The 113685-nt window shown below is 60.5% G+C and carries 106 protein-coding genes (2 of these 106 only partly in view); 53 read left to right on the plus strand and 53 right to left on the minus strand.

The window, feature by feature from the left end:
• Together HYX42_RS05305 and phnD are read left to right on the plus strand one after the other, a co-directional pair.
• Positions 1 to 605: the 3' portion of an ABC transporter substrate-binding protein gene (locus HYX42_RS05305; RefSeq protein WP_293400598.1), read on the plus strand. The gene continues 325 nt to the left of window position 1, outside the view; the window shows 605 of its 930 coding nt (coding positions 326-930); its start codon lies off the left edge, out of view; it ends in the stop codon at positions 603 to 605.
• A gap of 34 nt (positions 606 to 639) precedes the next feature.
• Positions 640 to 1527 (plus strand): phosphate/phosphite/phosphonate ABC transporter substrate-binding protein, encoded by an 888-nt coding sequence (phnD, locus tag HYX42_RS05310; protein ID WP_293400600.1) that lies wholly within the window; start codon positions 640 to 642, stop codon positions 1525 to 1527.
• Positions 1528 to 1790: 263 nt separating this feature from the next.
• Here phnD and HYX42_RS05315 read toward each other — a convergent pair whose 3' ends face one another.
• The 7 genes from HYX42_RS05315 to HYX42_RS05345 all read right to left on the minus strand — a co-directional run bounded on the left by HYX42_RS05315 (position 1791) and on the right by HYX42_RS05345 (position 6709).
• Positions 1791 to 2042 (minus strand): hypothetical protein, encoded by a 252-nt coding sequence (locus HYX42_RS05315; protein WP_293400602.1) that lies wholly within the window; start codon positions 2040 to 2042, stop codon positions 1791 to 1793.
• Positions 2043 to 2146: 104 nt separating this feature from the next.
• Complete coding sequence (locus HYX42_RS05320) at positions 2147 to 2956, minus strand: tRNA-uridine aminocarboxypropyltransferase (RefSeq protein ID WP_293400604.1); 810 nt, start codon at positions 2954 to 2956, stop codon at positions 2147 to 2149.
• A gap of 24 nt (positions 2957 to 2980) precedes the next feature.
• Positions 2981 to 3358: a VOC family protein gene (locus HYX42_RS05325; protein ID WP_293400606.1), complete on the minus strand. Its 378-nt coding sequence runs from the start codon at positions 3356 to 3358 to the stop codon at positions 2981 to 2983.
• A gap of 239 nt (positions 3359 to 3597) precedes the next feature.
• Entirely contained in the window at positions 3598 to 4398 is an 801-nt protein-coding gene (locus HYX42_RS05330; protein WP_293400608.1) for an FRG domain-containing protein, read from the minus strand.
• Positions 4395 to 4796 (minus strand): hypothetical protein, encoded by a 402-nt coding sequence (locus HYX42_RS05335; RefSeq protein ID WP_293400610.1) that lies wholly within the window; start codon positions 4794 to 4796, stop codon positions 4395 to 4397. Before HYX42_RS05335 ends, HYX42_RS05330 begins: the two co-directional genes overlap by 4 nt.
• A gap of 25 nt (positions 4797 to 4821) precedes the next feature.
• A complete protein-coding gene (locus HYX42_RS05340; protein ID WP_293400612.1) occupies positions 4822 to 5220 on the minus strand; it encodes a hypothetical protein in 399 nt (132 codons plus the stop codon).
• A 340-nt stretch (positions 5221 to 5560) separates the two neighbouring features.
• Positions 5561 to 6709 (minus strand): cobalamin-independent methionine synthase II family protein, encoded by a 1149-nt coding sequence (locus tag HYX42_RS05345; protein WP_293400614.1) that lies wholly within the window; start codon positions 6707 to 6709, stop codon positions 5561 to 5563.
• Between the two features lie 185 nt (positions 6710 to 6894).
• On the opposite strand from HYX42_RS05345, the gene HYX42_RS05350 reads away from it, so the two are divergent.
• From HYX42_RS05350 to HYX42_RS05360, 3 genes are all read left to right on the plus strand, one after another.
• Positions 6895 to 7119, plus strand: a complete 225-nt coding sequence (locus HYX42_RS05350) for a DUF2188 domain-containing protein (protein ID WP_293400616.1) — start codon at positions 6895 to 6897, stop codon at positions 7117 to 7119.
• Positions 7120 to 7127: 8 nt separating this feature from the next.
• Positions 7128 to 7304, plus strand: coding sequence for a hypothetical protein (locus HYX42_RS05355; RefSeq protein ID WP_293400618.1), 177 nt, complete (start codon positions 7128 to 7130; stop codon positions 7302 to 7304).
• A 110-nt stretch (positions 7305 to 7414) separates the two neighbouring features.
• Positions 7415 to 7921, plus strand: a complete 507-nt coding sequence (locus HYX42_RS05360) for a hemerythrin domain-containing protein (protein WP_293400620.1) — start codon at positions 7415 to 7417, stop codon at positions 7919 to 7921.
• Between the two features lie 68 nt (positions 7922 to 7989).
• Here HYX42_RS05360 and HYX42_RS05365 read toward each other — a convergent pair whose 3' ends face one another.
• The 4 genes from HYX42_RS05365 to chrA form a co-directional block, all read right to left on the minus strand.
• Positions 7990 to 8424: a response regulator gene (locus HYX42_RS05365; protein ID WP_293400622.1), complete on the minus strand. Its 435-nt coding sequence runs from the start codon at positions 8422 to 8424 to the stop codon at positions 7990 to 7992.
• Positions 8425 to 8547: 123 nt separating this feature from the next.
• Positions 8548 to 8982 carry a response regulator gene (locus HYX42_RS05370; RefSeq protein ID WP_293400624.1) on the minus strand — a complete coding sequence of 145 codons (435 nt, stop codon included), beginning with the start codon at positions 8980 to 8982 and terminating at the stop codon, positions 8548 to 8550.
• Positions 8983 to 8984: 2 nt separating this feature from the next.
• Positions 8985 to 9848 carry a transglutaminase family protein gene (locus HYX42_RS05375; protein ID WP_293400626.1) on the minus strand — a complete coding sequence of 288 codons (864 nt, stop codon included), beginning with the start codon at positions 9846 to 9848 and terminating at the stop codon, positions 8985 to 8987.
• Positions 9849 to 10035: 187 nt separating this feature from the next.
• Positions 10036 to 11397, minus strand: a complete 1362-nt coding sequence (chrA, locus tag HYX42_RS05380) for a chromate efflux transporter (protein ID WP_293400628.1) — start codon at positions 11395 to 11397, stop codon at positions 10036 to 10038.
• A 275-nt stretch (positions 11398 to 11672) separates the two neighbouring features.
• Here chrA and HYX42_RS05385 point away from each other — a divergent pair, with 275 nt between their 5' ends.
• From HYX42_RS05385 to HYX42_RS05410, 6 genes are read left to right on the plus strand one after another with little or no spacing between them, the layout of a single operon-like run.
• A complete protein-coding gene (locus HYX42_RS05385; protein ID WP_293400630.1) occupies positions 11673 to 12155 on the plus strand; it encodes a VOC family protein in 483 nt (160 codons plus the stop codon).
• Positions 12156 to 12172: 17 nt separating this feature from the next.
• Positions 12173 to 12604 carry a VOC family protein gene (locus HYX42_RS05390; protein ID WP_293400632.1) on the plus strand — a complete coding sequence of 144 codons (432 nt, stop codon included), beginning with the start codon at positions 12173 to 12175 and terminating at the stop codon, positions 12602 to 12604.
• Between the two features lie 43 nt (positions 12605 to 12647).
• Positions 12648 to 13091: a VOC family metalloprotein YjdN gene (yjdN, locus tag HYX42_RS05395; protein WP_293400634.1), complete on the plus strand. Its 444-nt coding sequence runs from the start codon at positions 12648 to 12650 to the stop codon at positions 13089 to 13091.
• Positions 13092 to 13119: 28 nt separating this feature from the next.
• Positions 13120 to 13608: a DUF1579 domain-containing protein gene (locus HYX42_RS05400; RefSeq protein ID WP_293400636.1), complete on the plus strand. Its 489-nt coding sequence runs from the start codon at positions 13120 to 13122 to the stop codon at positions 13606 to 13608.
• A 3-nt stretch (positions 13609 to 13611) separates the two neighbouring features.
• Positions 13612 to 14271 (plus strand): glutathione S-transferase family protein, encoded by a 660-nt coding sequence (locus HYX42_RS05405; protein WP_293400638.1) that lies wholly within the window; start codon positions 13612 to 13614, stop codon positions 14269 to 14271.
• 43 nt (positions 14272 to 14314) lie between these two features.
• Positions 14315 to 14836, plus strand: a complete 522-nt coding sequence (locus HYX42_RS05410) for a C40 family peptidase (protein ID WP_293400640.1) — start codon at positions 14315 to 14317, stop codon at positions 14834 to 14836.
• Positions 14837 to 14879: 43 nt separating this feature from the next.
• Here HYX42_RS05410 and HYX42_RS05415 read toward each other — a convergent pair whose 3' ends face one another.
• Positions 14880 to 16811, minus strand: coding sequence for a YhgE/Pip domain-containing protein (locus HYX42_RS05415; RefSeq protein WP_293400642.1), 1932 nt, complete (start codon positions 16809 to 16811; stop codon positions 14880 to 14882).
• Positions 16812 to 17015: 204 nt separating this feature from the next.
• Here HYX42_RS05415 and HYX42_RS05420 point away from each other — a divergent pair, with 204 nt between their 5' ends.
• Positions 17016 to 18080, plus strand: a complete 1065-nt coding sequence (locus HYX42_RS05420) for a pirin family protein (RefSeq protein WP_293400644.1) — start codon at positions 17016 to 17018, stop codon at positions 18078 to 18080.
• 514 nt (positions 18081 to 18594) lie between these two features.
• A complete protein-coding gene (locus HYX42_RS05425; RefSeq protein WP_293400646.1) occupies positions 18595 to 19158 on the plus strand; it encodes a DNA-3-methyladenine glycosylase in 564 nt (187 codons plus the stop codon).
• Between the two features lie 183 nt (positions 19159 to 19341).
• Here HYX42_RS05425 and HYX42_RS05430 read toward each other — a convergent pair whose 3' ends face one another.
• The 7 genes from HYX42_RS05430 to HYX42_RS05460 all read right to left on the minus strand — a co-directional run bounded on the left by HYX42_RS05430 (position 19342) and on the right by HYX42_RS05460 (position 26372).
• Positions 19342 to 20331 (minus strand): tripartite tricarboxylate transporter substrate binding protein, encoded by a 990-nt coding sequence (locus HYX42_RS05430; protein WP_293400648.1) that lies wholly within the window; start codon positions 20329 to 20331, stop codon positions 19342 to 19344.
• A 168-nt stretch (positions 20332 to 20499) separates the two neighbouring features.
• Positions 20500 to 21480: a tripartite tricarboxylate transporter substrate binding protein gene (locus tag HYX42_RS05435; protein WP_293400650.1), complete on the minus strand. Its 981-nt coding sequence runs from the start codon at positions 21478 to 21480 to the stop codon at positions 20500 to 20502.
• 40 nt (positions 21481 to 21520) lie between these two features.
• Positions 21521 to 23083 (minus strand): bifunctional 3-(3-hydroxy-phenyl)propionate/3-hydroxycinnamic acid hydroxylase, encoded by a 1563-nt coding sequence (locus HYX42_RS05440; RefSeq protein WP_293400652.1) that lies wholly within the window; start codon positions 23081 to 23083, stop codon positions 21521 to 21523.
• The gene (locus HYX42_RS05445) at positions 23083 to 23961 is read right to left on the minus strand and encodes a fumarylacetoacetate hydrolase family protein (RefSeq protein ID WP_293400654.1); all 879 of its coding nucleotides are present in this window, start codon (positions 23959 to 23961) and stop codon (positions 23083 to 23085) included. The genes HYX42_RS05440 and HYX42_RS05445 overlap by 1 nt, the downstream gene beginning before the upstream one ends.
• 25 nt (positions 23962 to 23986) lie before the next feature.
• Positions 23987 to 24892 carry a VOC family protein gene (locus HYX42_RS05450; protein ID WP_293400656.1) on the minus strand — a complete coding sequence of 302 codons (906 nt, stop codon included), beginning with the start codon at positions 24890 to 24892 and terminating at the stop codon, positions 23987 to 23989.
• On the minus strand, positions 24889 to 25947 hold the full coding sequence (locus HYX42_RS05455; RefSeq protein ID WP_293400658.1) for an amidohydrolase family protein: 1059 nt from the start codon (positions 25945 to 25947) through the stop codon (positions 24889 to 24891). The genes HYX42_RS05450 and HYX42_RS05455 overlap by 4 nt, the downstream gene beginning before the upstream one ends.
• Complete coding sequence (locus HYX42_RS05460; protein WP_293400660.1) at positions 25947 to 26372, minus strand: heme-binding protein; 426 nt, start codon at positions 26370 to 26372, stop codon at positions 25947 to 25949. Before HYX42_RS05460 ends, HYX42_RS05455 begins: the two co-directional genes overlap by 1 nt.
• A 125-nt stretch (positions 26373 to 26497) precedes the next feature.
• Here HYX42_RS05460 and HYX42_RS05465 point away from each other — a divergent pair, with 125 nt between their 5' ends.
• Positions 26498 to 27403 (plus strand): LysR family transcriptional regulator, encoded by a 906-nt coding sequence (locus HYX42_RS05465; RefSeq protein WP_293400662.1) that lies wholly within the window; start codon positions 26498 to 26500, stop codon positions 27401 to 27403.
• Here HYX42_RS05465 and HYX42_RS05470 read toward each other — a convergent pair.
• Positions 27400 to 28587 carry an MFS transporter gene (locus HYX42_RS05470; RefSeq protein ID WP_293400902.1) on the minus strand — a complete coding sequence of 396 codons (1188 nt, stop codon included), beginning with the start codon at positions 28585 to 28587 and terminating at the stop codon, positions 27400 to 27402. The genes HYX42_RS05465 and HYX42_RS05470 overlap by 4 nt on opposite strands.
• Positions 28588 to 29146: 559 nt before the next feature.
• Here HYX42_RS05470 and HYX42_RS05475 point away from each other — a divergent pair.
• The 10 genes from HYX42_RS05475 (at position 29147) to HYX42_RS05520 (ending at position 39442) form a co-directional block, all read left to right on the plus strand.
• The gene (locus HYX42_RS05475; protein WP_293400664.1) at positions 29147 to 30289 is read left to right on the plus strand and encodes a cupin domain-containing protein; all 1143 of its coding nucleotides are present in this window, start codon (positions 29147 to 29149) and stop codon (positions 30287 to 30289) included.
• 9 nt (positions 30290 to 30298) lie between these two features.
• On the plus strand, positions 30299 to 31432 hold the full coding sequence (locus HYX42_RS05480) for a hypothetical protein (protein WP_293400666.1): 1134 nt from the start codon (positions 30299 to 30301) through the stop codon (positions 31430 to 31432).
• Between the two features lie 35 nt (positions 31433 to 31467).
• The gene (locus tag HYX42_RS05485; RefSeq protein WP_293400668.1) at positions 31468 to 31854 is read left to right on the plus strand and encodes a RidA family protein; all 387 of its coding nucleotides are present in this window, start codon (positions 31468 to 31470) and stop codon (positions 31852 to 31854) included.
• A gap of 45 nt (positions 31855 to 31899) precedes the next feature.
• The gene (locus tag HYX42_RS05490) at positions 31900 to 32493 is read left to right on the plus strand and encodes a glutathione S-transferase family protein (protein WP_293400669.1); all 594 of its coding nucleotides are present in this window, start codon (positions 31900 to 31902) and stop codon (positions 32491 to 32493) included.
• 33 nt (positions 32494 to 32526) lie between these two features.
• The gene (locus HYX42_RS05495) at positions 32527 to 33375 is read left to right on the plus strand and encodes an ABC transporter ATP-binding protein (RefSeq protein WP_293400670.1); all 849 of its coding nucleotides are present in this window, start codon (positions 32527 to 32529) and stop codon (positions 33373 to 33375) included.
• Positions 33372 to 34211 carry an ABC transporter permease gene (locus HYX42_RS05500; RefSeq protein ID WP_293400671.1) on the plus strand — a complete coding sequence of 280 codons (840 nt, stop codon included), beginning with the start codon at positions 33372 to 33374 and terminating at the stop codon, positions 34209 to 34211. Before HYX42_RS05495 ends, HYX42_RS05500 begins: the two co-directional genes overlap by 4 nt.
• 84 nt (positions 34212 to 34295) lie before the next feature.
• Positions 34296 to 35333 carry an ABC transporter substrate-binding protein gene (locus HYX42_RS05505; protein ID WP_293400673.1) on the plus strand — a complete coding sequence of 346 codons (1038 nt, stop codon included), beginning with the start codon at positions 34296 to 34298 and terminating at the stop codon, positions 35331 to 35333.
• 27 nt (positions 35334 to 35360) lie between these two features.
• On the plus strand, positions 35361 to 36860 hold the full coding sequence (locus HYX42_RS05510) for an aldehyde dehydrogenase family protein (RefSeq protein ID WP_293400675.1): 1500 nt from the start codon (positions 35361 to 35363) through the stop codon (positions 36858 to 36860).
• A 9-nt stretch (positions 36861 to 36869) separates the two neighbouring features.
• On the plus strand, positions 36870 to 38501 hold the full coding sequence (locus HYX42_RS05515; RefSeq protein ID WP_293400677.1) for a choline dehydrogenase: 1632 nt from the start codon (positions 36870 to 36872) through the stop codon (positions 38499 to 38501).
• 14 nt (positions 38502 to 38515) lie between these two features.
• Positions 38516 to 39442 carry a hypothetical protein gene (locus HYX42_RS05520; RefSeq protein ID WP_293400679.1) on the plus strand — a complete coding sequence of 309 codons (927 nt, stop codon included), beginning with the start codon at positions 38516 to 38518 and terminating at the stop codon, positions 39440 to 39442.
• A gap of 37 nt (positions 39443 to 39479) precedes the next feature.
• Here the strand turns inward: HYX42_RS05520 and HYX42_RS05525 are convergent, their stop codons facing one another.
• Complete coding sequence (locus HYX42_RS05525) at positions 39480 to 40163, minus strand: FCD domain-containing protein (protein WP_293400681.1); 684 nt, start codon at positions 40161 to 40163, stop codon at positions 39480 to 39482.
• Positions 40164 to 40258: 95 nt separating this feature from the next.
• On the minus strand, positions 40259 to 40735 hold the full coding sequence (locus tag HYX42_RS05530) for a peptidylprolyl isomerase (protein ID WP_293400683.1): 477 nt from the start codon (positions 40733 to 40735) through the stop codon (positions 40259 to 40261).
• A 164-nt stretch (positions 40736 to 40899) separates the two neighbouring features.
• Here HYX42_RS05530 and HYX42_RS05535 point away from each other — a divergent pair, with 164 nt between their 5' ends.
• A complete protein-coding gene (locus tag HYX42_RS05535; RefSeq protein WP_293400685.1) occupies positions 40900 to 41499 on the plus strand; it encodes an esterase in 600 nt (199 codons plus the stop codon).
• A 45-nt stretch (positions 41500 to 41544) separates the two neighbouring features.
• On the opposite strand, the gene HYX42_RS05540 is transcribed toward HYX42_RS05535, so the two are convergent.
• Genes HYX42_RS05540 through HYX42_RS05550 form a run of 3 tightly spaced genes read right to left on the minus strand, consistent with a single transcriptional unit; the run spans position 41545 to position 43850 of the window.
• On the minus strand, positions 41545 to 42321 hold the full coding sequence (locus HYX42_RS05540) for an SPOR domain-containing protein (RefSeq protein WP_293400687.1): 777 nt from the start codon (positions 42319 to 42321) through the stop codon (positions 41545 to 41547).
• Complete coding sequence (locus HYX42_RS05545; RefSeq protein ID WP_293400689.1) at positions 42315 to 43205, minus strand: biotin--[acetyl-CoA-carboxylase] ligase; 891 nt, start codon at positions 43203 to 43205, stop codon at positions 42315 to 42317. Before HYX42_RS05545 ends, HYX42_RS05540 begins: the two co-directional genes overlap by 7 nt.
• 24 nt (positions 43206 to 43229) lie before the next feature.
• Positions 43230 to 43850, minus strand: coding sequence for an SET domain-containing protein-lysine N-methyltransferase (locus HYX42_RS05550; protein ID WP_293400904.1), 621 nt, complete (start codon positions 43848 to 43850; stop codon positions 43230 to 43232).
• 148 nt (positions 43851 to 43998) lie between these two features.
• Here HYX42_RS05550 and HYX42_RS05555 point away from each other — a divergent pair, with 148 nt between their 5' ends.
• Positions 43999 to 44547, plus strand: a complete 549-nt coding sequence (locus HYX42_RS05555) for a TlpA disulfide reductase family protein (protein WP_293400691.1) — start codon at positions 43999 to 44001, stop codon at positions 44545 to 44547.
• Complete coding sequence (locus HYX42_RS05560; protein WP_293400693.1) at positions 44544 to 47507, plus strand: DNA topoisomerase III; 2964 nt, start codon at positions 44544 to 44546, stop codon at positions 47505 to 47507. Before HYX42_RS05555 ends, HYX42_RS05560 begins: the two co-directional genes overlap by 4 nt.
• Positions 47508 to 47525: 18 nt before the next feature.
• Here the strand turns inward: HYX42_RS05560 and HYX42_RS05565 are convergent, their stop codons facing one another.
• The 7 genes from HYX42_RS05565 to HYX42_RS05595 all read right to left on the minus strand — a co-directional run bounded on the left by HYX42_RS05565 (position 47526) and on the right by HYX42_RS05595 (position 55384).
• Entirely contained in the window at positions 47526 to 48500 is a 975-nt protein-coding gene (locus HYX42_RS05565; RefSeq protein WP_293400695.1) for a helix-turn-helix domain-containing protein, read from the minus strand.
• A 15-nt stretch (positions 48501 to 48515) separates the two neighbouring features.
• Positions 48516 to 50051, minus strand: coding sequence for an FAD-binding oxidoreductase (locus tag HYX42_RS05570; RefSeq protein WP_293400697.1), 1536 nt, complete (start codon positions 50049 to 50051; stop codon positions 48516 to 48518).
• Positions 50052 to 50093: 42 nt separating this feature from the next.
• Positions 50094 to 51506: a glycolate oxidase subunit GlcF gene (gene glcF, locus HYX42_RS05575; RefSeq protein ID WP_293400699.1), complete on the minus strand. Its 1413-nt coding sequence runs from the start codon at positions 51504 to 51506 to the stop codon at positions 50094 to 50096.
• 136 nt (positions 51507 to 51642) lie between these two features.
• A complete protein-coding gene (locus tag HYX42_RS05580) occupies positions 51643 to 52488 on the minus strand; it encodes a gamma-glutamyl-gamma-aminobutyrate hydrolase family protein (protein WP_293400701.1) in 846 nt (281 codons plus the stop codon).
• Positions 52489 to 52491: 3 nt separating this feature from the next.
• Complete coding sequence (locus HYX42_RS05585; protein WP_293400906.1) at positions 52492 to 53946, minus strand: sensor histidine kinase; 1455 nt, start codon at positions 53944 to 53946, stop codon at positions 52492 to 52494.
• Between the two features lie 150 nt (positions 53947 to 54096).
• Positions 54097 to 54771: a response regulator transcription factor gene (locus HYX42_RS05590; RefSeq protein ID WP_293400703.1), complete on the minus strand. Its 675-nt coding sequence runs from the start codon at positions 54769 to 54771 to the stop codon at positions 54097 to 54099.
• 106 nt (positions 54772 to 54877) lie between these two features.
• Entirely contained in the window at positions 54878 to 55384 is a 507-nt protein-coding gene (locus tag HYX42_RS05595) for a MarR family winged helix-turn-helix transcriptional regulator (RefSeq protein WP_293400705.1), read from the minus strand.
• Positions 55385 to 55553: 169 nt separating this feature from the next.
• Between HYX42_RS05595 and recA the strand changes: the two genes are divergently transcribed.
• Positions 55554 to 56684 (plus strand): recombinase RecA, encoded by a 1131-nt coding sequence (recA, locus tag HYX42_RS05600; RefSeq protein WP_293400707.1) that lies wholly within the window; start codon positions 55554 to 55556, stop codon positions 56682 to 56684.
• A gap of 36 nt (positions 56685 to 56720) precedes the next feature.
• Positions 56721 to 57236 (plus strand): recombination regulator RecX, encoded by a 516-nt coding sequence (gene recX, locus HYX42_RS05605; RefSeq protein WP_293400908.1) that lies wholly within the window; start codon positions 56721 to 56723, stop codon positions 57234 to 57236.
• A 216-nt stretch (positions 57237 to 57452) separates the two neighbouring features.
• Here recX and argC read toward each other — a convergent pair whose 3' ends face one another.
• On the minus strand, positions 57453 to 58364 hold the full coding sequence (gene argC, locus HYX42_RS05610) for an N-acetyl-gamma-glutamyl-phosphate reductase (RefSeq protein ID WP_293400709.1): 912 nt from the start codon (positions 58362 to 58364) through the stop codon (positions 57453 to 57455).
• A gap of 292 nt (positions 58365 to 58656) precedes the next feature.
• Between argC and sucC the strand changes: the two genes are divergently transcribed.
• The 12 genes from sucC (at position 58657) to HYX42_RS05670 (ending at position 75624) form a co-directional block, all read left to right on the plus strand.
• Positions 58657 to 59817 carry an ADP-forming succinate--CoA ligase subunit beta gene (gene sucC, locus HYX42_RS05615; protein WP_293400711.1) on the plus strand — a complete coding sequence of 387 codons (1161 nt, stop codon included), beginning with the start codon at positions 58657 to 58659 and terminating at the stop codon, positions 59815 to 59817.
• Between the two features lie 18 nt (positions 59818 to 59835).
• Positions 59836 to 60729, plus strand: coding sequence for a succinate--CoA ligase subunit alpha (sucD, locus tag HYX42_RS05620; protein ID WP_293400713.1), 894 nt, complete (start codon positions 59836 to 59838; stop codon positions 60727 to 60729).
• Between the two features lie 121 nt (positions 60730 to 60850).
• Complete coding sequence (locus tag HYX42_RS05625; protein WP_293400715.1) at positions 60851 to 61552, plus strand: TerC family protein; 702 nt, start codon at positions 60851 to 60853, stop codon at positions 61550 to 61552.
• Positions 61553 to 61774: 222 nt separating this feature from the next.
• A complete protein-coding gene (locus HYX42_RS05630) occupies positions 61775 to 64546 on the plus strand; it encodes a CHASE2 domain-containing serine/threonine-protein kinase (RefSeq protein ID WP_293400717.1) in 2772 nt (923 codons plus the stop codon).
• A 27-nt stretch (positions 64547 to 64573) separates the two neighbouring features.
• Positions 64574 to 65359 carry a Stp1/IreP family PP2C-type Ser/Thr phosphatase gene (locus tag HYX42_RS05635; RefSeq protein ID WP_293400719.1) on the plus strand — a complete coding sequence of 262 codons (786 nt, stop codon included), beginning with the start codon at positions 64574 to 64576 and terminating at the stop codon, positions 65357 to 65359.
• 39 nt (positions 65360 to 65398) lie between these two features.
• On the plus strand, positions 65399 to 66055 hold the full coding sequence (locus HYX42_RS05640) for an FHA domain-containing protein (RefSeq protein WP_293400721.1): 657 nt from the start codon (positions 65399 to 65401) through the stop codon (positions 66053 to 66055).
• Positions 66056 to 66103: 48 nt separating this feature from the next.
• Complete coding sequence (locus HYX42_RS05645; RefSeq protein ID WP_293400723.1) at positions 66104 to 68353, plus strand: CHASE2 domain-containing protein; 2250 nt, start codon at positions 66104 to 66106, stop codon at positions 68351 to 68353.
• Positions 68354 to 68377: 24 nt separating this feature from the next.
• Positions 68378 to 69169, plus strand: a complete 792-nt coding sequence (locus tag HYX42_RS05650) for a 3',5'-cyclic-nucleotide phosphodiesterase (RefSeq protein WP_293400724.1) — start codon at positions 68378 to 68380, stop codon at positions 69167 to 69169.
• Positions 69166 to 71571 (plus strand): ATPase, T2SS/T4P/T4SS family, encoded by a 2406-nt coding sequence (locus HYX42_RS05655; RefSeq protein WP_293400725.1) that lies wholly within the window; start codon positions 69166 to 69168, stop codon positions 71569 to 71571. The genes HYX42_RS05650 and HYX42_RS05655 overlap by 4 nt, the downstream gene beginning before the upstream one ends.
• A gap of 175 nt (positions 71572 to 71746) precedes the next feature.
• Positions 71747 to 72193, plus strand: coding sequence for a pilin (locus HYX42_RS05660; protein ID WP_293400726.1), 447 nt, complete (start codon positions 71747 to 71749; stop codon positions 72191 to 72193).
• A gap of 49 nt (positions 72194 to 72242) precedes the next feature.
• Complete coding sequence (locus HYX42_RS05665; RefSeq protein WP_293400728.1) at positions 72243 to 73961, plus strand: O-antigen ligase family protein; 1719 nt, start codon at positions 72243 to 72245, stop codon at positions 73959 to 73961.
• A 22-nt stretch (positions 73962 to 73983) separates the two neighbouring features.
• The gene (locus tag HYX42_RS05670) at positions 73984 to 75624 is read left to right on the plus strand and encodes a Wzy polymerase domain-containing protein (protein WP_293400730.1); all 1641 of its coding nucleotides are present in this window, start codon (positions 73984 to 73986) and stop codon (positions 75622 to 75624) included.
• On the opposite strand, the gene moaC is transcribed toward HYX42_RS05670, so the two are convergent.
• On the minus strand, positions 75593 to 76093 hold the full coding sequence (moaC, locus tag HYX42_RS05675; RefSeq protein WP_293400732.1) for a cyclic pyranopterin monophosphate synthase MoaC: 501 nt from the start codon (positions 76091 to 76093) through the stop codon (positions 75593 to 75595). The genes HYX42_RS05670 and moaC overlap by 32 nt on opposite strands.
• Before the next feature lie 44 nt (positions 76094 to 76137).
• On the opposite strand from moaC, the gene tfpZ reads away from it, so the two are divergent.
• Both tfpZ and HYX42_RS05685 read left to right on the plus strand, forming a co-directional pair.
• Positions 76138 to 76914, plus strand: a complete 777-nt coding sequence (gene tfpZ / locus HYX42_RS05680; protein ID WP_293400734.1) for a TfpX/TfpZ family type IV pilin accessory protein — start codon at positions 76138 to 76140, stop codon at positions 76912 to 76914.
• A gap of 70 nt (positions 76915 to 76984) precedes the next feature.
• Positions 76985 to 78490 carry a M48 family metalloprotease gene (locus tag HYX42_RS05685; RefSeq protein ID WP_293400735.1) on the plus strand — a complete coding sequence of 502 codons (1506 nt, stop codon included), beginning with the start codon at positions 76985 to 76987 and terminating at the stop codon, positions 78488 to 78490.
• Here HYX42_RS05685 and HYX42_RS05690 read toward each other — a convergent pair.
• From HYX42_RS05690 to HYX42_RS05700, 3 genes are all read right to left on the minus strand, one after another.
• A complete protein-coding gene (locus tag HYX42_RS05690) occupies positions 78446 to 78799 on the minus strand; it encodes a phage holin family protein (RefSeq protein WP_293400737.1) in 354 nt (117 codons plus the stop codon). The two genes, HYX42_RS05685 and HYX42_RS05690, sit on opposite strands and share 45 nt — an antisense overlap.
• A gap of 251 nt (positions 78800 to 79050) precedes the next feature.
• A complete protein-coding gene (locus HYX42_RS05695; RefSeq protein ID WP_293400739.1) occupies positions 79051 to 79500 on the minus strand; it encodes a hypothetical protein in 450 nt (149 codons plus the stop codon).
• Between the two features lie 52 nt (positions 79501 to 79552).
• The gene (locus tag HYX42_RS05700; protein WP_293400909.1) at positions 79553 to 80278 is read right to left on the minus strand and encodes a TerC family protein; all 726 of its coding nucleotides are present in this window, start codon (positions 80276 to 80278) and stop codon (positions 79553 to 79555) included.
• Positions 80279 to 80740: 462 nt separating this feature from the next.
• On the opposite strand from HYX42_RS05700, the gene HYX42_RS05705 reads away from it, so the two are divergent.
• The gene (locus tag HYX42_RS05705; RefSeq protein WP_293400740.1) at positions 80741 to 81178 is read left to right on the plus strand and encodes a DUF3717 domain-containing protein; all 438 of its coding nucleotides are present in this window, start codon (positions 80741 to 80743) and stop codon (positions 81176 to 81178) included.
• A 3-nt stretch (positions 81179 to 81181) separates the two neighbouring features.
• Positions 81182 to 81487 carry a DUF2007 domain-containing protein gene (locus HYX42_RS05710; RefSeq protein WP_293400741.1) on the plus strand — a complete coding sequence of 102 codons (306 nt, stop codon included), beginning with the start codon at positions 81182 to 81184 and terminating at the stop codon, positions 81485 to 81487.
• A gap of 209 nt (positions 81488 to 81696) precedes the next feature.
• Here the strand turns inward: HYX42_RS05710 and purB are convergent, their stop codons facing one another.
• Entirely contained in the window at positions 81697 to 83097 is a 1401-nt protein-coding gene (purB, locus tag HYX42_RS05715) for an adenylosuccinate lyase (RefSeq protein ID WP_293400743.1), read from the minus strand.
• 135 nt (positions 83098 to 83232) lie between these two features.
• Here purB and HYX42_RS05720 point away from each other — a divergent pair, with 135 nt between their 5' ends.
• A complete protein-coding gene (locus HYX42_RS05720) occupies positions 83233 to 83847 on the plus strand; it encodes a glutathione S-transferase N-terminal domain-containing protein (protein ID WP_293400745.1) in 615 nt (204 codons plus the stop codon).
• Positions 83848 to 84055: 208 nt separating this feature from the next.
• Here HYX42_RS05720 and HYX42_RS05725 read toward each other — a convergent pair whose 3' ends face one another.
• From HYX42_RS05725 to HYX42_RS05760, 8 genes are all read right to left on the minus strand, one after another.
• A complete protein-coding gene (locus tag HYX42_RS05725; RefSeq protein WP_293400747.1) occupies positions 84056 to 84826 on the minus strand; it encodes an SDR family NAD(P)-dependent oxidoreductase in 771 nt (256 codons plus the stop codon).
• A gap of 12 nt (positions 84827 to 84838) precedes the next feature.
• A complete protein-coding gene (locus HYX42_RS05730) occupies positions 84839 to 85387 on the minus strand; it encodes a DUF3833 domain-containing protein (RefSeq protein ID WP_293400749.1) in 549 nt (182 codons plus the stop codon).
• Positions 85384 to 86676 carry an MFS transporter gene (locus tag HYX42_RS05735; protein ID WP_293400751.1) on the minus strand — a complete coding sequence of 431 codons (1293 nt, stop codon included), beginning with the start codon at positions 86674 to 86676 and terminating at the stop codon, positions 85384 to 85386. The genes HYX42_RS05730 and HYX42_RS05735 overlap by 4 nt, the downstream gene beginning before the upstream one ends.
• Positions 86673 to 87269: a chalcone isomerase family protein gene (locus tag HYX42_RS05740; RefSeq protein ID WP_293400753.1), complete on the minus strand. Its 597-nt coding sequence runs from the start codon at positions 87267 to 87269 to the stop codon at positions 86673 to 86675. Before HYX42_RS05740 ends, HYX42_RS05735 begins: the two co-directional genes overlap by 4 nt.
• A gap of 12 nt (positions 87270 to 87281) precedes the next feature.
• The gene (locus HYX42_RS05745) at positions 87282 to 88610 is read right to left on the minus strand and encodes a cyclopropane-fatty-acyl-phospholipid synthase family protein (RefSeq protein WP_293400755.1); all 1329 of its coding nucleotides are present in this window, start codon (positions 88608 to 88610) and stop codon (positions 87282 to 87284) included.
• Positions 88607 to 89365, minus strand: coding sequence for a DUF1365 domain-containing protein (locus HYX42_RS05750; protein WP_293400757.1), 759 nt, complete (start codon positions 89363 to 89365; stop codon positions 88607 to 88609). Before HYX42_RS05750 ends, HYX42_RS05745 begins: the two co-directional genes overlap by 4 nt.
• Positions 89362 to 90774, minus strand: coding sequence for an FAD-dependent oxidoreductase (locus tag HYX42_RS05755; protein WP_293400759.1), 1413 nt, complete (start codon positions 90772 to 90774; stop codon positions 89362 to 89364). Before HYX42_RS05755 ends, HYX42_RS05750 begins: the two co-directional genes overlap by 4 nt.
• A 396-nt stretch (positions 90775 to 91170) precedes the next feature.
• Entirely contained in the window at positions 91171 to 91797 is a 627-nt protein-coding gene (locus HYX42_RS05760) for a glutathione peroxidase (RefSeq protein WP_293400761.1), read from the minus strand.
• A 278-nt stretch (positions 91798 to 92075) separates the two neighbouring features.
• On the opposite strand from HYX42_RS05760, the gene HYX42_RS05765 reads away from it, so the two are divergent.
• Positions 92076 to 92945, plus strand: coding sequence for a ferritin-like domain-containing protein (locus HYX42_RS05765; RefSeq protein WP_293400763.1), 870 nt, complete (start codon positions 92076 to 92078; stop codon positions 92943 to 92945).
• Between the two features lie 23 nt (positions 92946 to 92968).
• Positions 92969 to 93427 (plus strand): D-glycero-beta-D-manno-heptose 1-phosphate adenylyltransferase, encoded by a 459-nt coding sequence (gene rfaE2 / locus HYX42_RS05770; RefSeq protein WP_293400911.1) that lies wholly within the window; start codon positions 92969 to 92971, stop codon positions 93425 to 93427.
• 33 nt (positions 93428 to 93460) lie between these two features.
• On the opposite strand, the gene HYX42_RS05775 is transcribed toward rfaE2, so the two are convergent.
• The 7 genes from HYX42_RS05775 to glnE form a co-directional block, all read right to left on the minus strand.
• Complete coding sequence (locus tag HYX42_RS05775; RefSeq protein ID WP_293400765.1) at positions 93461 to 94708, minus strand: beta-ketoacyl synthase; 1248 nt, start codon at positions 94706 to 94708, stop codon at positions 93461 to 93463.
• Between the two features lie 21 nt (positions 94709 to 94729).
• Complete coding sequence (locus HYX42_RS05780) at positions 94730 to 94990, minus strand: acyl carrier protein (protein ID WP_293400767.1); 261 nt, start codon at positions 94988 to 94990, stop codon at positions 94730 to 94732.
• Between the two features lie 147 nt (positions 94991 to 95137).
• Complete coding sequence (locus HYX42_RS05785) at positions 95138 to 96184, minus strand: SDR family oxidoreductase (protein WP_293400769.1); 1047 nt, start codon at positions 96182 to 96184, stop codon at positions 95138 to 95140.
• Positions 96185 to 96236: 52 nt separating this feature from the next.
• Positions 96237 to 99362, minus strand: a complete 3126-nt coding sequence (locus HYX42_RS05790) for an efflux RND transporter permease subunit (RefSeq protein WP_293400771.1) — start codon at positions 99360 to 99362, stop codon at positions 96237 to 96239.
• Positions 99363 to 99374: 12 nt separating this feature from the next.
• Positions 99375 to 100571, minus strand: a complete 1197-nt coding sequence (locus HYX42_RS05795; RefSeq protein WP_293400773.1) for an efflux RND transporter periplasmic adaptor subunit — start codon at positions 100569 to 100571, stop codon at positions 99375 to 99377.
• 16 nt (positions 100572 to 100587) lie between these two features.
• The gene (locus tag HYX42_RS05800; RefSeq protein WP_293400775.1) at positions 100588 to 102123 is read right to left on the minus strand and encodes an efflux transporter outer membrane subunit; all 1536 of its coding nucleotides are present in this window, start codon (positions 102121 to 102123) and stop codon (positions 100588 to 100590) included.
• Between the two features lie 160 nt (positions 102124 to 102283).
• Positions 102284 to 105076 carry a bifunctional [glutamate--ammonia ligase]-adenylyl-L-tyrosine phosphorylase/[glutamate--ammonia-ligase] adenylyltransferase gene (gene glnE, locus HYX42_RS05805; protein ID WP_293400777.1) on the minus strand — a complete coding sequence of 931 codons (2793 nt, stop codon included), beginning with the start codon at positions 105074 to 105076 and terminating at the stop codon, positions 102284 to 102286.
• A 71-nt stretch (positions 105077 to 105147) separates the two neighbouring features.
• Here glnE and HYX42_RS05810 point away from each other — a divergent pair, with 71 nt between their 5' ends.
• The 5 genes from HYX42_RS05810 to HYX42_RS05830 form a co-directional block, all read left to right on the plus strand.
• Positions 105148 to 109269: a YhdP family protein gene (locus HYX42_RS05810; RefSeq protein WP_293400779.1), complete on the plus strand. Its 4122-nt coding sequence runs from the start codon at positions 105148 to 105150 to the stop codon at positions 109267 to 109269.
• On the plus strand, positions 109266 to 110072 hold the full coding sequence (locus tag HYX42_RS05815) for a carbon-nitrogen hydrolase family protein (RefSeq protein WP_293400781.1): 807 nt from the start codon (positions 109266 to 109268) through the stop codon (positions 110070 to 110072). Before HYX42_RS05810 ends, HYX42_RS05815 begins: the two co-directional genes overlap by 4 nt.
• A 29-nt stretch (positions 110073 to 110101) precedes the next feature.
• Positions 110102 to 112207 carry an ATP-binding protein gene (locus HYX42_RS05820; protein WP_293400913.1) on the plus strand — a complete coding sequence of 702 codons (2106 nt, stop codon included), beginning with the start codon at positions 110102 to 110104 and terminating at the stop codon, positions 112205 to 112207.
• Positions 112208 to 112226: 19 nt separating this feature from the next.
• Positions 112227 to 112859 carry a response regulator gene (locus tag HYX42_RS05825; protein WP_293400783.1) on the plus strand — a complete coding sequence of 211 codons (633 nt, stop codon included), beginning with the start codon at positions 112227 to 112229 and terminating at the stop codon, positions 112857 to 112859.
• A gap of 84 nt (positions 112860 to 112943) precedes the next feature.
• Positions 112944 to 113685 carry the 5' portion of an MltA domain-containing protein gene (locus tag HYX42_RS05830; protein WP_293400785.1) on the plus strand. It continues 458 nt past the right edge of the window, so the window shows 742 of its 1200 coding nt (coding positions 1-742); the start codon lies at positions 112944 to 112946; the stop codon falls past the right edge of the window.

The raw sequence follows: 113685 nt of genomic DNA on the forward strand, positions 1-113685 counted from the left end.
GCGGCCGCACCTTCGGCATATTGAACAAGGTTGAAGGCAGCTTCTTTCACTTCCAGGAACTGGCGGTGCAGCACAACATGCACTACCCCGGCGACTACGAAGTGCAGGACACCGGCGGCGCGCCCTCGCGCCACCACGCGCTGTTGGCGGGTACGCTTGACGCCGGTTTGCAGTCGGTGCCCTGGTGTTTTCTGGGTGAAGACCTGGGCCTGACCAAACTCGCCGACATCAGCGACTACGTGCCCGACTGGCAGTTCAACACCGTCAATGCCAACCTCCACTGGTGCCAGAAGAACCCCGCGCTCGCCACGGCCGCCCTGCGTGCGCTGCTGCGCGGCGTGCAGTGGACTTATGCCAACCGTGAAGAGTCGGCCCGCATCTGTGCGCGCCACATGGAGATTGATCTCAAGTACACGCTGCGCGCCTGGGATTACTTCACCTCGCTCGGCAAGCTGACCGAAGACATGCGCATCAATGTGCCTGGGCTTGAGAAAGTCATTGACGCCCAGATCAAGGCCGGCCTGCTGCCCGAAGATGCGCGTGGCCGCCAGCAGCGATATGTCGACCAGACCTGGCTGGACTGCGTGCAGCCCGTCATGTCGTAGCGCAACCATTCACAGCACAACAGGAGACATATAGATGCACCACACACTTCTCTCACGCACCCGCCGCAGCTTCGCCATCGCCACCTTGGGCCTTGCCGCCTTCATGGCCGCAGGCACTGCCAGCGCTGCAGACAAGCTGCGCTTTGTCACCGGCCCCTTCCGCGCCACCGAGGCCGAAACGCGCGCCGCCTGGGGCCCGCTCTTCAAATACCTGGGCGAACAGCTGGGCGTTGAATCAGAACTCACCATCCTCGACAACTGGAACAAGGTCAACGAGGCCATGGCCAAAGACCAGTACGACGCCGCATGGATGGGCGGCGCGGGCCGTTACGTCGTCGTGCGCGCGCAGGGTGGCGGCCCGGCCATTGCCACGGTGAAGGTGGCAGGCTCGCCGGTTTACCACGCGCTGTTTCTCGCCAGGCCCGGGCTGGAGGTGAAAGACTTCCCGCGCGGCGCCAAAGACATGTCGCTGTCCTTCACGCACGAGAACTCCACAACCGGCTGGCTGGTGCAGTACGCCTGGCTGGTCTCGCAGGGCATTGACCCCAAAACATATTTCAAATACACCGCCACCAACCAGCACGCCGACAACATCACCGGCCTGGCCAAAGGCGCGTTCGATCTCGCCACCGACAGCGACGCCAACCGCAACGCCATGATCGCCCGCGGCGCCGCCAAAGAATCTGAAAGCCGCATCATCTGGACCTCACCCGACGTGCCGCAAGACCCGATCTCCGTCCGCAACGGACTTGACCCCGCGCTCACCAAACGCCTGCTCGACGCGCTGGTCGGCATCGACGACACCAAAGCCAAAAGCATTCCCATGCCGCCCAACTACACCGGCTTTATGCCCACGAACGACGCCGCCTACAAGAGTGTGTACGACGCTTCGGTGCTGGTCGGGCGCATAAAGAAGCCCTGATACGGGCTGACCCCCGCCAGAACACTTCAGGGTGAAAATGTAAAGTCGACTTTACATTTTGGGCCTGCAGCCGCGCCAAAACCCGTTTTGAGGGCAAATTCAGGCTAAAAAAGGCCGTTTTTGAGGGGCTAAAACGGCTGAAGGCCAATAAATACGTGCGTGAGCAGCTACTGAATTAATAGCATTGGTGGGCATTTTCTTCACTCCCTCTCCCCTCGGGAGAGGGCGGGGGTGAGGGCATCCAGCCCGCAGCCAGCCGAAAACTACCTTCCCACCACCGACCAGCCCGCCTTCTGGTTGGTCTTGTCGTTCTCATATTCCCAGCGCGTGCCGCAGTTGTCGCAGCGGTACTTGGTGACAGACACCAGCCCTTGGCGGCGCTTTTCCTGCCGGTTCTCGCCCTGCACCAGCTCCGGGTGGCCAGGCGCCTTGCGCCAGTTGCGCTGTATGCCCGCGCAGCCGTCGCACAGTTCGCGTTTGGCTGGTTCGGGGGTTGAGGGCGTTTGCTGGGTCATGGCGGTCTTCTGGGTGTATGGGTTTGCCAGACTTCGGGCGAAGCGAGGCGGTGGGCCATTGTCGCTGCTGGCCTCCCCGGCTGCTATCCCGGTTTCCCGGGCTGTCATCCCGGACTTGATCCGGGATCCATCCCCTGCACCCCCACGCGCAGGCTGCGCAACAACTGGTGCGCCGCATCATCCAAATCCGCAGGTTGCTGGTTCTTCGCCTGCAGGTAGTGGTGGGTAAACACATCCAGGTAAGCCGCCAGCGTCTCGGCCACATGCACCTCACCCGCCAGCGCCATGCACAGCGCCGCCACTTCAGACGTGCAGAAGTGATCATCACGCCGGGAGCGGCGCAGCCGGTAGTTTGAAAGCTGCTCATTCTGCAGGCTGAGCACAGGCAGGTGGTCGAGGCAAGGACTCTTGCGAAACATCTTGCGCGCCTCGGGCCAGGTCGCGTCGAGCAACACAAACAGCGGCCGCTTGCCGCCTTTGGTCTTGTCGCCGGTGTCGGCCAGCAAGGTCTGCGTGATCACCCGCCCCTCGGCCAGCCCTTCCCCGGGGAAGACCACATAAGGCTGCCACTGCGGGTCAGCCAGCAAGGCAATCAGCGCAGGGTCAACCTCGGTGCGCGTCCAGCCAAAAGCAAAAGTGTCAGGCACCACATCAGCCACCAGCCATCCCGTGTTGCTGGGCTTGAGTGGCTCGATGTCAGCCATGAGCAGGCAGATGCCCGCGCGGGTCGCTAGCTGCGGACGCAGCTCGCACATGCAGTGCTCAGGTGGCAGCCGGCAGCCTGCGCAGCGTCCGCCCTTGGGGCCACCGCGTGCCAGGAAGGGCTTGGCGCTGCGTGCGATGCGCTCTGTGCGCAGGCGGCTGACCGCGTGAGGCGCGACCGCTGCTGGTGAGGTCAGAGCGTCAGCGTTCACGTCTTGCCCGGCACAAACCCACTTTCAGGCAGACCGGTGAATCGCGCAGAGCTTGTTGCCGTCGGGGTCGCGCAGGTAGGCGATGTAAAGCTTGCCAGCCGCGCCATCACGAAAACCCGGCGGGTCTTCGCAGGTCGTGCCGCCGTTGGCAACGCCCGCCGCATGAAAGGCATCCACCTGCGCGGTCGACTGCGCAGAAAACCCGAGGGTGCTGCCGTTGCCGTGGCATGCGGCCTCACCGTTGAGGGGTGTGGTGATGGCAAACGTGCCCGATGGGTTGCGGTAAAAAAAGCGGTTTCGGTTGGCAACACCTGGGCCATAACCCAAAGCGCCCAGCAGCGCGTCGTAAAACTTGCGGGAAGCCTCAAGGTCGTTCACACCGACCATTACATGATTGAACATTGTCTTTTGTCTCTGTTGGTTGCCCGGGTGGGCGGGAAGGGAGCCGGCAGTGATGGTACTTGAGGCCCTACTAGGTTACCGCGGGCGCAGGTAACAGATGCAGTGGGTGGTCGCGTTTACAACAACCACAACGCCCACCGCTGGGGCACCGCGTCGAGGGTGGTCTGGCGTCGCATACAACTGGGCAGTACGCGGATGGAAGGCAGTGCGGCAAGTCCGTCTAGTTTTATTCAAAGGGACTATTCCGAAGCGTAATTACGTAACTCCATTTGTATTGAAGATGCTAGGCCTGCCAAATCTCCATATATAGATTTGGCGTTAATGCTCATTTTTCTGAGACCAACATATACCGACTCGTATAGCTTTGCAGGAATAACAATTTTTTGAATTGTTGTCGTTCTATATGTAGCACTGTTCAGGACGTCCTCGATGCGCTGACCAAGATTTCCTGTCATTAAGAAGGTTCCTGATTGACGGTCTATCCTCGCATTCAGTTCAGTAGGCTCGGTTAGCCAAGCGATGTCGTAAGCGCGACGATCTATGGTCAATTCAAAAACTTCGTCCTGTTTGTTTTGCATAGATGTACGAGTCTCTAAAAATGTGCGATCGTTCTTTTTAATGAACGCCAAAGAGTTTTCCATCAGCGAAGAATAGTCAATCAAAAAGATAGAGAAGTCCTGTTTTAAAAGAGGATCGTATTTCTCCAAAGCGAAATACAAAGCTATGTACGGACTTGTAGTGAAATCGATCAGGCGCGTAGGCACCCCATAGTGCTGCATCACAGACAACCAAGCCAGCTTGGATTTCGGGGTGTGTTCTTGCCCGCAGTAAATGTGGTACTTCGATTGAAATGTAGTCAGCGAATAGGCCTCAAATTTTGTGGCTTTTTCTGCCGCCCAAGTTCTCCCGAGGAGTCGCTCTAGCGCTGATTGAAGACCCCACTTAGCATTGCACTGCCCTCGAAATACATAGTGGTTTGGTAAAGAATTGAGTACTTGAGTCAGCTCGTCAATGCTGGTAACCGTTTTCTCAAGAATCACTCACGCACCTCTTTGTAAGCAAGTTGGATTCGTCTCAAAATCTCTTCATCCTCAGCATCATGAGGAATGGTGATTGTCTTGGCTTGCGCTTTAAGCGATATTGGGATGGTTCGACCACCTTGTGTATTCTGAATACGAGCAGAAGCTTTATTGCCAGTTGCCGCAGTTGATTTGGTCACCTCTGTTACGGCGTCTTCATCTAACGAAGGCCCAACGACTGAGACATTCCCTTTATCGGCTCCCAGTTGCTGGCAGTAGTAGGACATTGGCTTCTGAAAGATTTCATCTGCGTCAATGGGGTTTGGACCTGTGAAATCGGCGCGAAAACGTTTTATTGCGTATGCCGCATGAATTTTCTGAAGGAAGCTTTCAGGATCCGGAATAAGATCAATTCTCACCTCTATGCTGTTCTCGCTAACCACATCAGTCCTCGAGCAATTTCTGAATCTTTCGCGCAATTGATTGAACATTTGGTGCAACTTTTGTTCGTTTTCCGATACCCAGCAAACCAACCTGGAGGTCGTAGAAAACGAATGTGTAGGGCCCTGAATCATCCAGTTGATCTGCAAAATTGCCTGAAATCGGATCGAATTTTTCTATGGTAGTTTTGCTGGTTCTTCCGACTGCGAATTTTCCACCTGATGCGTTGATGGACTCAATATTGCCGATGTGCCATACGTAGTTGCGACGAAGTTCCAGCGAAGGTCGTTCTTGTAAGCTCCCCGAAAACAGAGAGCGCGCGCTCATATTTGAATCAAATAAGCGTCCCTGCGCCGACTTAATGAACTTGGCACGATAAAGGTGATATTCAATCGGTTGCACATAGCCTCCAGCTAAAGCGGTCAGTCGCGTAAGTCTTTCAAATTGGACGTGACAGGACGGGTGTTAGTTTTTGTAACATGCATCATGACTGCAATATTAAAAATTTACTAGGGGGTTGTCTTGGCTTCCAACTTCACCCGTACTCATGGCGTACTCTGAAGTCAGCCATGCGCTCTTCAGGCTGAAGATTTCGATATCAGCAGAGCTTTCGAAGGCGCAACCATCCGCGCAGTCGCCGACCTGCTTTAACTTGCAAGGCAATTGAAAAGCTATATGTGGTTAAGCGAAGCGGGGATGGGTCCCGGATCTAGTCCGGGATTACGAGAGAAGTTTCTTCGCGTCAGCTTTTCCAAAACTGCTTCGTAGCAATCCGCGCCCCCTCAGCCATAGCCGCCATCTTGGCCCACACCACATCCGGATCCACAGCAGCCTGACCCACCCAGGTGCCGTAGCCGCAATCGCTGCCCGCAATGACGTTCTCGCGGCCGACGAGGTTGGCGTAGCGGCCTATGCGCTGGGCGATGAGCTCCGGGTGTTCGATGAAATTGGTTTTTGATTCCAGCACGCCGGGGATGAGCACCTTGCCTTCGGGCAGCTTGACGCTCTCGAACAAGGTCCACTCATGCGCATGGCGCGGGTTGGCGGCTTCGAACGAGATGTATGACGGCTTGGCCTTGAAGACGACATCGATGATGTCGGCCAGCGGCACGTCGCAATGGTGCGGGCCTTCGTAATTGCCCCAGCACAGGTGCATGCGCAGCTGCTCGGGCGGGATGTTGGCGACCGCGTGGTTCAGCACCTCGATGTTGAGCTGGGCGTTCTTGCGAAACTCTTTCACCGGCAGGTCGGCGAACTGTATGTGCCGGCCCATGGCGAGGTCGGGGCAATCAAGCTGCAGCACAAAGCCGGCTTTGGCGACCGCTTCGTATTCGGGCCGCATGGCCTCGGCGATGGCGTAGAGATAGGTTTCGCGGTCCTTGTAGTGCTGGTTGGCAAAGAAGAGGCCGACAACACCCGGCGAGGCGGCGCTCATGAAGCCTTCTTCTGACTTGACGGCGGCCAGCGCGTCCTTGAGGTTCTGCGCATCGGTGTGGGCGGCTTTTTCGTCGCGCACGCTGATGTCTGATGTGCAGGCGGGCGTCTTGCGGCGCGAACGACCGGGGTCGCCGAAGACCTTACGCTCCAGCACCGGGAAGTCGTTCAGGTCCTGGTATTTGAAAGAATTGCTCTCGCCGCCAAAGCCGTCGAGCCTGTCCTTGATGTAGGTGGCGTAGCTGGGTTTGCTCATCTCGCCGTCGTTGATGATGTCAACACCGGCTTTGGCCTGCTTGCCCACCACCTCGGCCACGGCAGAGCGGATGCGCGCATCCAGGGCAACAGGGTCCACAGGCACGCCTTCTTCCTTGGCGAACATCATCTTGATGAGGTCATCCGGCCTGGGCAGGCTGCCGGTGTGTGTGGTGAGAAACCGTTCGGTACTGCGCTTCATGTTTTGTCTCCTTGTTTGGGGGTGGCGGCCTGGGTAGCCTGTTGAGTGTACGTAAAGCGGCAGCATGCGGCCGGTTTCAATGTACGCCGGGCATCGTCCTACATACCGGTTATGGCGCCGGACCTAGGATGGTTTTCCCCCACGTGAATAACCCTTGAGCAACACCATCAACAGGAGACCATGCAATGGAAAACTACCATGTCAAAAAGCACCAGAACCACTGGGACCTGACCCGGGAAGGCGCCGCACATGCAGCCATCTCAAAGCCCACCAAGTCAGAAATCATTTCGGCGATGGAAACGTTTGTGAAGGACAAAAAAGTGTCCGTCAAAATTCACGGCGAGGATGGCCGTTTCCAGGAAGAGCGCACCTACCCGCGCAGCAGCGACCCCAAACGTTCACCAGGTTGAGGCACGCCATGAAAATCGATTCAACGCCCGAATATGTCGGTCTTCGTGAAACCCTGCAACGGCTGAAGGCCGCACCTGTGCCTGACCAGTCCGCCATCGACCGCGTGATTGATGAGCTTGAACAGGTTCAGCTTCGCATCAAGAATGAACAGATGGGCATACAGGGCAACAACCCGAATGAATGACGCTGGCGTGGTGGTGATTTTTCCTACAGGCGCTGACGTGCACGGATGACGTGCCGTGAAGTGTGTGAATACGAACATGGATTCACCATCACAACCCACGGAGCAACCAAATGGCAAGCACTGCAAAACCAGCAGCTAAAAAATCCGCGCCCGCAAAAAAAGCGGCAGGCGCAAAATCGCAGGACGCGATCGCCATCCTGCGTGCTGACCACAAAAAGGTCAGCGGCCTGTTTGAAGAGTATGAAAAGACCAACTCGGGAGCGAAAAAGTTCAAACTGGCGAACGAGATCTGTACAGAGCTGACCGTGCATGCGGAAGTCGAAGAAGAAATTTTTTACCCTGCAGTCAAGGCAGCCTTGAAAGACAAGGAACTGGTGCCCGAAGCGACGGTGGAACACGCCACACTGAAAGACCTGATTGCCCAGGTCAAGGACAAACAGCCTGACGGCGAAATGTTTGACGCCAAAATCAAGGTGATGTCTGAATACGTGAAACACCACGTCAAGGAAGAACAGAACGAGATGTTCCCCAAGGCGCGCAACACCAAACTGGACATGATGGCCCTGGGTGAGCAGATGCTTGCGCGCAAGCAGCAATTGCTGGGCGCGGCACCCTGAGCTTTCGCGGCAGGGCTGCAGAAACAAAAAGGCCAGTGTTGACTGGCCTTTTTTATGCGCTTTGATGGCTAGCCGGTTTGCCAGTCTGGCGTTTGTTCTGTGATCAGCCCCATGCTCTTCATGCTGCCGAGATTGGCCGCATGTGTCTTGCAAAACTCCACAAGCTTCTCGACGTCCTGCGACTTGTCGAAAACCTCGTCAGCGCCAAGCTGGCGGCAGTGCTCGAGTATGCGTTGCTGGCCGTAGCTTGTGAGTACGACCACCTTCTGGCGGGCAGAGCGCGCCTGCACTTCCTTGAGAACACCAAAACCGGTGCCTATGCCCAGAAACAGATCAACAATCGCAAGATCCCAGTTACCGTCATTGGCACTCAACCACTCTTTTGCGTCTGCCTCGCTTGTTGCAACGCCGACAAACCGCAGGGGTGCGATTTCTTCCATGGCGTCAATCAGCGTGTCACGAATGTCCTCCCGGTCTTCTACCAGGAATGTGCTTAAAAACATGAGTCAACCCGTTAGTTATTCTGCTGATAACTTATGGCGGGCCGTGTGTGGTTAAAGTGGGCTACGGCAACCACACGGCGTAGGTGAAGTCTGACCTGGCCCCCGGAGCCCGGATGCGTTCTGCTATGTACGCTGCTCACCCGCCACAAGGCCGTGGTCCTGCATGAAGCCAACGTAGGTGGCGTGTACCTTGCAATAGTCAACCAGGTTCTCGATGTCCAGGCTTTTGTCAAAAATCTGGTCTGCGCCCAGATCTAGGCAATGCTGCAATATCTTCGAATTGATATAGCCGGTCAGCACCACAACCTTTTGCAGCGGGCCGCGTGACCGGCATGCTTTCAGAACGCCCAGCCCGCTGCCGTCCGGAAGTACCAGGTCAATGATGGCCAGGCTCCACGCGCCTTCATGGCTCTGCAGCCATTGCCTGGCTGATGCCTCGTCAGTGACGATGCCCAGGAAGCGAAAAGAGGTGAGCGTCTCCATGGCCTCGACCAGAACATGGCGCGTGTCCTCGTGGTCTTCAACCAGAAGGGCGTTCAGTGTTGCTGTGTCCGTCATGATCACACGGGGTGTGATTCCGTCCCGGCAACCGGTTGCGGGCACCGGGGTGGGGGACTGCTGGCCGGGGCGCCGTCGTCTTCAAGCGCGCTGACTTGGACCTTCATCGCGTCCACTTTCAGGGGCGTGCCGCCGTAATCAGAGATGAAGGCCACGTCAGCGGCGTCGCGGCCATACGCCAGCACGATGCGGCCGCCCACGGGCTGCTCCTGCGTGGCGTCAAAGGTATACCAGCGCCCGCCGACAAAAGCCTCAAACCAGGCGTGCAAATCCATCGGGTCAAGCTTGTGCAGGTAACCGACCACAATGCGTGCCGGTATCTGCAGGCTGCGGCAGAGTGCGATGCCGACATGCGAGAAGTCGCGGCACACGCCGGCACCGAGCTTGAGCGTGTCCATCGCATCGGTGGTGGCTTCGCTCACACCGTATTTGTATTCAAGGTTGTGGTGAATCCAGCTGCGGATTTTCTCGACCTGTGCATAGCCTGCGGATGCATCGCCCACAATCTCGCGCGCGCGTTCGGCCATCTTGTCCGAGGGGCAATAGCGGCTCTGCAACAAATAAAGGAGGGCGTCGTCGGGCAGTTGTTCTATCGGCGTGGCGGGTGCATCAGGCGCAACGGCAATCTGCGCCTCCACCGCCATGGTCACTTCAACGGCGATGTGCATCTCGCCGCGTGGCACAACCAGGCGCTGGCACAGGTTGCCGTAGCTGTCGACGTATTCGGTGGTGGGCACCCAGGGGTGCAGTTCGTAGCGATCACTGATGATCCATTGCGCAGCGCCACTGCGCGGGCGCAGCATGGCGACAAGAGGTGTATCGACCGCGGCGGTGACGGTCAGGGTGCAGGAGGCCTTGAGTTTCATGACAATTGAAGGGGTGGACAACGGGCGTGAAAAGCGGAGCGTAGGTCGTCAATATGGCGGGGCTTGTAGGCCGTTGGCCGGGCCTGTTGCAGGCCGGCGCTCTGTTTTTATTTTTGTGGCTGTCATCCCCCTGTCATCCCGGACTCGATCCGGGAGCCATCCCGTTTCGTTCGCGATGGACTGCGGATCAGGTCCGCAATGACAAGGTAGTGACCAGCCCGATCAGCGCACAGGCACCCAGCAAAGGCATCACCCCGACCTTGAAGCGAAACAGTGCAATGGCGGCTGCGCCGGTGATCAGCGCTGACACCCCGTCAAAACGGCCGGCAAAACCCTGCGGCCAGAAGACGTGGTACGCGAAGAACATGGCCAGGTTGAGGATGACGCCGACCACCGCTGCCGTGATGGCTGTCAGTGGCGCGGTGAACTTCAGCTTGCCATGTGTTGATTCAATCAGCGGGCCGCCCGCCAGGATGAAGATGAAAGACGGCAGGAAGGTGAAGAAGGTCACCACTGCGGCGGCGGCTGTGCCGGCCATGAAGAGCGCGTTGGGGCCAAAGACCTGCGCGCCCCAGCCACCGAGGAAGCCGACAAAAGCCACCACCATAATGAGCGGGCCGGGGGTGGTCTCGCCCAGCGCCAGGCCGTCGATCATCTGCGCGCCTGTCAGCCAGTGGTGGTGCTCGACCGCGCCCTGGTACACATAGGGCAGCACGGCATAGGCACCGCCAAAAGTCAGCAGCGCGGCCTTGCTAAAAAACCAGCCCAGCTGCGTGAAAGTGCCCTGCACGCCATACATCGTGACCAGTGCCGCCATGGCCAGCAGCCAGAGCGCGATGCCGATGCCCAGCACCTTGAGCAGGTGGCTGCGCGAGAACAATGCATGTGTGGGTGTAGGTGTGTCGTCGTCTATTAGTGCCGGCCCGTAACCCCGAGCTGTTGCTCCATGCCCGCCACCAGCCGAGAACACGCCGGGTGCGATGCGCGCACCGAAGTGGCCAATCAATGCTGCAGCGATCACGATGAGCGGAAACGGTGTGTCGAACGCAAAGATGGCAATAAAGGCCGCGGCGGCGATGCCCCACATCCAGCGGTTTTTCAGTGCGCGGCTGCCTATGCGGTGCGCCGCATGCAGCACCAGTGCGGTGACCGCGGGCTTGATGCCGTAGAAGATGCCGCTGACGACAGGCACATCGCCAAAACGCAGGTAGATCCATGACAGCGCGACGAGGATAAAAAACGAAGGCAGCACAAACAGCGCCCCGGCCACAATGCCGCCCCAGGTGCGGTGCATGAGCCAGCCGATATAGGTGGCAAGCTGCTGCGCCTCGGGGCCTGGCAGCAGCATGCAGTAATTGAGCGCATGCAGAAATCGCTTTTCGCTGATCCAGCGGCGGCGCTCCACCAGCTCGGTATGCATGATGGCGATCTGCCCGGCCGGCCCGCCGAAACTGATGAAGCCGAGCTTGAGCCAGAAGCGGAAGGCCTCGGCGAATGAGACGGGTGGGGGCGGGGAAGAAAGGTCGGTTGAAGGCGTGACGGTGTCCATGGAAAAGTCCACACAAAGTTATCAGCACTTGGACGGGACACCGTCTACCTCATGGGCAGTTTGCAACTGCCCTGTGGCCGGGAGGCTGTTTTCCCGATTTGCGGATGGTATCAGAGGGGCGTTGATGAAGGGCACAGCGGCACCCTCCGCTGACAGCTCCCGGGTTTACCGATAGTTACGCTTCGAGAAGATTATTTGTAGCCATCATGTCGATTCCACCCGAACCCGTTCGTCGTCATCATGTAGAGCATCAAAAGCACCAAAAAGGAGCCACCATGCAGAAAATCACCACCTTCCTGACTTTCAAGGACCAGGCCGAAGAGGCTATGGACTTTTATGTCTCGGTCTTCAAGGGCGCCAAGAAGGGCCACACCCGCCGTTACTTCAAGGGTGCCCATATGCCTGAAGGAACCTTCATGACCGGCACCTTCGAGATCGAAGGCCAGACCTTCATGCTGCTCAATGCGGGCGTTGACTTCGGTTTTGGCGGCGGCGGTTATTCGCTGTTTGTCGATTGCAAAACGCAGGACGAGATCGACCACCTGTGGACCAGCCTGTCTGAAGGCGGGGAGCAAAAACGGTGCGGCTGGCTACAGGACAAGTTCGGCATCACCTGGCAAATCGTGCCCGGCATTCTCGGCGAACTCATGACCCGGAATGACAAGGACCCGGCGGCTGCCGACCGCGTCATGCAGGCCATGATGAAGATGACCAAATTCGACATCCAGAAGCTGAAAGACGCGCACGACAACCGCTGATTTACAGGAGAGCAACCATGCAAAGCCAGATATATGTCAGTCTGCCAGTGAAGGACCTCGACAGGACCGTCGCCTTTTTCACCGCGCTTGGTTTTAAATTCAACGCGCAGTTCAGCAACGAAAAGGCTGCCTGCATGGTGATCAACGAAGGTGCCAGCTACGTGATGCTGATGGCCGAGTCCTTCTTCAGGACCTTCACGCCCAGGCCGGTGCCCGATGCCAAAACCACCGCCGGGGCGTTGATTTCACTGTCGCAAGGCAGCCGCGAAGACGTCGACGCGATCGTCGCCAAAGCCGTCGCGGCCGGCGGCAGCACGCTCAACAATCCGCAGGACCACGGCTTCATGTACGAGCATGATTTCGAAGACCCTGACGGGCACCTGTGGGGCGTGATGTGGATGAACCCCGCGCACGCCACCGCACAGCAAGCCACGGGCCAGCCGGCCTGAGTACCGTCAAATCCAGAGCAATCCCCAACCAAAGGAGCACACCATGCAAGTCCAGCCCTACATCTTTTTCGAAGGCAAATGCGAGGAAGCCATCAACTTCTACAAGACAGCGCTCAATGCCGAGGTCGTGATGTTGATGCGTTACAAGGACAACCCCGAGCCGCAGGCCAGCGGTGACGGCTGCGGCCCCGGCATGTCCAGCATCAAGCCTGAAAGCGTCATGCACGCAACCCTGAAGATAGGCGGCACCGACGTGATGATGTCCGACGGCATGGCCTCGGGCAAGCCCGAGTTCAAGGGCATCACCCTCTCGCTCAACCCGGCCACCGAAGCAGAAGCCAAAAAGCTGTTCGAAGCGCTGGGCGTGGGCGGCCAGGTACAGATGCCTATGGCTAAAACCTTCTTCTCGCCCTGCTTCGGTATGGTGGCCGACAGGTTTGGCGTGTCCTGGATGATTGTCGTGCCCGGCGACATGCCGGCAAGGTAAAACCGGTCAACCCAAAGGAGAACGCGCCATGGAAGCAGCAAAACCCACCCCCGAACACGAATGGCTCAAGCAGTTGCTGGGCGACTGGACCATGACCGGCGAATGCGACATGGGACCCGGCATGCCACAGGCCAAAACCACGGGCACCGAACACGCACGCGCACTGGGCGAGCTGTTTGTGGTCGGTGAAGGCACCGGCGAAATACCCGGCGGCGGCAGCGGCACCATGCTGATGACGCTGGGCTACGACGACGCAAAGAAAAAGTTTGTCGGCAGTTGGGCCGGTTCGATGATGACCGGCATGTTCTTCTATGAAGGCGAACTTGATGCCGCAAAAAAGGTGCTGACGCTGAACACCCAAGGCCCGAGCTTCAAGGGCGACGGCACGACGGCGCGCTACCAGGACGTCATCACCATCATCAGCCCCGACGAGCGCACCCTGCATTCGCAGACGCCCGGCCCCGATGGCCAGTGGAAGCGCTTCATGACGGCGACCTACAAACGCGTTAAAAAATAAGCCATGAACCTGCATCTTTACTGCCACCCCTTTGCCTCCTACTGCCAGAAGGTGCTGAGCGCGCTGTACGAAACCGGCACGCCTTTCAGCAGCACGGTGGTCGACCTCGGCGACGAAACAGCACGCACTGACTTTTACGCCATCTGGCCGATAGGCAAGTTCCCGGTGCTGGCCGACCGCACGGCCGGGCAGATGATTCCCGAGTCGAGCATCATCATCGAGTACATCGCCAGCCAGGTGAAGGGCGGCGATGCCTTGCTGCCTCGTGAGCCCGGTCTTGCATTGCAGGTGCGGCTCTGGGACCGCTTCTTCGACCACTACATCCACGAGCCTATGCAGAAGATCGTGACCGACCGCATCCGGCCGCCCGGCCAGCACGACCCCCACGGCGTCGCCCAGGCCCGCAGGTCGCTGGCCACGGCTTACGGCATCGTCGACCGCCACATGGCCGGCAGGCTGTGGGCAGTGAATGACCGCTTCAGCATGGCCGACTGCGCAGCATCCCCATCGCTTTATTACGCTGCCCGGGTGGCGCCGATACCTGACAGCCTGCCCAGCCTGCAGGCCTATCACCGCCGCCTGCTTGAGCGGCCATCGTTTGTGCGTGTGCTCAAGGAGGCCGAGCCCTACGCGCACTTTTTCCCGAAAGAAAATTCCGAATAAGCAGGGATAGGCAGCATGCCGCGATACGGGTATGCTGCACCTCATGACGTTTCGGCACGCCAGTACTTTTGGCTTTGGCACGTCCCTATGGGTCGGCGGCACTGCGCTGGTGTTCGCGTCGCTGCTCGTGCTTACAGGCTGCGCCACGTCACCCGGCTTTTCACCCTACCCGGCAGCGCAGCCGCGCCTGTCGGCCCAGGAAGCCAGTGATGTCACGATCTACGCCATCAGCCTGGTCGGCACGCCCTATCGTTATGGCGGCAACACGCCGGCTTCGGGCTTCGACTGCAGCGGGCTGATAGGCCATGTCTATAAAACCCGCGCCAGCACCGCCTCGCCCCGTACCGTGGCGGCACTGACCAACTGGGGCCAGCCGGTTGCAGCCAGTGCGGTGCGCACCGGCGACCTCGTGGTGTTTGTGCAGAACGGCGTTGCCACGCATGCGGGCATCTATGTCGGCGAGAACCGTTTTGTACATGCGCCCTCTAGCGGTGGCGAAGTGCGGCTGGACAGGCTGACCTCGGTGTACTGGTCGCGGCAGGCTTACTCTTTCCGAAGGCCTTGACCCGGGACCTTGACGCCAGGCGCAGGCCGTCAGCTCACAGGTATCACAGGTCTATCGCAGGCCGGTACTCTTCAGGCGCCACAAAACGCCAGCGGCCGACAAAGGTCGCCATCACCAGGCCTATTACGGCGGCACAGGCAATCACGGCGCTCAGGCTCAGCCACTGGTTGTCGTAAGCGCCAAACATGCTGGCCCTGACGGCCCTGACCACCCAGGTAAACGGCAGCCACGGGTTGATGCTCTGGAAGAACGCGCCGCTCAGTTCGATCGGCAAAATGCCGCCGCCCGACGACAGCTGCAGTATCAGCAGGATGAGCGCCACAGCCTTGCCCGCATCGCCAAACGCACGCGTCAGCACCACGATGATGAGCATGAAGGTCAGCGACGAGAGGGCCAGCGTCAGCGCGAGCCCCGGCAGGTGAATCACGCGTATGTTGAGGATGAACAGCAGCATCAGCAGGATGACCAGCGCCTGGCCCAGCACGATGGCTGCCGGTATCGCCAGCTTGCCGAGAATCTGCGCGAAGCGTGTGTGGCCCTGCGCGGCTTCAGGCAGGCGCCGCAAGTGAAAAATAAAGGCCGTCATCACCGCACCCAGCCAGAGCGCCACCGGCACAAAGTTGGGTGCAAAGCCCTCGCCATTGTTGGCCACGGGCGCATCAATCTCCATCACCGGCTCCACCGATGACGCCAGGCCGCGAGGGCTGCCTTCAAGCGACTGGATTTGTGTGGGCAATGAACTCGACAGCAGTTCCAGCCCGGCCGACAGTTGCTGCGAACCATCACGCAGTTTGCCGAGGCCGCCGCGCAGGTCCTGCGTGCCTTTGGCCAGTGCGGTGCTGCCTGCTGCCAGCTCATCGAGTTTTGTGTCTGCAGGCAGTGCAGCGGCCATGGCTGAAATGCCGTTGCCCATCTCGCCCACGCCGTCGGTCAGCGCCGCCACGCCGGTAGCGACGCGGTGCGAACCGTCAGCCAGTTTCATTTCACCGTTGCGCGCAGACTGAAGCCCGGCCGTCAACTGCGCGCCACCTTCGGCGATTTGCCCCGCGCCGGCAGAGATGCGGCCACCGACCAGCGGGATGGCGCTGGTCTCGTCACGCAACTGGCCCGCGCCATCGGTGAGCTTCTGCGCGCCGGTGTGCAACTCGTCCAGGCCCTTGCCGAGTTCGGCATGCCCGGCAGCCACGCTTGCCGCGCCGCTCTTGAGTGCCTGCAGATCCTGCGGCTTGGGTTTTTTGGCGTCCATGGTGCGAATGCCGGCGCCCAGTTGCCTGACGCCACCCGTCAACTGGCCCACACCTGCTGCCACCTGCTCGCCACCGGTGGCCAGCTTGCCCGAGCCCGCATGCGCCTGCACCAGCCCGGCCTCCACCGCCTGCGCGCCGGTGCGCAACCTGCCCACACCATCGCGCAGCTTGACCACGCTCTGTCCCGCGTCGGCAGTCGCACCCAGCACAATGGCCCAGCGTTTTTCGTTCAGGGTTTCATTGACCTGGTGGCCCAGTTCTGCGGCAAAACGCCGCGCCAGGCCGGCACCCGTGTAGTTGTCACCTTCTGAGGCATACACCACCAGCTTGCCGCCGCCCGATTGCAGGCCAGGCACAGCGGTAGCGCTGAAATCACGCGGAATGATGAGCGCAAAGGCCGAGCTGCCCTGCCGCACCGCCTTGCGCGCGGCAGCTTCGTCCGTCTCTACACGAAAGCCGAACGCCTGCTTGTTCTGCAGCGTGTCGGTCAGCTCACGCCCCAGGTTGACCTGCTGGCCGCCGTAGTTGATGCCCGCGTCAAGGTTGATGATGGTGGCTGGCAGCGAGGCCGTACGCCCGGCAGGGTCCCACACGCTTGAAAGGTAAATCAGCGCATACAGCGCGGGTATCACCAATATGCCGAAGACCGACACGCGCAGCTTGGGGAAGCGGCTGAACAGCTCTGCTTCCATGCGTGCGATGGCCAGGGCGTTGCGTAAGATCTTCATGTAGCTCCTGCGGCTCAAATGCGGGGCGGGCGGGATGGCCATCTGCTGCTCCTGATGATTATCGTCAGGGAGGGCCTGCGTGTCCCGGCGCGCCAAACCCCCGCGCCGTGCGCTTGAAAGCCGATCCGGTTACCCTTATATGCTTTGTTTGAAAGCCCGGCAAAATCCAGCCGGGAAACAGCATAAAGCCCAGAAAGGCCCACCATGTCCAGCTCCAGCGCAGGCACCAGCCCCATCCTCAACATCAAGCCGCTCGGCCCCCGCTGGGAGACGCTGGACCCCTTCCTGTTCTGCGTCTACCACGACGATGCCTACCCCGAGGCCAATGCCGACATGAGTCCCAAGGCCTCGCTGGCTGGCCGCGACATCGGGCAGGATTTCAGCCGCAAGGACGGCTGGAGCATGTACCACGGCCAGACGGTGCCCGGCTTTCCCGGCCACCCACACCGCGGTTTTGAAACCGTCAGCATCGTGCGCAAGGGTTTGATCGATCACTCTGATTCGCTGGGCGCGATTGCGCGCTTTGGCCAGGGTGATGTGCAGTGGCTGACCGCCGGGCGCGGCATCGTGCATGCAGAGATGTTCCCCCTGCTGAAAGAAGACACCGACAACCGCATGGAGATGTTCCAGATCTGGCTGAACCTGCCTGCGGTGTCCAAAATGGCGCCGCCGCACTTCAAGATGTTCTGGGCCGAAGACATTCCCGACACGGTAGCCAAAGACGAGCAGGGCCGCGCCACGCATGTCTCCGTCGTCGCAGGCAAACTGAAAGCCGGCAACGAAGCGATTGACCCGCTCGCACCGCCGCCTGATTCATGGGCCGCACGCGAGCACGCCGACCTCGCCATCTGGACACTGCGCATGGAGCCCGGTGCGAAATGGACGCTGCCCGCCGCAGCCAAAGCCACGAATCGCGTGCTGTATTTCTTCAAGGGCAAGTCGGTCACAGTGGCCGGCCAGGCCGTCAACAGCAGCGGCGCCATCCAGCTGCAGCCTGATGTGGCGGTCGAGCTGGTCAACGGCGATACGGTCAGTGAGTTTCTGGTGCTGCAGGGCAAGCCGATTGGCGAGCCTGTGGTGCAGTACGGCCCGTTTGTCATGAACAGCCAGGCCGAGATCGTGCAGACCATGCAGGAGTACCAGCGCACCCAGTTCGGCGGCTGGCCCTGGGGCGACTACGCACCCACGCATGGGCGTGACCCGGCGCGGTTTGCGAAACATCCTGATGGGAAGGAAGACCGGCCGCAGGCTGAGACTGCAGCGGCCTAGGTTGCAGCACTCTGGGCAGACGCGCGTGCTTGGCGCCGTGCCCTTCACTGCCAGGCCGGGTCTCGCCCCGGCGGGCGACTCACTTTCTCTTGCTTCGCCAAGAGAAAGTAAGCAAAGAGAAGGCGACCCTGTTCGTCGTCCCCTACGCTTCGCTGCGGGGCACCCTGCGATGCTCGGTCCAGACGGGGTCTGAAACAACTCGGCTAGCGCCTCAAACAAGTTTCAGCCCTGATCCGTCTGGCCCTGCGCTTCTCGGCTCCTCTCCAAGGGTTGGGGGAGATGAAGACAAAAACAGGAGCCAATACCAATCTACTGTCTCGGTCATTGCGGACCCGATCCGCAATCCATCCTGAACGAAGCGGGGATGGATCCCGGATCAAGTCCGGGATGACAGAAAGAATCCCCGAATCCATTCCCCAACCCCGTGGAGGCTGGGCCGAGCAGCGCAGGGTGCCCGAAGCGAAGCGTAGGGACCCAGACGTCGGGTCGCCTTTCCATCAGCTATCCTGCAAAAATGCCCGCCTTCCCCCTGGATTTCTCAGCCGACTCGGAAGTAGTCGCCCACCAGCTCATAGGCATGACCGTCCTCATCGATGGCGTGGGTGGCGTCATCGTCGAAACCGAGGCTTACGACCAGACCGACCCGGCATCCCACACCTTCGGCGGGCAGACGCCGCGCAACGCCGCGATGTTCGGGCCGCCGGGGCGGGTCTACGTTTACCGCTCTTACGGCATCCACTGGTGCCTGAACTTCGTGTGCCGCGAGCCCGGCCACGGCGCCGGGGTGCTGATACGGGCGATCGAGCCCACGCACGGCCTGGAGCGCATGCGCGAGCGGCGCGGGCTCACCGACATCCGCCTGCTGTGCGCCGGCCCGGGGCGGGTAGGCCAGGCGCTGGCGATTGACGGCAGCTTCAACCACATGCGGCTTGACCGGAGGCCCTTCAAGCTGGTGGGCCAGCCGGACGCGGCGACTGTGCGTGTGCTGACCGGGCCGCGCATCGGCATCAGCAAGGCGGCTGAGGTGCCGTGGCGCTTCGGGCTGGATGGGTCACGCTTCCTGAGCCGGCGGTTTTAGCCAGAGGGGCAACGGTTTGCTATTTAATTAATAGCTGCTCACGTGCGTATTTATTGGCCTGCAGCCGTTTTTGGGGGTCAAAAAGGCCTGTTTTTGGCGTTTTTCCGGCTTTGGACACTGCCCGGACGGGCCAGAAAGCCCAAAATGTAAAGTTGACTTTACATATGGCCGCTGCACGCCAGCTTATTCCGGCTGTATGCCGCCAGCCTGGATCGCCTTGCGTGTGCGCTCTATGTCTTTGCTGAGGTAGTTGCGGAAGTCCTGCGCGCTGCCGGCGGCGGGTACGGCGCCGTTGGACTCAAACGAATCGCGCAGCGCCTTTTGCTGCAGCGCGACCGCCAGCGCCTTGCGCAGGGTGTCGGCCACTTGTGGCGGCAGGCCTTTGGGTGCCATCAGCCCAATCCAGCCTGAAAACTCGAAGCCGGGCACGGTGTCGGCCAGCGACGGCGCGTTGGGAATCGGGTGCGCGTCCTGCGCCATGCTGTGGCCCAGCAGGCGCAGCCGGCCTGATGACACGAGGCCCAGCGCGGCCGGCGCGGGTGTCAGCACCCAGTCGGTTTCGCCCGACACGACAGACGCCACGCCGGCACTGCCGCTTTTGTAGGGCACATGCAGCGACTCGAAGCCTGCCGCGCTCTGGAAAGCCAGGCCCGCCAGGTGGCTGGCCGAGCCTATGCCGGCCGACGCCATATTGGTCTTGCCGCCTTTTGATTTGGCATATGCGATGAGGTCTGCCGTGTTCTTCACATTCAGGCTGGGCGTGCAGACCAGCACGTTGGGCAGCAGCGCGACCAGCGAGACCAAGTCAAAGTCATTCAGCGGCTTGTAGGTGACGGCTTTCTGCAGCAGCGGCGCGACGGTGATGGAGCTGCTGGACGCCACGATGAGCGAGTAGCCATCAGGCGCAGAGGTCCTGCCGGTCTCGACACCTATGGCCCCTGCGGCACCGGCCTTGTTGTCGACCACGATCGCCTGGCCCAGCGGCTGCGTCATCTGGTTGGCGACGATGCGGCCTATCGTGTCCACGCTGCTGCCCGCCGCATTCGGCACGATGAACCTGACGGGGCGTTGCGGCCAGGAGGCTGTTTGCGCGAAGGTTTCCAGCGGCAACAAACCTGCAACTCCCAGCCAGACAAGACCCTGGCGGCGATTGATGCGAGGTCGTGTGTTCATGGTGCTCGTCTCCGTTGTATTTACGTTGTATTTATCTCGACGTGCCATCTATCCACTCTGCGTCTTCACCAGTGCTGTCGTGGAACCGGCTTCGCCGGGCCACAGACAGCGTCCCCTGCAAGGGGAGAGGCGGCTACGCGAAGCGAGTCCGCAACAGGGGTGTGCCATTTACTCGGGTAATACGCCGATCTCCTTTGTGATCGCCGCCCACCGCGTCATCTCGTTTTTCAGGAAAGCGCCGGTCTGCTCGACCGATACATTCGGTTCTGCAATCGGGCCTATGGTGGCGATGCGATCAGCGACTTCCTTGTCGGCCAGCATGGCGCCCAGGTCGCGGTTGAAGCGCGCGATGGCCGCAGGCGGCGTGCCCACAGGCGCTACGACCGCAAACCAGCCGACCATGTCGAAGCCAGGCATTTTCTCGGACAGCGAGGGCACCTGCTCCCAGCCGGCTACACGTTTGGCCGAGGTGGTGGCCAGCACGCGAATGCGGCCCTGTTTGGCCAGTGCGGCGGTCGAGGCCAGGTCGGCCACGATGGCATCAATGTGTTTGCCCATCAGGTCCTGCACGCCGACGCCTACCGACGAGTACGACACCAGGTTGGCCTGTGCCGCACTGCGTGCGTTGAACAGGCGCGCAATCATGCCGCTGAAGGTGCGCGGGCCTTCATTGCCCAGTGTCAGCTTGCCGGGCTCGGCCTTGGCACGTGCCACCAGTTCTTCAATCGACCTGATGGGTGAGTTGGCGTCCACCAGGATGGCAAACGGGCTGCGCGCCACAAAACCGACCGGCACAAAATCTTTCTGTGCGTCGTAAGGCAGTGTCTTGAAGAGCAGCGGGTTGGTGATCAGCGCGGCGGTAGTCGCGAAATAAAAGTTGGTGCCATCAGCCGGCGAACGGGCGGCGAACTGCGCGCCTATCGTGTTCTGGCCGCCGGGCTTGTTGTCGATGATGACGGGCTGGCCCCAGCTTTTGGCCAGTCGCTCGGACAGCAGGCGCGCCACGTTGTCAGGGCCGGAGCCGGGCGGCTGCGAGAGAACCAGCTTGACGGGTTTGTCGGGCCAGGCGGCGGTCTGCGCGTGCGCGGCGGGCAGCCAGGCTGCGAATGACAGGGCGGCGAATGAAAGGGTGAGCAGTCTGCGGTTCATGATGTTGTCTCCTTGGGTTTTCTTTAGTGCGTTGAAAGCTTCAGTTTGAATTGGCGGTTTCAGTTTCGTTGTGGTGTGCCGCAGAAGGCCAGGCCTTGCGCCAGTTGGCCAGCAGCTGATCGAGTTCTGCCTGGGTAGATGCGGTGCCAAAGGTGTAGTGGTCAGGGCGCACGATGGCGGCATGGCAGTTGTGCTTTTGCATCCACAGCGCTGTGACGCCATCCGCTTCTGTCAGCGCCTTGCCGAGTGCGACAAGCGTCATGGGGGTATCCGGTGATGCGAGCTTGCCGTCCGTCACGAGTCGCCAGCCGTGGCCAAAAGTTTTGTCCATCAACACGGCGTTGCCCGAAGCAGCATTGATGCGCGGTTGGGGAAACAGCGTGCCGCGCCCTGTTGTCATTGCGGATGACAGCAGGCCGGTTTCGAGCCGCGGAATGACATCCTGGCGCGGCGTGTCTTTCACCACACCGCCACATTCGTCCAGCATGCGTTTGTCGCGTGCGCGTGCCTTGCCGAGGTCGCGTTCGCAGATCACTGCGCCTGCACCCTTGATGCGGGTGGTCAGGTCGCGCACATGGCGTTTGCGTTCGTCGCCGTAGCTGTCGAGCAAAGCATCGGCGGCCTTGCCTGCTACTTCGTTCTTCAGCACGGCGGCAAGCTTCCATGACAGGTTGGCCACATCACGGATGCCCTGGCACATGCCCTGGCCCATGAAGGGCGGTTGCTGGTGCGCGGCGTCACCGGCGAGAAATACCCGGCCCTTGCGCCAGTCGTGTGCGACCAGTGCATGGAAGCGGTAGCTGGCCTGGCGCCACAGCTCGCCATCTTCAGGTGTCAGCCAGCGCGACAGCAGCTTCCAGGTGTTCTCAGGCTTGGCCACCTCGACGGGGTCCTCGCCCTCTTTCAGCGATATCTCCCAGCGCCTGTGGTTGCCCGGGCCTATGACCATGGTGCAGGGGCGTTCGGGCTCGCAGTACTGCACACTGGTGAGCGGCAATTTTTTAAGACCCTGCTCATTGACGAGCACGTCCACCACCAGCCAGGGTTCGTCGAAGTCGAGGTCATCGAGTTCAATGCCGGCCTGTGCGCGCACGGTGCTGGTTGCGCCATCGCAGCCAATCACATAACGGGCCCTGACTGTCTGTTCATTGCCGCTACTGTTGCGCAGCTTCAGCGTTACGAGCCCATCACCCTGGCTCAGGGACAGCAGCTCCGCGCCGAGTTCAATGGTGACGGATGGCAGCGCCGCAGCGCGCGCGCGCAGGATGCGCTCGACCGGTGGCTGGGTAAACACGTTCGACGGCGTGTAGCCCAGCGGATACGGCGGCGCAACCATGGTCATGCGGCGTATCAGCTGACCATCCACCCCAAAATATTCAGACGGGGTGAAGGGTTCCATGTGCGGCAGCACGTCTTCGGCCACACCGATCTGCTGGAACACGCGCATGATCTCGTGGTCAAGCGCAATCGCGCGCGGCTTTTCATACACCGTGCTGGTTTTGTCGCAGACATACGTCTTCAAACCGGCCTGGCCGAGCAGGCTGGCGGCCACGGCGCCTGATGGGCCAAAGCCGACGATGGCGACGTCATACACCTGGGTCATCAGAGGACCTCGTCGAGTAATTCGTTGGCGATGGGGTTGGACAGCAGGCCGACCTTTTCAATCTCGACCTCATACACATCACCGGCCTTCATCCACACCGGCGGTGTGCGCGCCTGCCCTACGCCTGCGGGTGTGCCCATGACGATGACATCGCCCGGCTCCAGCGTCAGCACGTCGGCCAGCAGTTCAATGGTTTCGGCGACACTGAAAATCATCTCGCTGGTGTTGGCGTCCTGCATGACCTGGCCGTTGAGGCGGCCCTGGATCTTGAGGCCGGTGGCGCCGGGCGCCAATTCATCGGCCGTGACGAGCACGGGGCCGAAGGCGCCGGTGTCGTCGAAGTTTTTACCAATCGTCCACTGCGGTGTTTTCTTCTGGTAGTCGCGCACCGACATGTCGTTGAAGCAGGCATAACCAAACACGTGGCGCAGTGCAGTGGCCTGTCTGGTGTGGCGGGGTACCCGGGTGCCGATGACCACGGCGAGTTCGGCTTCGTAGTCAAACCTTGTCGACACGGAAGGAACGCGGCCGACAGCCTTGTGTGCAATCAATGAGCTTGCACCGCGAAAGAAGAACCAGGGGTAATCGGGCTTGTCCCGGCCGCCTTCCTTGGCATGATCGAAGTAGTTGAGACCCAGGCAGATGATCTTGCCGGGCTCGGGCACCAGCGGCGCCAGCGTGAGGCTGTCGAGTTTCAGGCGTGGGGCACCTGACGCAAAAGCAGTCTTGCCCGCAGCTGCGAGGTCAATACCGGCGACCAATGCCGCCCGCATGTCCGCAGGCACCTGCGGCTGTGCCGCGTTGAGATCGATGACGTCGTTGCCGTCAACCGCAGCAAGGCGGGCTTTGCCGTCTTTCAGGAAAGTCGTGAATTTCATTTTTTAAAAAGGTGAGAAGAAAAAATCAGGCCTGTGAAGGCACAAAAAACACGGCGCGCTGCGCTTCTTTCAGCCTGGCGCTGGGCGGTGCCGAAATGCCCCAGTGATCGACACGGCCTGCGGGCCACTTCCAGTCGTCTGGCGTGCCGACCTTGTAGCTGTCGTCCACCTGCTGCACGTCGGCGGTGTATTCAATGACCACCCCGAACGGGTCGATGAAGTAATTGAAGGCGTTGTTGCCAGGGCCGTGGCGGCCGGGGCCCCATTCGATGCTGTGCCCGGCGTCCTTCATGCGGCCGCCACCGCGCATGACCGATTCGATCTCGGGCATCACAAAGGCGATGTGGTTGAGTGCGTCGTTGTCTGCATCGCCCAGCGCCAGGCTGTGGTGGTCGGCATTGCAATTCATGAAGGCCATGATTCTGGTGCGGTCCAGCAGGCGAAAGCCCAGTGCCTCTTCAAAGAACTTTTGCGATTTGGGGATGTCATGCGCGTTGAGCACCACATGTGCCAGCCGCATCGGGTGGTCTTTTTGCTCGCCTGCGTCGCTGTGGCGCTTGTCGCCGTACACCACCTGTATGAGGCGGCCGTCGTGGTCGCGCACCGTCAGGCCCTTGCCGCCTGCAGGATCTGTCAGTACGCCCAAGGGCTGGGCGATGCTACCACCGGCGGCTACGGCGTTTCTGGCGATCTCGCCCAGCGCCGCTTCCGAGTGGGCGCGAAAGGTGACGTGCCTGATCTGGGGCTTGTCACCGCCCTGGTGCAGCGACAGCAGGTGATGGTCTGCGCCCGTGCCGCGCAGGTAGATGGCGCCATCGTCACGGGCAATGACCTTCAGATTCCAAACCTCGGTGTAGAAGGAAGCGGCTTTGGCCAGGTCTGGCATGTTGAGGGAGACGCTGCGCAGCGCGGCGATTGTGGGAGAGGTCATGCGTTTGTCCTTGCAGGCGCTTGTGTATGAAGGTTCATGCCGAGAAAGCGCTCGGCATTTTTGAATGTGAGCTGTTTCAGCACGGCGGCGTCAAAACCGGTGGCGTTGACCCGGTCCACCGGCGTGCGGTCGTGAAAGTTGAAGGGATAGTCGGTGCCCAGCATGAGCTGCGTGCTGCCGAACATGTTTGTGAGGTGCTGCAGCGTTGGGGTATCAAACACCAGCGTGTCGAAATACAGCTTGCGCGCCTGCTCTGTGGGCGAGGTCTGCACCTGCTCTTTCAGTGCAGGGAAGACCGACCATCCCTGCTGCAGGCGCGGCAGCAAACTGGCCAGTGTGCCCCCACCATGACTGAACGCGATGCGCAGTTTGGGGTGGCGCATCATGAGGTTGCTGGTGATGACGGACGCGGCGGCCAGGCCCACGTCTGTAGGGTAGGCCAGCACCTGCTGCAGCGGCGGCGGGCCGACGAGCCTGTCCATGCCTGCGGGTTTGACGGCATGCACAAAGACTGATGCACCCAGCGCTTCACAGGCTTCGAAGAAGGGCTCGAAGTGCGGGTCGCCGATCACCTTGCCATTGACGTTGCTGCCTATCTCGACACCGACCATGCCCAGCACCTCAACGGCGTAGCGAAGCTCCGTGATGGCGAGATCAAGGTCCTGCAGCGGTACTGCGCCCATGCCTATCAGTGCACCGTTTGACTCTGCCGCCATGGCGGCGATCTGTTCGTTCAAAAAGCGCAGCAGTTGTTGTGCTTCGTGCGGCTCAAACCAGTAAGAAAACAGCTCCGGCATCGGCGAGATGACCTGCTTTGCCAGTCCCATCTGCGGCAGATCGGCCAGGCGGCGCGTGGTGCTCCAGCACTTTTCGGACACCGTGCGGTAGTTCTTGCCCGCAATCATGATGTGGCGGTGGCACAGGCCGTTGGCGTTCGGCGCTTCGGCTGTCGATGGCCAGAGTTTGGGCATGGGTCCGCCGAAATAGGCGGGGAATTTTTCGGGCACGACGTGCGCATGCACGTCTATGCCGCAGGCGCAGGGCAGGGCGGTCATCAGGCGTGCTGGAGGCCGGCGGCTGCGACACCGGCGATGCAGATGGCTTCGTCTTCATCGCCGGTGCCGCCCGATGCGCCCACTGCGCCGATGACGGCGCCTGCGGCATTCTTGATGACGACAGAGCCGGTCTGCGGAATGAATTTGCCTTGCGATACGGCCGACAGCGAGCCGTAGAAGTTGGGGTTGTCCTTGGCGCGCTGCATCAGTGTGCGGCTGGAGGCGCTGAAACCGACGGAGGCCCAGGCCTTGCCGGTGGCCACGTCGATGCGGAACATGCTGGCGCCATCTTCACGCTGCACGGCCTTGACGTGGCCCGCATCGTCGAGCACCACGACTGCCATAGCCTTGTAACCGGCCTTGCGCGCTTCGGCCAGCGCGGTCGTGATGATGGTGTTGGCTTGCGCCAGGGTCAGTGTGGTCATGATGTTGTCTCCGTCGTCACACATTTGTGCCGCGCAGGGACGCGCGGCATGCGTTGAATGACCGGAGTCTAGGCAGGCTGTGGCCATCCATCAATCCAATATTCTGGATATATACAATCCATGGTATGGATATACGCTCCATTGACATGAATTTGCTGGTGGTCTTCGACGCCATGATCGAGCACCGCAGCGTGACCCGTGCAGCCGAGGCCATAGGCCTGAGCCAGCCGGCGATGAGCGCTGCAGTGGCACGTTTGCGCAACTGGTTTGACGACCCGCTGTTTGTAAAGACCGGCGCAGAGATGAAGGCCACGCCGCGTGCGCTGGCACTGGCCACACCGGTGCGCCGCGTGATTGAGACGGTCAAGGGCGAAATCCTGCAGCGCTCGGGGTTTGACCCGCAGACCACGGACCGCGTCTTCACCCTGTTGATGCCCGATATCGCAGAGGTTAATTTTTTGCCAAAGTTGCTGGCGGAAATTTCGAAGAACGCACCTGGCGCCAGGATTCGCACCGTGTCGCGCTCGCGGCCTGCGGCGGCTGAAGCGCTGGAGTCAGGCGAGGCCGAGCTGGCGGTGGGTTACTTTCCCGACCTGCACAAGGCGGGCTTCTTCAGGCAGAAACTTTTTGACAGCCCGCATGTGTGCATAGTGCGCGCAGACCATCCGACTGTCGGCAACAAGCTGACCATGAAGCAGTACCTGGCGCTGTCGCATGTGGTGGTGCATCCCGAAGGCCGCGAGCATGTGTTCGAGCTTTTTCTCGGTGCGCAGGGGCTGAAGCGGCGTGTGCTGCTGGAGCTGTCGCACTTCATGAGCCTGCTGCCGGTGATAGAAAGCTCGGACCTGATTGCCACCGTACCGTCGGACCTGGCCGACGTGTGCCAGCGTTACACCAACATCCGCATACTTGATGCGCCCATCAAGTCACCGCTGATTGCCGTGCACCAGTTCTGGCACAGGCGTTTTCACAAGGACCCGGCCAACGTCTGGCTGCGGGGTGTGATTCATTCGCTTCTCGCTGCTGCTTAAGGCTGGCTCGGCGGTTTGGGCAGCCACGCGAAGCCGAGCGCACCGATGGCCAGCAAGGCGGCAATGCTGGCGAGCACGGCGGTGTAGGGTTCTGCGCCATGTGCAGCCGCATAGGTGGCTACGGTACCGGTGAACCACTGCATGACGGCAACGCCCATGAACATGGACATCGTGAAAAGCGCCATGGCACGCCCGGTGATGGCGGGCGAATAGGCATTGCGCACATCGGCGTACTGCAGCACCAGGTAGCCCGAGAGCAGTCCGATAAATACGGGGCCTATCACGTCAATCCAGGTGCTGTGTGTGAACGCAAACACTGTGAACAGTGCTGCCATCAACAGCGTGAAGCCCACCAGCCATTTGCGCCTGCTTGCAGGGCCGGGGTCCAGCCGACCGAACAGGGGCGCGCTGATTTGCGACGCAATCGACATGATGATGGCCACGTTGCCGCTTTGCACAAGGGAGAAATCATGCCGGTGCATCAGCAGCGGGCCCAGCCAGAGGCCGCGCAGCGAAATGAATGAGGCGTAGCCCACGCAGCCGAGCAGCACAATGCCTGCGGTGTGCGGCAGCAAAAACAGCGCGCCAAATTTGCGGATCGCTTCATGCATGGACTCTTTGGGTTGCGGAGTGTCGCCACCGGGTAATACGGGTTCATGCACCAGCGCCCAGATCAGCAGCCATGCCAGCGCGCCCATGCTGCCCAAAGCCGCAAAACCCATGCGCCAGGAGGTCGCCTCGATCAGCCATGCAAGCGGGGTACCGGTCAGCAGCATGCCCACGCCGCTCAGGCCCAGCGTGATGCCGGCGACTGCCGCGAAGCGCTCAGGCGGAAAGTGGCGGGCGATGAACACGGTACAGACCAGGAAGGCCGGCGCGCAGCCTATGCCGATCAAGACTTGGCCCGCCACCAGCATGCCGTAGCTGCCAGCCATCGCTGAAATCACAGAGCCGGCAATCGCAATCGGGAATGCCGTGAGCACGGTACGCCGCACGCCATGGAGGTCTATGCCTATGCCCATGAACAACTGCATGGCGCCAAACGCGAAATGGAATGAGCCGGCAAAGGTGCCAAGTGCCTGTGCGCTCAGGTGAAAGTCGTTTTGCAGCGGCGCCGCCATGATGGCGCCGACGGTGCGATAAGCCTGACTGAGTGTGAACGCCGCTGTGAGGGCGAACAGCATGACCCAGAGGTGGCGGCCTTCAGGGCTGGGAATGGCTGGGTTTGCGGTAGGGGCCTGAGCAGGTCGCGTGGTCATTAAAAGGTGTGTTGTTGATTTGTGTCAGGCCTGGTGCAGGCGGTCCGACGGGCTTGGGGCGCAGACCCCCAAGCTTAACAATCGCGGCGAGCCCGGGCTGCACCAGCAAGGGGCATCAATCGCACCGAAATTTAACCAATTAATTCAACCAAATATATTTTGGTTGAATTGGGGCGGTCAAATGAGCAAAGCCACGCTGGACGTTTCACAGGGTAAACAACATCGCCGCTTGGCCAGGAGGGAAAAACAGTAATAAATTCAATTAAATCAACATTTTTTACTTTTTTCAGGGAGCGTCAGAGGTGTTTTTGGGGTGCATAAAACTGACTAAAACCTTAATCTCTGGTCAGGAATTTTGAAGGTTGGCTTGGTTTATGCATAACAAAATAAACAACCAAAAACAACCAAGTTAATACGGTTGACATTTGTGGTTGACGGTGGTCGAATTAATCAGCTTCTGTTTTTGACTTTAAGGAATATCGATATGACCAGCACTGTTGCCGAACCCAAAACCTCGATTGGCAGGGAAGAAGAGCTCAAGTCCATGTATGAGCAAATCAATGCCAAAAACATGTTTCCTTTCTGGGCAAAACGCTCGGATGTTGAGCACGACGAGATCAAGCAGCTCATGGAGGGGGTCAAGGCCGTACCCTTTCACTGGAGCTACAAGCGCGACCTGGAGCCGCTGATTCACCAGTCGGCACGCCTGATCAACCACGCGGACTCCGACCGGCGCTCGCTGGTTCTGGTCAACCCCGGCCTCAAGCCCAAGCGCGCCACCGTCACCACGCTCTACACGGCTTATCGCCTGAATGACCCGAACGAGGTCATGCCGCCGCACCGCCACACCGCCAGTGCCATTCGCCTGGGCCTGACCGGCCAGCAAAACTTCACCGGCGTTGAAGGGGAAGACATCGTGTTTGGCCATGGCGACATGGTGCTCACGCCGCGTGACACCTGGCATAACCATGGCAATGTCGGTTCCGAGCCGGCCATCAACCTGTCTGTGCTGGACTACCCGCTGGTCGAGACGCTCAATGCCCTGCAGTTTGAGCATGACTACAAGGAAGACGGCAAGATCAAGAAAAAGCAGACTGCGCGCTTCACGCCCGACTACTCGGCCCGCATGTATGGCACGGGTGGCATGACGCCGCGTTTTGTGGACCACCGCCGCGGTGGTGGCGATTCGTCGCCTATGTATGTCTACCGCTACGAAGCAATGCGCGAATACCTGGAGCGCAACCGTGAGTGGGACGGCAACCCCTACGAAGGCCTGCTGGTTGAATACACCAACCCGATCCGCGGCGGCCCGGTCTACAAAACCATGACCTTCTTCATGCAGATGCTGCGCCCCGGCGAGAAGACGCTGGCGCTCAAGCAGACGGCCAGCCTGCTGATTTCCCCACTCGAAGGTTCGTGCAAATGCATCGTTGACGGCGAATCCTTTGCGGTGGACAAGTTCGACACCATGGCCGTGCCCGGCAACGGCTGGATGGAGCTGCATAACACCAGCGCCACCGAGCCCGCCATCCTGTTCATCGCCAGTGACGAGAACGCGCTTGATGCGTTTGGCCTGCTGCAGCGTTTTGGCAGGACGGCTTCCGGCGAAGTCATTCGCCTGGTCTGAGGAGATCTTTTGGCACGCTCCCTCAATACACGCCTGCTCAGCCATGTGGACTGCCCCGGCGGCGGCCAGGTCTGGGTAGACAAAAACATCATGTATGTCTCGCACATGCGTCCGCCCGATGGCACATCCATCTACGACGTGTCTGATCCCTTGCACCCGAAGTTCCTGTTCACGATGAATGTGCCCATGGGCTGGCACTCGCACAAGGTGCGCGCGCAGGACGGCATCATGATCGTCAACTACGAGAAGTTCCGCGAAGGCGCCCCTGATTTTGGCGGTGGCCTGGGCATCTTTGATGTGTCGAAACCAGGTGCGCCAAAGCTGATCAACAAATGGCAGGTCAGCACCAAAGGCGGGGGTGGTGTGCACCGCTTCAGCTTTGATGGCCGCTACGCCTACATTTCGCCGACTGCAGATGGTTATGTCGGCAACATCATGAAGATCCTCGATCTGGCCAATCCGGCCAAACCGGAGGAAGTATCAAGCTGGTGGATTCCCGGCCAGCATATTGCCGGCGGTGAGGAATACCCCTGGGACAACTTCGTGACGCCGCGCTGCCACCATCCGCTGCGCCTGGGTGACCGCCTGTATGTGTCGTACTGGCATCACGGATTTTTTATCCTCGACATCTCGGATATGTCGCGGCCAAAGCTGGTGTCGAGCGTGAACAGCAGCCCGGCGCACCCGCACCCGACGCACACCGCGTTGCCGATTCCCTGGCTGCTCAAGGAGCGCAACATCCTGCTGGTGGCCGATGAAGATGTGGCCAAGCTGCGTCCCAGCGCGCCGGCCTTTACCTGGATTTATGACATCACGCATGAGCAGCAGCCCATGCCGATTTCAACCTTCCAGGTCGAAGGCATAGATATCGACGGACGGCCGCAGGAAGCCATGACGGGTTGCCACCAGCCGTCAGAGAAGTTCTTCAACAACATCATTCCCTTTGCGTGGTTTGCACAGGGCCTGCGCCTGCTGGACATCTCTGATCCGTTCAGGCCGAAAGAAGTTGGTTTTTACGAACCGGATGTGCCTGCGGGTTACCAGCGTGTGTCGTCCAACGACGTGACCATGGACGAGCGGGGCATCGTCTACCTGCTGGACCGCCAGCAGGGGCTGGACATCATCGAGTGCTTCCCGCACTGACCATTCAACAAAAAAGAGACGCAAAGGAATCACCCATGAGCAATCCCAACGTGCAGGTTTACGGCAAGAAAAACCCCAACCTGCCTTTTCATCCTGCAGTTCGCGCCGGCGACTTTGTCTTCCTCTCGGGCCAGGTAGCCAAGGACGAAGACGGCAACATGGTCAGCGGAACGATAGAACTTGAAACGCACGCCACCATCAAGGCCTGCCAGCGCATTCTGGAAAGTGCCGGCTGCACGCTCGATGACGTCGTCAAGGCCACCATTTTTCTTGAAGATGCACGGGACTTCGGCCGCTACAACGGCGTCTTCAAGGAGTACTTTCCCGAGGGTCGGCTGGCGCGCACCACGGTAGAAGCACGCGCCGCCATCTCGACCCGCATCGAGATTGAAATGACCGCCTACAAGCCGCTTGCGAAATAAGCAGGCAAAGCCCCACACATCCATCACCACATCAAAGGACACCTCATGTACAAATTACTCGGCCGCGCCACCTCAGGCAATGTTCAGAAAGTCATCTTCCTGCTCAAGGAAATCAATGCCGCCTACGAGCGCGTGGACTATGGCCGCCAGTTCGAAAACACCACCACACCCGAATACCTGGCGATCAACCCGACGCAGAAAGTGCCTACCCTGGTCGACGGTGACCTGACGGTCTGGGAGTCGCACACCATCCTGCGTTACGTTGCCGCGAAAGAAAAATCGGCATTGATCCCGACCGACATTGGCGCACGCACACAGGTCGAGCGCTGGATGGACTGGTTGCTGGCCGCACTCAATTCAGCCTATCTGGGCGGCTTCCGTGATGCCAAAAAAACAGAAGCAGAACGCGCACCTGACACGGTCAAAAACCTGGTGACCGAACTGACCATTCTTGAAAAGCAGCTCGGCAAAACGCCATGGGTGGCGGGCGCCGAGTTCAGCCTGGCAGACATCGCGCTGGGCCCCATCGTCAAACGTTGTGTGGCCTTCCCGTTTGAGATGCCGGCCATGCCGAACATCAGCGCCTGGCTGGCAAAGCTGGCGGAGCGCCCTGCGTTTGTCGCTGCGACGGCCGCCTGAGCTTCCCAACCCCAGCACATTCCAGACAAGACCATGCGCATGCTTCCAGAAACCACCATGCCCCCTCCCTCCCCGACCGCGACAGGCAGCGACCAGGCCCATATCTGGGCGAAGGGTGTGTCGGTTGACTTCAGCCATGCGGGGCAAACCAACCGTGTGCTGCACAACATAGACATGTCCATCCCCAAGGGCGGATTTGTATCACTGATCGGCCCGTCCGGTTGCGGAAAAAGCACCCTGCTCAAGGTACTGGCGGGGCTGCTGCAACCTGCCGAAGGTGAGGTGCGCGTGGCGGGTGTCTCGCCTGCAGAGGCCGCGCGCCAGCGGCGCATCGGCCTGGTGTTCCAGGAGGCCACGCTGATGCCCTGGAAAAATGCCATCGACAACGTCAAGGTGCTGATGGAGGTCGCTTACAAGGACAAGCCCAAAGCCGAGATCGCCGAGCGGGCGACCCAAATGCTGCGACTGGTCGGCCTCGAAAAGGCAGCAGAAAAACGCCCTTCGCAACTCTCGGGCGGCATGCGCCAGCGTGTGGCCATCGCGCGCGCCCTGGCCATGGACCCGGAAGTGCTGATGATGGACGAGCCCTTCGGTGCGCTCGATGCCATCACGCGTGAAGAGATGAGCGAGTTCCTGCTCGAGATCTGGCAGCGCACCGGCAAGACCATTGTGTTTGTAACGCATTCGATTGACGAGGCGGTGTTCCTGTCGCGTGAAGTGCATGTCATGGGTACAGGCCCTGCGCGCATCGTTGAGACCATGCCCATCACCCTGCCTTATCCACGGGTTGAGGAAACCTATTCGCTGCCTGGTTTTGCAGTGGCCTCCGGCCGGCTGCGCAGGCTTTTAAAAGACGGCCACGGATCGAAAGCAGCATCATGAGCAGCGCTACAGTCACCACCACCAATGCGGCAAATCCCGCGAACCCGGGCAATGCCCCCGGCCTCACGGGTGCGGGGCGCGTACGCCACGCGTTCAACAGCATCCTTCCGGCAATCATCCTGTCCATCGTTGTGCTGGTGGTCTGGGAAGCGATCTCGCGCATCTTCAAGCTGCCGCAGTTTGTACTGCCTGCGCCATCGTCCATAGGCAAGATACTGATCACGCGCCAGGCGTCTCTCTCGCAGGCGGCCTGGGTCACGGCGGAAGAAATCCTTTATGGCTTCCTGCTTTCCGCGGTCGTCGGCATGCTGATTGCAGTGACGATTGCGCGCTTCGAACGCATGGGCCGGGCGGTTTACCCGCTGATGGTGCTGTTCCAGAACGTGCCCAAGATCGCACTGGCGCCGCTGTTCATCCTCTGGTTCGGCTATGACCTCGCACCCAAGATCCTGCTGATCGTCGTGATGGCGTTTTTCCCGGTCGCCCTGAACATGCTGGTAGGCCTGCAGTCAGCTGACCCCAATCTTGTCACGCTGATGCGCACGGTAGGCGCGTCTCGCACGGAAATCCTCATGCGGGTGCAGATTCCTAATTCGCTGCCTTACCTGATGTCGGGCATCAAGATCGCGATCACGCTGAGCGTGATTGGGGCCATCGTCGGCGAGTTTGCCGGGGCTTCGGCAGGGCTGGGTTACATGATCCAGTTTGCTTCGACGCAGATGGAAACCTCGCTGGTGTTCGCGGCACTGATCCAGATCTCGCTGCTCGGCATGTTCTTTTACTACGCCATTGAATTCATCGAGTGGAAGTACATCTCCTGGGCGCCCAAGCTCTGAACTTCGCTTAAGCCAATTTCCCCTGCCTCTGTTTCTTTTTCTGTCTGTCCTTGTTACCCCATCAATCCTGAAAGGATGAAAGCCGTGAAAACCCTATCGAAACTTGTCCGCTGCCTCTCCATTGCGGGCGCCGCATTTGTCATGACGTCTGCCGCGTTGGCCCAGGCCCCCGCGAAGATGGATGACGTCTCTGTCCAGCTTGACTGGGTGGTGCGCTCCGACCACGCGATGTTTTTTGTCGCCAAGGAAAAAGGCTTCTTCGCACAAAACGGCATCAACCTGACGGCTGTCCGCAAGGGCACAGGCTCGACCGATGCCCTGCGCCTGGTCGGTAACGGCAATGCGGAGTTCGGTTTTGCAGACCTGCCCACGCTCATGGTCGGCCGCGTGCAGTCCGTGCCTGTGGTGGCCCTCGCCGCAGTCAACCAGAAGAGCCCGATGGCCATGATCTCGATCAAGTCGAAAAAGCCCATCACCAAACCCAGTGACCTCAAGGGCATGAACATCGGCGTTCATTCGTCCGGTTCAACCTACGTGTTTCTCAAGGCCTTTCTTGCTGCCAACGGCATGAGCCTGGCTGACATCAAGCAAAGCACTGTGGCCCCTCCTTATGAGAGCTTCCTCGTGCTGGGCCGTGTAGATGCAGTCCCCGGCTACATCAATGCAGAAGTGCCGGAGCTGGAAGACAAGGTCGGGGGCGCAGGTTCGCTCTCCATCGTGCAGGGTGCTGACTTCGGCTATCGCGCCTATGGATCGGGCATGTTCACCTCCGAGAAACTGATTGCGGAGAAGCCGGACCTGGTGGCACGCTTCACAAAGGCGTACCTGCAGGCTTTCCAGTTTGTGGCCGAGAACCCCAAGGAAGCCGTTGACATCGTCATCAAGCTCAATCCTGAATACGCTGCCAAGGCAGATATTCTGAACAAGCAGTTGCAGACCAACCTGACGCGCAGCTTCTTCAGTGATGCCACCAAAGCCAATGGTCTGGGCGTGATCACGGCGCAGCAATGGAAAGAAACTGCAGAAACGCTGATCGCACAGGAAGTCCTGCCGAAAACAGCCAGCCTCACCGCCGGTTACGACATGCGATTCCAGACCGCCGCCAAACCGGTACGCCGCTGATTTTTTAACTTCACCAGAACCTGCCGCATGACTCCAGCCAGCAAAGCCACCGGACCCCAGACAGCCCTGGCGCCCGCCAACAATGGTCTCTTTTACGCGGGTGGCTGGCATGCGCCTGTGGCTGGTGAATACATTGACATCACCGAGCCGGGCAGCGGCAGGCAACTGGGCCGTGCACCGGTCGCCACTTCTGTGGATGCAGAGCTGGCGGTGGCTGCTGCAAAAAAAGGTTTTGCTGTCTGGCGTGACACGCCGCCGCTGGAGCGGGCGCGCGTTCTGAAAAGTATTGCGGCGAAGTTGCGCCTGCATGCCGATGAACTGGCGCTGCTGGATGCGGCGGACTGTGGCAACCCGGTGAAGGAAATGGCGGCGGACGTGATGGTGGCGGCCGCGCTGTTTGAATTTTTTGCCGGGCTGGTCACCGAACTCAAGGGCGCTTCCATCCCCATGGGGCCGAACGCCGTCAATTTTTCAGTGCGTGAACCACTCGGTGTGGTCGCACGCATTGTGGCTTTTAACCACCCCTTCATGTTTGCTGCCGGCAAGATGGCCGCGCCGCTGGCTGCGGGCAATGCCATCATCATCAAGCCGCCTGAGCAGGCGCCGCTTTCGGCCTTGCGCCTGGCTGAAATCGTGGGCGACATGCTGCCGCCGGGGGTTCTCTCCATCCTGCCGGGTGGCCGCGAGGTGGGCATGGCGCTGGTGGCGCACAAGGACGTGGCCATGATTGGCCTCGTGGGCAGCGTGCCCACCGGGCGCGCTGTCATGAAGCTGGCGGCCGAGCGTCTCAAACCGGTATTGCTGGAACTCGGTGGCAAAAATGCGCTGATTGCGTATCCCGATGTAGACCCGGCAGAAGTAGCGGCCGGCATTGTGGCCGGCATGAACTTCACCTGGTGCGGGCAATCGTGCGGCTCTACCAGCCGTGCCTTTGTGCATGCCGATATTTACGATGAGGTCATTGCGGCGGTAAAGCTGCAATGCGCGCAGTATGTGCCGGGCCTGCCGACCGACTACGCAACTTCAATGGGCGCCATCATCAGCCGTGAGCAGCATGACAAGGTGCTGGGTTTTATTGCATCGGCCAAATCCGATGGCGCAACGCTGGTGTGTGGTGGCAAGGTGCCCGATGCGCCTGAACTGGCTGGCGGCTTTTATGTAGAGCCGACGGTGTTTGCCGATGTGACACAAAACATGCGCATTGCATCTGAAGAGATTTTCGGGCCTGTGCTGTCCATCCTGAAATGGAACGACGAAGAGGCGATGATGGAAGACGTCAATGGTGTGGACTACGGCCTGACCTGCGCCATCTGGACCAACGATCTTGAAAAGGCACACCGCACGGCCCAGCGCACGCAGGCGGGTTTTGTCTGGATAAATGAAGTCGGCAAACATTTTCTGGGCGCGCCGTTTGGCGGCGTCAAGCAGTCCGGCATAGGCCGTGAGGAATGCCTGGCTGAACTGCTGGCCTTCACCTCTGAAAAAAACATCCACATCAGCCTGCGGCGTGTCGCGCGCAAGGATTGAGGGTCGGCCATGCAAGAGACGTACGACTATGTGATCGTGGGCGCTGGCTCGGCCGGTTGCACACTGGCCAACCGCCTGAGCGAAGACCCCAGGGTCAAGGTGTTGTTGCTTGAAGCTGGCGGCTGGGACCGTGACCCCTGGATAAAAATCCCGCTGGGCTGGGGCAAGATTTTGCAGAACCGCCTGCACGACTGGATGTACTTTGCCGAGCCGGAGGCGAATGTCGATGGCCGACGCGTCGAATGCGCGCGTGGCAAGGTGGTAGGCGGCTCGTCATCGACAAATGCCATGGCCTGGGTGCGCGGCAACCCGAATGACTTCAACCGCTGGGCCAGCCAGTACGGCCTGCCTGAATGGGACTATGCGCATGTGCTGCCCTACTTCAAACGCCAGGAAAGCTGGGAAGGTGGGGCGACAGGCGAGCGTGGCAGTGACGGCCCTGTCGGTGTGCAGCGCTGCAAATATGAAGACCCGCTGATCGGGGCGTATGGCGAAGCCGCCAAAACCGCCGGTCATGCCTGGACCGACGACTACAACACTGAAAAGCAGGATGGTTTCAGCCGCCTGCAGATGAGCATTCGCAACGGGGCGCGCTGCAGTACGTCTGTGGCCTACCTGCGGCCAGCCCTGCACCGCCCCAACCTGACGGTGAAGGTCAACATCCTTGCCTCGCGTGTGCTGCTTGATGCGGGCAAAGCGACTGGCGTTGAGTACACCGAAAAAGGCCGCATCAAAACTGCGACTGCCTCGCGTGAAGTGCTGCTCTGCGGCGGTGTCATCAACACGCCGCAACTGCTGATGCTCTCGGGCATAGGCGACCCTGAACAGCTCGCGGGGCACGGCATCAAAACGCAGGTGGCCTTAAAGGGCGTGGGCGCCAACCTGCAGGACCATGTGTCGGTGGTGGTGATGTACCAGCGCAAAAAGCCCGGTCCTTTTCACCGCATGATGCGGCTGGACCGCATTGGGCCGGCCATCATCCGTGCCTGGCTCACGGGCAAGGGCTTTGCAGCCGATGTGCCCGGTGGTGTGGTGGGCTTTCTCAAAAGCCAGCCCGGCCTGGACACGCCAGATCTGCAGATGCTGTTGACAGCGGCGCCGTTGCCGGCGTGGCCCTACCTGTGGCCGTTCAAAAAACCTTTCAACGACGGCTTTGCATGCCGCACCGTTATGCTGCATCCGCAAAGCAGGGGCAGGGTTGAACTGGCGTCGAAAGACCCTGCTGCCGCGCCAAAGATATTCCAGAACTTCCTCGGTCATGCTGCAGACTGGAAAGCCGTACGTGCTGCCATTCGCCAGATCCGCGAGATTGCAAAACAACCGGAACTCGCACCTTTCATGGGCCGCGAGACCGTGCCTGGGCCGCAATGCGAGACCGACGAAGCACTCGATGCGTTTATCCGCAAATCGGCCATCACTGTTCACCACCCGGCCGGCACCTGCCGTATGGGGGCTGTGGACGATGCCATGAGCGTGGTGGACACCAACCTGTGCGTGATCGGTGTCCGGGGTCTGCGGGTGGTCGATGCCTCTGTCATGCCCGACCTGACATCCGGCAACATCAATGCGCCCGTGATCATGATTGCCGAGCGCGCTGCTGACCTGATTGCCGGGCGGCCCACGCTGGCTCCGGCATTCTGAGCAGACCCGGCAAGATGTTTCCACAGTCCATCGCACAAGGTTCACGGCACAGCGTGCTGGTGGCCCATTCTGTGTCGGATGCGGCGATGGACAGGCTGCAGACGTTTTTCGACGTGGAGACACGCATCGCAAAAGAAGTGCCTTCGGGTGACGACCTGGTGGACTGGCTGCAGGGCAAGGCCGGCATCATGGCGGACACGCGTTTTGTGTTCGACGCCCCTCTTGTGCGCCGCCTGCCCACACTCAAAGCCATTTGCAACCTGGACGCCGGCCATGGCAACCTTGATCTGGAAGCATTGACCCGTGCCGGCATACGTGCCACCAGTACGCCAGAAGCCGGCTCCGCCCAGCTTGTCACGGAAGCTGCGGTGGATGGGGCCTGGCGCGAGATCACGCGCTGGCTGGCAAACGCGTCGCCTACTTCAGGTGAGGACGGGCGTTACAGCGGCCGATGGTCGCGCCGCGTGTTGCTGGCAGAACCCGTCAATGCGGCACGGCTGGGCATCGTGGGTGCCGGATCGTTTGCCCAGGCCCTTGTGCTGCGTGCGCAGGCAGACAGATTGCAGGTCTTGAATGCTGCGGCTGATGCAGGGAATTTCTGGCGTAGCGCAGATGCTGTTGTGCTGGCGGCCGGTGAAGACGCTTTTCCTGTGTGTATTACCGCCGCTGATATGAGCCTGATGAAGCCCGGTGCATGTGTGTTCAATTTCTCGGGTGAGAAGGCCGTCGCGGCTGACATTCTTTCTGACACCAGGCTTCGCGGCCGCATTCTGGACTGCGATCCCGCATCGGGTCACGGTTTGGCGGCAAGCGGTGAGGCCATGCTCAACCGCACACTGGTCGCTGCCGAGGACCTGATTGCATCGCTGGGGTTCGGGCGCAACAGCTGGCATCCGCAGCATTTGCTCAACCCCGACATCCTCTGCGACTCCTGCTGCTAGGGCGCAAGCCCCTGGATGCCTGCCGGCCACCGCCGGGCTAATCTGGTGTGGAACCCGCCGGGTTCAGTGAAATCCTGTCAAGAATCTGTGACTGCACCATATGCAGGTGGGCGCGCATGGCTTTTTCTGCGCCATCCGGATCGCGTGCGGCAATGGCAGCGGCAATCAGATGGTGTTCCGAGTCGCGCTGGCGCAGGCGTGCCGGAGGCCTGGGCTTGACGTTTTGTACGTAAATGCGCGCATCAGCGCCTATTTGCCGTAAAAGTGCATATAAATCGGCCGCCAACGTGTTGCGGGTGGCTTGGGCAATCAGGCGGTGGAAGGTCAGGTCGGCTGAGGAGCTCTCGGTTTCTGCCAGGGTGGTCGCGGCTTTTTCGATGCGGGCGATTTCCAGCGGTGTGGCGCGTAGCGCTGCCAGGCGTGCCAGTATGGGCTCCAGTGCCAGCCGCAGTTCAATGACCTCCAGCGGATTGGTGTCACGGGCCAGCGCGGCCCCGCCACGCGCCAGGGCTGTATGTCTGCGGGGCGCACTGCTGGCCAGTTCGCCGGAGGCGCGCATGCGTATCAGGGCCTTGCGCAGGGTATGGCGGTTGACGTTGAGTTGCTCGCACAACATGCGCTCCGCAGGGAGCTTGTTGCCATCAGCCATCCGCTTGCGAAGTGTCTCGACAAGGCTGTCGATATCGACTTCCCGGGCGGCTGGACGGACCACTGTATTCATCGCCCCAGTATACGACCGCCTCTGGTTGTCTGCTCTGGTTACGTCACTGGTTGAAAACCTGGTTGAGCTGATGCGCGGCCCCTGGGCGGTGCATCCTAATGATGGTGGCCGTGCTCGCCGTGAACGTGCTGGTGGGCAATTTCTTCTTCGGACGCGACGCGCACACCGGTGACCTTGAGCGTGAAGCGCAGCTCCTTGCCTGCGAGCGGGTGGTTGCCGTCCAGCAGTACGGTGTCGCCCTTGATTTTCATGACGTTGAAGATCTGTACCTGACCATCATCGCCACGGCCTTCCAGCTGGCCGCCGACCTTTACGCCGGGCGGGAACTGTTTTTTCGGCAGGGTGCGCAGCAGGCTTTCATCGCGCAGGCCAAAAGCATCCTCGGGCTTGAGTTGCAGGACAACCTGGTAGCCAGGCTCCCTGCCGTCCAGCGCTTCTTCAATTTTGGGCAGTGTGTTGCCATAACCGCCGTGCAGGTACACCATGGGCTCCTTGCTCTCTTCGATGGTCTTGCCATTGGCTTCGGCGACCTTGAATTGCAGGGTGACAGCTGTGTTTTTTTCGATTTTCATGATCTTCCTTTGGCCGCCGGGTGGCGTGCGCAGGGGTGGAATCTTAGCAATGAAGCCGCGCCCACCAAAAAGCGGTGTTGTGGGCGACTTCAGGGCTCATTGTTGTTGCAATAATGAAAATGGAGACGGCTTTAAATGCCGATACCTCACCCTATCTGTTCGACATGACACCACTGGATACCGAGACGATTGAGCTTCTCTCTGCGGCGCCTGTGACCAGGCAATTGTTTGTGCTGTTGCACGATCAGGGCGGCACGGCAGCCGACATGCTGGCGCTGGGCAATTTGCTGGGTGATGCATTTGCCGAATCGGCGGTGCTGATTCCCGAGGGGTTGACTGGTGTGGAAGCTACTGCCGCTCTGGCTGAATTTCTGCAAGTCCAGCAGAAGCGTTTTGACGTGCTGAAAACAGATGTGGCGCTTGCCGGTCAGGGTGCAGGCGCCGACCTTGCGCTGGCGCTGGTTGATGCGCATGACGGCATGGTGGGCCGCGTGCTGGCTTTCGGCAGCGCGTATGCCGGAGCCGAGGGCAGCTTTGAAAAGGCCCCGGTGTTGACAACACTTCATTTGCTCCATGGGCAGATGGACCGCATTGCGCCGGTTGCGCTGGCACGCGGCGGGTTCGCGCACCTGATGGAATTAAGCGCAGATGCGACGCTGGATGTGGCTGCCTCGCTCGGGCATGAGCTGCACCCGGCGCTGATGGACCAGGCCGTCATGCGATTGCAGACCTGCGTACCCCTGCGCTACTGGCGCGCCGCCTGACTGGCCAGGGCAGTTCCCGGTCAATTCGGGCCGATTGGCGGTATCTCAGCAGGTTTTCAGCTGCTTGCCCGCAAGAAAGGGCTTGATGGCTTCCAGTTGAGGCCGAAGTGCAGCGTCGACTGCAGGCAGGCGCAGTCTTTGTCCACGTGCTTCATTCGCCGTCTGTATGACTTTGGCGGTTCGCACGCCCTGTTTGGATATGCGGGCTATATGGGCATCTGCATCGGCCCTTGACGGGAAGCTGCCCAGCGACAGGCCGGGCTCCAGAGAAGCATTGCCCAGCGGTTCGAACGACACCCGGAGCCGGCGCAGCTCACTGCGTTTTTTCTCCAGTGCGTCTGCATCGCTGTATTTGCCCATGTAAACCATCCAGCGCCCCGGCTCGGCGATGTTTTCAAGCAGCCAGCTATTGGGGGGCAGCGTGCTTTGAAGCCTGTCGCGCAGGACGACGGTCTGCTCCTCATTGAAAAGGCCGGCCTGCAGGCATTCTGCAGGGCCTGACGGCAGGTTGGCGCCGGAAGCAGCTGCGAGCGGAGCTGACACTGTCGCCGTAGTGCTTCCTGAAGTGGTTGTGAGGCTTGTGTTTGCAGGCATCGTTGTGGATGCCGGGCTCAAGGCTGCTGCAAGGGCGGGCGTGCCTGCTGTGCCTGCCGCCGGTGGCGGGACGGTAATGCGCATGGCCTCAGGGCGCAGCTGCTGTGTCAGGCGTTGCGGTTCGGACTGGCTGGCAGGCGCAAAACCATAGGGCGCCAGCAGGTTTTTTGTCCAGGCAAAGTAGGCCGCGTTGGCAAGAACCAGCAGCAGGACCAGAAGCCTCAGCATGAAGCCCCTCTGTTGGCGGCGGTGGTAACTACAGGCCGCACACTGACTTCGGAGCTGGTGATTTCTTTCATGCCAGCAGAAGTATGCACCAGCAATGCACCGTTTTCGCCTGCACCGTGGGCCGTCCCGTGGGTGCCGTCAGAGAGCACGACATCACGGCCTGCCAGCACATCGCGTCGCGCAAACCGTGCCTGGAAAGGGGCAAACCCAAACTGTTCAAAAGCCTGTATGGCCTGCACCAGAGGCGGCACGATGCGCAGCAGGGCTTGCGGCGCATGAATACCGGGAAAGACATCCTGCAGGCAGCCGGGCCGCATGGGCGTATTGGCCGGGCCGGGTGTCTCTGGCATGGCCGCGACGGGCGCAGAAGGCCATGCAGGCGGCCGTATGTTGATGCCGGCGCCTATCACCACGTAACGCAAGTTGCCCACGCTGGCCGTTTCAACCAGGATACCGGCGAGCTTGCTTTCGCCGCCCGGGCTTGATAGCCAGAGGTCGTTGGGCCATTTCAGTCCTATGCGTGCCTTGCCGTCATGCCCCGGGTCCAGGCTTTCGGCGATGCTGATGCCGACAGCCAGCGACAGGCCGGACCAGTCAACCGGGTTGAGCTGCATGCCCAGCGAGAAGGTCAGGCTGTCACCACGGCTGCTTTGCCAGTTGCGGCCCATGCGGCCACGGCCTGCGGTCTGCTGCTCCGCGACTATCAGTGTGGGTTCGGGGCGGGGGGGGGCGCCATCGGCACCCCTGAACCGGCGCATCAGCTCGCTGTTGGTCGAGTCGATCTGCGGCAGGGCCTCAAGCGTAAAACCTTCCAGCGTCGGCGCTACGGCCTGCCAGATGTCCTCCAGCGGCCAGCGTATGGGGTTGATAAGGGGCTCGGTCACAGGCAGCTGGCGTGACGGATCTGCTTAGTCTTTTTTCTTTTTCTTCTTTTTCAAGTCGTCTTTTTTGACAACCTTTTTATCTGCTTTTTTCACGTCCTTCTTCTTCCCGGCTTTTTTGTCCGCCTTCTTGCGCGCCTTCTTTTTCTCGTCCTTGTCCTTGGGCGCGAGCAGCGTGCCGCGGCAATCGGCTGCACCGCACCAGCAAGGGTATTCGGCCTTCAGTTTTTTCGTGTACTTGGCATCAATGATGAGGCCGTAGTCGTAAAACAGTTCTTCGCCAGCCTTGATGTTGCGCAGTGCCTTGATGAAAACGCGGCCGCCTTCTTCGTCGGCCTCGCAATTGGGGTGGCAGCTGTGGTTGATCCAGCGTGAGGAGTTGCCGCCGTGCTTGGCGTCTATCACATGGTCTTCGTCCATGTGGAAATAAAACGTGTGGTTCGGGTCTTTGGGATCGTGCGGGTGGCGGCGCAGCGCTTCCTTCCAGGTGATGACCTCGCCGATGTACTCGATCAGCGTTTCGCCTTCTGCAATGTCTGTCAGTGCAAATACGCCCTTGCCGTGAACGCCTGAACGGCGCGTCTGTATGCGGCGGCTGTCGCTGGCCGGGGTGCTGGAGTCGGTGGGCGCAGGGGTGGCCGAAGCCAGGTTTTTTAGCACGGCAGAATTTTCGTGAATTTTTTGGTATGGTTAATTCATGCATGTGCGCGCGTGTGCGTGCGCGCGTGCATGCGCGAGAAGACCGTATTGTAGTGATGCAAAAAGTCTGCCATTTTTTTAACTTTTCAAGGGCTTCATGCCAGACCGACAGTTGACCCGCCGCAAGGCGATCCGCTACCCGCTGCAAACGGCGCTCGCGCTCGCCGCGTGGGGCTGCGTGCCGGCGTGGGCCAAAGGATCTGAAAAGCCTTTGCCCAAGGTGGGAAGCGTGCTTCGCCTGCCTGACGTGCCCCTGCTTGATGGCAGGGTCTGGCGGGCGGCCGACATGCGCGGAAAGACGCTTGTGGTGTACTGGTGGGCCAGCTGGTGCCCTTTTTGTGCGGTGCAGTCGCCCCATATAGAGGCGCTCTGGCGTGCGCAGAGGGCCAATGGCCTGGAAGTTCTGGCCTTGTCCATAGACAAGCAGGCGGATGCGGCTTCTACATATATGAAGGCAAAAAATTACAGCTTTCCTGCGGGCATGCTGACGCCGCAGGTGGCGAAGTCGCTTGCCAAGCCCGCCGGGTTGCCGGTGGTGGTGGTTTTGAAGGTCAATGGCCAGGATGGCCGCACAGGCAAGGTTGTTTTTGCCGAAGGCGGGGAAATGTTCCCCGAAGATATTGAAGGTTTGAAGAAGTACTTATGAAAACCCTTGTGATTGCAGAAAAGCCCTCGGTGGCGCAGGACATCGTCCGCGCCATCACGCCGACGGCGGGCAAATTCGAGAAGCACGACGAATATTTCGAGAGTGATGAGTGGCTGATCACTTCCGCTGTGGGCCACCTGGTCGAAATCCAGGCGCCGGAAGAGTTTGACGTCAAGCGCGGCAAATGGAGCTTTGCCAACCTGCCGGTCATCCCGCCCTATTTCGACCTCAAGCCCATGGACAAGACCAAGACGCGGCTCAACGCCATCGTCAAGCTGACCAAGCGCAAGGATGTCGGCGCCCTGGTCAACGCCTGCGACGCGGGCCGCGAAGGCGAGCTGATCTTTCGTCTGATCCAGCAATACGCCAAGAGCAAACACCCGGTCAAGCGCCTGTGGCTTCAGTCGATGACGCCAGCGGCCATTCGCGAGGGTTTTGAAACCCTGCGGACCGAAAAGCAGATGCAGGGCCTGGCCGATGCGGCGCGCTCACGCTCCGAAGCCGACTGGATGGTCGGCATCAATGGCACACGCGCCATGACGGCGTTCAATTCGCGTGATGGTGGTTTCTTTTTGACGACTGTGGGCCGGGTGCAGACGCCGACCCTGTCGGTGGTGGTCGAGCGCGAAGAAAAAATCCGCAAGTTCATCAGTCGTGACTACTGGGAAATCCACGCCACATTCCTTGCTGAAGCAGGCGAGTATCCGGCCAAGTGGTTTGATCCGAAGTGGAAAAAAGCTGCCGCCAACGCAGACAATGCCGAGCCCGATGCCGAACTGAAGGCCGACCGCGTCTGGTCCGAAAAAGAAGCGCGTGCGATTGCAGAAGCGGTGCGCGGCAAGTCCGCCACGGTCACGGAAGAAAGCAAGCCCACCACGCAGGCGTCCGGCCTGCTGTTTGATCTGACCTCGCTGCAACGTGAGGCCAATGGCAAGTTCGGCTTTTCTGCCAAAACCACGCTGTCGATTGCGCAAAGCCTGTACGAGCGCCACAAGGCGCTGACCTATCCGCGTACCGATTCACGCGCACTGCCTGAAGATTATTTGCCGGTCGTGAAAAAGACCTTTGAAATGCTGGCCGACAGCGGCATGCGCCACCTCGCGCCGCATGCAGCAACCGCGCTCAAGGGCAATTACATCAAGCCCAGCAAACGCATCTTCGACAACGCCAAGGTGAGCGATCACTTCGCCATCATCCCAACGCTGCAGGCGCCCAGCGGTCTGAGCGAGGCAGAGCAAAAGCTTTACGACCTGGTGGTGCGCCGCTTCATGGCGGTGTTCTACCCCAGCGCTGAATACATGGTGACCACGCGTATTTCGCAGGCCGTCGGCCACAGCTTCAAGACCGAAGGCAAGGTGCTGGTCAAGCCGGGCTGGCTGGCCATCTATGGCAAGGAAGCCGAAGACGAAAATACCGACGAAAAAGACGCCAGGACGCTGGTGCCTGTGAAACCCGGCGAGATGGTGCGCGCCGAAGTATGCGAGGCCAAAGGCCTCAAGACCCGGCCGCCTGCGCGTTATTCGGAAGCGACCCTGCTGGGCGCCATGGAAGGTGCGGGCAAGACGATTGATGACGACGAACTGCGTGAAGCCATGCAGGAAAAAGGCCTGGGAACACCAGCCACACGCGCTGCAACGATTGAAGGCCTGATCGCCGAAAAATACATGTTGCGCGAAGGCCGCGAACTCATTCCGACGGCCAAGGCCTTCCAGCTCATGACCTTGCTGCGTGGCCTGGATGTGCAGGAACTGTCCAAAGCCGAGCTCACCGGTGAGTGGGAATTCAAGCTGGCGCAGATGGAGCATGGCAAGCTGAGCCGCGAGACCTTCATGGCCGAGATCGCCGCCATGACAGAGCGCATGGTGAACAAGGCCAAGGGTTACGACAAGGACACCATTCCCGGCGACTACGCCACATTGACCGCGCCCTGCCCGAACTGCGGGGGCGTCATCAAGGAAAACTACCGCCGCTACACCTGTGTGGGTAAAAAGGGTGACGATGGCTGCGGTTTTTCATTCGGCAAGACGCCGGCCGGCCGCACGTTTGAAGTCGCAGAGGTTGAGCAGTTTCTGCGCGACAAAAAGATAGGCCCGCTCGATGGCTTCCGTTCCAAGGCGGGCTGGCCCTTCACGGCCGAGATGGTCATCAAGTTCGATGAAGAAACAAAGAACTACAAGCTCGAGTTCGATTTTGGCGATGACAAGAACGCCGAGACCGGCGAGATCGTCGACTTTGACGGGCAGCAGTCGCTGGGTCCCTGCCCACGCTGCGCATCCCGCGTGTTCGAACTCGGCAAAAACTACGTGTGCGAAAAGTCAGTGCCCACACTGGCCCAACCCACGCCCACCTGTACCTTCAAGACCGGACAGGTCATATTGCAGCAACCCATAGAACGCGAGCAGATGCACAAGCTGCTGGAAACCGGCAAGACCGACCTGCTCGACAAGTTTGTCTCCATGCGCACGCGCCGGCCCTTCAAGGCCATGCTGGCCTGGGACAAGGAAGCCGACAAGGTGAATTTTGAATTCGCCCCGTCGAAGTTCCCGCCGCGCAAGCCAGCAGCAGCCAAAACCGGCACGGTGAAAACACCGTTCGGCAAGACTGTGGCTGTGAAGGCGGCGGCAGGTGCGCCTGCTGCGAAGAAGGTTGCGGCCAAAAAAGTCGCAGCGAAGAAAGCGCCGGCGACCAAAACCGCCAAGCCCAAGGTACCGCGTGTCGCCAAACCCGGCGCAGGCCTGGTGCCGAGCGCCGAACTCGCGGCGGTCATTGGCAGCGAACCGGTGGCCCGCACCCAGGTCATCAAAAAGCTGTGGGATTACATCAAGGCAGAAAACCTGCAGGACACGGCCAACAAGCGCGCCATCAATGCCGATGCCAAGCTGCTGCCGGTCTTCGGCAAGCCCCAGGTGACGATGTTTGAGCTGGCCGGTATCGTCGGCAAGCACCTGAAGGCTGAATAAGCCCCTGGTTTGCTGGTTTTATGCCGCCGCGCGGAACTCCGTCGGCGTCATGCCGTGGTGCCGCTTGAAGAGGTGGTTGAAATGCGAGACGTCGTTGAAGCCGGCGCCATAGGCCACCTCTGATACCGCTGCATTACGTTGCACGGATAGCAACTGTGCGGCCAATGCCAGCCGCTCGCGGTTGAGCTCCGTTGTGAAACTGGTCTGCGTCTCATGCAGCAGCTTTTGCACCAGCCTTGTGGACATGTTCAGCTGCCCAGCCGCCACATCCAGCGACAGCGCCGGGTCGCTGGCGCGGCGGCGTATGTAGTTGAGCACGGCTTCGCGCTGCAGGTCGCGTGAGGCGCCGCCACCCACGCCGCCCTGGCGCGAGGTGATTTTCAGCAGGTTGCAGATGTTGTCAGACAGCAGGTTGATGTCGTCGCTTGTCAGGTCCTGCGTGCCCGACGACAACTCTTTCAGGTAAGACAGCAACACATCCGAAAACGGCCCGGATGGCCTGAGTGCAAACGCATGGGAGCGCCGGATATTCGGCAGGCGGCTTTCAATCGAATGTACCGGCAGTTTGGCGACGATGCGGCTCACGTTGTCGGGAAAGGAAATGTGCATGGGCAGGCGGCCGTCGATCACGGCGAGTTCGCCGGGATGCAACACGATGCGTGTGTCGCCCTGCGTGATATAGGCCTTGCCTTCAAGCTGCCAGCTCAGCAGGTAGCCCGCGCCGCCCGCATCGCTGGCGCGCTCGCCTCGTCCCGCGAGGTCGTGCGGTTTTGATGTGAAGGCCGCGCAGCTCACATCACCCTGGCGCCGCGCAGAAATCTCGGCAGAAAAATCCGCTGGCGACAGGCGGTTGACCGAGACGTTGTGGATCATGTTGCAGATGAACTGCTGCCATGAATCGGCCCGGTCGGTTGCCGCGTGCCTGTCGGTATTAAAAGTCAACACGTCCATGTCTGGCCTCGGCTGGAGGGATGGTGTGCCTGATTCTGCCATTTCAGCCGCCTTGGGTCACGCGCTGGCGACCTCTATGCCGTATTTGCCGGGTGCAATGATGCCGTTCGGGTCGAGCGCCTTCTTGATGGCCGAATACGTGTCGCGCAACTCCGGAATGATCTGCTCCATGTGCAGCGACTGGTAATCAACCGGCGCACGGCCCACGCCCACGCCGCGTCGCGCAAACTCGACCGTCAGCTCGCGGTAGCAGGCGTCGGCGCGGGCGTTTTCATCGGCATCGTCCTTGTTCCACACCAGCACGTGCAGGCCGCGCGCAAACCGTGCGCTGGCCACATGCATGACCATGTAGTCCATGCCGTATTTTTTGAAGATGCTGCGGCCCAGGTGGTCCAGTTCCAGCGCGTGACGCCCCACCATGGGCGTGCCCGGGAGGAACCACGAATTGCCGCTGCCCGGCCGCCACTGCAGCATGCCCAGCTCGGTGATGCCGGGGCGGCCCGTCATGGATTCAATGGCCACGCGCAGCGGTGCAATCGCGCCCGCTTCTTCATGACTGATGTAGCGCGCCTTGCCGCTCTTTTCGAAATGGCCGCGCACGCGCTGGATCATGGGCTCTATGGCTGCATCCGATGCGCCGTAGAAAAGCCCTGACACCTGCCAGGCGCCCAGCCCGTGTTTTGCCTGCAGGCCCTTGCGTGCGCCGTCTGAATACGACGCCTTGCTGCCGGCCGGGTACTCCTCGTTCTTCGCTTCGGAGCTGATGGCATAGAGGTCGTTGGAGATGCGGAACAGCGTCGGCACAAAGTTCGACAGCTTGAGGGGCCGGCACAGGTCGATGATTTCGGAGATGTCGTCGTCATCAGGAAAGGTGAAATGAAACGAACGCGCCACCGGCGGCCGCGGCATCAGCCAGACACCGACCCTTGTGACGATGCCGTAGTTGGACTGTGAGAACAATCCATCAAGTGCAGGTCCGGCAGAGTATTTGGAAACATGCCAGTTCAGCAGGTTGTCGGTGTCCAGTGCGCCGTCGCCCGTGCGTATCACCTTGCCGTTGCCGAGCACGATTTCCATGCCGCAGAGCATGCCGAAGTGGTCGAAGTAGGGGCCATAACCCGCACCCCGGTCAAGTGCGTTGCCGATGACGCCGCCATGCGGTGGCCCTGATGTGGCAGAGACCATGAGCCTGTCGCCGCGTCGTGCGAGTTCGTCGTGCAGCATCTGGAAGCTCACGCCTGGCTCCAGTACCGCATAACAAATCTCTTCATTGACTTCAAGGATGCGGTTCATGCGAAAGCCGAGGTCTACCACCACCTGACCTGGCGCTATGGGCGCGCGCGAGCCGAGCCCGATGTTGTTGCCGGTGCTGATGGGATAGAGCGGCACGCCATGCGCGTTGGCGGCGGCAACAATGGTCTGGACGTCGGCGGTGGACTCCGGAAACAGAACTGCGCCCGGCACACGCTTGTCGGCTGGCAATGTGTGCTCGCCATAGCGCTCCAGTGTGGCGGGGCGGGTGTCTACCCACTGCGCGGCCAGCGTTTGCCGGACCTGTGCCAGAAATGCTGCGAGTGATGCGGCTGTTGTCATGGTGTTCTCCTGTGTGGCTGTTCGAATGGCTTGAAAATGCGTTCACCAGATCGCCTGGTCCGGCGTACCCTGTGCAGGTGCGCGCGGGTGTATATGTATGACCTGTTCGTTGCCGACCGTTGGTATGGCTGGGGTTTGTATCTCCGGTGCCTGGGTTTCCAGCGTCACGCCGTGCAAGGCGCGCGGCAGTTCGCCGCCATGCGCCCAGTCCAGCAACTCCACGGTGTGGACGATGGGCGTATCGCTGTAATGTGCAATCTGCGTCAGGCAGCCGATGTTGCCGGCGGTAACGATTTGCGGACGGGTGCCGGCGATGTTTTTCGCCTTGCGCTCGCCGAGCTGCTTTGCCATGCCGGGTTGCAGAAGGTTGTAGGTGCCGGCAGAGCCGCAGCAGAAATGCGCCTCGGGCACATCGTTCACGATGAAGCCTGCGTGTTTGAGCAGGGCGCGCGGCTCGGCTGTCACCTTCTGCGCGTTGCGCAGTGAACAGGCATCGTGATAGGTCACGCGCAGCCGTTGCGGGTGTGACGGTGCAGGCAATTGCATCTTCACCAGCCACTCCGAGATGTCGCAGCTGATGGCGGCGATTTTTCCGGCGTCCCTGCGCGGTGCCTCGTCATCCAGAAACAGGTGAGCGTAGTCCTTGACGGTGGTGCCGCAACCTGATGCGTTGACGATGATGGCGTCCAGCCCGTCGCCGTTCATCTCGGCCAGCCAGGCCTTGATGTTGCGCCTGGCCGAAGCCTGCGCCGCGTCGGCGATGCCCATGTGCAGGTTGAGCGAACCACAACAGCCCGCCGATGCGGGTATCACGACCTCGCAGCCAAAACGTGTCAGCAGGCTGATGGTGGCGTCGTTGATGTGGGGTGCGATGACGGGTTGTACGCAACCGGCAAGCAATGCAACCCGCCACCTTCGCGTACCATTCGCCGGGTAAACCGTGAGGCCTGGTTTGTACCTGGCGGCTTCCGCTTTCGGCGGGATGAAATCCATCATGTTGCCCATGGTGGCGGGCATCAACCGCTTCAGCGGCTTGCCTATGCGGCCCAGTGCCATCAGCGGCGCAAAGACGGCAGGTCGCGGCATCGCCCATGCCAGCATGCTGCGCAGGAGCCGCTCGGGAAGCGGACGGGTGTAGTGCTCCTCGATATGCACGCGGGCCGTGTCGACCAGGTGCATGTAGGCAACCTGCACGGCGCAGGTGGTCATGCAGGACATGCATGAAAGGCAGCCGTCCAGGTGGGCAACCGTCTCGCGTTTGGGCGGCGCGTCGCTTTCCAGCATCTCCTTGATGAGGTCTATGCGGCCGCGCGGCGAGTCGTTTTCGTCATGCAGCAGCACATAGGTCGGGCAGCCGGATGTGCAGAAGCCGTAGTGCTGGCACGACTTGAGTATTTTGTCGGCCTCGGCAATATGAATGTCGGCCAGCTGGGCTGGCGAAAAATGGGTTTGCACGTGGGGCCTTGAATGTGTGGGCGGGAAGAGCAAATGCTTCTGGGCATTGTTGGACTTCTGCGCACATCATTCTTGGCAGGGCGCGCATGGCGCTTGGCAGGCTGCGCACGTTTCGGCGCAGGCACAGGTTTTCGCCTTACTCGTCCGGTTTGAAGGACCGGGGCACAACCTTCTGGCGGGTGCCGGGTTCGGCCCGGCTCTCCTTGGTCCTGGCGACTGCTGCCAGAAAATCCGCAAGCACCGCTGCATCGTCAATTGTGTCCGAGCCCGGCTGGTGAAATTCCGGGTGCCACTGTGTGGCTGCGATGTAGCTCTTGGACTTGTCCTTGCGGCGTATCGCTTCGACGATGCCGTCGCTCACGCTGTAAGCCTCGGCCTCGAACTCGGGCGACAAATCCTTGATCGCCTGGTGGTGGATGCTGTTGACGCGCACGCGCTCGACACCTGGATAAAGCGCAGACAGGCCGCTGCCGGGCACGATATCTATGCTGTGAAAGTTCTGGTCGTAGCTTTCCTGGTCGCGGTGCACAAATGATTCGGGCACCTGCGTGTTGATGTCCTGGTACAGCGTGCCGCCGTAAGCCACGTTGAGCAGTTGCAGGCCGCGGCAGATGCCGAACATGGGCTTGCCGACGGCCTCGAAAGCGGCGACGAGTGCCTTGTCGTATTCATCGCGTACCCGGTCGCCAGACCAGCGCTCTTCAAGCGGCACCTCGCCGTAGCTGCCTGGCCAGACGTCTGCGCCGCCATGCAACACCAGGCCGTCCAGCCATTCGGCATAGTGGGCATAGGTGACGTCGCCGCGTTGGGTCGAGCCGGTCGGGCAGGGCACCATGACAACCATGGCACCAGACGACATCAGCCAGTGGGCGATGGATTGCTCGACGTATTGCAGGGTTTTGCCGCTGAACAGTGAGCGTGTGGGATCAGCGTGTGAGAAGCAGGCCGAGAGGCCAATCTTGAGGCGGCTGGCGGTGGGCATGGGTCAGATTTGTCCGGGAAGCTCCATTGCCGTGAAGCGTACCGCAATGCGTGTGCCAGGTCCATTAGGCGGCGTAGGCGGATGCCCCGGCGTGCTGGCATCCTCAATGCTGATCGTGGCGTCATGCTGGTTGGCGATCTCCAGCACGATGGCCAGGCCCAGACCGGAGCCGTCAACGTTGGTGCCCAGCGCACGGTAAAAGGGCTGGAACACCAGCTCACGCTCGGCCTCCGGAATGCCCGGCCCGGAGTCTTCGACGATGAGCACCAGCACGCCGCTGAAGCGGTCCGTCATCAGTCGCAGCGTGACCTGGCCTTTTTCGGGCGTGTAGTTGATGGCGTTATCCAGCAGGTTGCGCACCAGCTCTTTCAAAAGCGTCGGGTTGCCTTCAAGCTGGGTGGCCTGCTCGCCCGCGCCGGGTCCGTCGTAACCGATGTCGATTTTTTTCTCGAGTGCGCGCGGCACCGAGTCGGACATCACTTCAGACACGATGGTCACCAGGTCCAGCCGCTGTTTGGCCAGGCTGCGGCCTGTGGTCTCGGCGCGCGCCAGTGCCAGCAACTGGTTGACGGTGTGCGTCGCGCGAATGCTGGACTGGCCTATGTGCTTGAGTGACTTTTTGAGCTCCTCCGCATCGGTCTCACGCTGCGCCAGGTCGGCCTGCATGCGAAGCCCGGCGAGCGGCGTTTTCAGCTGGTGTGCCGCGTCGGCCAGAAAGCGCTTCTGTGTGTTCAGCGACACCTTCAAGCGGCTCAGCAAATCGTTGATGGACGATACCAGCGGCGCGACTTCTTCAGGCACGGCGGTGTCGTCCAGCGGGCTCATGTCGTCAGACTTGCGCGCGCGAATGCGCTTTTCGAGCTGCGCCAGTGGCTTGATGCCGCGCACCAGCGCCAGCCAGACCAGCAGCACGGCCAGCGGCAGGGTGACGAACTGCGGCACCATGGTGCCCTTGACGATTTCAGTCGCCAGCGTCTTGCGTTTCTCAAGCGTCTCGGCCACCTGCACCAGGACCGAGCCGCCGCCTTTCACATCGGTCTTGATCCAGGTGTAGGCCACACGCACATCCTCGCCCTGGATCACGTCTTCACGCAGGCGCACCTCACCGTCGCCGACGCGGTCTTCATCCGGCGGCATGGGCAGGTCGTGCTCGCCGCTGAGGTATTCGCCTTTGGTGCCCATGACCTGGTAATAAACGAGGTCGGTATCGTCAGCCCGCAAAATCTCGCGCGCCGGGCCGGTCAGGTTGAACTGTACCTGGTTGTTCTTGACGACCACCAGCTTGGCGAGGGCCTGCACGTTGTATTCAAGTGCGCGGTCAAAAGGTTTGCCGGCAATGTTCTGCGCCACCAGCCATGTCAGCGCCAGGCTGATGGGCCACAGCAGCAGCAGCGGCGTGAGCATCCAGTCCAGGATTTCGCCGAACAGGCTTCGGCGTTCGCGCTGGAAAAGTCTCAGTGCCACAAATCAAACGCGGCGGCATTGTTCAGCCGGCTGTTCTCTTCATGCAAGCAGGAGCCGCGGAACCGGCTTCGCCGGGCCGCAGGCGGAGCCGCCCCCTCGGGGGGCAGGGCGCTACACGCAGTGAGCAACCGTGGGGGCGCCATCTCAGCCTGGAATTTTCTCTAAGCAGTACCCGAGGCCCCGGACGGTGGCAATCCGAACTGGTCCCTTCTCAATCTTCTTGCGCAGGCGGTGGATGTACACCTCGATCGCGTTGTTGCTGACCTCCTCGCCCCATTCGCAGAGGCGCTCGACCAGCTGGTCCTTGCTGACAAGGCGGCCCGCGCGTTGCAGAAGCACTTCAAGCAGGCCGAGTTCGCGCGCAGACAGTTCAACCATCTGCCCGTCAATCGTCGCTACGCGGCCAGCCTGGTCATAGACCAGCGGGCCGTGTTTGATGGTGCTGCTGGCACCGCCCATGCCGCGGCGAATCAGCGCTCGCACGCGGGCTTCGAGTTCCTGCAATGAAAACGGCTTGGCCATGTAGTCGTCAGCGCCGTAGTCCAGGCCCTTGACGCGTTCCTCGACGCTGTCGGCGGCAGTCAAAATCAGCACGGGCAGCGACGAACCGCGTGCACGCAAACGCTTGAGCACTTCCAGCCCGTGCATGCGCGGCAGGCCGAGGTCGAGAATCAGCAAATCGAATTCGGTGTTGGTCAGCAGCGCTGCATCGGCTTCGGTGCCGCTGGCCACATGGTCGGCGGCTGCGCCTGATGCACGCAAGGTGCGCAACAGTCCGTCGGCAAGAACCTGGTCGTCTTCGGCAATCAGAATGCGCATGCTTGTCTCCGTTAGCCGGCCCGCGTCATTTGTTCATGACCCGGGCGGTGGTTTACTTGTTGCACAAATTTTAGGCTTTCAGGGGCTCTGGTTTGCTGACACGGTATCAGGTGTTGCCATAGGCTTCCAGTCCCAGGGCCACGACGGTGGCCACGTCCTGCCCAACCGCCTGGCGGAATTCTTCCTCCGCCTGCGCCACTGCGCGCCTGAAGGCCTCCAGCCAGAGCAGGCCTGATGCCGTAAACACCACCCGTTTGGCGCGCCTGTCATGCGGGTCGTCCTCACGCGTTACCAGCCCCCAGGCCTCGCATTGCGTGACCAGGTCGCCCATGGCCTGCTTGCTCATCGCGGCACTGGCTGCCAGGTCCGTCAGGCGTGACCCGCCCACAGCCAGATGCCGCGTGATGTGAATGTGCGCCGCACCTACCTGGTCGCGCGCTGCGAGGTTTGAAAGCGCCAGCGGCACATGGATGTTGCTCGCCATGAGCTGCAGCACGCGTTCGTCAAAACGCCGCAGCGCGTTGCCCATCAGGCGGCCCAGATGGGTGATTCGCCAGCCTGTGTCCGGGACTGAAACTGGAGATGTTTGCGCCGCGTTTTCCATCAAAACCATGTTACCCCAAATAGTCAGTCAAACTGACTAAAAACAGGGTTTACTTATGTCAACAAGGCCCATAAAGTACTGGTCATGCATCCAGCGCTGTTGTTAATTGCAGCGGGTGGAAAGCAAAAAATCACATTGCCATAGTTTTGATACATCATTGATTTTCAAGGAGATTTTCATGGAACTGACCAGCAAACTCAACCCGGCCCAAAACCCTGTGCAGACCGCCGCGCTGAACACCGAAAAGGCCAAGGCCCTGCAGGCAGCGCTCGCCCAGATCGAGAAACAGTTCGGCAAGGGCACCATCATGAAGCTGGGCGACGGCGAAGTGATTGAGGACATCCAGGTCGTCTCCACCGGCTCTTTGGGCCTGGACATCGCCCTCGGCGTCGGCGGCCTGCCGCGTGGCCGTGTGGTTGAAATTTACGGCCCTGAATCGTCAGGCAAGACTACGCTGACCCTGCAGGTGATTGCCGAAATGCAGAAGCTGGGCGGCACCTGCGCCTTTGTCGATGCAGAACATGCGCTGGACATCCAGTACGCCTCCAAGCTGGGTGTGAACCTGCAGGAGTTGCTGATCAGCCAGCCGGATACCGGCGAACAGGCGCTTGAAATTGTTGATTCGCTAACCCGCTCCGGCGCGGTGGATCTGATCGTCATTGACTCGGTCGCGGCGCTCACCCCCAAGGCCGAACTCGAAGGCGAAATGGGTGACTCGCTGCCCGGCCTGCAGGCCCGCCTGATGAGCCAGGCGCTGCGCAAGCTGACGGCGACCATCAAGAAGGCCAACTGCATGGTTATCTTCATCAACCAGATCCGCATGAAGATTGGCGTGATGTTCGGCTCGCCCGAAACCACCACAGGCGGCAATGCGCTGAAGTTTTACGCCTCCGTGCGGCTGGACATCCGCCGCATCGGCTCCATCAAGAAGGGCGAAGAGGTAATCGGCAACGAAACCCGGGTCAAGGTGGTCAAGAACAAGGTGGCCTCGCCGTTCAAGACGGCGGAGTTCGACATTCTTTACGGCGAGGGCATCAGCCGGCTCGGTGAGGTGCTTGATTTGGGGGTGGCCGGACACATCGTCGAGAAAGCCGGCGCCTGGTATGCCTTCAACGGCGAAAAAATCGGCCAGGGCCGGGACAACTCGCGTGAATTTCTGAAAGAAAACCCCGAACTCGCCATCGAGATCGAGAACAAGGTGCGCGAATCTCTGGGCATTCCGCTGGTCGCCATGCCTGCTGCCGCCGAAGCGCCTGAAAAAGCGCCCAAGGCATCGAAAGCAGACAAGGCCGAAAAAGCGGCCGCCTGAATTTGACCCCGGGAGCCCGGCTTGTATTCAACTGACATGGAGTCAGCCAAGGTCGGAGCGGGCGTCGGGGCGGGATCATCCGCCGCCAAAAAAGCCGGCTTTGGGCTGTCGCTCAAGGGCCGGGCCCTGCGCTACCTTGCTGCCCGCGAACACTCCCGCGCCGAGCTGGAACGAAAACTGGCCCCGCATGAAGAAACCCCGGGCCAGCTGGCGCAGGTGCTCGACGAGCTTCAGGCCAAAGACTTCATCAGCGAAACGCGGGTCGCCGAATCGGTCGTCAACCGCAAGGCTGGCAAGTTTGGCGCGGCGCGTGTGCGGCACGAACTGCAGGGCAAGGGGCTGGCGTCTGATGTGGTGGCCGAAGCCATGGACGGACTCAGGGCCACAGAACTGGAGCGTGCCCGCGAAGTCTGGCGCAAGAAGTTCGGCGAACCCGCACTTGACGCGGCAGGCCGGGGCAAGCAGATGCGCTTTCTGGCGTCACGCGGTTTTGGTGGCGACGTGATCCAGCGTGTGCTGTCGGGCGCTGGGGGTGCCGCTGATGACGAATAGGCCATATTGGCCAGCCTGGGCAACGCATCAGCCAAGCTTTTTGCTACCAAATTAATAGCTGCTCACGTCCGTATCTATTGGTCTGGAGGCCGATTTGGAGGGTAAAAAGGCCTGTTTTCAGGCTTTTTTTGGCTTTTGGAACGATCCCAATTAAGCAAGAAACTAAAATTTTGCCGTATACGTTAAAAATTTAATGTATACAGCAAAAAGAGCTTTTTAAAGCCCCAGCATCAGTTTCAGGTTCTGCACGGCCGCGCCGGAGGCACCCTTGCCGAGGTTGTCCAGCCGGGCGATCAGTACCGCGTGGCGGTAAGCCTCGTTGGCGAACACACGCAGTTCCATCTTGTTGGTGTCGTTGAGCGCCAGCGCATCCAGCTTGCCCGACGTGGTTGCGTCTTCAACGCTGACCCATTCGCTGCCCGCGTAGTGGCGTGCCAGCACGTCCTTCAGGTGCGTGGCGGTCGGCTGGCCTTTCAGCAAATCCAGGTGCAGCGGCAACTGCACCAGCATGCCCTGTTCGAAGTTGCCCACTGAGGGAATGAACACAGGCCTGCGGCTCAGGCCGGTATAACGCATGATTTCCGGCAGGTGCTTGTGCTCCAGCCCCAGGCCGTAAATCTCGAACAGCGGCGCGGTGCCGGCCTGGTAGGCCTCAATCATTTGCCGTCCACCGCCGGAGTAACCACTCACAGACGGCAGGCAGAGCGGGTAGTCTGCGGGTATCAGTCCCGCATCGACGAGGGGGCGGATCAGCGCAATCGCACCGGTGGCGTAGCAGCCGGGGTTGCCAACGCGGTCGGCTGCAATGACAGCCTCGCGCTGGCCCGCCGCCAGTTCAGGAAAGCCGTAAACCCAGCCCGGCGCGGTGCGGTGGGCGGTTGATGCGTCGATGATCTTGGGCTTTTTGCCCGGCATGGCGTCAATCATGGCCACCGACTCGCGCGCGGCATCATCGTGCAGGCACAAGATGACCAGGTCGACTTTCGCCATCAGGTCACGCTTGGCAGCGGGGTCCTTGCGCAGCTCGGGCGCGATGCTGACCACTTCAATCTGCGGCATGGCCTGCAGGCGTTCACGAATCTGCAGGCCTGTGGTGCCGGCTTCTCCATCAATAAAAACTTTGGCCATGGGACTTTCTCTGCAAAAACTGGAAACCTGAACGGCTCGATGCGGCGCGGACAAGCACTTATTAAAGAACAAATCCGTGACAGGGCTGCAGGCGAGGGTCTTTTTGGGGCGTCAGCCGTGCCCGGAAATTGTGCGTCGCACCATGATACAGTTCTGCCTTGCTACTTCCAGCGGCCGCTAACATGGCGTCTGGAGCGGCGCGTACGGCCTTCAGGCACCCCTGAAGCACCGCCACAGTCCCTGCGTCAACCCCTCTGTTGCTTCCCCCTTTATTGAATCCTGAAGGTTTTTCATGAAAATTCACGAGTACCAAGGCAAGGAAATCTTGCGTAATTTTGGTGTGCCAGTGCCGCGCGGCATTCCGGCATTTACTGTGCAGGAGGCGGTCGAAGCCGCACAGAAACTCGGCGGCCCGGTGTGGGTGGTCAAGGCGCAGATTCACGCGGGTGGCCGCGGCAAGGGCGGCGGCGTGAAGGTTGCAAAAACCATTGAAGACGTCAAGCGCATTGCCGGCGAAATCCTCGGCATGCAGCTCAAGACGCACCAGACCGGCCCTGAAGGCCAGAAGGTTCGCCGCCTCTATATTGAAGACGGCGCCGACATTCAGAAAGAATATTACGTCTCCTGCGTCACCGACCGTGCGACGCAGAAGGTCGCCTTCATTGCGTCGTCCGAAGGCGGCATGGACATCGAGGAAGTGGCGCACAGCCACCCCGAAAAAATCGTCAAGCTGTTTGTGGACCCACTCGTCGGCCTGACCGACGCACAGGGCAAGGAACTGGCTGCGGGCATCGGCATGCCGGCGGATTCCGTTGCACAGACCGTGGACATCCTGCAAAAGCTCTACAAGTGCTACATGGACACCGATGCGTCGCTGGTTGAAATCAACCCGCTGAACCGCAACAGCAAGGGCGAGATCATGGCGCTGGACGCCAAGTTCAACTTCGACGCCAACGCGCTGTTCCGCCATCCTGAAATCGTCACCTACCGCGATCTGGACGAAGAAGATCCGGCTGAAGTCGAAGCCAGCAAGTTTGACCTGGCCTACATCAGCCTGGACGGCAACATCGGCTGCCTGGTCAACGGCGCAGGCCTGGCCATGGCCACCATGGACACCATCAAGCTGTTCGGCGGCGAGCCGGCCAACTTCCTGGACGTGGGCGGCGGCGCGACGGCCGAGAAGGTCACCGAAGCCTTCAAGATCATGCTGAAGAATCCGGACGTCAAGGGCATCCTGGTCAACATCTTCGGCGGCATCATGAAGTGCGACACCATCGCCGACGGCGTCATCACCGCCTGCAAGGCCGTGAACCTGTCCGTGCCGCTGGTGGTGCGCATGAAGGGCACCAACGAAGACCTGGGCAAGAAGATGCTGGCCGATTCAGGCCTGCCCATCATCGCCGCCGACACCATGGCAGAAGCCGCGACCAAAATCGTCGCAGCGGTCAAATAAGCCCGGAGCAAAGTACACATGTCTATCTACATCAACAAAAACACCAAAGTCATCACGCAGGGCATTACCGGCAAGACCGGCCAGTTCCATACCCGCATGTGCCGCGACTACGCCAATGGCAAAAATGCCTTTGTGGCGGGCGTGAACCCCAAGAAGGCCGGCGAAGACTTTGAAGGCATCCCGATTTACGCCAATGTGACCGAAGCCGCCAGGGCGACCGGCGCAACGGTGTCCGTGATCTACGTGCCGCCAGCAGGCGCAGCCGCCGCGATCTGGGAGGCTGTTGAAGCCGACCTTGACCTGGCCATCTGCATCACCGAAGGCATCCCGGTCCGCGACATGCTGATGGTGCGCAACCGCATGAAGGAAAAAGAAGCCGCTGGCGGCAAAAGAACCCTGCTGCTGGGCCCCAACTGCCCGGGCCTCATCACACCTGAAGAAATCAAGATCGGCATCATGCCCGGCCATATCCACCGCAAGGGCCGCATCGGCGTGGTCAGCCGCTCCGGCACGCTGACCTATGAAGCCGTGGCGCAACTGACCGAAATCGGCCTGGGCCAGTCCAGCGCCGTCGGCATTGGCGGCGACCCGATCAACGGCCTCAAGCACATCGACGTGATGAAGGCTTTCAACGACGATCCTGACACCGACGCCGTCATCATGATTGGTGAAATCGGCGGTCCTGACGAAGCTGAAGCCGCTGTCTGGTGCAAGGCCAACATGAAAAAGCCCATCGTTGGCTTTATCGCTGGCGTAACGGCTCCTGCCGGCAAGCGCATGGGCCATGCTGGCGCGCTGATCTCCGGTGGCGCCGATACGGCTGATGCGAAACTCGAAATCATGGAAGCCTGCGGTTTTACCGTGACGCGCAACCCGTCCGAGATGGCCAAGCTGCTCAAGGGCCTGCTTTAAACCGTCCCGGTCAAATCAGTAAGCGTTATTACGAACGGGGTTCATCCCTGTTCGGGCTAAACTCAAAAAAACAAAAAAAGCGCTACCCGGCGCTTTTTTTAATTCATAACAGGAGATCTCCATGTTTTTCGGACTTGATCTGGGTTCACCCCTTTTCTGGAGCGCCTTTGGCTCCATCATTCTCGCCAACATCGTGCTGTCGGGGGATAACGCCGTGGTTATCGCCATGGCTGCACGCACCCTCAAGCCCGAGCAGCGCGGCAAGGCCATCTTCTGGGGCAGCGCCGCCGCCATCGTCATGCGGATCGTATTGACCATCGTCGCCATCCAGCTGCTGACCCTGCCTTACCTCAAGATCATTGGCGCCATTTTGCTGGTCTACATCGGTGTCGACCTGCTCAAGGCCGAAGACGAGGAAGAAGAAGGCGGCCACGAAATCAACGGGATGGCCGCTGCCATCCGCACCATCCTGATTGCCGACCTGGTGATGAGCCTGGACAACGTGCTGGCTGTGGCTGCGGCTGCCAAGGGCAATCTCCCGCTTCTCGTTCTGGGTTTGCTGGTGAGTATTCCGCTGATCATTTTTGGTGCAACCCTGCTGACCAAGGTGATGGAGCGCTTCCCCATCATCATCACCATTGGCGCTGCGCTGCTGGGCTTCCTGGCTGGTGAAATGCTGCTCACAGACCCTGCGGTCGTCACGCGCTTTGGCACGCTCGGTGAACACACGGTCACAGCCGGCGGAATCGTGGGTGCGATCATCGTCGTCGCGCTTGGCACCTTCATGGCAAAACGCAAGCCGAAATCTACCCCTTCAGCCTGATTCCATGCGGGTTGGCGGGCAGGCTCGCTACGCCACTTATTTGCAACAGAAAGCCCGTTCCACGTTCAAAAGTCACTTGTCCAGCCTGTAGCTGTCTGTTAACGTCAACATTTGGGAGTCTTGTAACCTTTCAGCAACAGCTGTAAGCGTCTACAAGCGGCATAAAAATGATGACTAAATCCAGCGCAGCAAGGCAGGGCGAATCAGGACAAGGGGCCGGCAGTGGGCAAATCAGCTAGCAAACTCAGTCAATTCTGGCGCGCCGACTGGTTTGTGGGCGTGCTGGTCGTCCTGGCTGTCGTCTTTGTTCATGGCTTCACAGACTTTTTCGGTACGCTGGAACGCCGCTACTACGACTTCGCCAGTACCAGCACCTCCCGCCAGCCATCTGACCGGATTGCAGTCATCGCCATTGATGACCAGAGCATTGCCAACATAGGGCGCTGGCCCTGGCCCCGTGATGTCCATGCCCAGCTGATTGACCAGCTGGCGTCGGCCAGGGCTAAAACCATTGCGCACACCGCTTTCTTTTTTGAACCGCAGACGGATCGCGGGCTGGTCTTTATCCGCAAGATGAAAGACGCCCTGGCTGACCCGGCTGTGGCCCAGGGCGGCGTTAACGAGCAGTTGGGCAAGGTGATTGCAGAGGCAGAGGTTGCGCTGGATACGGATGCCAAGCTGGCCGCCAGCATGACCAGGGCCGGCAACGTGCTTGTGCCGTCCGTTTTTGCGCTGGGCGTGCCGCAGGGCCGGCCTGACAACCCCTTGCCGCCCTATGCGCTCAAAAGCGCTGTGGATGAGCCCAACGGGTTTTCGCTCTCAGCCGTTCGTGGGCAACAGCCCATCGAGATGATAGGCACGGCTGCCGCTGGAATTGCGCACCTGAACCAGCTTCCGGACGTTGATGGCGCCGTCAGGCAGGAGCCCCTGCTGATCAATTATTTCGGCAAGGCCGTTCCGTCCATGAGCCTGCTGATGGCGGCCAAGAGCCTGAACCTTGGTCCTGCTGACATCAAGCTCAACAATGGCGAATCAGTGCAAATCGGCAAACTGGTGATCCGGACCGACGAATCCGCGCTCATGCTGCCGCAGTTTTACAAGGGCCGGGATGGCCGTCCGGCATTTGCCGTGGACTCCTTCTACGACGTCGTGTCGGGCAAGATCCCGGCGGCCAAATATGCCGACAAGATCGTCATCATTGGCGCCACTGCCGCCGGGGTGGGTACACAGTTCCCGACGCCTGTGGGGCCGGGCCTGTCTCCTACGGAGACGATTGCGCACATCACCTCAAGTATTCTGAGCGAGCATTTCATCGTCCAGCCGGTCTGGAGCATCTGGGCCACGCTGGGCGTGCTTCTGGTGGTTGCGGCCTACCTGATAGCCGGGCTGCCCCGGCTTTCCGCCGGCAAGGCCGCCATCATCACCCTGGTACTTTTTGTTGCGCTGCTGGTGGTTGAGTTCAGCATGCTGTCCACTGCTGCGACCTGGCTCAGGTTCGTGTTCCCGGCTGCATTGCTGGTGATAGGCCATCTGGCGCTGACGACCAAGCGCTTCCTGATGACCGAGGCCGGGAAGCTCAAGTCCGATGAGGAATCGGCAGAAACCAACCGCATGATGGGTCTCGCACTGCAGGGTCAGGGCCAGCTGGACATGGCGTTTGACCGTTTCCGCCGCGTACCGTTTACCGACGCGCTGATGGACAACATGAACAACCTTGCGCTGGACTTTGAACGCAAGCGGCAATTCAACAAGGCGCAGGCCGTGTATGAGTACATGGCTACTTACGACAAGAATCACAAAGACCTTCAGTCCAGGCTCAACCGGGCAAAAAACCTGTCAGAGACGGTCATTCTCGGCGGCAGTGGGGCGCATCCTGGCGGCACCATGCTGCTTGATGGCGGCGGTGTTGAAAAACCCATGCTGGGCCGTTATCAGGTTGAAAAAGAGCTTGGCAAGGGTGCGATGGGCGTGGTTTACCTCGGCAAGGACCCCAAGATCGGCCGGGTCGTCGCCATCAAGACTATGGCGCTCAGCCAGGAGTTCGAGGGCGAGGAGCTTGAAGACGCACGTGAGCGCTTCTTCCGCGAAGCCGAAACGGCCGGGCGCCTGCAGCATCAGAACATCGTGACGATTTTTGATGCGGGTGAAGAGCACGACCTGGCCTACATCGCCATGGAGTTCCTCAAGGGCAAGGACCTGGCAGATGTCACTAAACAGGGGCAGCTGCTGCCCGTCGTCAAGGTGCTGTCCATCATCGCCCGCGTCGCCGAGGCGCTGGCCTATGCGCACAAACAGAACGTGGTGCACCGCGACATCAAGCCGGCCAACATCATGTACGACTCTGAGAGTGACAGCGTGAAGGTCACTGACTTCGGCATTGCCCGCATTACCGACTCCAGCAAGACCAAAACCGGCCTGGTGCTGGGTACGCCCAGTTTCATGTCGCCAGAACAGATTGCCGGCAAGAGGGTTGATGGCCGGTCTGACCTTTATTCGCTGGGTGTCATGCTGTTTCAGATGCTGGCGGGCGTGCTGCCGTTTCGGGGCGAGTCCATGGCCGAACTGATGTACAAAATCGCGAACGAGCCTGCTCCCGACATCCTGGTCATCCGCAAGGAACTCCCCGCCAGGCTTGCAGATATCGTTGCACTTTCCCTCAGCAAGCGCCCCGAAACGCGCTACCAGGATGGTGACCAGTTCGCAGCGGACCTGCGTGCAGTCATGGCCGGGCTTTCGGGCGCGGAACATGCAGTTGCACCGGCTGCTCCGGCTTCTGCCGGAGAAGAGAAAACCCGGGTATTCCAGGCCGAGGGGGCGGCCGCCCGCTACGACGCGACTGTGGTCCAATCTCCGGCTGCCCAGGCAACCGTGGCCTACCAGGCGACCCAGTTGCTGGCAGCGGAAAGCCCGCCGCACTTCGAAAAGACAATAGTCACCGGACCGGCGAACGGCGGCGCGACTGGCGGCGATGCTGATGCCGATCCCAAACCATAAGCGCAAAGTTACAGGCAAGCCGAAAAGATGAATTACGAGATCTGCACACAAACAGACACCGGGCTGGCGCGCGATAACAATGAAGACGCTGTTGCGTTCGATCCGGTTACCCGCCTCTGCATCCTTGCGGACGGCATGGGTGGATACAACGCCGGCGAGATTGCCAGTGGCATGGCCGTGGCCTTCATCAAGTCCGAAATGGGGCGCTGGCTGTCACAGGCGGGCAGGCATGCCAATGCCAAGGAGGTCAGGCGAGCGATGGAAATCTGCGTTGAAAATGCGAACCACTCGATCTTTAACGCCGCCAACTCAAACCCCCAGTACACGGGCATGGGGACCACCCTTGTCGTCGGTGTTTTTCAGGAAGATCGCCTCATGCTGGGGCATATCGGCGATTCGCGCTGCTATCGCCTGCGCGGCAATGAATTTCAGCAGATCACCAAGGACCACTCGCTTTTGCAGGAGCAGATCGACGCAGGCCTGATTACCCCTGAACAGGCGCTGACGTCCATGAACAAAAATCTTGTAACACGGGCCCTCGGTGTTGAAGATACAGTGATGGTGGAGGTCAATGAACACCGTGCCGAAGATGGTGACCTTTACCTGATGTGTTCTGATGGCTTGTCCGACATGGTGAACAACGCCGTGATTGCAGACATTGTGAAGGGCGATGCGAGCCTTGAACAAAAGGCAAAGCAGCTGGTTGCGGCGGCCAACGCCGCCGGAGGCCGCGATAATATTTCAGTGTTACTGGCGCAAGCCAGGCAAGCGACGGTCAAGCGGGGGCTTTTATCCAGAATGCTGGGAAAATAGGCAGATGATCGAAATATCAAAATCAGACAGGAGTCGGCCATGCCGAAAATGATCGTCTCTATTGACGGTGTTGTGATCAAGGAAGTCCAGTTAACCAAAGACCGCACGTCTCTGGGTCGGCGCCCCTATAACGACATCGTGATCGATAACCTGGCTGTGAGTGGCGAGCATGCTGTGCTGCAAATGTCCGGCAATGAGGTGTACCTGGAAGACCTCAACAGCACCAACGGTACCTATGTCAACGGGAAGGCAGTCAAAAAGCAGCTTTTGCAGAACAACGATACGGTCGAGATTGGCAAGTACAAGATCAAGTACGTCAATGAGGCTGCAAGTGCGGGTTTTGAAAAAACAATGGTGATCAAGGCCGGTTCTGCGGGTCTTGTGCCTCCCGCACCGGCCTTCGCTGCGCCCGCCGCTGCTGTTCCCGGCGCCAACCAGAACGCCGCGATCAAGGTCATGTCAGGCGCTGCCGCCGGGCGCGAGGTGGCTCTTGTGAAAGTCGTCACCACTATTGGCAAGCCTGGTGTCGCGGTGGCTGCCATCACAAAACGGCCGCACGGCTTTGTCGTTGCCCATGTCGAGGGGGCAGACAAGCCTTCGCTCAACGGCGCTCCCGTCGGGGCCGAGCCTGTGACGCTCAAAAACGGCGACTTGCTTGAGCTGGCCGGCACGCAGATGCAGTTTGTGCAACATTGACGCTCCGGCTTCCCGTCGTTGACAGGGAAGTTCAGCCCTAGAGGTTCCATGCAACTCCTCTCCAGGCACTGGCCTCGCATCGTCGTCACATTGATCCCTCTGGTGTTTGCGCTGATGCACGCCAGCGGCGCATTGCGCCTGGGCGTGCTCCAGCGCCTCGACAACATCATTTATGACGCACGGCTCCGTGCCACCATGCCCAAAACGCTCGATGAGCGGATTGTCATTGTTGATATCGACGAAAAGAGCCTCGCAGAAGCAGGGCGCTGGCCGTGGGGTCGCAACAAGCTGGCTGACCTGGTGGGCGAGTTGCTCGACAACCAGAAAATAGCCCTTCTCGGCTTCGACGTTGTGTTTGCGGAGGCGGATGAAAGCTCAGGCCTGAAGCGGCTCCGGCAACTGGCACAGCAGGAGATGCGTGACCAGCCCGGCTTCGCCGACAAGCTCGCGCAGGTGCAGGCCAGCCTCGATTACGACGCCGTATTTGCGAAATCCATTGAAAAACGCCCGGTGGTGATGGGCTACTACTTCACCAGCGACCGTGATGGACGTGTCAATGGCGTACTGCCGCAACCGGTGATGGGCGCCGATGCCCTGGTGGGGCGTCCCATCAAATTCACCAGCTGGAACGGTTACGGCGCCAATATAGAGGCCATTGCGAGGGCGGCACCCATGGCCGGCTTTTTCAATTCCATTACCGAGGGTGATGGCGTTGTTCGCTCGATCCCGCTCCTGGCGGAATACAAGGGGCAGTATTACGAATCCCTGTCGCTGGCCATGTTTCGTGCCCTGGTGGGCTTGCCAAAAGTCGAGCCTGGCTTTCCGCAGGAAAAATTCCTGACGCGTAACTACCAGGGGCTTGAGAGCATCCTGCTCAAACAGGGTGGCAAGACGCTGGCGATCCCCGTTGATGACCGCGTGGCGACACTGGTCCCTTTTCGGGGCAATGGCGGTGTCAGCGGCGGGTCATTTCGCTATATCTCCGCCTCGGATGTTCTCGCCAGGCGGGTCCCTCCCGGCCTGTTGAAGGACAAAATCGTCTTGCTGGGCACCACGGCCCCAGGCCTGCTTGATTTAAGGGTGACACCGGTAGGAGAAACCTATCCCGGCGTGGAAACCCACGCCAACGTTATTTCAGGCTTTCTTGATGGCAAGGTCTTTGTCAAGCCGGACTATGCAATTGGCTTCGAGGTGGTGGTTCTTGTGTTTTCCGGGCTGATGCTCGCGTTCGCCCTGCCCCTTTTGTCGGCCCCAAAGGCCGTGGCCGTCAGTGCGGCGGTGATCGCTGCGCTGGTGGGTCTTAACTTCTGGCTGTATCTGAGTTTTGGACTTGTATTGCCGCTTGCCAGTGCGCTGGTGATGGCCATTACCGCATTTGCGCTCAATATGAGCTACGGTTACTTTGTCGAAAGCAAATCCAAACGTGAGCTTGCCAACCTGTTCGGAACCTATGTGCCGCCCGAACTGGTTGATGAAATGGTGAAGGATCCCGACAGCTACAGCATGAAGGCCACGACGAAGGAGCTGACGGTGATGTTTTGCGACATGCGTGGATTTACCAAAATGTCCGAGAGCATGGAGCCGACGCAACTGCAGGCCCTGCTCAACAGTGTGTTCAGCAGGCTCACAGACCTGATTCGCAGCAATCGTGGCACCATTGACAAATACATGGGTGATTGCGTGATGGCTTTTTGGGGTGCTCCGGTGGACACGCCAGACCATGCCAGCCTGGCCGTCAAGACCTCTCTGGAGATGGCCAATGCCATTCGGCGGCTCAACGAAGAACACCGGATCAAGGGTTTACCCGAAATTGGTATCGGGATTGGGCTGAATACTGGCACCATGTGCGTGGGCGACATGGGCTCTGACATACGCCGCAGTTACACCGTGATCGGAGATTCTGTAAATCTGGGTTCCCGCCTGGAAGGCCTGTCAAAAACCTATGGTGTTGATATTGTGGTGAGCGAGTCCACGCGCAGGCTGGCCAATGATTTTGCCTGGCAGGAACTGGACAAGGTCAGGGTCAAGGGAAAGGACAATGCAGTGGCCATTTTTTGGCCCCTGGCGCCTCTTGACGCGATTGACCAGGGCAAATCGGCAGAACTGAAAACGTGGTCTCAGGCACTCAAGGCTTATCGCATGCAGGATTGGGACCAATGTGATGTGCAATTGCTGAACTTGCAGAGGTTGAATGCCAAAAAGTACCTTTACCAGTTGTATTCTGAGCGTGTAGCCTCCATGAGGCTGCTTCCGTTTGATCCAGAATGGGATGGCGCCACGAATTTCGAAACCAAATAAACCTCACAAGGCAAGAACAAATCCATGAAAGTACGGGTGTTGGGTTGCTCAGGGGCGATAGCCAAAGACTGCCGAACCACGTCTTTTCTGCTCGACCACGACCTCCTGGTGGATGCGGGCACGGGTGTCGGTGATCTGTCGCTTGAGGAAATGAGCAGCATTGACCATGTGTTGCTGACGCATTCACACCTTGACCATGTCGCGGCATTGCCCTTGATGGTGGATGCCATTGCCTCGCAGCGAACAACGCCAGTCAGGATCCACGCATTGCAGGGCACCATTGATGCATTGAAAGCGCACATTTTCAATGATGTCATCTGGCCTGATTTTTCGAAAATACCCACACCGGAAGCGCCGTTCGTCACCTTTCATCCGATAGAAATAGGCCAGACCCTTTTTCTGGCGGGCAAATACATTGAGGTCTTGCCTGCGGTGCATACTGTGCCGGCGGTTGGTTATGCTGTTGCTACGGCCAATGGCAGCTGGGTGTTTACCGGCGATACCGAACGCAACCCTGCGCTTTGGGCGCGTGTCAACCAGATGAACGTCGCCATGCTGGTCATAGAAACCGCCTTCAGCAACCGGGAGCGCAATCTGGCCGAGCGCAGCCTGCATTTATCGCCGCATGCGCTGGCCAGCGAGCTTGACTGCATAGACAGGGGGAAAAGTTATCCGATCTATATCACCCATACCAAGCCCGCCGAGACTGAACTGATCATGGCGGAAATTCAGCGGTTCGACCAGACCCAGCCATTTGGAGCCAATGTTTCGCATGACATCCGGTGGTTGAGGGCTGGGCAGGAGTTTGACCTATGAGTGCCGTATTGCAGCGTGACCCGGAAAACGAGTTCTTTGACTCACAGATGTTGCCGCCGCAAGAGCGTGGCGTTACGTTCGAAGCGCTTTACTTCAGGCAACTGCAACTGGTCACGAACCGCATTCATGAGACGGAAAACATTGACCAGATCATGCTGGAGGCCAGCCAGGACATCTGCAAGCTCTTCAATGCAGACCGCTTGACCCTGTATGCGATCAACGAAGACAGAACTGCGATTGTCTCCAAGGTCAAGACCGGGCTGAACACCAGCCGTGACCTCAAGCTGCCCATCACGGCACAAAGCATCGCAGGGTATGTGGCCATGTCCAGGCAGATGGTCAACATTGTTGATGTCTATGACGACATCGCGCTCAAGACAATCCATCCCAACCTGAGTTTCCTCCAGGAGGTGGACAAGCGCTCCGGCTACCGCACAAAACAGATGCTGGTTGCCCCTGTCATGGATGGCGACACCCTCTATGGCGTACTGCAGGTGATCAACAATCGCAGCGACCAGCCTTTCGGAAAGCTCGAAGAGGATGGCGCCAAGCAGCTATGCAAGACGCTGGGCATTGCAATTCGCCAGCGCATGCAAAAAAGCGAAGAGGGCCAAAGACGCAAGGCGACGAAATATGACGGCCTGGTCAATGAAGGTGTGCTGACCCAGGAGGAGCTCTCAAACTGTATACAGAAGGCGCGCGACGAGGCCCGTTCCGTAGAGCATTTGCTGATGGCCGATTTTCATATTCGTCCGGCGCAGATCGGACCATCGCTGGCCAGATTTTTTGGTGTTCCCTATGAGGCCTTTAATGCCGGACGAATTCGTTCAGAGATGCTGCATGGCCCCCTGAAGCGTGAGTTTATCGAGCAGCAGGGCTGGATACCGCTGGAAGAAACGCCTGATGGCCTGCTGATCATGTGCGTGGACCCGGAGGCGGTCAGGGGTGCGCGGGTTGTTCCGCAGGTTTTCCCCAGGATAAGCAAATTCGCCTACCGCGTCACCACGCAGACGGAGTTTGAAGAAACCCTGGGCCAGCTGTTCGGCGCTGGCAATGACGGCGGCTCGATCGACCAGCTGCTGGCGGATATGGATGCGCCGCTGGACAACGACGCCATCGATGATTCGTCCCTTGAATCTGCCGCTGCAGACAACGAACTCGTCAAATTCGTGAACAAGGTCATCATCGACGCCTACAACCAGAAGGTTTCGGACATCCACATCGAGCCCATGCCCGGCAAGGCCAAGACCGGCATCCGCTTCCGGATTGATGGCACCCTGCAGCCCTACATTGAGGTCCCGGCCCAGTTCCGCCAGGCCATGGTTACCCGTTTGAAGATCATGTGCGATCTCGACATTTCCGAGAAACGCAAGCCGCAGGACGGCAAGATCAAATTCAAGAAATATGGTCCGCTCGACATCGAACTGCGCGTGGCAACCATTCCTTCGGCCGGTGGGGTTGAAGACGTTGTCATGCGTATTCTTGCTGCCGGCGAGCCCATCCCGCTGGAAAAGCTGGGCCTCACAGCGCACAACAAGGAACGGCTGGAGAAAACCGTCTCCAAACCCTATGGCCTGTTTTATGTTTGTGGCCCCACCGGTTCCGGCAAGACCACCACGCTGCACTCCATCCTCAAGTTTTTAAACACGCCGGATACCAAAATCTGGACAGCTGAAGATCCGGTTGAAATCACGCAAAAGGGTCTTCGCCAGGTACAGATCAACAAAAAGGCTGGAATTGACTTCGCGCTGGTGATGCGGGCTTTTCTGCGGGCCGATCCCGACATCATCATGGTCGGCGAGTCTCGTGACAAGGAAACAGTGTCAATGGGCGTGGAGGCGTCCCTGACCGGGCACATGGTGTTTTCAACGCTTCACACCAACTCGGCCCCGGAGTCCATCACCCGGCTTCTGGACATGGGCATGGACCCATTCAATTTTGCAGATGCCTTGCTGGGCATTCTGGCCCAACGCCTGGCCAAGAAGTTGTGCGACTGCAAGGAATCCTACTTTCCCGAAGCAGAGGAAATCAAGACCTTTATCGCGGAGTATTCCGAAGAGCTGCGCCATACGCCGGCCTGGAAGGCCGATCACGCCGGCGAAGCCAAAAAGCTTTATGAGTCATGGGTCAAGCTCTATGGGGAAGGCGGCAAACTCAAGATGTACAGGGCGGTTGGCTGCGATAAATGTGGAAAGACGGGCTACAAGGGCCGGATTGGCCTGCATGAGCTGATGATTGCAGATGACGATGCCAAAAAATTGATTCAGGAGCGTGCCCGGGTCGCCGAGTTGTTCGCGGCAGCTGTGAACAGTGGCATGCGCACCCTGAAGATGGACGGCATGGAAAAAGTCCTGATGGGCCTGACCGACCTGAAAATGGTGCGGTCGGTCTGTATTAAATAGCCGGTAAAGCAACAATGGGCGCAGGACAAAATTGTCACACCTGAGGCGGGAATGTGGCAAAAAAGTGAGGTTTTGTCAGGATGATCCGCCGTTTTTGGCTGTATCGGGAGGGGTAGGCGGCTGGCCTGAAAAATGCTTTGCTTGTCTGACCAGATTTTTAAACCAAGGAGTTTTTATGAAACGTGCTATCCAAAAGGGTTTTACCCTGATCGAACTGATGATTGTTGTTGCGATCATCGGTATCCTGGCTGCGGTAGCTCTGCCTGCCTATCAGGACTACACGACCCGTGCCAAGGTGTCTGAAGTTGTTCTGGCCGCGTCGTCTGCACGTACCGCCATTGCTGAATATGTTGCAGCCAGTGGTGCATTCCCCTCCAGCGCATCGGCTGCCAGCATTGCTACCCAGTCCTCCAAATATGTGGCCTCACTGGTTTACACAAACACAAGCGCCTCGGCTGGTGTTGTGACTGTGACCGCTCAGGGTGACAGCAGCATTACCGGCAAGACCGTTCAACTCGCTGGCACCACGGGTCAAAATGGTGTGGTGATCTGGGTTTGCGGACCGGGTACTACCGGCACGCCAATGGACACCAAATATCTGCCAGCAAGCTGCCGCGGCTAAGCTTTACTGCCCGATGATCAAAGCCCCTTCACAGGGGCTTTTTTTTTTGATGAAGAAATTTTCATATTCGTCCATTTCTCTGGCGCCCCTCTGGTGTTGGGGCGCAGCCCTGATGCTGTCTTTTTGCTGGCTTTTGCCCAACAACGCCAGGCCGTGGAGCGCTTTTCATTCTGATGCATGGTCCGCCTGTATCCTGGCCCTGACCAGTCTGGCGATTTTCCTGCGGAGCAAGGGCGACGTCAGGATCCAGATTGCTCCGCTGGCCGTCCTGGCCGTGAGCATGTTTCCGCTGGCGCAATATGGCGCAGGGATACTGGCTTTTTCAGGCCAGGCATGGATTTCTTCCGCCTACCTTCTGGGGTTTGCGCTGGCCATGCTCACGGGCCAGCAATGGCAGCGGTTCAGCCCTTTATGGATGGAGCGTGTGCTTTTTGGCGCGGTTCTTGGGGCTGGCAGCACCTCCGTTTTTCTCGCCATGCATCAGTGGCTTCGACTGGGGGACGCCGCAGGCCTGTTTGACATCTGGATTCTCTATTACCCGCCAGACAGGGGCCGACCCTACGCCAACCTGGGGCAGCCCAACCAGCTCGCAACGCTCCTGGTCTGGGCGTTGGTGGGGTGCGCGTGGGCCACTTACCGTCGCCACCTGCGGGTACTCGGCGGGGTAAGCCTTGCGGGGTTTTTGCTCATTGGTCTTGCCCTGACGCAATCCCGCAGCGGCATGGTCGGGTTGCTCATCCTGTTGTCTGCATGCTGCGCGTGGCGTGGCATGGTCAGGTCGCGTGTTTTTTTCTACTGCGTTTTCGGGTTGCTGCTCTGGTATGTTTTCCTGCTCTTGACGCTTCCGTACCTGGGCCGGATGCTGTTGCTCGATACCGAGATCAGTTTTGTTGAGCGCAGCACACGTGAAAGCCGACCCTATATGTGGCAGATGTTGCTCGATGCCGCAACACTGCACCCCTGGGCCGGCTATGGCTGGAACCAGGTGCTGCCCGCGCAGTTGGCGGTGGCCGAAACCTACACAAGGATGTCCGGCACTTACCTGGCCCAGTCCCATAACCTGTTTCTGGATTTTGTGATGTGGACCGGTTTCCCTGTGGGTCTTTTGCTGAGTGGCGCTGTGCTGGCCTGGTCATGGATGGTACTCAGGAGAACCAGGGAAGCCGCCCAGGTTTTCTATCTGGTATCGCTCGCGGTCATTGGGGCCCACGCCATGGTTGAACTTCCCGTGCACTACGCCTACTTTCTGCTGCCGGTCGGGCTGATGGCGGGGTCGCTGAATGCCAGCATGAATATTGCGCCCTGGGGCATGCTGAGCCGTCACGTTGTAGTTGGTTTCTGGCTGGCGGTGGCGACCCTTCTCGGATTGATCATCTACGACTATTTCCGCCTTGAGAGTGCCTACAACGACGTCAGGTTCAAGCAGGCCAATTTTGCCAAAGCGCAAGATCCCGAGATTCCGAAAACACTGATCCTGAATCATCTGGAATATGCCATAGAACTCTATGCGTTGACGCCAGCAGCCGGGCTGCCACCGGATGTCGTGCAACGCGCAGTAGACACCACCAGGTTTCTGCCCAGTGCACATAACATCAGCAAACTGGTGGTGATACTCGCCCTGAATCAGCGGGCGGACGAGGCGCGTTTCTGGAAGGCCAAGTCACAATACATGATGAGCGCGGCAGACTATCAGGTCGTACAAAAAGACTGGAAGCGTGCTGTTCAGATGTTTCCGCAGATTTCGGCAACCATGGCGTTAAATAGTTAATCCCGGCCTGACGGCATTTTTCATGGTGAAACACACCCCGACCAACCCGGATTCTCACGGGCATCCTGAACCCGCTACAGAACCGGTCGAAAAGAATCGGCACGAAACTGAAAACCGTGCGTCGCGCGCGCTCGTGCCGCTGGTCTGCGCTGCGCTGGTGATTTTTCCCTGGATCAACCCATTTGCGCCTGGCCCATCGCCAGCGGTCGTCCCGCTGCTGCTGTCTGCGCTGTGCGCTGCAATCCTGCTGGGAATGTCCGCCTGCTGGCCGGCCCTGTTCAAGGTCGAACGCCTGGTCTGGCCTGTCGCATCGGCATGGCTCTTTGCCGGGCTTGTCAGTTCCGTGCTGGGGTTGATTCAGTACTTTGGCGCTGCAGACGGCTTGTTGCCATGGGTGAACCAGTCCAGATATGGCGAGGCGTTTGCCAATCTGCGCCAGCGCAACCAGTTTGCCTCGCTGACAAATATCGCGATGATTGCGCTCGTCTGGTTTGGCGTCATGTTTTCACGCAGCAAGCATGTGCTGGATGCCCGCAGGACCAGAAACTACCAAATCCTGATGGTGATGGCGGCGGCCCTCCTGGCCTGCGGTAACGCCACCTCTGTTTCCCGCACCGGCATGATCCAGCTGGGCCTGCTCTGCGGCCTCTGTGTTCTATGGGGGCAGTGGCGACATGCCAGCGTGCGCTGGATTCTTCTGGCCGCAGTCGTCGTTTATGCCGTGTCGGTTCTGGCATTGCCGCGGCTGGCAGGGTTCGACCTGTTGCAGTACAGCATGTCGGGGCGCCTGCGTGCTGGTGACCCGGTTTGTGCAAGCCGCCTGACCCTGTGGTCCAACGTACTTCATCTCGTCGCCATGAAGCCCTGGCTGGGGTGGGGCTGGGGTGAGCTTGATTTTGCCCATTACACCGAGCTTTATCAGGGCCCGCGTTTTTGCGACATCCTGGACAACGCGCACAACTTCCCGCTGCATCTCGCCGTAGAGCGCGGGGTGCCGTTTGCATTGCTGGTGTGTGGTGCTTTTGCATTGTGGATATGGCGCAGGAAACCGTGGCTGGACACCGATCCGGCAAGGCAAATGGCCTGGAGTGTGCTCGCCATCCTGCTGTTTCACAGCATGCTGGAATATCCGCTCTGGTATGGGCCGTTCCAGATGGCGGTGGTGTTGTGCCTGCTCTTCGTTCGTAAACCGCTGGCTATCTCACAGGAGGGGCAACCGGGTCGGTCGTTCACTGGCGTTGCGGCACGCGCGGGATGTGCTGCGTTGTCTGTACTGTTATTGCTCGGTACCTTCTATGCCATGTGGGACTACAGGCGGGTCAGCCAGATCTACCTCGCGGCCGACATGCGCGACCCCGCCTACCGGACGGACACCCTGGAGAAAATCAGCGATTCCTGGCTGTTCAGTGACCAGGTGATGTTTGCGCGTCTGCTGGTCACGCCGCTGACCCAGGCCAATGCGGCCTGGACTTTCAGTACTGCACAGGCGCTGCTGCACTATTCACCGGAACCCAGGGTGGCTGAAAAACTTATTGAGAGTGCGGTCATGCTGGGAAGGGATGAAGAGGCGCAGGCCCACATGCTGCGTTACCGGGTGGCATTTCCCAAGGAATACGCGCTCTGGAAACCGCTCAAGGCGAACCAGGAGTTGCAGGCGCAATAAAGCTGCCCGACTTGCCACCGTGCTTTTCAAGCACCCGTATGTCCTGCATGACCATGCCCCTGTCGACAGCCTTGCACATGTCGTAAATCGTCAACAAGGCGACCTGTACGGCTGTCAGGGCTTCCATTTCGACCCCTGTGGGGCCGACTGTCTGGACGTTAGCCTCGCATACGATGCAGGCATTTGCCGTGTCTGTGGTGAAGCCGACATTGACGTGCGTGAGTGCCAGGGGGTGACAAAGCGGTACGAGTTCACTGGTTTTTTTGGCGGCCATGATGGCCGCGACCCGGGCAATACCCAGAACGTCGCCCTTTTTTGCCGTGCCCGCCATCACGATGGACAAGGTCTGCGGATTCATTACGATACGGCCCTGTGCGACAGCCACGCGCCTGGTGTGGGCCTTGCCCCCAACGTCCACCATGTGGGCCTGGCCGTCGGCATTGAAATGGGTGAGTAGCGAGTCGGACATGATTGAGTTACAGAACCTTTACAACCAACCCTCATCATAAGACCATGGCCGACATCGCAAACTCATGGAAGATGCGCTTCAAAGCAGCCGGTGTTCACCTGTGCATCAGCATCGTTCTGGCAATTCTTGCCGCCCTGCTCGTATTTTTTGTGTGGTATCCCTATCCCTACCGTGAGATATCCGGTGGTCGTACGCTTTTTCTCCTGATTGTTGCGGTTGACGTGATCATGGGCCCGTTGCTGACTTTTGCGGTCTTCAATACCCGCAAACCGCGCAGGGAGCTGGTGCGCGACCTCTGTGTCATCGGCGTTCTGCAGCTTGCTGCGCTGGGCTACGGGCTCTGGACTGTGGCCGCTGCCAGACCCGTGCACCTTGTGTTTGAGATGGACCGCTTCCGGGTTGTGCACGCCATAGATGTACCGCCCGAGCTGCTTGAAAAAGCATCGCCCGGGTTGCGGTCCTTGCCCTTGATGGGCCCCACCTTGCTGTCTGTCCGGCCCTTCAGGGATGCGAAGGAAAGCATGGAAGCAACGCTGGCGGCATTGAATGGCGTGTCCATCGGATCCCGCCCGGAGCTCTGGCAGGACTATGAAAAAGCGCGCGCGCAAATTGTGTCCAGGGCCAAATCACTGGCCGAACTCAAGGCGCGCTTTCCTGCGCGCAGTGCAGAGATTGACGCTGCCCTGAAATCTTCCGGGTCCGGCCGTCCGGCTGCTGCTGTCGGCTACGTGCCCATGATGGGCCGCGACACGCTGTGGACTGTATTGCTGGACACCACAACGCTGGAGGTGATTGCCTTTGTTCCGATTGATTCGTTCTAGGCCAGGCCTGCGCCGCAGCTCCGCCGCATTGCTTGCGGCCCTGCTGGCTGCAGGCTCAAATCCCCTTGCGTTGTCCCAGAACGCACCCGGCGTTTCGCGCAGCGGCTCACTGCCCACTTTGGGCGACAACCTTGAGCTGACCGCAGGTGCCGAGCGCCGTATAGGGGAGCGCATAGCCGCGAGCATTTACCGGGACCGTGACTATATCGATGACCCGGTGCTTGAAGAATATGTCCAGACCATCTGGCAGCCCCTGATCGCGGCAGCAAAGGCGCGGGGTGAACTCAGCATCGAACTGGACGAGCGCTTTGCCTGGGAGCTTTTTCTCCTGCGCGACCGCACCATCAATGCCTTCGCGTTGCCCGGTGGCTATTTCGGCCTCCATCTGGGCCTGATAGGGGCAGTGAGCAGCCGGGATGAGCTTGCCGCAGTCATGGGCCACGAACTGAGCCATGTCACGCAAAGGCATATTTCCCGCCTCATGACCCAGCAGTCCCGGCAGACGCCGTGGATGATTGCCGCGATGATCATTGGGGCCCTCGCGGCCAGCAAGGGCTCGCAGGCGGGCGAGGCGGCCATGGTGGGCGGACAGGCGCTGGCTGCACAGTCACAGCTGAATTTTTCGCGCGACATGGAACGCGAGGCCGACCGGGTGGGTTTTGGTGTCATGACCGATGCGGGCTTTGACAGCCGCGGCGTCAGCAGCATGTTTGAAAAACTGCAGCAGGCATCACGCATCAACGACAACGGCTCATTTCCATATTTGCGGTCCCACCCCTTGACCACCGAGCGGATTGCGGAGGCCCAGGCGCGCCTGCAACTCGCCCCGCCTGCGGCAGACAAGGCCGTGGGGGCAGCGCAGGACAGGTTTTTCCACGCCATGATGGCGGCCCGTGCGCGCGTGCTGGCCGATCCTGGCGTGGACGTTCTCCGCACCATGGTGGCGGAGGCTCAGCGCCAGCCGCCGCCTGTGCAGGCCGCAGCCCAGCCCTCGGCTGCTGATATCCGCAGTGCCGGGGTGTTCTATGCGGGGTCGCTTGCTGCGGCCAGGCTCCGGGACTTCCAGCTAGCCCGCTATTTTGCAGGGCGACTGGGAGCGCTGACGGCCAACACGCCTGCGGCTGGCAAGGTCGGTTTGCTCTTGCTTGAAGTGGACCAGATGGCAGGCGTTGTGTCGCCCTCGGCATCCGGTATCGACATCTCAAAGACGGCCTCGCGCGCAGACCTGCTGGTCCAGTCACGTTCGCTGCTGGCCGCAGGCCGCGCGAAAGAGGTGGGCGACAGGCTGCTGACATGGGTGACGGCCCATCCCAAAGATGCGCTGGCCTGGCAGACCCTCGCGGTTGCGTATGGCAACCAGGGCCAGAATGTGCGCGCGATTCGCGCTGATGCAGAAGCGCGGGCGGCGCAGCTTGACTACACGGCGGCGCTTGATCGCCTGAAGGCTGCCCAGATCATGATGCGCAGCAACCCGGGCAGCGCCGACTTCATGGAGGGCTCCATCATCGATGCGCGGACCCGCCAGGTGGAGTCACTTGTTAAAGAGCAGGCGCTCCAGGACAAACTCGATCGCTAGCTGCAGCACTGAATAGATCAGCGAACCGATCAGCGCCGCACCAAAACCCGTGACATTCAGTCCGCTCACCAGGCTGGCCGCAGCCCAGAACATCAGGGCGTTGATCACAAACAGGAAAAGGCCTACCGTGACCAGCGTGACAGGCAATGTCAGCAGGATCAGTATGGGGCGCACAACAGTGTTGAGCGCACCCAGCACCAGCGCAGCAATCAGCGCACCGGTGAAGCTGGTCACCACCACGCCTGAATAAAGATAAGCCACCAGCAGCAAGGCCGTGGCACTGAGCAGCCATTTGAGTATCAGTTTCATGGCTCGAAGAATATCACTCCCCGTGCGAAATTCAACGCTGAACCGCCTCGACACGCAACCACAGCCCCCAAGCGAAGCGAGGCTTTCGCAAGCGCCCCAAGAGCGGCAGCTCATATCTCCAACGAAGCGAGGTCTTCGCAAGCAGGGTCCGCGGAACCGGCTTCGCCGGGCCGCAGGAGCAGCGCCCCCTCGGGGGCAGAGAGCTACACGCAGTGAGCGAACGTGGGGGCTGTTTATCTACCGTGGGGGCTTTAATCTATCGCCACCAGCAGCCCAGCCCCCGCCAGAGCGGTGACATAACCGAGCGCGCCCTTGCTTTCCTGCACCTGCGTCTGTGTGACGGGCTGCATGTCCTGGCCGAATTTTGGCCGACGCGCATCCAGCACGCGTGCCACGCCATATTCCTTCATCAGCGATTCGGTCTGGGCGCACAGCGTGGTCTGGGCGAGTTTGGTAATCACCGTGTCGCCATTCTGTTCGAGCAGCGGCAGCAGGCGGGCGAATGTTTTTTCTGCCCACTTGCCGCGCCAGCTTTCGCGTGCGCTGTTGGTGACCCACTTGCTCGCGCGGTGGGTTACGCGCGGCGCGCAGCCCACCACAATCCAGCGTGCGGGATTGCGGCTCACGCCGTCCGTGTGCATGGGCTGCAGCATTTGCAGTGCATAGGATGCGTCGTCGACGTAAACGATGATGTTGTCCATAAAGTACTCCTTGGTTGTCGTGGTTGTGAAGGCTTACGGTTGCTCGAAAAAATCAGTCGGTGACCAGCTCGTTGCGATGGGGCTGCGATTTTCGGGTGGCCCACCAGCCGCCGCCCAGCACGCCGGCGACGGCCAGGGCGTAGGTCGCCCATTCGGCGATGGTGTGCATGGTGGCAGCGGAAGGCAGTGTGTTGGGGCCGCCATAGACGGGGTCCAGCAGCTGCTCGCTGACAATCATTTTTGCGGCGGTGAACGCCAGCACGGCCGCGCCTATGTTGATGATCATGGGGAAGCGCTCGACCAGCTTGAGCACCATGGTGCTGCCGAAGACGACGATGGGCACGCTCACCAGCAGGCCGATGATGACCAGGTCAAACGAGCCGTGTGCCGCGCCTGCGACGCCCAGCACGTTGTCAATGCCCATGAGCGCATCGGCAACGACGATGGTCTTCATCGCGCCCCAGAAGGTGCTGGCAATTGGCCCTTGGTGTTCGTCATGGCCCTGGTCGGCCAGAAGTTTGTAGGCGATCCAGAGCAGGCCCAGCCCGCCGACCAGCATCAGCCCGGGTATCTTGAGCAGCCAGACCACGCCGACGGTCATGGCAGAGCGAACAACAATCGCGCCCACGGTGCCCCAGGCAATGGCCTTTTTCTGCAGGTGCGGGGGCAGGTTGCGGGCGGCCAGCGCGATGACGATGGCATTGTCGCCAGCCAGCACAAGGTCGATGAGGATGATGGCCAGCAGGGCCGACCACCACGGGGTTGAAAACAGTTCCATCACGCACTCCATATCAAGTTTCGACATGGACGCCCGTCAACGTAAACAGGCGCCCGATTCGTTCGAAGCCTGTGCGGATCCGATGAGGTAAGGGTGTGCGGAAATGAAGATTGCCGCTGACGCCTCGATCAAACCTGCCCAGGTTTCAATCGAAGGTCTGGCTCGACATGCAGTGTCGCTGCATGCCCAACAAGCCGGAAGTGCGAACTTCGTAATGACGACTTGTTGTAGCTATCTTGCTGCTGTGTCTGTTATTAAAAGTAGTTCAGCAAGACGAGGGAGTTACTCCCCTTCGTAGGCTCTATTGGAACTGATCCGGCGATTTTTTGCAAATGAGGCTTTTCCCTGAGCCCGCGTAGGAGGGCTTCCCAGCCCTGAAACAACGCGTCGGCAGGTGCCTGATAATGGCTTGTCTGCCGCCATCCGGTGTGCACGAATTTCCCCCGATTCCCAAATTTCCCCATGGCCGGCATCCACATCACAGACATAGAAGCTGCCATCAACTACTGGCGCGAGAAAAAACCGTCGCCCGACGGCATCACGCTGGCGCCAGAGTTGCGCGCGCTGGCCGAGGTCTATGCGCTCATGGTTTTTTACCATGAGGATGTGGCGTCTGAAAGAGGCTTTCCGCCCAAGGCCATGGCCGCCTGGCAGGCCTGGTACGACACCACTGCCGACACGCCCTGCATCGCCATCTGCTCGACCAGCCAGGGCGATGAAGTCTGCAAGGGCTGCGGCCGCACCTTTGAAGAAGTCCAGCACTGGCCCGAGATGTCCGCGCCGCAAAAACGCGAAACCTGGCGGCGCATCACGCTGGACGGCACCTCCTGGCGCTTTGGCCGGTATTCGGACCGCGCGCTAGAGAAGACTGAAAAACCCGAAGAAGAACAAGGCAGCTGATTCATGCTGCGCCTGGCCCGTGCCCCCAACATCGCGATTGCCGCGCTGTGGGCCGATGCCCTGCAGCAGGCCGGGTTTTCAGCCAGCGTGCAGCGCTACTACCTGGGCGGCCTGGCGGGAGAGTTGCCGCCCGACCAGTGCTTCCCGGAAGTCTGGCTGACCCACGACCACGAAAAGCCCGCCGCCGAGAAAATGCTGGACCAGCTGCAAAACATGCCGCAGCGGCGGTGGGTGTGCACGGCGTGTGGCGAGATGGTGGAGGGCGGCTTCGAACAATGCTGGGCCTGCGGCGCGGACATGCCTGACTAGCCCCCACGGTCGCGCACTTCGTGTCACTCCCTGCCCCCCGAGGGGGCCGCTGCTCCTGCGGCCCGGCAAAGCCGGTTCCGCGGACCCTGCTTGCCTGAAGAGTTGGGATGCATCAGCCAGGGGCGCCGTGGGGCTGGCTCCGCCAGACCACCAGCACCGCCCCCTTTCAAAGGGGGGAACGGGCTACACGAAGTGAGCCCGGACGGGGGTTAGACCCGTTTAGCCAGCTCAGCCGCCATGCCCACATAACTGGCGGGCGTCATCGCCAGCAGCCGGGTTTTCTCTTCTTCCGGGATTTCCAGCGATTTGATCAGCGTGTGCAGATCTTCAGCCTTGACGATCTTGCCGCGTGTGACTTCCTTGAGCTTCTCATACGCGCCCTGCACACCGTAGCGCCGCATCACGGTCTGTATGGGCTCGGCCAGCACTTCCCATGAGGCATTGAGGTCATCCTGCAGCGCTTCGCTGTTGAGTTCAAGTTTGCCCAGGCCCACGCTCATCGAGTTGTAGGCCAGCACGGCGTAGCCAAAAGCCACGCCCATGTTGCGCAGCACGGTGCTGTCGGTCAGGTCACGCTGCCAGCGTGAGACCGGCAGCTTTTCGCTCAGATGCCTCAGCAATGCATTCGCCAGGCCCAGGTTGCCTTCGGCATTCTCGAAATCAATCGGGTTGACCTTGTGCGGCATGGTGCTCGAACCAATCTCGCCGGCCTTCAGGCGCTGCTTGAAGTAGCCCACGCTGACATAGCCCCAGACGTCACGCGACCAGTCGATGAGTATGGTGTTGGTACGCGCCACGGCATCAAAAATCTCGGCCATGTAGTCATGCGGCTCAATCTGAATGCTGTACGGCTGGAAAGTAAGCCCTAACCCAAGCGGCTCGGGTGTCTCGATGACCTTGCGGCTGAAAGCCTCCCAGTCAAAGTCTGGCCAGGCCGATAGGTGGGCGTTGTAGTTGCCGACGGCGCCGTTCATCTTGGCCATCAGTTTGACGCTGGCGATCTTCTCGCGCGCGGCTTGCAGGCGCACCACGACGTTGGCGATTTCCTTGCCGACGGTGGTCGGGCTGGCGGTCTGGCCGTGGGTGCGGCTCAGCATGGGTTCGGCGGCGTAGGTGTGCGCCATGTCGCGCATCTGGGCAATCACCTTGTCCAGCGCGGGCAGCAAGACGGTTTCGCGGCTGCTTTTGAGTTGCAGGGCGTGGCTGGTGTTGTTGATGTCTTCGCTGGTGCAGGCAAAGTGCACGAACTCGCCTGCGTTCTGCAGTTCAGGCCGGGCTTCAAATTTGGATTTGATCCAGTACTCGACCGCCTTCACATCGTGGTTGGTGGTCTTTTCAATGTCCTTGATGGCCAGTGCATCGGTTTCCGAAAAGTTCTTCACCAGGCCCAGCAAGTAAGTACGTGCTCCGGGGCTGAGCGGCTTGAATTCTTTAAAACCTGCATCCGACAGCGCGATGAACCAGGCGATTTCAACCTGGACGCGGCGGTGCATATAGCCCTGCTCGGACATCAGCGGACGCAGGGTGGCCAGGCGGCCGGCGTAACGGCCGTCCAGCGGCGACAGGGCGTTGATGGGGGAAAGTGTCGATGACGTGGAGGAGGAGCTCATGGCTCAATTGTAGGCCGGTGGCCTGTCATTGCCGCGCCGCAGCAGTCCGGCGGTTTGACTCGATAGAATGCTTCATAAGCTGCGATTTACCGGCACATTCCTGCCTTTGCCAGATTCCACGATTCCAGAACAAACATGAAACTTATCGGTTCAAACACCAGCCCCTACGTGCGAAAAGTACGCGTTGTGATGGCCGAAAAAAAGCTCGACTACCAGTTTGTGGAAGAAGACGTCTGGGCAGCAGGCACCAACATCGCTCAATCCAACCCGCTCGGCAAGGTGCCCTGCCTGGTCATGGAAGGCGGCGAAGCTGTTTTTGATTCGCGTGTCATCGTCGAATACCTGGACACCCTTTCCCCCGTGGGAAAGCTCATTCCGGCCCAGGGCCGGGAGCGCGCCGAAGTCAAGACCTGGGAGGCCCTGGCCGACGGCCTGATGGACGCCGCCATCCTCGCCCGGCTGGAGGCCACCTGGTCAGGCCGCACTGACGCCCAGCGCAGCCAGGCCTGGATAGACCGCCAGATGGCCAAAATCGAAGGCGTGCTCAAAGCCATGAGCGTGGGCCTGGCCGACAAGCCTTTTTGCAGCGGCATCCACTTCAGCCTGTCTGACGTGGCCGTTGGTTGCGCCCTGGGCTACCTTGACCTGCGTTTTGCCCAGATCAACTGGCGCGGCGGTTACCCCAATCTGGCAAAGCTGCAGGAAAAGCTGACGCAGCGCGCGAGCTTTGTAGATACCTTTCCGGGTTAAATCACTGGCCCGACGACCAGTTGGGCTGATTTTTAACGTAGACGTTAAAAAATCGCCAAAAGTTAATATGGAACTTAACTTTTTGGTCTGTTAGCCGGGCCAAGGCTTCAAAAACAGCCCAAAAAGGCCATTTCCAGGTGCCAAATCGGGCTTCAGGCCAATAGATACGCACGTGAGCAGCTATCAAAATGATAGTAAATTCAGCGCTTCAAAGCCCGGTAAATTTGCGGATGACCGGAAAGTACAGCCTTGCAGGCAGCAGCGCCAGCGCCTTCATCCACAGCGTGAAGCGTTTGGGAAAGTGAATCTCGAATGAACCCGCAGCCCAGCCCTTGAGGATCTCCTGCGCGGCCACTTCTGGGGTGATGAGGGCCGGCATGGTGAACTTGTTCTGGGCGGTCAGCGGCGTCTCAACAAAACCCGGGCAGATCAGGCTGACGCCGACATGGCTGTCCTGCAGGTCGACATACAGGGTTTCAGCCAGGTTGATGAGCGCAGCCTTCGTCGGCCCGTAGGCCAGGCTTTTGGGCAGGCCGCGGTAACCGGCCACGCTGCTGATCAGGCTGATGTGTCCCGACTGGCGTTTTGCAAAATACGGCAGCACGGCGTCGAGCACGTACAGCGCGCCTACGTAGTTGACCTGCTGGTGCATCAGCATCTCGCTCAGGTCAAATTCTGTGGCGCGCATTTCCTTGTAGTAACCGGCGCAATACAGCACCAGGTCCAGCGGGCCGGCGTCCAGCACGGTTTGCGCGGCTGCCTTGGCGGCGGCTGCGTCTCCCGCATCGAAAGCCAGGGCAAGGGTGCCCGGGTGTTCAGCCGCAAAGCCGTCAAGCGCCTGCTGGTTGCGTGCCGAGACGATCACCTTTGCGCCTGCCGCGTGCAGCGCGTGTGCGGTCGCGCGGCCTATGCCGGTGGACGCGCCGACCAGCCACACGGTCTTGCCGTGCCAACTGGTGATGGGTGGGTTCAATGACATCTGCGGCGACCGTCAGCGTTTGACGAAGGACAGCGTGACCTCGCCCAGCTTGATGCCGAACTTGCTCATCTCTGCGCGGTTCAGCATGACCTTGTCGCTCATCAGGTACATCCAGTCGTCGAACTGCACTTCAACAGTTTTGCCATCGACGGGAAGCATCAATGTGTAGCTCCAGCGGAAGGTGTTGCCCGCTTCTTCGCCCAGCGCCTGGCCGATCACGTCAGAGGCGGTGCCCACGTATTTGCCGTCGGGCATGCGCTTGAGCGTCCACACGCGGCGCTCTTTGGTGCCATCGGAATTGGTGAAATCCTCATCCAGAGTTCCCGTATCACCAACCCAGCTGCACTTCATGACCACTGTGAAGCGTTTGAGCACCTTGCCAGAGCGGTTGGTGAACACGCCATAGGCATCGACGGTGCCGTTGAAATACTGGCGCATGTCGAGCACCGGCTTTTCGGCAGCGTAATCGGCCAGCTGCGGCGCTGCGCAACCGCCCAGAAAAAAGCCCGTGGCCAAAAGCAGGCCGAGGGCCGCACGTTTGATGGTGATGAGGGGTTTCATGCGGCAACGCTTTCAGGTTTTCGGATGATGAAGAAATAAAGCCCGGCAGCAGCGCACAGCTTGAGCACACAGGGCAGCACGCAATAGGCGATCACCAGCGCGCGCAGCGCCTCTGGTGCGCGAATGCCCGGTGCATAGCCGAACAATGCCAGCAGGGGCAGTGCCAGCCCGGCGGCCATTGCCAGGTTGAGTTTGGTGGCGAAGTTCCACCAGCCGAAGTAAGCGCCTTCAGCTTTGCCCGAATCGCCATTGGCCTGTATCACGCCCGCCAGCAGCGCACCCGGCAGCGCCAGGTCTGTGCCCAGCGCAATGCCCGAGAGCGCGCAGATCAGCAAAAAGGCGCCGGTCTGGCCTGCGCCGATTTGTGTGGCCCAGCTGAAAACAGCCATGGCCAGAAACATGCCGCAATGCCAGCTGGCAGCCAGGCCCAGTCTTTTGACAATTGCCAGCCACATCGGGATGGAGAGCGCCGCTGCGAGGAAGTAGCTGCCCAGAAAGAGCGGCTCCATGCTGGCCGGGGCCTGCAACCGGTCCTGGATGAAAAACAGCACCAGCGTGGCCGGCACCGCACTGGCAATGCCGTTGAACATGAAAACTGCGAGCAGGCGACGAAAGCTGGCGTGCTTGAAGGGTCGCCAGATGGCACCGGGCTGTATCGTGTGTTGACCTGCCCCGGCCACGGGGCGAACCGCGCGCGACCAGGCCAGCCAGCCGGCGATCAGTGCCACCATAAACAACACAGTGGTCGCAGGCAAACCCAACGCTACCGGCGTGACGGAGGCCAGCACAACGCCTATCAGGCCCAGCCCTTCGCGCCAGGCGACGATGCGGCTGCGCTGTGCCTCATTGCCGCCCAGCATCGCGCCCCAGGACTGGTGCGACACGCTGAGCGCGCTGTAGGCCGCGTAGGTGACCATGAGCATCACGCTGGCCCAGATGATGAGCGCACCTGGCGCACGCACGGGCGGAAAAAACAGCAGCGCAAAACCGATCGCCAGCACCAGCGCCGCAATGGCGCCCAGTGCCAGTACCGATTTCGCCGAGCGTGCAAACAGCCGGTCGCTGAGGCGGCCCAGCAGCGGGTCTATGAAGGCGTCAAACAGGCGCGCGCCCAGCAGGATGGCGCCCAGTGTGGCCAGCGGCACGCCGAACTCGCGCGCATAGTGGTTGGGCAAAATGACGTAAAGCGGCAGCGCCACAAAAGCCAGCGGCAAGCCCAGCAGGCCGTAAGCCAGGCCATTGCGGGCCGTGAAAGCGCGGCCTTCAGGGCCGTCGCTGTCTGTGCTCACGCCGCGCCGGCCAGCAGGGCGCTGCGCAGTTTGGGCTGGGATGTTTGGGGCGACAGCCAGATACCAAAGAACAGGCGTGCGAACTCGACATCACGGATCTCGCCCGTCGATTTGCCATTGACCAGGTAGGCCGCACCCACACCCGGTTTGTTGATGCCGGTCACGCGGTCGCCCTTTTTGAAGTCAGGGTAGACGCGCATCATCCCGGCGATCCAGGTTTTGGCCTGGGCTTCGCTGATGGTGGCGGAGCGGCGCATTTCGGCAATCGATCGTTCGGCCACGTCAATGGCGTCGAAGTCGCGCAGGTAGGCCAGTTCCAGCGCAAAGGGCTGGCTGGCTATGTTGTCTTTTTTGAAGCCAGGCTGGGCCCAGAGGCGCGCGTCATAGACCTGAAAGCCCCAGTAAGTCAGGCGCTGCTTGCCGATGAGCCGATAGTTGGACAGCAGATCATTGAGCTCGGCACGCATGTCGTCCGGCCCCATGACGGGTGCGGCTGCGCCCTCAGGGGTCTCCGCCGTCTGCGCAAGGAGGGATGGCGCTGCACATGCCGTTGCGGCTATGGCCAGTGCCCGTGAAAATGTGCGGCGCTTCATTGAAATGCCGGATCAGAGCTTGCGCAGGGTGTATTGCACGACGTCGGTGTTGGCTTCCATGAAAGCCGCTTCACAGTAGCCGAGGTAGAACTCCCAGATGCGCATGAAGCGTTTGTCGAAACCGAGTTGCAGGATGCGCGACTCCTGCGCCATGAAGTCTTCGCGCCAGAGCTGCAGGGTGCGGGCGTAGTCCTGGCCGAAGGCAAACTCGTCGACCACCTCAAAACCGGCAGCTTTGGCCTGTGCGCGGAACTCGCGCGGGCAGGGCAGGCAGCCGCCGGGAAAGATGTACTGCTGGATAAAGTCTGTCGAGGCGATGTAACGGTCAAACAGCTCGTCGGCGATGACGATGCTCTGTATGCAAGCATGGCCGCCGGGCTTGAGCAGGCGGGCGACGGTGGCGAAATATTCGGGCCAGTATTCACGGCCCACGGCCTCGACCATTTCGATGGAGCAGATGGCGTCGAAAGGTTCGTCGGCCGTCGTTTTGCCGATGTCACGGTAGTCCTGCAATCTGAGATCATAAGTTGCAGCCCCCACGCTCCACACTGCGTGTGGTTCGCTGCCCCCCGAGGGGGCCGTGCCTTGCTTGGGGCGGCCCGGCGCGGCGGCGGCTTCAGCCACACCTGCACGCGCCATACGCTTTTGCGCCCATGCGAGCTGCTCGGTGCTCAGGGTCACGCCGACGATAGATGCGTCAAATTCTGTCGTCGCTTTTTCAGCCAGTGCACCCCAGCCGCAGCCGATCTCCAGCACGCGATCACCGGGCTTGACCTGGGCCATGCGCAGCGCGCGCCGCACCTTGGCGTGCTGGGCTTCCTTCATTGAGGTTTCCGGCGTTTCAAAAATGGCCGACGAGTAATTCATCGTGCCGTCCAGCCACAGCTCGTAAAACGCATTGCCGAGGTCGTAGTGCGCGTGGATGTTTTTCTGGCTGTTGGCCTTGGTGTTGCGGTTCAGCAGGTGCTTGACGCGGTAGGCGAAGCGGCCCAGCCAGGTGCCGTAGAACACGTCCTCGACTTCCTTGCGGTTGACGATGAAGACGCGCAGCAGCTCGGTCAGGTGCGGTGTGGTCCAGTCGCCGGCGATGAAACTTTCGGCAAAGCCGATGTCGCCCGAACGCAGTGCCGCGCCGCATACATTCCAGTTGAGGAGGTGCAGGCTGGCCATGGGCGCTTCGCCATTGCCGAAACGCTGCACGGACCCGTCAGGCAGCTTGACGGTGAGTGTGCCGTGTTTCAGGCGCAGCAGCATCCTGAGCGCGGCGCGTGCCGCAGATGGCGCATCAACAGGCACCGCGAGGCCTGAGGCGGTGGGGGAGGATGTGTTGAGTGTGTTCATCGCGTCACGAATATTTCAGGTGGCTGGGGTTTGCGGATAAAGGGCACATGCTTGCGCCATAACCTGAAGGCCTGCCAGTGAATGCGGGCAATCAGGCCGAAGGTCATGGCCGGGTAGCGCCACAGCGCCTTGCGCATGCTGGCCGGTGTGAGGGGCTCCAGCGTGCCGCTGACGCTGGTTTCCAGCAGCGGGCCGGCGCTATCGTCGTAGTCGATGCGGGCCACTGTTTTTTCAACGCCGTCATGCGCGCTGCGCATGAAGCGGAAGCGGTAGCCGCCTTCAAGTGTGCAGAAGGGCGAGACGTGAAACACCTTGTCTGCAGTGAGCTCCTGGCCGTAGCGGGGTTCATCCAGCAGGTAGCAGTGGCGTTCGCCAAAGGTGTTGTTGACCTCAACCACGATGGCGCGGAGCTGGCCCTCCGTGGTGTGGCAGTACCAGAAGCTCACGGGCTTGAAGGTGTAGCCGAAGACGCGCGGGTAGGTGTGCAGCCAGATCTCGCCTTTGGCGTCTTCAACGCCTTCGCGCAATAGCAACTCGTCTATCCAGCTGACGGCGTTGTTCCGGCCGTCGCCGTGGTCTTTGTCGAAAAAGCTCAGCAGGCCACGCCGGTTGTGGGCGAGTCCGCCGCTGCCCTGCAGCTGCATGGCGCGCATGGGCAGCATCAGGAAGTAGGTGGGGTAGGCGAAGGCGTTTCCGGCAGGTTTCAGCCGCTTGTGGCGCACTTGCCCAAAACCGATCATCGGTGTCAGGGTCATGCCTGAGCCCCGGTGTCGAGCAGCAACTGACGGGCCACCTGCAGGCCCGACTTGAGTCCGTCTTCGTGAAAGCCGTAACCCGTCCAGGCACCGCAGAAATACGTGTTCTGCTTCCCCTGCAGCTGCGGCAAATCGGCCTGCGCGCGGATGGCGGCAAGGTCAAAAACCGGATGTGCGTAATCAAATTCACCCATGATGTGATTACGCTCAATCTCGCGCACTGGATTCAGCGACACCACCACCGGCTGTGTAAACGGCAGCGGTTGCAGCATGTTCAGCAGATAGTGAAGGCACACTTGTGCGGACTCACGGTCTGTGTGCTGCGCACGTTCATAGTTCCATGCGGCCCACGCGAGTTTCTTTTTGGGCAGCACGGAGGTGTCTGTGTGCAGCACCGCCCGGTTGGGCTGGTAGCGGATGGCGCCCAGCACCTGCCGCTCGGCCTCCGTGGCGTCGCGCAGAAGCTCAAGCGACTGGTCGGAATGGGTGGCGAGCACCACCTTGTCAAAACGCTCGGCGCGGCCGTCGGTGATGATGCGCACGCCTCCTTGGCTGTCTCCGTCGCGCTCGATCAGCTCGACGGGTGTGTTCAGGCGCTTGTCGGGTATGCCGGCAATGATTTTTTCAACATAGTTGCGCGCGCCGCCAGTCACCGTCCACCACTGCGGGCGGTTGGCCACCTGTATCAGGCCGTGGTTGTAACAAAAGCGGATCATGGTGGCGACCGGGAACGCCAGCATCTGGTCGGTCGGGCAGGACCAGATGCAACCCATCATGGGCAAAAAGTACCAGTCACGGAATTCATCCGAGAATTTCCTGACCTTCAAAAAGTCGCCCAGTGGCTGCATCATCTCAGCCTCTGCGTTGGCGGCAGCAATGGCGGTTGTGATGCGGTTGAAACGCATGATGTCACGCAGCATGCGCAGGAACTTCCAGTTCACGAGATTGCCGCGCTGGGCAAAGACGCTATTGAGACTCGAACCACTCCATTCAAGATTGCCCCCACGCTCGTCACTCCGTGTACGTCGCTGCCCCCCGGGGGGGCCGTGCCTTGCTTGGGGCGGCCCGGCGCTGCGGCTGCTGTCGAAGGCGTTCGGCACCTGCACGGAAAACGACATGTCGGACTTCGCAGTCTCGACGCCGAGTTCCGCAAAGAGGTTGATCAGGTTGGGATAGGTGCGCTCGTTGAAAACGAGAAAACCGGTGTCCACGCCATGTTTGACCGGCCCCTGCGCGGTGGGCAGGGTGAGGTCTACGGTGTGGGTGTGGCCACCGAAATAATCGTCTGCTTCGAACAGCGTGATTTCGGCCAAGCCTTTGAGTGTGTGCGCCACGGCCAGCCCGGAAATACCGGAACCAACGATGGCAATGCTGGGCAGGCGCCTGTGGGAAGGGGGCTGGCTGCTCATGGTCAGCCAGCCGAATATAAAAATGCTGCGAAGCGCCCCGGCGCGAACGAGGGAGGGAGGGAGGAGGAGGAGAAGCGCCCCGGGATTGCATTCGGACCAGAGTCCAAAAGGCTTCGCAACAATGAAACTGTTTTCTTGCCAATGCTCAATGCATGAACCAATGTAATTCCATTGCGTATTGGCCTGTGTAGGAGTACGCCGCCGCTTTTGGAGTTCCCGGTTTTTACGAAAACTGCAAGGTAAAGTTTTGTTAATAGCGGCAAGGGCGACTCATTTCAGCGGTTGAGCGAAGTGCGGCCGTTTCAATGCCCGCGCTCCGTGAATGCCGAAATGATAAACCCGAAAATACCGTTCAGTCAAATAGTGACCAACCGGTATTTTCTTCGCTGCCAGATTTCAGCGAACGGCCAGCTGTTTTTCAACTTCCCGCACAAAGCTGCCGCTTTTCGGGTCGGCCATGGAGTTGAAACTGACGACGCTCTGGCCATCGCGGGCAATCACGTATTTGTAGAAGTTCCACCTGGGCGAGGTGCCGGTTTTGGCTGCCAGCTGCTTGAACAGCGGATTGGCGTCCTTGCCGGTCACACTGGTTTTGGCAAACATGGGAAATTTCACGCCGAATGTGTTTTCGCAGAAATCGGCGATTTCCTTGTTGCTGCCGGTTTCCTGGGAAAAGTCGTTGGACGGAAAGCCCAGCACGACTAGGCCCTTGTCCCTGTATTTGGCGTACAGCGCTTCCAGACCTTCGTACTGTGAGGTAAATCCGCAAAAGCTGGCGGTGTTGACGACGACCACCACCTTGCCGCTGTACTGGCACAGCGACTGCGGTTTTTCATCCTGCAGTCGAAGGAAGTTCTGTTGCAGCAGGCCCTGGCACGCGGTGCTGGCGCCAGCGGCAGTTGCGGCATTTGTCGGCCTGTTATTTGCGGCTGCCGGGGAGGGCTTCAGGTCTGCAGCACCCGACACCAGGGTAAAGGACAGGCTGGCCAGCAAGGCAAGCTGTTTGAGGGGCGTGACAGGCATGTTGGGCTCGCTTTCGTGTACGGCGGTTTGCGTGGGCATCACAGCTTACAACCTGTGGGGAATACGCGCAGGTCGGGCTCTTGGATTCACCCTTATACGGAGGTTTGTAAGGCAAACGCCTGAAACCCCACCCGCTAAAGCGGCCTAAATGACGAATTGTCATATTAACCGCCTAAAATCTGGCCAGTACCCAGATGCGAAAAGATCGCATCCGAGGCAGATCATGCTGCGTATTACCGTATCACCATGACGCGTCACGGAAACGCCAAGGAGTTCACATGCTTTACCCTGAATTGTTCAAACAGCTCGAGTCTGTCCGCTGGGACATGGACAAGGACATCCCGTGGGAAAAGTTCGATGCATCAAAGTTGTCGGACGAGCAGGCACAGACCATCAAGATGAATGCCATCACCGAGTGGTCGGCCTTGCCGGCCACAGAGATGTTCCTGCGTGACAACAAGGATGACAGCGATTTTTCGGCCTTCATGTCGATCTGGTTTTTTGAAGAGCAGAAACACTCGCTGGTGCTGATGGAATACCTCAAGCGTTTCCGGCCCGACCTTGCGCCGACTGAAAAAGAACTGCATGAAGTGCGCTTCGAGTTTGAACCCGCGCCTGCGCTTGAAACCCTGATGCTGCATTTTTGCGGCGAGATCAGGCTGAACCACTGGTACCGCCGCGCCAGCGAGTGGCACACCGAGCCTGTCATCAAGCAGATTTACACCCAGCTGAGCCAGGATGAGGCCCGCCATGGCGGTGCCTACCTGCGGTACATGAAGCGCGCCATCAACAATTTCGGCAACGACGCACGTGCGGCATTCACCAAGGTGGGCGTGTTGATGGCCAGCGCACGGCGCACCGCGCAGGCGCTGCACCCCACCAATCTGCATGTCAACAAAAGCCTCTTTCCGCGCGACACCATACAGTCGCGCCTGCCCAACCCCGAGTGGCTGGAGCACTGGCTGGATACCCAGATCAAGTTCGACGCAGTCTGGGAAGGCAAGGTAGTCGAGCGCATTCTGCACAACATGAGCCTGCTCATGAACCAGAGTTTCAAGACGGTGCAGGAGCTCAATCGCTACCGCAAGGAAATCGGCCGCGAAATTACGGCGGTCATTGCCGCAGACGCCAAGCCGCAGGCGGTGTGAGCCCTCCCGCTTTCCTGGACAAGATGGTGGCGCGTGAGGATGCGCCTGCGCGCGTGGCCAGCCTGACCAGGCCGGTTGTTTTTACCAACGGTGTTTTTGATGTGCTTCACAAGGGCCACGCCACCTATCTCGCCCAGGCGCGTGCCTTGGGCGGCAGCCTGGTGGTGGCCATCAATACCGATTCATCTGCTCGCCGGCTTGGCAAGGGGCCCGACAGGCCATTGAACAATGAACTCGACCGCGCCGCATTGATGGCAGCGCTGGAGTCAGTGAGCCTGGTGACCTGGTTTGATGACGACACCCCGGCCGGGCTGATTGCGGAACTCAGGCCCGATGTGCTGGTCAAGGGCGGTGACTACGACATGAGCAAGCTGGCGGAAGCCAGGATTGTCGAGTCGTACGGCGGTCGGGCTGTTGTCATACCGTTTGTCGACGGTTATTCGACGACTGCACTGGTGAAAAAAATCCGTAGCGCTGGCTGAGCGTTGCCGGGGATGGCGGTCAGGCCGGCAGTCTCAGACGGCCCTGGCGATCAACACCGAGTTTGAGCCGCCGAAAGCAAAAGAATTGGACATCACCGCGCGCACATGGCTGGCGCTGCGCGCCTGAAGTGCAATGTAGTCAAGATCACAACGCGGATCAGGTGTTTCAAGAAACGCTGTAGGCGGCAGTTGCCCGGCGCGCAAGGCCATGATGCTGGCCATGAACTCCATGGCGCCTGCAGCGCCCATGGAGTGGCCGTGCACGGCTTTGGTGGAACTGATGGGCAAGCTGGCAGCAGCTTCGCCAAACGCCAGCTTGATGGCGCTGGTCTCAACCACATCGCCCACCTCGGTCGCCGTGCCATGTGCGTTCAGGTAGCCAATATCGGTTGTCTTGAGTCCGGCATCCTGCAGGGCGAGAGTCATGGCGCCTGCCTGCCCCTGTGCATCCGGCTGCGTCAGGTGGTGTGCATCCGTGGTCGATGCGTAGCCTGCCAGCTCCGCCAGTATGTTCGCGCCGCGTTTGACGGCCGTCTCCCAGTCTTCCAGAACCAGCATGGCCGCACCTTCGGAGAGCACCAGGCCAGAGCGGTCGGCGGAGAAAGGCCTGCACGAGGCCGCCGCACCGTCTGCGTGGGGCTTTGCGAGCGTGTGCATGGCCTGCCAGGCCTTGATGGTGCCGCGGTTTAACAGTGCCTCGGCCCCGCCCACAAGCATGGCGTCGGAATAGCCGTGACGGATCTGGCGGAATGCATCGCCGATAGCCGTGGCTGAAGAGGCGCAGGCGTTTGATACCGTGCTGTTCGGGCCTTTCAGGCCGAATTCCATGGCAAGGTGTGCCGATGTCGCGTTGTTCATCGCCAGCACCACCGTCATCGGGCGCAGCCGCGCGACCTTTTGTTCAAGCAGTGAGGTGTAGGCCGCATCAAGAGAGCCGGCACCGCCGCTGCCTGTGCCCAGTGAAACGCCGAACCGCCCGGGGGCATAAACGCCCAGGGCTGAAGCCCCCAGCCCGGCCTGTTGCATGGCCTCCCGTGCGGCAACCAGCGCGAGCTGGCTGACCCTGTCCATGGTCAGGAGCTTTGCTTTTGAAAAATGCGTTTCAGGAGTGAAATCAATGTCGCCGGCCAGGACGCTTTCCGTGCCGGTGGGGAACGAAACGTCCATGGCCCGTATGCCGGACTTCGCCTGAAGCAGGGCTTCAAAGAAAGTGTCGCTGGTGTTACCTGTCGGGGAAACAACCCCCATTCCGGTAATGGCGACGCGGCGTGTGACTGTCATGTGATCCCGCGCGGGCGGCGTTCAGGCGGCAGGGCTGCCTGTATTGCCTGGCAGCTTGCCGTCCGGCATGAGTGGTTCGATCATCTGGACCATTTCATCCAGCGTGCGTGGAGGGTTGGCCTGATCCGGGATCTGGATGCCGAACTTGTCTTCAATCTGAAACAGGAATTCAATCACCGCCAGGGAATCGAGGCCCAGGCTCTCAAGCGTAGCGTCCGGCACCAGCCGTTCTTCTGCAATACCAAACGTTTCCGCAAAAAGATTAATCAGATCAGAATTCATCAAACAAAACCCAAGCGGTGCACAAGCACCATAGCATCACGAGAATAGCCTCATAGCTTAACATTTCTTTACATGGAGACAGCCTGTGGAAACCCCTTGCCCCGGTTCACCCGCAAGGCCTTTTGGACTCCCGCAGAAGACGGGCTTTCAGGGTGTGTACATCTGCTTGACCGCATCGGACAGGCTGAAGGTGCCCAACATTTCGCCCAGATAGCTGATGGGAGCCGGCGCATCGGCCCGTGTTCCAATTTCTTCGTGCAAACGGGCATTGCTGAACACCGCGTCTGCAGTCAAAAAGGGCAGGTAGGGCTGCAGGGATGCAAACATCCACCTCTGGCGTGCAAATTTCGGTGTCGGTACAAAGTCACGGCCACGCATCACCAGTTTTTTGATGCCGGGCATGGTCAATATCAATTCGTCAGCCAGAGCCTGAAACGTCATGGACGCCTCGCCTGTTGAGACGTGATAGCAATCGTAGGACAGGTTTTCCCTGAGCAGCATCTCGGCGAACGCACTGGCGATGAAGTCAACAGGCGCAAAATCCAGCTTTGCCAGCGGGTCAAGCGGCACCTCGCCAAGCTCTGCCATGACCGGGATGGACCACAACATGTTGCGCGCGAGTTTGGCATCGTCAATGCCGCGGGACAGTACGATGCCCGGACGCAAGGTTACAAAGGGCACCCCGGTCGCACGCAGCAGTGTCTCTGCATCGCGTTTGGAGCGTATGTAATCGTTGGCATAACCCGCAAAAGGCATGTCTTCGGTGATAACCCCCCTCGGCTCGGTGGTCACTGCGGCAGTGCCGACAAAAAAGCCACGCTGCGAGGGTTTGAGCCTTTTCAGGATACCGGCAAAGTTGCTGGCGGCCCTGATGTTGATGGGGTAAACGCCTGCATCGGGCTTGAAGGACGTACTGGCCGCGGAGTGAAGGACAACGTGGGCTGAATCAATGACTTCCTGGCTGAGGCCGAAGCCCTCAGCCTCAATATCGCCCGCTTCTGCCGAAACAAGGGATGCAAATTCAGGCTTCCAGAGCACGCTTTTCTGCAAACGCTCCAGCAGGCGTGCGTTTGCGCCCGCCCGGTCTGGTGCACGGACAACCGCGGTGCTGGCCACGCCGCGCGCGGCAAGCAGGAGCATCAACTCGCCGCCGATCAGGCCTGTTGCGCCTGAAAGCAGTACGCGTTTTTGCATGAAATCACTCTAGAAAATAGGAATCCGATTATAAGAGCGCCAGTTTTACGGATCAGGCCTCCACAGCGGTTTCCTCGGGCAGCTTTGTGACCTGGCCGTGAGGGGCTTTGCGCCAGATGTGCCGCCCGAGCCAGTGTTCAAGGTCATCAATGATGGTGAATACGGCCGGCACCACCAGCAGGCTGAGCAGCGTGGAAGTGATCAGCCCGCCAATCACGGCGATTGCCATCGGCGAGCGAAAGCTCGGGTCTGCCCCCCAGCCCAGGGCCAGCGGCATCATGCCCGCGCCCATGGCGATGGTGGTCATGATGATGGGCCTTGAACGCTTGTGGCATGCATCTACCAGTGCATCAAAGCGCCCCATGCCGTCTTGCCGAGCCAGGATGGCGTAATCGACCAGCAGGATGGAGTTCTTGGTCACTATGCCCATCAGCATGATGAGGCCGATCATGGAGGGCATGGAAAGCGCCTTGCCTGTCAGCAGCAAGGCTACAAAAGCACCACCTATGGACAGCGGCAACGCCGCGAGAATCGTGACCGGCTGCATGAAGTCCTTGAACAGCAGCACCAGCACGCCATAGATGCACAACACGCCGATCAGCATGGCGATGCCGAAGCTCGCAAACAAGGCCTGCATTTCCTGCGCGTCGCCCAGTTCGGCAATTTTCACGGCGGGTGGCAGGCTTTGCATGGATGGCAAGGCGCGCGCTTCTGCATTGACTTCGCCGAGCGTCCTGCCGCCGAGTTCGACGCTCAGGGTGACGTTGCGGCTGCGGTTAAGGCGGTCGATTTGCGCCGGCCCCGACTCCATGGTCACGCTGGCCACATTGCCCAGCATGACGGGGCCGTTCTTGCCCGGAACCGTGAGCCGCTCTATGGCCGCCAGGTCGGCTCGCACGGCATCAGGCAGCTTGACGCGAATGGGCACCTGCCGTTCGGACAGGTTCAGTTTGGTCAGGCTGGTGTCGTAGTCGCCAGCAGTGGCCACACGCACGGTTTCACCAATGCTCGACGCCGTTACACCGAGATCTGCTGCGCGCGCGAAGTCGGGCCGCACGATGATCTCGGGTCTGACCAAGGCGGCGCTGGAGCTGACATTGCCTATACCCTGAAGCGTGCGCAACTCGCGCTCGACCTTCTGGGCGGATTCCGACAGAGCGATCGGGTCAGCACTTCGCAGTACAAGCTGCATCTTCACGCCGGTGTCTGGTGGGCCGACGGTGAAACGTGCGCCGGCGATGGCGTCGAGTTTCTGGCGTATCTGGTTCTCAATCCCGGGCAGGGATTCAGACCTGTCGTTACGGTGTACCGTGGTCAGCGTCAGAACCGCGCGGCGCGCTTCTGCGGCAGCACCGGGGGCAAACTCGTCACCACTCGAACCACCGCCTATGGAGCTGAAAACACCCGTGATGCCTTTGACCTGCATGACGGCCTGTCGCGCCTGCTCGGCGGTGCGGGCGGTTTCAGCCAGCGTGCTGCCGGGCGGCAGTTCCATGTTGATCTGTGTCTGCGCGCGGTCGGCGGGCGGTACAAACCCGGTAGGCAGAAAGAAGACCAGCCCAATGGAAGCGAAGAAGAACACGGTGGCAGCGACCATGGTGAATATGCGGTGGTTCAGGCACCATTTCATGGTGACCATGTAACGCTGCATCAGCCAGCCATCGACTTCTTCCCGGTGTGTGGTCGGCCTGAGTATGTAGGCCGCCATCATGGGCGTCAGCAGCCGCGCAACCACCAGCGACGCAAGAATGGCCAGCACGGCTGTCCAGCCAAACTGCTTGAAGAAGAGCCCGGGTATGCCGCCCATGAACGCGGTCGGCAAAAACACTGCCACCAGTGCAAAGGTTGTCGCAATCACGGCCATGCCGATTTCGTCCGCTGCTTCCATCGCCGCCTGCATGGGTGTCTTGCCCATGCGCAGGTGGCGGGATATGTTTTCAATCTCCACGATGGCATCGTCTACCAGTACACCGACAACCAGCGCCAGCGACAGCAGCGTCACCGTGTTGAGCGTGTAACCGAAATATTTCAGGCCAAGAAAGGTCGGTATGACGGAAAGCGGCAGCGCGGCGGCGGCGACCAGCGTCGCACGCCAGTCGCGCAGAAACCACCAGACCACCAGCACCGCCAGCAGCGCGCCTTCATAAAGCAGCTCCATGGAGCCCTCGAAGTTTTCCTGCACCGGCTGGGCGTTGTCTATGACCTGCCTGAGTGTGATGTTCGGATTGGCGGCCTGCAATTCGGCAACGGCCGTGCGCGCGCCGCGGGCAACATCAATCTCGCTGGCGCCTTTGGTGCGGAAGATTTCAAAACCCACGACCTTCTGTCCGTCCTGGGTGGCAAGCGACCTGGGTTCTGCCACGGTATCCAGGACGGTGGCAACCTGGTCGAGCCTGATGTGCCTTCCATCGGCCAGGGGAAGTTCCAGGGTCGCAAGTTCTGATGCGGTCTTGACCGTGGCAATCGTGCGCACGGACTGCTCGGCACCACTGACATCGCCCCGCCCGCCAGGGGCCTCCTGCTGTACCAGGCGCAACTGGCGCGAGATGTCGAGAGCGCTCACATTCAGCGCGGCCATCTTTGCGGCATCCAGCTCTATGCGAACTTCCCGCGTGACGCCGCCCATGCGCTTGATGGCACCCACTCCGGGAACAGCCAGCAGGCGCTTGGTCACGGCGTTGTCAACAAACCAGCTCAGGTCCTGGTCATCGATGAGGCTTTTGCGGCCGTCTTTTGCCGGTGCGGGCGCGGCCACAAACGTCAGCACCACACGTCCTGCTGTTGAAGCTTTTGTGACCGATGGATCGCGCAGGGCGATGGGCAGGTCGGCGCGAACCCGCGCGACCGCATCACGCACATCGTTCACCGCATCCGACAGTGATTTTTCAAGGATGAATTCCACCGTGATGCTGACGTGTCCATCCAGTACGCTGGTGTAGATGTTCTTGATGCCCTGCAGGGTGGCGATGGAGTCTTCAAGCTTGCGCGCAACTTCGGTTTCGAGCTGCGCGGGTGCCGCGCCCTCAAGCGTCGCGCTGACCGTGACGATGGGCAACTCGATGTCCGGGAAATCCTGCACCGCGCTGGCTTTGTAGGCGAGCAGGCCTGCCAGGGTCATCAGCACAAACAGCATGATGGCCGGGATAGGGTTCTTGATGGAGAGCGACGAGAAGTTCATGGCTGCTTCTTTTTATTTTGCAGTTGCCTGCGCCGCCACCTTGCTGACCAGATCACCGTCGTTCAGAAAGCCAGCGCCGCTGGCGACCAGTTCTGCGTCGGGCTTGATACCGGAGCTGACCTCAACCCGGTCGCCCAGCCTTCGTCCGGTCTGCACCTTCACCTGGCTGACATGGCTGTCCGGTCCAAGCACAAACACATAGCTGAAACCGTCGCGGATCACGACGGATTGCTGTGGAATCGTCAGTGCGCTGGACGTACCCAGGTCAAACTCGCCGTTCGCAAACATGCCTGCAGTCACCGGTGCCGTGATCTGGGTAACGGCCGCAGTATCGCCCGCCTTGCTGCCCGCTGGCAGGCTCAGCTTGCCGGTGTTGCTGGGCAGGTCAACATAAACCAGCGCAGCGCGGGTTTGCGGGTCAACGGTGGGTGCAATCATGCGCACCTTGCCCTTGAGCTCCACGCCGTTGGCGGCAACCACCGTTGCGGCGGTACCGACGGGCAGGCGCCCGAGTTCACTGGAGGTCACCTCTGCGCGCCACTCAAGGCGGCCACCGCGGATCATGCGAAACAGTTCGGTGCCTGCGCCGACAACGGCCCCCACTGTTGCCGTGCGCGCAGAAATGACACCGTTGTCCGGCGCCAGGAGCTGCGTCTGTTTGAGTTTGACCTGCTGCACCGCCAGCACGGCCCTGGCCGCCTCAAGCCGCGCTTTGGCCGTCTTCTCTGCAGTCATGTACTGGTTGATCTGCTGCTCGCTCAGTGCGCCGCTCGCTTGTAGTGTGCGGGCCTTCTCTGCGTTGCCGGCCGCATCGACGGCGCTGGCCTCGGCTTCGGCCAGGCTGGCCCGGCTCTGGGCCACTTCGGCCTGAACTGACTCCAGTGCAAAAACGGCCAGCACCTGGCCTGCCCGCACCTTGTCGCCCACATTCGCCCGCACTTCGGTCAGCCGCAAGCCATTCACTTCGCTGCCGATGATGGCCTCCTGCCAGGCCGTGATGCTTCCGTTGGCGGCGAGCTTGATGGGCAGGCTGAGTTTGCCGGGTTGCACGGTGGTGACCGTCAGTGCAGGCTTGGGAGAACTTTTTTTCTTGTCCGCCGCGCCGGACCTGGAGGAGAACAGGGCCACAGCGCCTACGACCAGCACCGCCATGACCACGATGGCGATGACGACGGGCTTGCTCTTGAAATTGAAATCGGGTTTTTTCATGGCTTGCGTTTCTTGATCAGTTCCATGCCGGCAGGGCAGATTCGGGGATTTCAAACACCATGGGGTTGGCATGCGGCGCAGAGATGGTCCAGCCGCCGCCCAGCGCGCGATAGAGCGCTATCCAGGCACTTCGGCGCTCCTTGTCCAGGTTGACTACAGCACTTTGCGCAGACAGCAGGGTGCGGCGGGATTCTTCCAGTTCCACCAGGCTGGCAAGGCCGGCTTTGTATCGGGCCTCCGTACCGGCAAAGGATGCACGGTAGCCCTCTGCAGCCACGACGGTATCGGCGCTCCTGTCCGCAGTGCTCTGCAGGTTGACAAGCGCCTCTTCAACCTCTCGTACGGCCTGCCTCACCGCTCCGCGATATTTGCCCGCTGCTTCTTCGTACCTGGCTTTGGCGGCTTCGAGGTTGGCCTCGCTGGCACCCCCGTCGAACAGCGGAACAGTCAGGGCCAGCGGACCTATGGACCATGTATCGTAGGTCTGGGTGAAGGTTCGTGACTTTGCGTGGTTGGTTGCGATGGAACCCGCCAGGCTGAGCCTTGGGTAACGCTGGGCGCGCGCGCTTCCAACTTCAAAGCTTGCGGCGCTCAGATCTCTTGCGGCTTTGAATACATCCGGTCTCTGCCCCAGGACTTCTGCGGGAACACTGGATATTTCCGGGATGGGTTGCTGCGGCAGGTCGGCAGAGGATTGCGCCAGTTTTTGACGCAACCGGGGTTCCGTGATCGCTGTCAATGCCACCAGTGCCTTGACGTCTATATCGCACAGCGCGCGCTGCTGCGTCAGCCGGCTGTTGCTTTCAGCGGCGCTGGCACGCGCCAGTGCAGCGGTGGCGGGCGCTTCAAATCCGGCTTTTGCGACCATCGCCGTCAGCCGCGCTGTGTCTGTGCGTGACTGCGTGTCCGCGGTGGCGACAGCCAACAGCTTTTCACAGGCCCTGCGGCTGTAGTACTGGTTGGCAACTTCGGCTGCAACCGATACACGGGCGTCGTGCCAGAGGGCTTCCGCGCCCTGGAAGCGTTCCTTGTCCGCAGCCAGGCTGGCGCGATTCTGGCCGAACAAATCGAGCTCCCAACTGGTTTGCAGGCCGACCTGTGCGACGTTGGCAGGCGGCAGTATCGTGCGGTTGATCGGTCCCGACTGGCTGCGACTGATGTTGGCAGTGGCGTCCAGACTGGGCAGCAGGCTGGCTTCCGATGAGACACGGGTGGCTTGCGCCTGCTCTATGTTGGAGCGCGCCGTGATGACCGAAGGGCTGACGTTCTGGGCCGCTTCAATCAGCTCGACCAGCAAGGGATCATTTTGCTGCCGCCACCATTGCGACAGGCTGGTCAGGCTGCCGTTGTGCGGCAGGCTTGACGTGGCGCTGCTGGTGGCGCTGGCGGAAGGCAGGGTCGCGTACCACTGGGGAGGTGCGTTAATGGGGAGGGTTGCTGGTGGTGCAGTGGCGGCGCAGCCGCCAAGAACAAGCAGCAATATGAAAAATGCGGTACGGCCCGCCGGCAACGCGCCCCGGCCGCCGGGGCCATGATGGTGAAATCTTCTCATGCGCTGGTTCCTGCTCGCTCCCGAGGGGTTTTGGCCGGCGGGCCGGATCGCGGCCCTCCCGCAGGATGGCGGCAGATACGGGCGATCGTGAGGCTTATTGCCGTGATGCGCACGATTAAATCAGATGGCTGGCGGCCATCCGGTTTAACCATGCCATTTGTCAGTCTTTAAAGACGGCCAGCCAAAGTTGCCGTATGGCCGAACGCTCGCCATCCAGGACACCTGGCTCAACCTGCGTTGGCTCTTCGTTGAGACGTGCGCGGTGCTGTATGCGCCTGAGTTCACGATACGCGTCAGCCGCTTTCCGGCCCACACCTGCTGGCAGCAGGCGGGCATCCTCCGCACGCTGCAGCAAGGCGATGTTGCCGACATTTGGCACCAGTTCGGGATGCCCTCCAGAGTAGGACAGCACCAGAAACTGGACAGCAAATTCGGCATCAACCATGCCGCCTTCACTGTGTTTGACATCGAATTTGCCACCCCTGACCGGATGGGCTGCACGCACCTTGCTGCGCATGGTGACGATCTCATCGCGCAGCAGGACGGCATCGCGGGGTGCCGTGATCACGCTTTCCCTGACCTTTTCGAACCTTGCACGAAGTGCTTCCGAGCCCAGCACAAAGCGCGCCCTTGTCATGGCCTGGTGTTCCCATGTCCAGGCTGTGTTGCTGCCGCGCCCTTGCTGGTACCGGGTGTAGGCATCAAAGCTGGTGACCAGCAGGCCTGAGTTCCCGTTGGGCCTGAGCGCGGTGTCAATCTCGAAAAGATCGCCTTCGGCCGTCTTGATCGTGAGCCAGTTGATGAGCTTGCGCACGAAGGCCGCGTAAATCTCGGGCGCCTGCTCATGCTCGTCTTCGTAGACAAAAACAATGTCGAGGTCGCTGCCGTAGCCGAGTTCCTTGCCGCCGAGTTTTCCGTAGGCAATGATGGCAAATTGCGGAACCTCGCGGTGGCGGTTCTTCAGGCGCTGCCAGCACCAGTCAGTGGTGATGGCCAGAATCACCTCGGCCAGTGCACTCAGGTCGTCGGCAACCTGCTCGACAGTCAGTACGCCTTCCACATCCCTGGCCAGCGTGCGGAAGACTTCGGCATGGTGCGCGCGCCTGAGCAGATTGAGGCAGGTTTCTTCGTCGTCTTCGCCGGTGCGCTTGAGGGAGGCGAGGCGGGCCTGCAGTTCGCCGGCAAAACCGGTGGCATTAAAACGCTCGCGAAGCAACTCTTCACTGGCCAGTTCATCAATCACACCGGGGTGCTGCAGCAGGTAACGTGCTGGCCATTTTGCGGCGCCCAGGAGGCGCAGCAGCCGCTCATGCACTGCAGGCCGCTCAAGCAGCAGTGCCAGGTAGCTTTCGCGCCTGAGCAGGGGCTCCATCCAGTCCATGATGCGCAGGGCGGCATCTTCGGTGACCGTACCTGCCGCCAGCCACTGTGCCGTGCGCTGCACCAGTTGTGTCAGGCGTGCGCGTGAGTCATCGCGCAGGGCCAGCACTTTGGGATGCTGCCGCCACTGCGCCAGCCGTGCACGGAACCGGGTGGGCCACTGCTCCGACAGGTTGTCCAGAAGCTCATCGAGGAGGGGGGGCGCTGTGGCCGAGCCCTTGACGCAGCCCTTGCACTCCTTTTTACCGCCCAGCAGCTTGTCGAATTCTCCGGCGACCAGTTCGCGGTGGGCGTCGAGTTCGCTGAGGAAGGGGCAGCAACTGGCATAGCCCATGGTCTGCGCTATCCACGCCAGATCATCGTCATTGGTAGGCAGCACGTGTGTCTGCTGGTCGTCGAGGTACTGGATACGGTGCTCGACATGGCGCAAAAACACATAGGCACGTTCAAGGGCTTCGGCCGTTTCCTGCGGCATCAGCCCGGCCTTCGCAAGGCGATGCAACGCATCCACAGTCGGGCGGGTACGAAGTTCGGGGAACTGGCCGCCGCGCACCACTTGCAGCAGTTGCACGGTGAACTCGATCTCGCGGATGCCACCGCGGGAAATCTTGACGTCATTGGCGCGTTCCGGGTGGCCGGCGCAGCGTTTGGCGGCATGTTCGCGGATCTGGCGATGCAGGATGCGCAGGGCGTCAAAGACGTTGTAGTCGAGGTAGCGCCTGAAAACGAAGGGCAGTATGAGGCCGCGCAAGGCCTGGGCCGAGCCGCTTTTGATGCAGGCCAGCGGCGCGACCACACGGCTCTTGAGCCAGGCAAAACGTTCCCATTCGCGGCCTTGCGCCTGGAAATACTCTTCCAGCGCATTGAATGAAATCGCTGCCGGCCCCGAGTTGCCGTTGGGCCTGAGGGCCAGGTCGACCCGGAACACAAAGCCGTGCTCCGTGGTCTCGCCGATCAGCCCGTACATCGCCCTGACCTGTTGCGAGAAAAATTCGTGGTTTGAAATACGGCCGCGTCCATCGGCCCTGCCAGCGGTTTCACCGTCGCTGTCGTAAACGTAGATGAGGTCTATGTCGCTTGAGACATTGAGCTCGCGTGCCCCCAGTTTGCCCATGCCGACGACCCAGAGCTGGGCGCAGGCTGAGTCTGCCGCGGCGCCGGCCCTGTCTTTATCTGTATTGGCCAGGGGCTGGCCATGAAGTTCATCCAGCACCCTGCGCGATTCAGTCGCGGCGACATCAAGGGCCAGCTCTGCAAGTTCCGTCATGGCCCGCGTCACCATGGTCAGGGTGACGCGATCAGCCGTACCGCGGCCACAGTCGATGACGACCAGCCTTTCCATGACCAGCTGCCTCACGATCCTCAGGGCGGCCCCGGTTTCAAGGCCGTCGGCCAGCAGGGCCTGTAGCGCCTTTTCCATCGAAGCGCGCACCGGTTCGCCTGGAGGCAGCAGGCCCATCCGGGTGTCGTAGCGTCGCCTGATGCGCTGCACAAATCGCGAATAAGCTGCCAGATCGGCGTCAGGCTGCACGTGGACAATGGCGCTGGATGGGGTGTCTTGACCAGTGGGCATCACACTACTTCACAAAACTTCACCGCGCCTGACCGGCCAGGGTGGCGCCGGGGGTCATAATTCTGATGCCCATGACCGAGACGAAAGCCGCATCGCCAACCCCAGCGCCGCACCCCGCCTTGCGGCGAATGCGGTGGCTGGCTATGTCGGCCCGCGTTCTGGTCTGGTTCATCCTGGCAGTCTGGTTGCTTTTCACTGCAAGCTGGGGCTTGCTGCACGGCTGGATTGTGCCGCGAATCGGGGAGTTCCGCCCAAGGCTGGAAATGGAGGCGACAAAAGCGCTCGGTGTGCCCGTGCGTATTGGCCAGATTACCGCACGCTCCGAAGGGCTGATTCCCTCTTTTGAGTTGCGCGACGTGGTGCTGCTCGACCCGCAGGGGCGGGAGGCATTGCGCCTGCCCCGACTGCTCGCAGCCCTGTCGCCGACCTCTTTGTGGGGCAAGGGCTTCGAGCAATTGCATATCGACCAGCCTGAACTGGATATCCGCCGCACGGCCGACGGCAAAATTTATGTCGGCGGACTGGACGTGTCGCAGAACAGGGCTGATAACCACGAGGCCGTGGACTGGATCTTTTCGCAGCGCGAACTGTCCATCAAGGGCGGCACCATACGCTGGACCGACGAGTTGCGCCGCGCACCGACCCTTGCGCTTGGGCAGGTCGATGGCGTTTTGCGCAACAGCCGCCGCGGCCACAACATGCGTGTGGACGCCACGCCGCCGCCGCAATGGGGTGAACGCTTCAGTGTGCGCGGGCTTTTCAGGCAGCCGCTGCTGTCCCGCAATCCGGGCGACTGGAGTGAATGGTCGGGGCAATTGTTTGCGGAATTCGGCCGGATCGATGTCTCGCGGGTCAAGGAATACGTCAGCCTTGAGGCCGTGGGCATGGACCTGAAGACCGGTAATGGCAGCCTGCGCGCCTGGGCTGATATTGAGCGGGGGCAGATCACGGGCGGTACGTTTGACGTGGCGCTGGCTGACGTGGATGTGCGCCTGGGTAAAACCCTTCAGCCGCTGGCAATTGAGTCCGTGAACGGGCGATTTGGCGGCCGGCAGATTGCAGACGGTTTTGATTTCAATACCGAGGGACTGCGCTTCAATACCCGGGACGGGCTGAAGTGGCCGGGTGGAAACCTTGCAGTGGTTTATACCGACGCACAGGGGAAAACCGGACAAAGGGGCGAGTTGAAGGCTGATCGCCTTGATCTTGCCACGGTGGCGCAGATCGCGGCGCGTCTGCCGCTGGGCACCGCCACCCACTCACTCCTGTCTTCCTACGCGCCCAAAGGGCTCGTGGAGGCGATTGACGCACGCTGGCAAGTGCCGCGTGAGGGTCCTTTGAGCTATGCGGCCAGGGGGCGGGTCACTGGCCTTGAGCTTTCGGCCGTGCCCTCGGCGCTTCCGTCGACTGCCTCGCATCCGCACGCCGGCCGGCCTGGTGTCAGCGGCGCAGCTGTGGATTTTGACGTGACACAGGATGGCGGCAAGGCCGCTGTGAGCATCGCGCGCGGCTTTATCGACGTACCCGGTATTTTTGAAGACCCCCGCATCACCCTCAACAGCCTGTCCATGGACGCCCAGTGGAAGACCGCAGGCGCAAAAATCGAAACACAGCTGCGCAACATCAAGTTCTCGGGCGATGATGCCGAGGGCGTTGCGCAACTGGGCTGGCAGTCGGGGGAGGCGGGTTCCCTGGGGGTGATAGACCTGCAGGGCAGCCTGGCCCGCGGCAACGGCGCACGGGTACACCGCTACCTGCCGCTGGTCCTGCCCGACAGGGTGCGCCACTATGTGCGCGATGCCGTGGTGCACGGTGATGTCAGCGACGTGAAGTTCAGGGTCAGGGGCCCGGTCGACGAGATCCCCTTCTCCAACCCCGCACGCGGTGAATTCAAGGTCACGGCCAAGGTCAAAAACGGTACGTTTGTCTATGTTCCCGCGTCCGCGCAGGGCAGGGATGCGCAAACCTGGCCTGGCCTGGGCGATGTCCAGGGGGAACTGGTATTCAACCGCGCCTCGCTTGAAGTCAATAACGCGACAGCCAGGGTGGCGGCTTTCAATGGCCTGCAACTGGTCAGGGCCGATGCGCGAATTCCCGATCTGATGCGCGCTGCGACAGTAGAACTCAACGCCAGCATCAAGGGCCCGCTCACCGATGCACTGGGGTTCGTCAATGCATCGCCCCTGGCCATGATGACGGACCAGGTGCTGGCCAAGGCTGTGGGCAGCGGTGCGGCCAGCTACGGTCTGCGCCTGAACATTCCCCTGAACGAGGTCGAAAAAACGAAGGTACAGGGCACGGTTTCCCTGCCCGGCAACGATGTGCAGTTCACGCCGGCCTCACCCATGTTGTCGCGGCTCAGGGGCGTTGTGGCCTTCAGCGAAAAGGGGTTCAACGTCCCGGTCGCGCAGGCCAGGCTGCTGGGCGGGGATGTCCGTTTTGACGGTGCGGCGCGAGCTGCGGGCGCAGGTGAGGCCAGCGTGGTTTTCAGGGCCCAGGGCAATCTGACGGCCGAGGGTTTACGGCAGGCCAAAGACATGGGCCTTGTATCACGCCTGGCGCAGCACGCCACAGGCGGCGCGGCCTACACGGCGACGATAGGTTTCCGGCGCGGTGTGCCGGAGGTCATGGTGACCAGCAACCTGCAGGGCCTGGCCGTCAATCTGCCGGCACCTTTCGCCAAACCGGCCGAGACCATCCTGCCACTGCGTTTTGAAAACGCGCTGTTGCGGGAATCCCTGCTGCCGGGGCAAAAGCCGCAGGACCAGCTTTCGCTGTCGATAGGGCGGCTTGCCTCGATTGCGTATGTTCGCGACGTCAGCGGTACGGAGACGCGCGTGATCCGGGGCAGCGTCGGCGTCGGGCTCGAGCCCGGCGAGGCCGTGCAGGTGCCTGAAAGCGGTGTGGCCGCCAATATCAACCTGGCCAGGGCCGATATCGATGCGTGGGAAAAAGTGCTCGCCGAACCCGCTGCGCTGGCTGCTCCTTCCGCCGGTGCGGCGGTTGCCGGACGCGGGTTTTCTTCAGGTGCTGCATTGGCTTACCTGCCCAACCAGCTGGCGATTCGCGCCAGAGAGCTGGTGGTGGACGGGCGCAAGCTGAACGACGTGGTGGTTGGCGCTTTTCGCGAGGGCCTGAACTGGCGCGCCAATGTCTCTGCCGTTGAACTCAATGGTTACGTCGAGTTCCGCCAGCCGGGCGGTCAGGGCGCGGGCCGCCTGTATGCAAGGCTGTCACGGCTCAGCCTCGGACAGGGCAATGCGACCGATGTCGAGAACCTGCTGGAGGAGCAACCTGCCAGCATTCCCGCACTCGACATCGTGGTTGAAGACCTTGAACTGCGCGGCAAGAAACTGGGCCGCATCGAGATCGAGGCAGTCAACCGTGGTGCGTCGGTGATTGCGCGGGATGGCGGTGTACGGGAGTGGCGGCTGAACAAGTTCAATGTCATCCTGCCTGAGGCCGTGCTCACTGCAACAGGCAACTGGGTGGCTGTCAATGCGCAGGCCCCGGGCACAGGTCCTGTTGCGCAGCGGGCGGCAAGAGTTGCGGCGGAGAGGCGCCGCACGGTGATGAACTTCAAGCTGGACATCTCCGATTCTGGCGAGCTGCTCAAGCGCTTTGGCATGGCCGACGTGGTCAGGCGCGGCAAAGGCAGGATGGAAGGCCAGGTCGCATGGATGGGCTCGCCGCTCAGCCTTGATTACCCCAGCATGAACGGCCAGTTCAATGTCAACATCGAGTCGGGCCAGTTTCTCAAGGCTGACCCTGGCATCGCCAAGCTGCTCGGTGTGCTCAGCCTGCAGTCACTTCCGCGCCGCCTGACGCTGGATTTCCGCGATGTGTTTTCGGAAGGCTTTGCATTTGACTTTGTGCGCGGCGACGTCAACATAGCCCAGGGTGTGGCGGCCACCAACAACCTGCAGATGAAGGGCGTGAATGCCGCAGTGCTGATGGAGGGCAGTGCCGATATCGCGAAGGAAACGCAGGACATCAAGGTCGTCGTGGTGCCTGAAATCAACGCGGGTACGGCCTCCCTCATCGCCACCGTCATCAACCCGGCGATAGGTCTGGGCAGTTTTCTTGCGCAGTATTTCCTGCGGCGTCCGCTCATACAGGCCACCACGCAGGAGTTCCATATCGACGGCAGCTGGGCCGACCCGAAAATCACAAAAGTGGAGCGCAAGCCGTGAAAGTTGCTTCTATCCAGATGGTGTCTTCGGCCGATGTAAAGACCAATCTTGCGGCAGCCCGGCAATTGCTTGAAGAAGCGGCAGCCCAGGGCGCAGAGCTCGCTGTGCTGCCCGAATATTTCTGGCTGCTGGGCTTCAGGGACACCGACAAGTTGCCCTTTGCCGAGGAGCCCGGCGCGGGCCTGATGCAGGACTTTCTGGCTGCTTGTGCGAAAGACCTCAAGCTGTGGATCGCTGGCGGCACATTGCCTCTGGCCACAGGCAACCCTGAGCGAGTCACCAACACCACACTGGTTTACAGGCCGTCCGGCGAGGTCGCTGCGCGTTACGACAAGATCCATCTTTTCCGCTTCAATAACGGGCGTGAAAGTTACGACGAGTCGCGCGTGCTGGATGCCGGCCGTGAGCCCGTGGCGTTTGATTTGCCATCCATGGACGGCCACACCTACCGCGTGGGCCTGAGCATTTGTTATGACCTGCGTTTCCCCGAGCTTTACCGCGCGCTGAGGGCCGACCTGCTGCTGGTACCCAGCGCCTTCACCTTCACGACCGGACAGGCGCACTGGGAGGTTTTGCTGCGCGCCAGGGCCATAGAAAACCTGGCTTACGTGCTGGCCGCAGCGCAGGGCGGAACGCATGAAAACGGGCGCCGCACCTGGGGCCACAGCATGGTGGTGAGTCCGTGGGGCGATGTTCTTGCCCGGCGTGAGGAAGGCGCCGGTGTCGTGATGGCAGATGTGAACAGGGCCGACATGGATGCAGACCGCACGCGCCTGCCAGCCATGGGCCACAGGGTGCTGTGAAGTCTGCGTCGCCGTTTTTCAGGCGGCTGATCGCCCTCAAGTGGATCAGCCGGCAGGCGGGCTTCCGGCGCTGGGTGCTGTGGATTCTGCTTCTGGCCCTGGTGGTGGGCATGCTGGGCACGCTGGTGTGGCTTTCGGGCCGTTATGAGGCCAGCCAGATTCAACAGCGGCTGGAACGCGATGCCGCAGAGGCTGTGACCGACATCCGTACCGGTTTCACCCGCAATATCCAGAGCATGCAGGCCCTTCAATCCTCCGAACCCGGCACCGCGACCTGGCGTGTGATGGCCAACGATCTGCTGCGCGAGAACCGCGAGATCATGCGCATCGAATGGCGCGACGAAGACCTCGGCATGACGGCCTTTGCCGACACACCCTACCGCGCTCCGGTGTTTGAGCGCCTGGGGCGTGGCAGCACGCAGTCCGATGTCACCCTGGCCTGCAGCACGTCAAAAAGGTTGAGCGGCGCGGCGTATTCCGCCAGTTATTTCATGCCGCAATCCGATGGGCTGGGCTTTGAAATGCTGGACATGTGCATGCCCATCATGGTCGCAGGCAGGCTTGAGGGCTATGCGGTGGCCACCTATTCGCTGCAGGACGTGCTGGCGGAACTGGTCAACAAGCAGCTCGCCCGCAGCGAGAGCCTGGCGTTCACAGAGGCTGACGGCACCCGGCTGGCCTTGCACGGCACCACCTCGCGCGGCAGCCGTGTCTTCATCGCCCAGCAACTGCTGGACCTGCCCGGCAACACGCTGGTGCTGCGCCTTGAAAGCCGGCGCGGCACACCGGATTACTTTCCCAATGTGTTGACGGCGCTGGTGACAGCGATGTCCGTGGCGCTGATGGCGGTTCTGTTCTTGCTGGCGCGTGACATGCGCCGCCGCCTGAAAGTCGAGCACGATCTCGGCGAGGCGCTGGCCTTTCGCAAGGCGATGGAGGATTCCGTGCTGACGGGCCTGCGCGCGCGCGACCTCTCGGGCCGCATCACCTATGTCAACCCGGCGTTCTGCCAGATGGTGGGCATAGAGGCCAAAGACCTGCTGCACCAGAGCTTTCCCTCACCCTACTGGCCGCCCGAGCTGGCCGAGACCTATCTGCAGCGGCAGGCCATCAGGCTGGCCGGCAACAACCTGCCGCGCGAAGGCCATGAGTCGGTCTTCATACGGCCTGACGGCACGCGCTTTCCGGTGCTCATCATGGAGGCGCCGCTCATCAACGCCGTCGGCAAGCACACCGGCTGGATGAGCGCGATTCTTGATGTCAGTGAGCAGCGCCGCGTCGAAGAGGTTTCGCGCGCCAGCCAGGAGCGCCTGCAGGCCACGGCCAGGCTGGCCATGATGGGCGAGATGGCGTCGCTGCTCAGCCATGAACTCAACCAGCCGCTGGCCGCGATTTCAAGTTACGCCACGGGCTCGCTCAACCTGCTCAAGGACCAGTCCAGCCATGAGCTTGCGGCCCAGAGTCATGGCCGCAAACCGGGTGAAGCCGCGCAGCTTGCCGAGCCTGCGAATGAGCTGTCCAGTGACCTGCAGGTCGCCATGAACCGCATCGCCGAGCAGGCCGAACGCGCGGGCAAGGTCATCAAGAGCGTGCATGACTTCGTGCGCCGCCGCGACCAGGCGCGCGAAGCCGTGCAGCCGCGCGCCCTGCTTGACGCCGTGATGCCGCTGGTCAGCCTGCAGGCGCGCAAACTTTCGGTCAATGTGGTGATTGACGTTGATCCTTCGTGTGGCCCAGTGCTGTGCGACCGCACCATGGTCGAGCAGGTGCTGCTCAACCTGTCGCGCAACGGCATGCAGGCCATGGCCGATTCACCTTCTGCGGGCAGGCATGCCGCAGACCGCGTGCTCACGCTCAGGGTCAGGCCGGCCGCATTCAATGAGCGCAGCCGCTGGGTGGAGTTTGCGGTCATTGACCAGGGTGAGGGCATCTCGCCCGACGTCGCCACGCAGCTGTTCACCCCATTTTTCACCACCAAGGTCGAGGGCATGGGCCTGGGCCTCTCGCTTTGCCGTACAGTCATCGAGCAGCACGGCGGCTTCCTGGGCTTTGAGCCCGGCCAGCCGCGCGGTACGATTTTTACTTTCACCCTGCCTGAAGCCGCACCTGCGGCCAGGCAAGGCCTTAGTGCCTGACCAGCCCCGGGAGACGACCATGGAGCCTGTAAAAAATGCCACGGTGTACATCGTCGATGACGACGCCGGCGTGCGTGACGCCCTGGCCTGGCTGCTGCGCTCACGCCGCCTGCACAGCGAGGCGTTTGACAGCGGTGAGGCCTTTGATACGCACATCAGCGGCAGCTTTGCGGTGACGTCGCCGGCCTGTGTGCTGCTGGATGTGCGCATGTCGGGCCTCAGCGGCCTGGCCATGTTTGAAAAGCTGATTGCCTACGGCCTGCAGCCCACGCTGCCGGTGATTTTTTTGACAGGCCATGCCGATGTGCCGACGGCGGTGGCTGCCGTCAAGCGCGGCGCTTTTGATTTTTGCGAAAAGCCTTTTTCAGACAACGCGCTGGTTGACCGCATCGAGCAGGCACTGCAGCACTCTGCTGCTGCGCTGGCAGAACACAGCGAATCCAGCAGCCTGCAGGCGCGGCTGGACGGCCTGACCGAGCGTGAGCGTGATGTGATGAAGCTTGTGGTGGGCGGCCTGCCCAACAAGCTGGTGGCCGATCAACTGGATATCAGCGTGCGGACGGTGGAAGTGCACCGCGCCCGTGTGTTCGACAAGATGGGCGTCAAATCGGCGGTCGAACTGGCCAATCTGATGCGTACCATTCAACCCTGATTGTTTTTGTCTTCACCGGGTTTGTCGTCCTCACCGGTTTTCAGTTCACCATTCTTGCGGCCAGAGAACATCGTCCACCACACAATGAACACCAGCAGAACCAGTGCTCCCAGGGCTTCAAGCAAGAGCAGGGCCATCACACGCTTTCAGGAAGTTGCAAAAACAGCCGCCATTATCGCGACCAGCTTTCTGCTGTGGTCATGCGCTTCCGGCCCTGGCCCGGTGTTTGTGCCTTCAGGCCCGGTAACAACAACGACCCGGCCGGGCGATGACGGATCGCTGCCGCCTTCCATCACGCAAGCCAAAAGCCGCTGGGTGCCTGTGCGCTGGTCTGATCTGCCCGGCTTTGATGACGACAAACTGTTCGAGGCCTGGAACGCCTGGCTGAAAAGCTGCGAGCGCCCCGGAGCCACCTTCGCCCCCCTGTGCGGCGAGGTCAGGCGCCTGAGCATCGCCTCGGCGGAAGAGCAGCGTGCGTGGATGACCAGCCGCCTGCGGCCCTACCGCGTCGAGTCGCTGAATGGCCCGGTGGGCGGCCAGCTCACCAGCTACTACGAGCCGCTGCTCAAGGCCAGCCGCCAGCAGGGCCCTGGCTACGACGTGCCCCTGTATCGCACACCTGCCGGCCTTGGCAGCCGCAAGCCCTGGTACTCCCGGCAGGAGATTGACACCCTGCCCGAAGCGCGCGCCGCATTGCGCGGCCGCGAGATCGCCTGGCTGGCCGACCCGGTCGATGCCATGTCGCTGCACATCCAGGGCTCGGGCCGTTTGAGCGTGCTTGAACCCGACGGTTCGCAGCGCGTGGTGCGCGTGGCATTTGCAGGCA

Origin of the sequence: Polaromonas sp., from assembly GCF_016185115.1 — a bacterium.
In the GTDB taxonomy this organism is placed as follows: Bacteria; Pseudomonadota; Gammaproteobacteria; order Burkholderiales; family Burkholderiaceae_C; genus Polaromonas.

What these genes read in the sequence shown, in the direction of transcription:
- phnD (WP_293400600.1), top strand. Translation starts at nt 640, where the DNA reads ATGCACCACACACTTCTCTCACGCACCCGCCGCAGCTTCGCCATCGCC.
- HYX42_RS05315 (WP_293400602.1), bottom strand. Translation starts at nt 2,042, where the DNA reads ATGACCCAGCAAACGCCCTCAACCCCCGAACCAGCCAAACGCGAACTG.
- HYX42_RS05325 (WP_293400606.1), bottom strand. Translation starts at nt 3,358, where the DNA reads ATGTTCAATCATGTAATGGTCGGTGTGAACGACCTTGAGGCTTCCCGC.
- HYX42_RS05345 (WP_293400614.1), bottom strand. Translation starts at nt 6,709, where the DNA reads ATGAAGCGCAGTACCGAACGGTTTCTCACCACACACACCGGCAGCCTG.
- HYX42_RS05350 (WP_293400616.1), top strand. Translation starts at nt 6,895, where the DNA reads ATGGAAAACTACCATGTCAAAAAGCACCAGAACCACTGGGACCTGACC.
- HYX42_RS05355 (WP_293400618.1), top strand. Translation starts at nt 7,128, where the DNA reads ATGAAAATCGATTCAACGCCCGAATATGTCGGTCTTCGTGAAACCCTG.
- HYX42_RS05360 (WP_293400620.1), top strand. Translation starts at nt 7,415, where the DNA reads ATGGCAAGCACTGCAAAACCAGCAGCTAAAAAATCCGCGCCCGCAAAA.
- HYX42_RS05365 (WP_293400622.1), bottom strand. Translation starts at nt 8,424, where the DNA reads ATGTTTTTAAGCACATTCCTGGTAGAAGACCGGGAGGACATTCGTGAC.
- HYX42_RS05370 (WP_293400624.1), bottom strand. Translation starts at nt 8,982, where the DNA reads ATGACGGACACAGCAACACTGAACGCCCTTCTGGTTGAAGACCACGAG.
- HYX42_RS05375 (WP_293400626.1), bottom strand. Translation starts at nt 9,848, where the DNA reads ATGAAACTCAAGGCCTCCTGCACCCTGACCGTCACCGCCGCGGTCGAT.
- chrA (WP_293400628.1), bottom strand. Translation starts at nt 11,397, where the DNA reads ATGGACACCGTCACGCCTTCAACCGACCTTTCTTCCCCGCCCCCACCC.
- HYX42_RS05385 (WP_293400630.1), top strand. Translation starts at nt 11,673, where the DNA reads ATGCAGAAAATCACCACCTTCCTGACTTTCAAGGACCAGGCCGAAGAG.
- HYX42_RS05390 (WP_293400632.1), top strand. Translation starts at nt 12,173, where the DNA reads ATGCAAAGCCAGATATATGTCAGTCTGCCAGTGAAGGACCTCGACAGG.
- yjdN (WP_293400634.1), top strand. Translation starts at nt 12,648, where the DNA reads ATGCAAGTCCAGCCCTACATCTTTTTCGAAGGCAAATGCGAGGAAGCC.
- HYX42_RS05400 (WP_293400636.1), top strand. Translation starts at nt 13,120, where the DNA reads ATGGAAGCAGCAAAACCCACCCCCGAACACGAATGGCTCAAGCAGTTG.
- HYX42_RS05405 (WP_293400638.1), top strand. Translation starts at nt 13,612, where the DNA reads ATGAACCTGCATCTTTACTGCCACCCCTTTGCCTCCTACTGCCAGAAG.
- HYX42_RS05410 (WP_293400640.1), top strand. Translation starts at nt 14,315, where the DNA reads ATGACGTTTCGGCACGCCAGTACTTTTGGCTTTGGCACGTCCCTATGG.
- HYX42_RS05415 (WP_293400642.1), bottom strand. Translation starts at nt 16,811, where the DNA reads ATGAAGATCTTACGCAACGCCCTGGCCATCGCACGCATGGAAGCAGAG.
- HYX42_RS05420 (WP_293400644.1), top strand. Translation starts at nt 17,016, where the DNA reads ATGTCCAGCTCCAGCGCAGGCACCAGCCCCATCCTCAACATCAAGCCG.
- HYX42_RS05425 (WP_293400646.1), top strand. Translation starts at nt 18,595, where the DNA reads ATGCCCGCCTTCCCCCTGGATTTCTCAGCCGACTCGGAAGTAGTCGCC.
- HYX42_RS05430 (WP_293400648.1), bottom strand. Translation starts at nt 20,331, where the DNA reads ATGAACACACGACCTCGCATCAATCGCCGCCAGGGTCTTGTCTGGCTG.
- HYX42_RS05435 (WP_293400650.1), bottom strand. Translation starts at nt 21,480, where the DNA reads ATGAACCGCAGACTGCTCACCCTTTCATTCGCCGCCCTGTCATTCGCA.
- HYX42_RS05440 (WP_293400652.1), bottom strand. Translation starts at nt 23,083, where the DNA reads ATGACCCAGGTGTATGACGTCGCCATCGTCGGCTTTGGCCCATCAGGC.
- HYX42_RS05445 (WP_293400654.1), bottom strand. Translation starts at nt 23,961, where the DNA reads ATGAAATTCACGACTTTCCTGAAAGACGGCAAAGCCCGCCTTGCTGCG.
- HYX42_RS05450 (WP_293400656.1), bottom strand. Translation starts at nt 24,892, where the DNA reads ATGACCTCTCCCACAATCGCCGCGCTGCGCAGCGTCTCCCTCAACATG.
- HYX42_RS05455 (WP_293400658.1), bottom strand. Translation starts at nt 25,947, where the DNA reads ATGACCGCCCTGCCCTGCGCCTGCGGCATAGACGTGCATGCGCACGTC.
- HYX42_RS05460 (WP_293400660.1), bottom strand. Translation starts at nt 26,372, where the DNA reads ATGACCACACTGACCCTGGCGCAAGCCAACACCATCATCACGACCGCG.
- HYX42_RS05465 (WP_293400662.1), top strand. Translation starts at nt 26,498, where the DNA reads ATGGATATACGCTCCATTGACATGAATTTGCTGGTGGTCTTCGACGCC.
- HYX42_RS05470 (WP_293400902.1), bottom strand. Translation starts at nt 28,587, where the DNA reads ATGCTGTTCGCCCTCACAGCGGCGTTCACACTCAGTCAGGCTTATCGC.
- HYX42_RS05475 (WP_293400664.1), top strand. Translation starts at nt 29,147, where the DNA reads ATGACCAGCACTGTTGCCGAACCCAAAACCTCGATTGGCAGGGAAGAA.
- HYX42_RS05485 (WP_293400668.1), top strand. Translation starts at nt 31,468, where the DNA reads ATGAGCAATCCCAACGTGCAGGTTTACGGCAAGAAAAACCCCAACCTG.
- HYX42_RS05490 (WP_293400669.1), top strand. Translation starts at nt 31,900, where the DNA reads ATGTACAAATTACTCGGCCGCGCCACCTCAGGCAATGTTCAGAAAGTC.
- HYX42_RS05495 (WP_293400670.1), top strand. Translation starts at nt 32,527, where the DNA reads ATGCGCATGCTTCCAGAAACCACCATGCCCCCTCCCTCCCCGACCGCG.
- HYX42_RS05500 (WP_293400671.1), top strand. Translation starts at nt 33,372, where the DNA reads ATGAGCAGCGCTACAGTCACCACCACCAATGCGGCAAATCCCGCGAAC.
- HYX42_RS05510 (WP_293400675.1), top strand. Translation starts at nt 35,361, where the DNA reads ATGACTCCAGCCAGCAAAGCCACCGGACCCCAGACAGCCCTGGCGCCC.
- HYX42_RS05515 (WP_293400677.1), top strand. Translation starts at nt 36,870, where the DNA reads ATGCAAGAGACGTACGACTATGTGATCGTGGGCGCTGGCTCGGCCGGT.
- HYX42_RS05520 (WP_293400679.1), top strand. Translation starts at nt 38,516, where the DNA reads ATGTTTCCACAGTCCATCGCACAAGGTTCACGGCACAGCGTGCTGGTG.
- HYX42_RS05525 (WP_293400681.1), bottom strand. Translation starts at nt 40,163, where the DNA reads ATGAATACAGTGGTCCGTCCAGCCGCCCGGGAAGTCGATATCGACAGC.
- HYX42_RS05530 (WP_293400683.1), bottom strand. Translation starts at nt 40,735, where the DNA reads ATGAAAATCGAAAAAAACACAGCTGTCACCCTGCAATTCAAGGTCGCC.
- HYX42_RS05535 (WP_293400685.1), top strand. Translation starts at nt 40,900, where the DNA reads ATGACACCACTGGATACCGAGACGATTGAGCTTCTCTCTGCGGCGCCT.
- HYX42_RS05540 (WP_293400687.1), bottom strand. Translation starts at nt 42,321, where the DNA reads ATGCTGAGGCTTCTGGTCCTGCTGCTGGTTCTTGCCAACGCGGCCTAC.
- HYX42_RS05555 (WP_293400691.1), top strand. Translation starts at nt 43,999, where the DNA reads ATGCCAGACCGACAGTTGACCCGCCGCAAGGCGATCCGCTACCCGCTG.
- HYX42_RS05560 (WP_293400693.1), top strand. Translation starts at nt 44,544, where the DNA reads ATGAAAACCCTTGTGATTGCAGAAAAGCCCTCGGTGGCGCAGGACATC.
- HYX42_RS05565 (WP_293400695.1), bottom strand. Translation starts at nt 48,500, where the DNA reads ATGGCAGAATCAGGCACACCATCCCTCCAGCCGAGGCCAGACATGGAC.
- HYX42_RS05570 (WP_293400697.1), bottom strand. Translation starts at nt 50,051, where the DNA reads ATGACAACAGCCGCATCACTCGCAGCATTTCTGGCACAGGTCCGGCAA.
- HYX42_RS05580 (WP_293400701.1), bottom strand. Translation starts at nt 52,488, where the DNA reads ATGCCCACCGCCAGCCGCCTCAAGATTGGCCTCTCGGCCTGCTTCTCA.
- HYX42_RS05590 (WP_293400703.1), bottom strand. Translation starts at nt 54,771, where the DNA reads ATGCGCATTCTGATTGCCGAAGACGACCAGGTTCTTGCCGACGGACTG.
- HYX42_RS05595 (WP_293400705.1), bottom strand. Translation starts at nt 55,384, where the DNA reads ATGGTTTTGATGGAAAACGCGGCGCAAACATCTCCAGTTTCAGTCCCG.
- recA (WP_293400707.1), top strand. Translation starts at nt 55,554, where the DNA reads ATGGAACTGACCAGCAAACTCAACCCGGCCCAAAACCCTGTGCAGACC.
- recX (WP_293400908.1), top strand. Translation starts at nt 56,721, where the DNA reads ATGGAGTCAGCCAAGGTCGGAGCGGGCGTCGGGGCGGGATCATCCGCC.
- argC (WP_293400709.1), bottom strand. Translation starts at nt 58,364, where the DNA reads ATGGCCAAAGTTTTTATTGATGGAGAAGCCGGCACCACAGGCCTGCAG.
- sucC (WP_293400711.1), top strand. Translation starts at nt 58,657, where the DNA reads ATGAAAATTCACGAGTACCAAGGCAAGGAAATCTTGCGTAATTTTGGT.
- sucD (WP_293400713.1), top strand. Translation starts at nt 59,836, where the DNA reads ATGTCTATCTACATCAACAAAAACACCAAAGTCATCACGCAGGGCATT.
- HYX42_RS05625 (WP_293400715.1), top strand. Translation starts at nt 60,851, where the DNA reads ATGTTTTTCGGACTTGATCTGGGTTCACCCCTTTTCTGGAGCGCCTTT.
- HYX42_RS05635 (WP_293400719.1), top strand. Translation starts at nt 64,574, where the DNA reads ATGAATTACGAGATCTGCACACAAACAGACACCGGGCTGGCGCGCGAT.
- HYX42_RS05640 (WP_293400721.1), top strand. Translation starts at nt 65,399, where the DNA reads ATGCCGAAAATGATCGTCTCTATTGACGGTGTTGTGATCAAGGAAGTC.
- HYX42_RS05645 (WP_293400723.1), top strand. Translation starts at nt 66,104, where the DNA reads ATGCAACTCCTCTCCAGGCACTGGCCTCGCATCGTCGTCACATTGATC.
- HYX42_RS05650 (WP_293400724.1), top strand. Translation starts at nt 68,378, where the DNA reads ATGAAAGTACGGGTGTTGGGTTGCTCAGGGGCGATAGCCAAAGACTGC.
- HYX42_RS05655 (WP_293400725.1), top strand. Translation starts at nt 69,166, where the DNA reads ATGAGTGCCGTATTGCAGCGTGACCCGGAAAACGAGTTCTTTGACTCA.
- HYX42_RS05660 (WP_293400726.1), top strand. Translation starts at nt 71,747, where the DNA reads ATGAAACGTGCTATCCAAAAGGGTTTTACCCTGATCGAACTGATGATT.
- HYX42_RS05665 (WP_293400728.1), top strand. Translation starts at nt 72,243, where the DNA reads ATGAAGAAATTTTCATATTCGTCCATTTCTCTGGCGCCCCTCTGGTGT.
- HYX42_RS05670 (WP_293400730.1), top strand. Translation starts at nt 73,984, where the DNA reads ATGGTGAAACACACCCCGACCAACCCGGATTCTCACGGGCATCCTGAA.
- moaC (WP_293400732.1), bottom strand. Translation starts at nt 76,093, where the DNA reads ATGTCCGACTCGCTACTCACCCATTTCAATGCCGACGGCCAGGCCCAC.
- tfpZ (WP_293400734.1), top strand. Translation starts at nt 76,138, where the DNA reads ATGGCCGACATCGCAAACTCATGGAAGATGCGCTTCAAAGCAGCCGGT.
- HYX42_RS05690 (WP_293400737.1), bottom strand. Translation starts at nt 78,799, where the DNA reads ATGAAACTGATACTCAAATGGCTGCTCAGTGCCACGGCCTTGCTGCTG.
- HYX42_RS05695 (WP_293400739.1), bottom strand. Translation starts at nt 79,500, where the DNA reads ATGGACAACATCATCGTTTACGTCGACGACGCATCCTATGCACTGCAA.
- HYX42_RS05700 (WP_293400909.1), bottom strand. Translation starts at nt 80,278, where the DNA reads ATGGAACTGTTTTCAACCCCGTGGTGGTCGGCCCTGCTGGCCATCATC.
- HYX42_RS05705 (WP_293400740.1), top strand. Translation starts at nt 80,741, where the DNA reads ATGGCCGGCATCCACATCACAGACATAGAAGCTGCCATCAACTACTGG.
- HYX42_RS05710 (WP_293400741.1), top strand. Translation starts at nt 81,182, where the DNA reads ATGCTGCGCCTGGCCCGTGCCCCCAACATCGCGATTGCCGCGCTGTGG.
- purB (WP_293400743.1), bottom strand. Translation starts at nt 83,097, where the DNA reads ATGAGCTCCTCCTCCACGTCATCGACACTTTCCCCCATCAACGCCCTG.
- HYX42_RS05720 (WP_293400745.1), top strand. Translation starts at nt 83,233, where the DNA reads ATGAAACTTATCGGTTCAAACACCAGCCCCTACGTGCGAAAAGTACGC.
- HYX42_RS05725 (WP_293400747.1), bottom strand. Translation starts at nt 84,826, where the DNA reads ATGTCATTGAACCCACCCATCACCAGTTGGCACGGCAAGACCGTGTGG.
- HYX42_RS05730 (WP_293400749.1), bottom strand. Translation starts at nt 85,387, where the DNA reads ATGAAACCCCTCATCACCATCAAACGTGCGGCCCTCGGCCTGCTTTTG.
- HYX42_RS05740 (WP_293400753.1), bottom strand. Translation starts at nt 87,269, where the DNA reads ATGAAGCGCCGCACATTTTCACGGGCACTGGCCATAGCCGCAACGGCA.
- HYX42_RS05745 (WP_293400755.1), bottom strand. Translation starts at nt 88,610, where the DNA reads ATGAACACACTCAACACATCCTCCCCCACCGCCTCAGGCCTCGCGGTG.
- HYX42_RS05750 (WP_293400757.1), bottom strand. Translation starts at nt 89,365, where the DNA reads ATGACCCTGACACCGATGATCGGTTTTGGGCAAGTGCGCCACAAGCGG.
- HYX42_RS05755 (WP_293400759.1), bottom strand. Translation starts at nt 90,774, where the DNA reads ATGAGCAGCCAGCCCCCTTCCCACAGGCGCCTGCCCAGCATTGCCATC.
- HYX42_RS05760 (WP_293400761.1), bottom strand. Translation starts at nt 91,797, where the DNA reads ATGCCTGTCACGCCCCTCAAACAGCTTGCCTTGCTGGCCAGCCTGTCC.
- HYX42_RS05765 (WP_293400763.1), top strand. Translation starts at nt 92,076, where the DNA reads ATGCTTTACCCTGAATTGTTCAAACAGCTCGAGTCTGTCCGCTGGGAC.
- rfaE2 (WP_293400911.1), top strand. Translation starts at nt 92,969, where the DNA reads ATGGTGGCGCGTGAGGATGCGCCTGCGCGCGTGGCCAGCCTGACCAGG.
- HYX42_RS05775 (WP_293400765.1), bottom strand. Translation starts at nt 94,708, where the DNA reads ATGACAGTCACACGCCGCGTCGCCATTACCGGAATGGGGGTTGTTTCC.
- HYX42_RS05780 (WP_293400767.1), bottom strand. Translation starts at nt 94,990, where the DNA reads ATGAATTCTGATCTGATTAATCTTTTTGCGGAAACGTTTGGTATTGCA.
- HYX42_RS05785 (WP_293400769.1), bottom strand. Translation starts at nt 96,184, where the DNA reads ATGCAAAAACGCGTACTGCTTTCAGGCGCAACAGGCCTGATCGGCGGC.
- HYX42_RS05790 (WP_293400771.1), bottom strand. Translation starts at nt 99,362, where the DNA reads ATGAACTTCTCGTCGCTCTCCATCAAGAACCCTATCCCGGCCATCATG.
- HYX42_RS05795 (WP_293400773.1), bottom strand. Translation starts at nt 100,571, where the DNA reads ATGAAAAAACCCGATTTCAATTTCAAGAGCAAGCCCGTCGTCATCGCC.
- HYX42_RS05800 (WP_293400775.1), bottom strand. Translation starts at nt 102,123, where the DNA reads ATGAGAAGATTTCACCATCATGGCCCCGGCGGCCGGGGCGCGTTGCCG.
- glnE (WP_293400777.1), bottom strand. Translation starts at nt 105,076, where the DNA reads ATGCCCACTGGTCAAGACACCCCATCCAGCGCCATTGTCCACGTGCAG.
- HYX42_RS05810 (WP_293400779.1), top strand. Translation starts at nt 105,148, where the DNA reads ATGACCGAGACGAAAGCCGCATCGCCAACCCCAGCGCCGCACCCCGCC.
- HYX42_RS05825 (WP_293400783.1), top strand. Translation starts at nt 112,227, where the DNA reads ATGGAGCCTGTAAAAAATGCCACGGTGTACATCGTCGATGACGACGCC.